Raw genomic sequence first — 115343 nt, 5'->3', positions numbered from 1 at the left:
CAATCGTCTATTTTATCCGATTCAAAAACCCTTTCAATGTAGCTATCGAGCATAGCATCCTGCTGCTCTACCCATTTATCTGGATTACGAATTATAGGGTACATAACGTGACCTCCATGCGCATATCAGCACATAATATTAAATTCGATAATGATGCTGAATCAAATTATGCTAATATAATACATGGGATTATTGTTGCGATGCAACAAAATTAAATTTGAGTTTTATTGATTCCAGAAGCTGTCATGTTAGTTTGAAGTGTTGAACTTCCGTAAACGACCCGAAGCGTTTATCTATATGGCGAATAGTATCTTCCTCAAAGGACGTGAGATCAGTGACAGTTTATGACAAGATTGCAACAAATCTTCCACAACAAAGCTTCCAAAACAAAGGGTGGGTTTGACCGCAACCCTTAACGCTGGACAAAAAGTACAACCTGTTGATGACGAATCTGAGCGAAAAACGTAAAAAGACAACTCCCAGTTGGGTGGGCACTATGAAAGCCGGCCACTGGTACCGCATTTCAGGAGACCACCCTGATCTTGGGCTGGCGCCGACACCTACAGGCACAAGGTACCTGGAAGACGGCGACCCTGCTAAAGACGTAAACCTCAATCCTTCACGGTCTTTGGAGATGCGCGCAAGGCGACTACTGGGACGTTACGCCAAAGCCCCCTGGAGTGGTCGTTGTGATTTTTGGTCGATAACAGAAACCTGGAATGGAGCAGCCTTCGCCGATTATTTTGGCGACAGTGGCAGCATGATAATTTTTGGGGGCGGTCATAATGATTATTTTGGATCAGACGTACACGCTTTCAATCTGGCGACCCGGCAGTGGTCTAGGATCTCGGATGGTTATGTCAGCGGAAAAATGAACGAATATGGAGCCGGGGCTATTTATGAAGATGCATGTTACCCCAACGGCTCTCCATTACCGCCTCATACTTATGGGTACGTGCAATATGACCCGGTAGGGAATGACTACATTTTATTTAAGGGACAGCGACAATTGGGTCCTGAGGTAGAAGCGATTGCCATCCCACATATACTAAACCTCGACACTCTTAGCTGGAGACGTGGCCCTAAACACCCCGAAGCTGAACTAAAGTCAGGAGGCTGGACTGCATGGGACCCTATGCGCCGAATAATCTGGGGCAACTCTGGCGATGACGGCAATACCTTTATCGGGTATTCACCGGACGGTGAAAATAAGGATGGTACGTTCGGCTCCTGGGGCGCTTGCATGGCCAGCAAACTACCAAACAGTGCCGACCACAACGCGATGGCCTATGATCCGACGCAAGACCGCCTGATAATAGCCGAGCACAAAAAAAGCAGATTGCTATCGATAAACCCTGCAGCCCCCGAGGAGCCAATACGCACTTTGATCAGCAGCTCTACTCCTGTCATTCATCCTTATGCATCCCTGGAGTATGCCCCTACAATGAACGCCATGATCTATTATTCAGCCTGCAATGGAAGTGAACTTTTTTGTATTCGAACAAACGGCGGAAGCAACGGTGTAGAGCAAAATACGGCAACCTATAGCTGGGAAGGCATCACAGCCGCGACCAACCAGCTCAACCCAATTGCGCATGCCGCAAAGACAAGCCAGCATCCAACAAACGTAAAGCAAACCTTTGGCCGTTTCAGAGTTGCCAGCTATGATGGCGTTGATATCGGTATACTTATCCGCCACATAGACTCTCCAGTTTATGTGATTAAATTACCCTGCTGAACAGGCTCGGTTTGGCGAAGGGGATAGACAGAAGGTAAGGGAAAACCACAGACTGCGAAAGAGGGCAACTGAATAGCTCTGAATCGCCACTAGTTTCGCAGCCATGTTATTACGGCGCTCCTGTAGGTATACATCAATCACACCCCCATCTTGGTCTACTTACTCCACAGCCTAATGGCCTCTAAGCTGACAATGATTCAACGTTCAGCCAACAGATTGTCTACATCTCGATGGCTGAGAGGTTGGTTAATAAGGCTGTTTGTGCTCGGTTAAACCCTCACCAATTTGTACAGCTAGTAGTGGGTTACCGCTGGCATAGTCGAAGTCAGAGTATTTGTTGGGCATGAATTTGTTAACCCAACCTCCACGATCCAAAACTTCCCGGGTGTAGGTGGCGACGATCTTCATAAGGTGCCGATCTGCGGAGATGCTGGTGATAACTTCTTCACCATTGGCGCCCGGCACCCAAGGGTTGATCCACTGGCCACGTTGTGACAAGTGATGGTAGTCGCTCAGTATATTGTTCATCATTATATCCGAGCTATCACTTTCAGCCTGAGCCGGCGTAACGGAGAAGGTAGTAGTTAATGCCGCTGCGATAAGGGTGTTAATGAACTTGTTCATGGTCACTCTCCTTAAATTGATCTGAAGCTTTTATGAATGGCCCGTCGTGTGACAGGTGGCCAATCCAGCTTGCTTTCAAAGTAGGCCTATCCATCCGAAACAACCGGAATAAGGCACGAAAAGTCCCGATAAACTACGAAATTCTAAGAAAATCAGTACATTCACAGCATGCGCGATGAATTGACATCACCCTTTCCAGGAGTAGGATGTATCTATGTCAGGTGATAAGGATGTATCTATGTCAGGTGATAAGGATGCTACTTCACTCGACTCGTGTATCTATCTACCACAGGCTGGTATGGTGCTCGATTTGGGCAAGGAAGATCTTCTCGACGCGACGGGTAACCGGGTTGAGCTCCGCCCTCAGGCTTTTCGGGTACTGCGCTATTTGGCCCTGAACGCGGGCCGCGTGGTGACCAAGAAAGAGTTGCACGAGGAAGTATGGCCGGACGCGGTGGTTACCGATGATTCATTAGTGCAGGCAGTCAGCGACCTGCGTCACGTACTCGGCGACATGGAACACATCCTCATTAAGACCGTGCCGCGACGTGGCTACGAACTGGTGGCCGGTGCCATGGTTCGCCACGAAAAGGCTGCGAATTCCGCTAAAAATCTCCAAGTCTTGGATAGCTCAGAGCCTTTGGCGACTAAGTCGGCAGCTCCCGGTTTTCTTGTCTGGCCATGGGCCATGCTGGCTTTAGTCGTTCTGTTGGGTGTAGCAATTAGCGTGCTCCCTCTGCGTGAACAGAGCGTCTCTGTAGCCAGCCCGCAGAATATTGAATCGACGCCGGAAGGTATTCGCCTTCCCATGCCTGATCGCCCGTCCATCGCCGTGCTGGCCTTTCGTGCACCGGGCGGCAGCGAAAGCGAGCAGTTGCTCGCCCGTGGTGTCGCCGAAGAGCTGATCTCGGAGCTTGCGCGCAATGTCGATCTGCGCGTGGTTTCTTGGTATTCGAGCTTCAGGTTCGCCGGGCAGGATGTACCGTTGGAGAAGATAGGGCAGCGTCTGCGTAGCCACTATCTGGTGGATGGCACGGTGCAGCGAGACGGTGAGTTGCTTAGCGTCAGCGTGCAGATGATTGACAGTAGCGACAGCCACTTGGTCTGGTCGACCGAGTATTCGACAGACAGTGGCGAAGTCTTGATGCATCGAGACCAGATAGTGGCTCGCATCGCCGGCAGCTTGCACTCTAAAATGCGGCAAACGGAAGAGAGGCGCGCATTGGTTCGTCCTCCAAAGAATCTAGATGTTTACGAAATGACCCTGCGGGCGATTGCGCTCAAGCACAGGTTCACTGCTAAAGCGACCCGAGAGGCGCGAAGCTTACTGAATCAAGTTATTGAGATTGATCCCGGCTATGCCCCCGGCTGGCTATATCTGGGCATGCTCAACGCGATCGACTCGCTGATCGGCCTGACGGGTGAGTGGACACCCGAGCGTTATGAGGAGATGTTGGCTCAGTCGCAGCGGGCCATCCAGCTCGACCCGCAGCTCCCCGCGGCTTATTTTGGACTTGCGATAACCTATTTGGAGGGTCGCCGATTTAAAGCAGCACTTGAAGCGGTCGAACATTGTGTTGTCCTGGGGCCTGGCGATGCCGATTGCCTTCAATATCTGGCCGGAATGCAGATACGACTTGGCCTGCTAGAGCCTGCAATGGCATCCATCGAGTCGGCACTAGAACTCAGCCCTATTCCGCCCGCCTATGTGATTCACAAGCATGCCTTAGTATTGTGGGCGCACCAGCGCCTAGACGAAGCTTTGCAACGTGCTGACGAGTGCATTGAACAAGCACCGGGCTTTCTGGAATGCCGTAAAATACAGCTATGGTCACTGGTGGAATCGGGGCGTATTGATGCAGCGCGCGTGGCGGCGGATACCATTCTTACGCAGTTTCCCGCGGCCAGCGCCGACTGGTTTCGCATGGGTTTTGACGAGAGCGCTACCGAGTTGCGCGCACGCGTGACCAAGGCGGCGCTAGCGGCCGGCTTGCCGGAAGATGCTGATCCGCCTGCCGTTACCAAACTCTCAAAACAGTAAAATCAGCGTCTGCTTGCATGGTTCTTGAGAACATGAATGACTGCAGTGTTCGCAGACTCCAAGTGGTGGCAATACTACATTCCTTTATTTTATCTGAGAGCCAGCTGTTTGGCCTGCTCACTGCTCGGCCCCGTGGGTCTTGTGAACTGGTACTGGATTCCGGGGACAGTTTACTTAATTCAGCCTACTTTTAGGCCCAGATTTTACTTTACGAAAGACACGCTATGTCGCAACATCAAACAAGGTCTTCCGTATGCTAAAAGTCCGGTTAGGGTAGAGCTTTGCGACTTAAATTGCTCTGAGTCGAACCAGATCAAGCGTTTAGGCAGGTGGGTGCCAATTCGGTCATGGGCAGTAATTTTAAAGATAGGCATCTATCAGCCTAAAACGAAAAGCGTAGTAATTTTGGAAAGTAAGGCATGAATCACCGAATTCTCGACAATAAAAATCAAAAAGAAATAGCAGCTTTTTTTACTTCTGTGTTCACTTCATCTGAGGGAGAAAAAGAAGGCAAGTTGATTGGCAATCTTGCCTCAGAGCTATCCTCAAACATCGACAATGACGAAATAATCTGTTTCGGCACATATGAAAATGAATCACTCATTGGTGCTATTTTCTTTACTCGTCTTCGGTTTAATGAATCCACTCTGGTTTATATGCTGGCTCCGGTTGCAGTAAGCACTGAACATCAGGGTAAAGGCATCGGGCAGGCACTAATCAATTATGGACTTAATGCGATAAAAAATGGTTCTGCGAATGTTGTTATTACTTATGGAGACCCATCTTTCTACTCCAAGGTAGGATTTGAACCTCTGTCAGAAGATGTCATCCAAGCTCCTCTGGAACTTTCAATGCCAGTTGGTTGGCTGGGCCAATCCTTATCGGGTGATCCAATTTCTACTATCCATGAACGTCCCACTTGCGTTAAGGCGTTCAATGATCCCGTTTATTGGTAATTACAAGTACATAATCAGGTAGCCCAAGGTCTCTAACCCCAGCCCCACAACACCCTTTTAATGATACGGGCATATTATCAAATGCTGATATTGCTAGAGCTGTTGCTTCGATCAGCTCTGCCCGTTTGTCACCTTATATCCCATTTGTCACCTCATATAAGGGACAGACATTAAAATAGATTCCTATTAGTGTATTGATGATCAATAAACAATAAGAAGGAATTGTCATGAGACCCAATGGCCGCAGTGAAAATGAGTCGCTTTACTTCACCTATCCACATTTCGACGCGCCTGATCCAGCCGAAAGGAGCAAGCAAAAAGATGTTGCTCCGGTAGCCATTGTGGGCGCAGGACCGATTGGCATGACAGCTGCACTTGCGCTGGCCAAAGAAGGTATCCGTTCGGTTGTCTTCGACAACAAAGCCACCTTTAACGATGGTAGTCGCGCAATCTGCGTCGCGCGGCCAAGTTACTACATCCTGGAGCAACTTGGCGCCGTAGCCCCTTTCCTGGAGAAGGGGCTTGGGTGGACAACCGGGCGATCGTTCTTTCGTGGCGAGAAAATCCTTGAATTCAAAATGCCTGATGGACCAGACGAAAAATTCCGTCCGATGTACAACCTTCAGCAGCAGTACATTGAGCAGTTCCTTTGGCAGGCGGTTGAAGCGAATGACCTGATCGAAACTCGTTGGCAAAGCGAGATAACGGGCATTGAGGACACGTCTGATGGAGCACGCCTTAACGTACAGGACCCTTCCGGGGACTATGGCTTTGCGGCACATTGGGTCCTGGCATGCGACGGGGCTCGCAGTCAGCTCCGCACGATGCGCGGGCACAGGCTGAAGGGCGAGAACTTTGAAGGCCGCTACGTGATCGCAGACGTCCAGATGGATCACGATTATCCGACGATCCGACGCGCGCTTTTCGATCCAGACTCCCGTCCGGGTGGAACCGTTCTGATCCACAAGCAACCTGATAACATCTGGCGGATCGACTACCAACTCGAAGACGGCGAAAGTACAGAAGACGCTCTGCGCGAGGAAAAGGTCCGCGAAAGTGTCACGTCGGTTCTCAAAGATATTGACTACACAGGGTCGTGGGAGTTGGAGTGGTGGAGCGTGTATTCCGCTAACACCCTGGCAATGGACGATTACCGTGACGGGCGTGTCTTCTTTGTGGGTGATAGTGCACATATCGTTCCGATCTTTGGGGTTCGTGGTCTGAACAACGGCCTTGCCGATGCCGCTAATATCGGCTGGAAACTGGGCTGGGTTCTGAACGGCAAGGCTGGCGAAGCGTTACTCGACAGCTACTCGCCAGAACGGCGGGGGGCAACGTTCGACGTTTTTGCAAATGCATCAAAGAGCGCGCGTTTCATGACTCCGAATAGCCATGGCTGGAGACTGATGCGCGACGCGACACTCTCGCTTGCGCTGACCCATCCTTTCGCAGGAGAGCTTGCCAACCCACGGCAGATGACAGCCTTTACTTATAGCGAAAGTCCAGCCACACTCGCTGAGGACCCATCTTTTATTGGAGGTCCTGGTGTTGGTGCGCTGATGCCCGAGTCGCAAATGGACGGCGATTTTCTTTCTGATCGACTGGGAAAAGGGTTCACCGCCCTGTGCTTTGATGAGGATTTGGCGCAGCAGATCGTAACTGCTTGTGCCTCAGATAACTCGCTGACCGTCTTGTCGCTAGCGCATCCATCGGCAGTGTCCGATAAGTTCGCGGCAGATGCCCGCTCCGTGTATCTGGTGCGTCCAGACATGCACATTGCCGGACGCTGGCACGAGGCAACGGCAGAGGTTGTCATCGAAGGATATCACTCAGTCACATTCCGGAAAGGAGTACTGTAATGAACCACGCAGATTTGGAAAATATTTACGCAGCGCTGGCCCGTAAGATCGACGAAGTAGGGGAGGCGCAGAGCGAACTATTTCTCGCCAAGCTCGTCCTGTTATTGGCGCACAACAACGGTGACGCAGAGGAGGTACTGGAGTGCATTGACGGCGCATCCGCATCACTTGTCACAAACAATTAATCCAAGGGGAAATCCCGAGGAGTAGTGCGCATGACTAGCAAAATAACTCTTAGTGGACTGACCCAGGCCGCTACCTCGGTTGGCACCTCCGCAGGTTATATGCCCGGCTTTGGCAATGAATTCGAGACTGAGGCGCTGCCAGGTGCATTGCCACACGGCATGAACTCCCCGCAGAAGGTTAACTATGGGCTGTATGGCGAGCAGTTGTCGGGTACCGCTTTCACTGCGCCTGCGCATCAAAACGAACGTACGTGGTGTTATCGTATCTGGCCTTCGGTGAAACATTCGAGCCGCTATACTAAGATCGATGTTCCGTACTGGAAGTCGGCGCCACATATCCTGCCAGATGTGACTTCACTTGGTCAGTATCGCTGGGATCCGGTTCCTCACACGGAAGAAAAACTTAACTGGATAACCGGTATGCGTACCATGACCACTGCAGGGGATGTTAATACGCAGGTCGGCATGGCGAGCCATATTTATCTTGCTACCGAGAGTATGACGGACGACTACTTTTTCTCAGCCGATAGTGAGTTGTTGGTGGTGCCACAGGAAGGGCGGCTGCGTTTTGCTACTGAACTTGGGATTATCGACATTGCACCCAAGGAGATTGCGATTATTCCTCGCGGCTTGGTTTATCGCGTTGAGGTGCTCGAAGGCCCGGCACGCGGTTTCGTCTGCGAGAACTACGGGCAGAAGTTTGAGCTACCGGGTCGCGGGCCGATCGGGGCAAACTGCATGGCCAACCGTCGGGACTTCAAATCGCCGGTTGCGGCTTTTGAAGATCGCGATGCGCCTTCGACAGTCACTGTGAAATGGTGCGGCCAGTTTCATCGCTGCGAGATTGACCATTCGCCTCTGGACGTGGTCGCATGGCACGGTAATTATGCGCCTGTGAAATATGATCTTCGCACTTATTGCCCGGTGGGCTCGATTCTGTTTGATCACCCCGACCCGTCAATTTTCACTGTGTTGACCGCCGCTTCGGGGGTTGAAGGCACGGCCAATATCGACTTTGTGCTGTTCCGCGAGCGCTGGATGGTGGCCGAAGATACCTTCCGTCCACCCTGGTATCATAAGAACATCATGTCCGAGCTAATGGGCAATATTTATGGCCAGTACGATGCCAAGCCGCAGGGTTTTGCGCCGGGCGGCATGAGCCTGCATAATATGATGCTGCCGCATGGGCCGGACCGTAATGCCTTTGAAGGGGCGTCAAATGCGAACCTCAAGCCCGAGAAGTTGGATAATACGATGTCCTTCATGTTCGAAACACGTTTCCCGCAACATCTAACGGAATTTGCTGCAAAGGAGGCGCCGCTTCAGGACAATTACATCGACTGCTGGAAGGACATCGAGAAAAAATTCGATGGCACGCCGGGTAAGAAGTGAAAGTCGTATATAGATGAATAGTGTTAAAGAAACAGAAACGCTTAATGAAATAGATGCTCTGTCTGCCGTATCGGGCTGTCTGGAGAAAATCGGCAGCACTGAGTTCAATAAGGCGTTTATCGACCTTGCAACAGGGCCGTTAGGTGCTGATCAATGCATGGTCTTTTCCTATGGCCCCAGGAGACCGCGCTGCTTCCTTTCATACAACGATCGTCCGAAGGGCCACGCACGTTGTTTGGCGGCAAAATATATCCTTCACGGTTACATCAGCGACCCAATTCAAGCTTACATGCAAACCATACCTGAGCCCAGCGGGATCGAGATTGTGCCGCTGGATGCGCTAAGGGGCGACATGAGCGACGAATATTGGAAGGAGTATTTCGAGGCACCAGGGTTGGTCGATAAGATAGACGTCCTGGCCAGCCAAAATGGACTTCATCTGAGCTTCAATTTTTACCGATATGAAGAAAGCGGACCTTACGGCACCGCCATCAGGAAAAGATTCGAGACATTAGGCAAGGTTGCCGCACAATTAGCCCTACTGCACTATCAATCGTCAGTTGATCACGCACTCGAAGATCCCCTACAAACGCTCTCCGAACGCGAGCAGGAAGTTTGCAGGTGGATATTGAAGGGGCTGACAACCGATGCCATCGCTAACGAAATGGATGTCAGTGCTAATACAATTGCGACGTTTCGCAAACGTGCCTACGACAAGCTATCGATCAATTCCAAAACTGCGCTCTTTGCCCTCTGCAGACAGTAGTTTCTGCACTCACGGGCATCTAAATCGATTCCATAATAATGGCGATGAGTGCTATTGTAGAAATTAATGGGTCTTCTCTTTTTGGTTTGATTGTCTTTCGGATTACCGCGGCTGCGGTGGATGGGGGAGAAGGCTCACCAAGTAACAATCGCGTAAACCCGGACGGGTATTAAACGCCCCTCGCTTACGCAAAGCGTTACAGTGCACTTGCAAAGGCAAAGGTTCCCCATGAAATTTTCACCAACAGTACTTTTCACAACAATGCTACTTCTGGCCCCAGGCGTGTCATTGGCTGACAACAGTGTAAGTGTTAGCTGCTCTGGAAATGGATCAGCCGTAGCTTCTTCTGCAGGCAGTTACGCTAGCGTTAATTGTTCCGGTCAATCAGCCGCCATGCCACGTGGCGTTCCAGTAACGAAGAAATTCAAACTGCAAAACTATTCCACACTATCCGTATCCGGAACTTACAACCTGATTGCTAAGTTGGGTTCTGAAAATTCCGTAACAATCACGGGTGATTCTAACTATTTAGCTAAAAATGAACCGACTGTTCGCGACGCTGGCTTACAAATTAGCGGACCGGGCAACGGCGAATCGTCCTATGACATTGTTGTTTTGGCCACATCACTGGAAAAAGTACGTTTATCCGGAGCCGGAAATGCTGAAGTCACTGGTTACTTCCCATCGGGGTTATCTCTCAAGGTAAGCGGCGCAGGTAATACCAAACTTGATGTTGCTACCGAGCAGAGCATTCACATTCAGCGTAGCGGAGCAGGAACTATTTCAGGGGCTGGCAGTGCGGCTTCTTTACAACTAGAGGCGTCAGGAGCAGGCGCTGTTAACCTTCGAAATCTGAAAGTGAAGAACGCATCTATCGAAATATCCGGAGCTGTTTCACTCTCAATTTGTGCTTCTCAATCCGCCACTGGCACCATCACCGGAGCCTCATCAGCGAAGGTATATTGCGAGCCAGCCGAGAGAGCTATCAGCACTAAGGGCAGTTCTTCGGTGAGATACCGCTAACGGTGCGCTTTACTAATTGCTTCGCTCTCGTCGCAAAAAAAAATCCCCTGAAGCAAGGCCTTAATTGTCTCAGAATCAGAGATAGGAGCAGACATGAAAATCTCAATTCAAACAGAAATAGATGCGACAATACATGATGTTTGGAATGCGTGGGTAACACCAGAAGATATTATAGATTGGAACTTTTCAACAGATGAATGGTGCTGTCCTTCAGCAAAACTTAATCTTGTCGTAGGTGGTAGATTTAACTATCGAATGGAAGCAAAAGATGGTTCGGTGGGATTCGATTTTGAAGGAGAGTTCACCGCAATAGACCCGTATAAGACTATTCATTACAAGTTAGAAGATGACCGCAAGGTTATAGTGGAATTTATAGAATCTGAAAACCGCACAAAAGTGATCGAAACATTTGATGCTGAAGATGAGAATTCTGCGCAGCAGCAACGTCAAGGTTGGCTGGGCATCCTGAATAATTTTAAAGCGCATGTTGAAAATAAAGGCGCCTAATTAGGCGACAAGCAAGGACGCGCTCCGCTTAGCTGAAATTTTGTTTATAGTTACTCCGTCCCCAACGTCTGCTTTGTAATGGGTCAAAAGTTCTCCCTGAATGAGATAAAACAACCCACCCCCTGAATCCTGCGTATAGATTAGAAACTCTGCTTCATTATAAAAAGATACTACTCAGTATCATTCAGTTAGTGGGTAGTTTTTAACCCGATTTCTTCGGCTTCAAAAATATAGTTATTAAAAATCAATTAATTGGTAAATGGCATATAACTTGTATTATTTTTTCTACATAAGAAGCGTGAATGTTAATTTTAGCTAAGATTTTAAGGCTTGATATCTGCTGTAAAGCATTCATATGAGATAAGCAGAAGTTGTTAGGTAGCTGGAACTAAAAAGTGTTTGTTATTCCACTACTGACGATAAAGTCGCTGATAGTGAAAACAACTGTTTACATTTGCTATTAGCAACGGGAGGTCAAGATGTCCAGAATCGCCGATTACACGATCATCAAATCAGGCAGCTTTGGTTTCGGAGCGGCATTGGTGACACATACATTTCAGATAAACCTTCCCGATGGTTTTCATGGCGGATCGCGCTGCATTCTGTCATTCAACATCGGCGGCATCAAGGGTGACGACGATACGCTGAAGCTGCGCGTGCACATCAACGGCACGCTGGTCTATTCGTACAAATCGTCAGCCGATATCCATGGCTTCTCGACGGTGCAACAGGTGGTCTCGGGTGGAATCTTTAACGTCAGTGGCCAGAACGAGATCGTGTTCTCGCGTGCCTCCGGATTTGGCCACGCCAAGTTGTCCGACGTAGTAATGCTGAGCCAGGTCGACACCAGCCTGATGCGTAGCGTGCAAATCGATGATGGCGGCAATATCTTTGCCGGCGGCAATGGCGTCGATGGCGATTTGGTGCTGCGCTCCAAACGCGGCAGCGATCGCATTCGCCTCGACGCCGACGGCGCCAATGCCTGGATGGGTGGCAACGGCGCCGACGGCGACCTGGTCATGTTCCGCAGCGACGGCGACAACAAGACGCTGGCTGGCGCCACCGTGCACATCAATGGTGACAGCGGCGACGTCCGGCTTGGCGCGAATGGCGTTAACGGCGATCTGGCACTGTTTCCCAGCCATGTCTCGGGTATCTCATCAGCCTTGAGTAAGGCTTCGATCCGCCTCGACGGTTTCAACGCCAGGCTCACCGTAGGCGGGGGCGGCGGAGCCGAGGTCGGCAACTCGCGTGACGGCGAGGTCTACGTGCGCGGCGGTGCCGACAAGTACTCGCGAATTCAGCTGCGCGGGTCGTCGGCCGAGGTGCGCGCGGGCGGCGGCGGTGCTGACGGCAGGATGCTCCTGCGCTCGGCGACCCAGGAAAACCGGATTCGGCTCGACGCCAAGCCCGCTCGCATCCTGGTCGGCGGAGGAAGCGTCGGCCAGGCCACCATTCATCTGGACGGCGAGACCGGTGAGATCACCGCAAAGGGCGAAGTCGCGGCCGCCAGCTTTGTCGCAGCCGGAACCCTGCTCGACGTTCCCGACTATGTGCTGGAAGCGGACTATGCGTTGATGTCGCCAGAGGAACTTCGTGACTTCGTGACTCGTGAGAAGAAGCTGCCGCGCTTGCCGGGTGCCGCGCAGGTCCAGCGCGAAGGCGTCGACCTCGGCCGCTTTCAGATGCAGCTACTCGAGAAGATCGAGGAGTTGACGCTTTACATGCTGGATCAGCATCGTACGATCAAGTCGCTTCAGGATCGCATCGATGCGCTCGAAGCGAATCCGAGGACTTGATCCACTCCAGATCCTTTGCACTTACATAAGTGTTACCCTATTTTCAGGAAATGGCATCCTAATTAGGCGGCAAGTCCCTTGTTTATTCAGGCCGGTTAAGCTGGTTATTTCAACCACACGACTTTAAACTGATTACCTGACGTAACAGGGGGGGATACATTATGGATAGCGAGAAAAAGCAGCACAGCGCCTCGGTTGAGGGCCTTTATATCGGCGAGCTATCGACCATAGGCCCGGGGAATACGGCCACGGGGATTTTTAAAATGCCCTCGGACAAAACCCATCAGGTCGGTGAGTTAGGACTGAATGGCGATATTCAGGTGGATAAACGGGTACACGGTGGCCCGGAAAAAGCGATTTATCATTACCCGGCAGAAAATTACGCGGTGCTGCAGCAGGCCTTGCCTCATCTGAGTGTGAGTTTTCAGCCCGGCTCTATTGGTGAAAATATATCGACACAGGGTCTACTGGATACCGACGTACATATCGGTGATACCTTTCGGCTTGGCAGTGCCATCGTTCAGGTGTCTCAGCCACGTCGTCCCTGTTGGAAAGTGAATCATAAATATGGCAATGCACATATCGCCTCCGTGATCATGTCAGAAGCGATCTCAGGGTGGTACTACCGGGTATTAGAAACCGGACAGCTGCGCCGTGGAGATTCAATCGAATTACTCGATCGACTGGATAACAGTATTCCGGTCGCTAATGTCTGGCAGATATTTATGCAACGTTTAGTGAAACAAGCGGAGCACTCCACCACTAGCGGGCATACAACTCTTGCTAAGATTCCCGGCCTTTCAGATGAATGGCGCTTTGAATAGGCCGCGACAGGCTTAGTTCTGTTCAAGCTGTTTCAAAGTACACAAACTCACCATAGTTCTGTGCTTTGACGTAGCAAACAGCCTTGCCTGTTTTATCTTCATTCCCGCTTGATCTTAGTCAGCGTAAGCCGCCGTCCTTCAGTGTACGAGAATCGGAAGTGGCCCTCCACTAATACAGTTTCGCCCAAAAAAAGAGCCACTCTCTCGTGTGGAAATACCTCGACACGATTCAAATCTTCGTCCTCTATCCAGTAGTGTAGCGGTGCCTCGAAGCGACGAACTATGCCCCGGGTAATCACATCAGTGTTATCGAAGCTGGCAGCACTCTCTGTTAGCATCGCTAAAGACACTTGCTTAGGCTTCTCAACATTGCCACAGCCCACAAGGATGAGCGCGGTAAGAAGCACTGGCAGCAAAGAGGTAATAGGTTTCCGGTAATGTCTCATTGCGCCGACCTCTGCAGTTAGCCAGTGATGGTAGTAATAAAAGAAGTGAGCTTACGCCATTTTCATGCATAACCTAAAGTCGTCCGTCTAGAGCTAGTCTGCGGCGAACCGAAAAATTGTATAGGTAGGTCAGGATGGGTTTGAGGATTGGCAGTCCAATTAACCACCCTAGCGGGCGTAAGCGCGGTACTCTATGCATTAACAGCACATAGGCATCAATACCGTTATGAAATTGGCCGCTTGCATCTTCAACGTGCAGCGACAATATTGCGTCACGAGGCACTACGCCACGTGCAAGCAAGTGCTCATGGTGAGTATTTACATCGAGCCAAATCACACCCTCAGCCGTTTTTTGCCATGACTCATAGCGTTGGCGCTCACGCCGACAGAGTGGACAGGCAGCGTCGTAATATACCTTGAGTTGAGTTGTATCTTGTTTCGTCATTTATCTGCTGCTGGTATCTTAAGGGCGATCATTATGCTCTCGTAAAATCCTAAGCTTGCTTAGCAGGCAAACTGCGAGTCAAGCAAGACTGGTATAATTATTAAAGCGACTAGTTTCTACTACTCTAACCTGCAAGGGTATCGGTCGCACCTGTATACCTCAGAATTTTTCTGCCATTTCCCAGGCATCATCGACATCTATAGCCAATAACGTACAGTGCTTTCTAACATGTTATGATATCAGAGAGCTGTTGCTTCGATTTTAAAAAAGGAAGTCACTGGTCTGATTACCAGATAAGTTTATCCATTTGGAGTAAGTAAGGTGCAACATCTTTATATGTATGAATCACATTAATGAAGGTTTTTTACGTTGGAATGGAAAAAAGAGTCTAATTATGTAATCCATGAGTCTGGGTTTACGGTTATCGTAGAAGAGGGTTCTTTCAATGAGCCAACCACAATCCGGATTAAACAGGCTGATGGGTTTAGTGCAATAGAACAGGCGAAGTTGCTCAGGCAAGGTATAGAGTTTGGCAGCTCAAAAACAGCGGTAGACACTAAGCGCATGGCACCTCGGGAAAACAGCGGTCCAATAATAACTGTCAAGAAGTCACGCAAAACACGTAAACCCGGACCAACCGAATAAAATTAAATGCAGGTCCCTCCGCAGTTCACATCAGATAGATATGCCGCTTAACCCTTGGACAGGCATTTCAGCCCGATTGGTCGTCATATGCCGGTGTTGTATTTGCTGCTGATGTCCCACATCACGTTAGATGCGTTCGTTTTCGCTGACTTTAGTAATTCAATAATTGGCAAGGCACGTTTGGAGAGGCTTACTGGCGGTTCGTCGTCATCAGTTTGCTCGGAATCTTGCAGTTCAGCCAGATGTTTGTTCTCTGCGAGTGCGTCCTCAAGTCGTTTCAATGAAGCCGGGATATCTACTGCTAACAGGGTGCCGGGCACATGGCCACTGTGCCCCATTAATTTAAGAAGGGTGACCGCCTGATCGCCGAACATGGTTATGTTCGCGCAGCCAGGGCATGAAAAGGTAATAAGCATAATGACGCCCTCTGTGTTGAATGTGCTTCATATAAATGTCAGGTGCATTTTTTTTGCAAAATCCAGATAAGAATACAACATCTAACTTGCCAACAGTGGATAGACAAGGTTGATCTCAGTGATATTTTTCCGTGCGCTTTTATCTGCAAGTTGCATATATTCGGAAATGACTTGAGCAGGCAATGCACCTATGACATTTTCTAAATCGACCAATGTTATACCTTGGCGGATTAAGAAGTTTATATAAGTATAACGAACAGACTCCGCCGAAATGCAATCACTGTCTATAATTTGTGCGTCAAAAGCTGCGCAGTTAATCAGTGAGATAGCTTCGCTTTGAGTAATATCAACATCGATATTATTGTTCATGAGCTCTGCCAGCTTTTTTGAAATAGGCAACTGCCTACTTGGCGAGCCAGGTACATCAAAGTGACTGTCAGCGGTATTTATTTCAGTAGTTGATAAATTACATATTTCACTCAGTGACAATCCTTGGAGCAGGGCAGTTATCACAAGCTGTCCCTTTGAGCTACTGGCGTCTAGCAGCCTTTGCAACTCGTTTAACGTTAGCTCTCTGACACCTTCTTGAGTAATCGCCTGAGTGATCGACCTGCTGTTTCTGTTTTCAAGTTTATCGACAGTATCCTGGCGAATGTTTAAGCTCGGCTCATTACTGCGAATACGGGACCAACTTGCAAACGCAGGATTTCCTGCACCATTGTCACTTTTTAAAAACTCAAATAACCAAATAGCCAGCAAGCCAAGTAATAATGATACAGCAAGTACAATACCTGTATTTTGATAATAGTCAGGGCGTATTGGCGAATTGGGTTTGAACGCGGGTTCTATCACTTGAAACTGTGGGTATTTTTCACGTTGAATGACGGCTATTTGAGTAAGGCGGCTTTGTATTGCACGATAACTCTCTTCTAGCTGTGTTAAATCTTCAACAAGCGCTTCATGCTCAAAAAAGCGCCGGGTAAATTCAGTAGCAATTTGTTTATACTGCTCAATCTCCTGCCTTAGTTCAATAGCTGCTTGATGTGCTGCAGCGTAATCTTGCTCAGCTTCACTTAATACTATATTTTGGCCACCAATTTTTTGTTGAAGAATTTCTTGTTTCAATTTATTTAACTGTTCAGGTACCACTCTTAAATTGGGTTGTAATGCCATATATTGACGGGTATAACGTCGATCAAGCTCAGTTAACTGCTCACTTAGTTCCTGGGCTCTTTTTTCCAAGTTAGCCAAACTTCTTTTATCGGCATCTGGTACAACCGGCAGCCCGCTACTAATGGCTTGTTTTACCGCCGCTAATCTTGCTCTTGCATTGATCTCGGCTTCTTCGGCGGTATTTAAAGCACTTGTCAGGCCATTGAGTCGTGCAGAAACTTGGTTCTCATCCCTGCCTGCCGATAAAATACTATGTTGATTACGAAAGGAATCAATCTGATTACGTTTTTGATCAACCTTTTCACCCAATAATTCAAATTGTTGCTGTAAAGCATTAGTCGTTTCAGCAGTGTCTTTTTGAATCTGTTGCAGACGTTGGGTTTCGTATTGGTCAATCAGGGTGTTGAGAAACAGAGCCAAAAAACCTGGGTTTTCACCCTCGGCAACCAATTTAATCAAGTTTGTTTCTGCTACTAAACTCACAGAAAGCATATTACGTAAGCTTATCGTGTCAGGAATGTCGTCACTCTCAAGAGAGGAAAGTGCCTCTCTGGTTGACGTAAGAAGAGACTGCCCGGTTAAAACATTACCTTGAATGGCAACATGCTGAACATTAATCTCTTCAATTTGCTGGTCTATTGGGGAAGGTGCGACCGTTAATAAGGTAACATTAGTTTGATAAATAGCCGGCTGTGAGAAAACATAAATTAAACCAATAATGGCAGCTAAAATAAAAGTCGTAACAAAAATACGAAAACGCCTTGAAGAATACCACGGGTATATGGGCTCAGCCGCAAGTGGTGTTGTAGCTCCATGTGTTAGCACTTCAATGTAGGGTAGATTCTGATTTTCCATTAGAATAAAGCTTCCATGATGAATGTTGCACTGATTATATGAAATTCCCTAGTACCTTTACGGCTCTCTACCTGACTTAAGGCGCCAAACCTTAACATGACGCTGTTGAGCTTTTTAAGCTTTGAATACCTAACAGGTTTTTCGCTGTCGACTACTAAATGCAGTAATAATAGAAGCAGGCTATTTTATTAATTTCACCTTGCCCATCATATTTTGGCACATCTTATATCTCGCAAGAAAAAATTCTCCTAAGCTAATATTTATGTACATTAATAATGTTACACGCAATTAAAATGAGCTTCTCTTAAATTTTTTTGAGAACATTTTTTATCCAAAAAAACAGCCTGAAGCTGCTACCTCTCACCTTCCATTATGAGTGGTGGCCCGATGGTCTGAAGCCCCTGCCAGCTCATACCTGATCTCGTAGTTTGCACTTCTGATAAAAACAATATCTGATTGTAGTTAAGATTATTGGCTATATTGATGAGGTTAACGATCGGCATGCAATGACTTTTAGCCTACTAATTAAAGCATTAAGATGATCACGAAAAGGAGGGGTAAAGTATGTGCGGTAGATTAAATATCGGTGACGAACAAGTTGTTGTCGCGCTGCATGAAGACCTGCAGATCCAGCTGTTCGCAGATACACCCATCTACAGTCACTTTATCCGTGCCACACAAAACGTCAGTATCGTCCGCCAAAAGCAGGGCGTGCGTCGAATGGACAACGCAATCTGGTGGTTACTGCTAGAGCCATCTGCTACAGGCTTTAAACCATCAAGATATACCTCGTTTAACACCCGTTACGACAAACTCAACGTTAAAGGCTCTGCCGGTTATCAAGCTTATCGGCACAGCCGCTGCGTAATACCCGCAAAAGGGTTTGGTGAAACCGAATACGTCAATGGTAAACCCATGCACTATCATGACCTGATAGCTAAAGACGGTGGTTTGCTGCTGGGCGGTTTATGTCGGGAGTGGAAGAACCGGCAAACAGGCAAGATAGCTTTGTCTTGCTCGGTCATTACATTGCCACCGCATCCAAAGCTGAGCAAGATTCACACTAAAGCCTCGCCACTTTTACTACCACCAGAGCCTGAAATAATAAATGCCTGGCTAGACGAGTGCATGACCAATCCTGCCATGTTTGACGATCTGTTAAAACCGAGAATACCTGTCGATTTAATCGCTCAGCAGATTGATAAGCCCAGTAGTTACCAGCCAATAGCTGAAGCATTTAGTATATTGGCTGATAATTAATGACGAGATGTTTCTTTCATTGAAACAAGAATTTAACAACCTTATGCTGAGTCTGGAGCGAACATAGGGATATTATTAAATATCCTTGGTGAGTCTTATGCCAGAAAACATCCAACGTTGTTCCGGGAAATAAAAATTTCGGTAACTATGTCGGTAATGATTCAGTGGTGTCGCAATACACCCGCCTTTGAGAACGAATTGATGACACATAAATTTACCGTTATATTCTTCGACCATGCCTGAAAAAGGTCGAAAACCTGGGTAAGGTGAGTAGTGGCTGCTTGTCCAAAACCAAAGTTGAGCGGTGATCTGGTTGGTGTCGTTCGCATGAAATAATTGTGCGCTGCTGTGCTTGCCAGTATTTATGTTTTCAGTATTGTTCAGAAATTGCTCTGCTTCAAACTCAGTCGGCAATCGACAACCTTTCCATGCTGCAAAAGCATCGGCCTCAAAATAACTAATATGTGCTACCGGCTTGTTCAAATCTAATCGCTGTACGCCGTGCAGAGTAAATTCTAATAAGCCTTCTTTTTTATCGTCACGCCAGTACAGGGGGCGCTTGATCTGGTGTTTATTTTTCCAGTCCCAGCCAAGGCTAAGCCATAGTTTGTGGTTGTTATAGTCTTTACTGTTAATGAACTCCAGGTATTCACCATTGCTCACCAATCTCTCTGAAATAGCATACTTATGCAAATAGGCAGTGTGTTTAGGTCGTTCGTTATCAAATGAAAACTCAGTGCCTTGATGACCTATTTGATAAGTTCCCTCGTGAAAACGGCTCCACGCTGCTAGCGGCTTATCGGCTTCAGGTAAGGCTGTAGCAGAATATTTAACCTCAATTGGATTCATGCCAAGGATGTATTTGATATCCATTAACAACAACTCTTGGTGTTGCTGTTCGTGGTGCAATCCTAAAATTAATAACTCTCTGGTTTCTACAGTAATTTTATGATTTTCCAGAAAAGTAAGCATATTCTCATCGACATATTTTCGATAGGCGTAGACTTCTTCGACGCTGGGTCTGGAAAGTTGCCCTCGCTCTCCTTGAATCCAGTGCTCGCCTGCAGCCTTGTAGTAAGAGTTAAATAAAACTGCGTATTGCTGATTAAAGCGTTGGTAGCCAGGAAGATTTTTGCACAGGATAAGTTCCTCAAAAAACCAGCTGATATGCGCCAGATGCCATTTGGGCGGACTAACCTCAGGTACTGGTTGCACAACGAAATCTTCAGTGGCAAGTCGACAACAGATATCCTCGGATTGTCGCCGGACAGATAGGTATTCTTCAATTAATTTCATAGCGTTAAACCAGTTCGGGGTTGGTTATCATTTCAACTAAAGCCGGATCTGGGGGCTTAATGGCTTCACCAATAACTTTACTCAACTCTTTTAGTTCTATCACCTTTACTCCCATTGCACCACATCGCTGGACATAGGCCGAAAAACCAGAGGTGGGTAAATCAGACTCTGCCCGATCGGCTGATGCGGCTGGCATTGATATCGCTTAAAGCTTCACAAATAGAAGCAGAATTAATGCCGTAATAACGCTGATAGTCGCGTGCAAAATAACGCAGCAACGACCGTGTTTAGTGGTATTCACCATAATGATTACATAACATAATTCTGAACATTTGTTCAAGAATTGCTTGAGCGATCGTTCAGGTATGGTTATAGTCTTCCCCATTAACTGAAATCCCCGCTGCCGCATCACTGATGCGTAAGTTGCCTGTCATTTTAGTTGAAGAGAAATTAAACCATCGATAAATAGGAAGAGAAAAAAACTATGCCCGTCATTCGCAACGCAATTTCTGAAGGGACTTTACGAGATAAAACACAACGCCTCAGAGTAGAGGGCAGCACTTCATTAAACAAGCCACTGCAGCGTTCTTTAGCGCAACTTTTATGCATGGCTTGTCTTCTCGGTGCAGTGATGGGTGTTGTATTTATAGTCATTCAGCCTTTGTTTGGAATGGCTACATTAACAAGTCGGCATGCGGCGGCGTATCAGCAACTTGGTAACTGGAGTAGCGTAGCGGCCGTGAGCATTGCCTGGACTGCTCATTTGGCCGTATCTGTGTTTTATGGCTTTTTGAGTGGTGTCGTTATTCTGAGCACTGCGCGATTGGCATTGGTTGCACTGTTTACTTTAGTCTTCTCATGGCTGACAACGATCATAGCGCCGCCCGCCAATGCAATGATCGTACAGTTGGTTTCTTTTCAGCATATTAAGGTTAACCAGTTGCCCGGCTTCAACTTCAGTCTGGATGTTAAGTTTGTGCTGCATTTGGTATTTTTTGCCGCAATTAGTGCTGCGTTGTATGTCTACAAGAAAAGGGTTAATAGGCTCAATGATCAGTAATCGTTGATAAAAACGCCAACGATTGATTCACCTTTTCAAACATCATTTCTCGAAAGGCACTTAGACGGGCTGAAACCAGTTTGCGATCTGCCCATAGCAAATTTCCTTACAAGTAACGTAAGAGAAACGAATTTAATTCAGAGTCTTAATAAATATATGAACGATCGGTCAAAAACATATTGAACGATCGTTCAGTTTTGTTTACAGTAGTTTCAACTTTAAGGAACTACCGTTCTTATCGAATAAAACATCACTGACTCTAATAGGATAGCAATATGCTTAAGTTATATTTTCATCAAACGCCAAACCCCATGAAAGTTGCTCTTTACCTTGAAGAGGCAGGTTTGCCTTACGAATTGATCCCGGTAGATACGATGAAAGGTGAACAACATACACCGGAATACCGTGCAATTAACCCAAATGGTAAAACACCGGCAATTGAAGACGACGGCAAACGTGTCTTTGATTCGACTGCTATTTTAATGTACCTATCTGAAAAAACAGGACTATTAGCGGGTAAAGCAGAAGATCGTAGTGAAATGATGTCGTGGTTGATGTTTTTAGCAACAGGTTTAGGTCCGTTTTCAGGTCAATCTGTTCACTTCAGACATAAAGCACCAGAGCAAGTGCCTTATGCGATCAATCGCTACCTGCGTGAAGCTGAACGTCATTATGAAGTGCTGGAAACACACATGGAAGGACGTGACTATATAGTGGGTGATGAATATTCAATTGCAGATATTTCAGCATGGGGTTGGATTGATAAAGCAATGCCAGTGTTAGGCGGGGAAGGTTTAGAAAACTATCCGAACTTAAAACGTTGGTTTGCCAGCGTCAATGCTCGTCCTGCCGTAGAAAGAGCACGAAACATCGATAAAGACATTGAATTTAAGACAGACTTTGACGAAGAGGCAGCACGCGCACTCTACCCGCAAAACTTTGATAAAAAAGCCTAATAGGCTTACAGCATAAGCTTAGGAGTGATGAGAGTGGAAATCCGATACACACCACCAAAGGTCTGGACTCATGATGCCGAAAGTGGCGGTAAATGGGCAAATGTTAACCGTCCGGTTTCAGGCGCGACCTATGAAAAAGCATTACCTGTTGGTGAGCATGCTTTGCAATTGTACTCAATGGGCACGCCTAATGGCCAAAAAATCACCATCATGTTGGAAGAGTTATTAGCACTCGGTAAGAATGCGGAATACGATGCCCACATGATCAAAATAGGTGAGGGTGAGCAATTTTCATCAGGCTTTGTGGATATTAACCCTAACTCTAAAATTCCAGCTTTAGTTGATTACTCCAGCCAGAATGCTGAACCTATTTTTGAATCGGCTTCAATTTTAGTTTATCTTGCTGAAAAATTTGCTGCATTTCTTCCTGAAAAAGGCATTAAACGTACTCAAGTCTTCAACTGGCTATTCTGGTTACACGGTTCTGCTCCCTATTTAGGCGGTGGTTTCGGTCATTTCTATTCTTACGCGCCAGAGAAATTTGAATATTCAATTAATCGTTTTACGATGGAAACTAAGCGCCAGTTAGATGTATTAGATAAGCAACTGGCGAAAAATGAATTTATCGCAGGGGATGAACTCAGTATTGCGGACATCGCAACCTGGCCTTGGTACGGCAACTTAATTCTGGGTAATCTTTACGATGCGAAAGAATTTCTTCAGGTGGAAGATTACACACATATTCAACGTTGGGCGAAAGCCATGTTAGCGCGTCCAGCAGTCCAGCGAGGTCGTATTATCAACCGGGATTGGGGGGATGAGTGGGAACAACTCGAAAATCGCCATTGCGCTGAAGATATCGATAAAGTACTGGCGCTAAAGCCAGAATAACTTTTTCGGTTCAGGATAAGCGGCAATTAAAAACCTAGTAACGTCATTGTTACCAGGTTTTTGTTCTTTTAAGAAAAAGGTTAAGGCAACAGTTTTTAAGGCAATAATCATGAGTAAACAAGCAAAGTTTAATCGCGATGAAGTGATCGAAAAAGCAAAGAATCTTTATTGGGAAAAGGGATATCACGCAACCTCAATGAGAAATCTACAAGATGTGGTTGATATGCGTCCCGGCAGTATTTATGCGGCTTTTGGTAGTAAAGATAATTTGTTTAAAGAAGCGTTAAATCGTTATGCCGAGACAAGTGCTGAGAATCTTGCCGACAGTATGGCGCAAGAAACAACCGCACTTGGAGGATTGAAACGATTCCTGCGTAATGTGACTATTTGTAATAAAGGCACTGCGCCAAGTGGCATGTGTATGATTGTTAAAAGTGTCGCTGAACTAACGCAAAACGATAGCCCGGATTTACTTGCTCAGGCAAAGGGCATTTTACAAACTATAGAGGCGTCTTTTGCTAACATTTTCCAACAAGCCATCAATAATGGTGAAGTCAGCACACAGAAGAGTCCGGCTGAATTAGCGCGTTACTTCCAGGTTCAGCTCATAGGCTTAAGAACTTATGCCCAAGTAACCAATGATATTAATGCAGTAGAAAAGTTCATTGACGATATATTTAAAGAGCTGCACTAATACAATTCTAATTAATCTAATACGTTGGCTCCCAATGAAAGCTAACGATATTTCTCACCTATCTTGTTTTTACTACTAGCAGATGTGCTGCCGAATCCTTCTCTGGCTTGTTTGTACTTCCTCGCCTGGCGCCTACTGCCACTGACACACAGAGCCGCTTGCAGATTCGTTCAGATAAAGTTGAGCGATCGTTCATTATTGTTTATAGTGTGACCAGGGTAAGCGCTGATGCGAACCGAGCAAAGTTCAGTAAGCTGTTACGAGGAGCAACACCGTGAACGATAAGAAGAGCGACAAGATTAAGGTAGATATTGTATCCGATGTTGTCTGTCCATGGTGCATCGTTGGCTATAAACGCCTGGAGGCCGCCATCAATGAACTGGGGCTGCAAGATAGGGTAGAAATTGAGTGGCAGCCGTTTGAACTGAACCCCGATATGTCCGGGCAAGGCGAGAACCTGCGCGCCCATGTGTTGCGCAAATACGGTGCCAAGCGCGACGACAGTGACAAAGCCCGCGCTAACATCAGTGCCCTGGGTGCTGAGTATGGGTTTACCTTTGATTATTTTGAAGAGATGAAGATCGTTAACACCCGTGATGCGCATCTGTTGCTGGATTTTGCCCATGAAGAGGGCTTGCAGCATCAGCTAAAACAGCGTTTGTTTGCCGCCTTCTTTTCGGAGCATAAGGATGTATCAGATCGCGCCGTCTTGCTGGCAGAGGCTCAGAGTGTCGGCCTGGATCCCGCAGCTGCGGCGTTAGCCTTGGATGATGCCGGGCGTCGTCGCCGCGTATTGAACCAAGAGGTTCAGTGGCAGCAACAGGGGATTACCGGGGTGCCAACAGTGATCTTCAACCGCAGCAGCGCGATGACCGGTGCGCACCCGCAGGGCACCTACAAAGATGTGCTGCGAAAGTTAGCAAGCCAGTAGCCACTCATTTCCTGGCGTGGTTGGTTTAATCATTGAGATACTAGTCTTCTTTTCGCTCAATTAAGTAGAAAGATGAGAGCAGCCGAAAGGCTGTTTTTTTTGTTATGGGAATTGGTTAGGGAGTTGGTTAAATAGCAGCTCTGCTAGGCTAGCGTTCCCCTCTCCAACGAAGCAATAATTGTAATACGTTTTACAGATCTGCCAATACTTGAGAATCATTGTTGGCTGGTAAGCGCCTTGATAACAACACTTTTGGCTAATACTTTTAACGCACCAGAAGTTGTTCACTGAAAAGTGAGACTTAATGCTTATCTCAATGTGAGGCTAAATGAGTCCTGATGAAAGACCATGATGATATCTTCGGCGAAAAGTACATGGACTTTCTTCGTAAGTTGATTGTGTTGTCTACAATTGATTAAGCATCACCAATCCGTAACGATGCCCGGCAAGATGTTTTTGCTTACAATGATATTTTTTACAAAATCAAATCCAGCCGACCGCATATGCTTCTGCTGATTCGGGCGCTATGTCACTAACTCCATATAGAGAATAATATGATTATCGAAAAGGGTGAAAAGATACATATCATGTATAGAGCACTTTACGAAAATTCGACCAGGCGTCATTTTTTGGGTGAGGTGCAGGTGGCAGAAGGTTCTGTCTGTCGTCTCGAAGGGTTTGTATTTGTATATGATCAAAAGACGACAGAGTTTGTACGCAAACCAGAAAAACGTATCACTATAATTGACATATCGGAGAGCGGTTACATCACGAATGTTATTGATCAGGAAGTTAATCTGGACAATGTGAGTTATAAATATTCGCAAGGTGTAGGGCTAATCGCTACCGACAATAATGGCTTTTCATTAAACATTAATGAGTTCGGAGCAAAAAGTTAATTAATAATAATTTGCGCCGCCTTGCATTGGCTGCACAAGGCTTGCTGCAGGCTCAGCCCTTTGGGCGTGGTTTGGCGGGCGCGCGTAACGCGATTAACCACCTGGGTTATGTACAGATTGATACTATATCGGTGGTGGAACGAGCACACCATCATGTTCTGTACTCCAGAGTACCTGGGTTCGAGCCCGCCATGACCCATCAACTGCTGCTCGAAAGAGACATTTTTGAGTACTGGTCACACGCGGCCGCTTTTTTACCCATCGCCGACTTTCGTTTCTCCTTACCCTACAAACATGCTATTAAAAGCGGCCAAATCCATTGGTATAAAACCCGTGATGAGAAGCTCATGAATGAGTTGTTGGCGCGTATACGTTCAGATGGGCCGCTTCGTTCCCGTGAGTTAGAAACTAACACAACAAAGCGTGCTGGCTGGTGGGACTGGAAACCTGCCAAGAAGGCACTCGAGCAGCTGTATATGCAAGGCGACCTGATGGTCAGCGACCGCGCGGGTTTCCAAAAAACATATGATCTAACCGAACGGGTACTGCCATCTCACGTCAATTTACACATGCCCGGCATGCAAGAGTTTGCAGCCCACATCGTTGATCAACAGTTGCGTTGCCATGGGGTTGTTTCACTCAAAGGGCTGACCTACCTGCGCCGCAACGCTGAACTGCGCAAAGCAGTAAAAGCCTTGGTCAACGAAAGGTTGGCACAACGTACTTTAGAGCAAGTGGAAGTGAACAGTGGCGAAGTTTTTATATTGGAAACGGGTGTGCTTGAACGCCCATTGCCTCGGTTAAACAACCGTCTGTTGATTCTTTCGCCATTCGACAACTGTGTTATTCAGCGCGAACGCCTCAAAACGCTGTTTCAATATGATTATCAGATTGAATGTTATGTCCCCGCAGCCAAACGCCAGTATGGCTACTTTTGCTTACCGTTACTTTACCGCGCTGAATTTATTGGCCGGATGGATTGTAAAGCGCATCGAAAAAACAGCCATTTAGAGATCAAATCACTCTATCTGGAACATCACGATTTTAACGAAGATTCAGTCCTTACTGCCTTTGTCGATGCCATCAGACAATTCTGTCATTTTCAACAATGTGACTCGGTGTCTGTGACTAATGCCTACCCAAAACACCTAACCCAACGTTTGCGCAGTGTGCTACAACCTTTAGGGTGACGCCAACAAAAAGGCATCACGCCGCCAGCAAGTAACAGACGCTCAGACTTTGCGATTGACCGCTGACGGGTTTATCTGCCATCAGAGATACTTGGGGCAATTTATGAAAAATCCGCATTATCTGTTCATCTTGCTAGCCAGTATGTTGCTGTCAGCCTGCGCCCAGTTCACACCTTATCGAACCGAAATGCCAGACCCAAAATCCGCCGAGTACGCGCCGTTCAAGTGCAAGGTGGACGATAGCCTGCCAAGTCTGGTGGATGAAAATATGCCCGGCACGGCCCTGGAACTCTGTGACAGTCCGACATCTGCCGGCTCGCATGCCATCCAGAATCGTTACTACCAGACCTGGGCTAATCCGAAGAAAATGAGCAGGAAAAAAGGGAACTACCACCTTTCTTTCGTCGAGTTTGATGATCAGGGCTGGTTCGCCGACCGCCGCCAGATGGAAGCGCTTTTTGAGCTCCTCAAGACGCTAGAGGAAAAGAACGACGGCTCTACACTGATTTACGTTTACGCACATGGGTGGAAGCATAACGCGAGTTCTTGCGACAACAATGTTGTTTGCTTTTCCAGACTGCTGGAGCGTACCGATCTATTACAGCGGATAAATTCAGACTGTGCCAGTCCCCCCAGAAACGTGGTCGGCGTCTACATTGGTTGGCGGGGGCTGCCCTTGGATGGTCCCCTTAACACTCTGCTGCCGAATGAGCGTTCATGCCAGCTGGCTAATGGCGACTTCTGTAGTGTGCCATAATGTAGCTGGCACTTGCCTGCAATCATTTGAAAACAAGAGGTAACAGTTTTGATTACTATTTCACAATTAACTGAGTTGTTAGGGTGGGTATCAGTACTCAATGTTGGCTATCTTTTACTAGCCACCATCATTCTTATGTTTATGAGGGGAGCTGTATCTTCGATTCATAGCAAGATGTTTAATATCGACGAAAAAGAAATGAGCGCTAAGTATTTCGATTTTTTGAGCCATTATAAGATAGCGACATTGGTTTTTATGGTTTCACCTTATATTGCTTTAAAAATTATGGGTTACTAACTAAGGGCTTAACAAGCCCTCAGGTTGATCATCTTACGCTGCGCTTTAATCGGTATACTGAATCGACACTCGTATGTAGATGTTATCTGCTATATGGCTCTGGGATTAAACTCCCGGCAGCCCGTGATTGCTGACTTCCAGATTGTCTTCGTTTTAATCCACCCGTTAGTGTTAAAATGCCCGGCTTCAACACTCATTTTGCGTCAAACGATCCCGGAAAAAATATTCAAATGGAAATCAAAGTAAATTTTTTAGACAATCTCAGACTCGAAGCCAAGTTTGATGATTTCACCGTCACCGCTGACCAGCCTATTCGTTATAAAGGTGACGGATCTGCCCCCAGTCCTTTTGATTACTTCTTAGCTTCGTCGGCGCTTTGTGCAGCGTATTTTGTGCGGGTTTATTGTTTGGCGCGGGATATCCCTACAGACGATATTAAGCTCTCGCAAAATAATATTGTTGATCCGGAAAACAGATACAAACAGATTTTTCAAATACAGGTAGAGCTTCCAGAGAGTATTTCTGATCGGGACCGTGAAGGCATATTACGCTCTATCGACAGGTGTACCGTTAAAAAAGTCGTTCAACAAGGCCCGGATTTCAAAATTGAACAAGTCGAGAGCCTCGAAGATGAAGCGTCGCTTTTGTATATGGACAGTACCGAAAGCGATGCCAATACAAGGATTATTGGTAAAGACCTTCCGCTGGAAAAAACCATTGCCAATATGACAGCGATTCTGGCTGATCTGGGTATTAAGATAGAAATTGCTTCGTGGAGAAATATTGTCCCTAATGTGTGGTCGCTGCATATCCGTGACGCGGCGTCACCGATGTGTTTTACCAATGGGAAAGGAGCCAGCAAAGAAAGCGCTTTGTGTTCGGCGCTGGGTGAGTTCATCGAACGCGCCAGCTGTAACTTCTTCTATAACGATCAGTTCTTCGGCGAAGATATTTGTAATAGTAAGTTCGTTCATTATCCCAATGAAAAGTGGTTTAAAGCAGGCCCGAAGGATGCATTGCCCGAGGGTCTGATGGATGAAGCCTGTTTAGCGATTTACAATCCGGATGATGAACTGAGAGCATCTAACTTAATTGATACAAACTCTGGCCTTATCGAGCGTGGCATTTGTGCTTTACCTTTTGTTCGTCAATCAGATCAGCAAACCGTGTATTTTCCTTCCAATCTTATAGAAAATTTATTTCTTAGTAATGGTATGAGTGCCGGGAATAATATCTACGAAGCCCAGGTACAGTGCCTTTCTGAAATATTTGAACGTGCAGTCAAAAGAAAGATTATTGAAGAAGAAATTGTTTTACCTGATGTACCACCACATGTTCTGCAACAATACCCGCAAATTCTTGAGGGTATAAAAGGGCTGGAAGAGAACGGTTTCCCTGTCGTGGTTAAGGATGCGTCTTTGGGGGGGGTGTTCCCTGTGATGTGTGTCACCTTGATGAACCCTAAAACAGGCGGTGTTTTTGCTTCTTTTGGTGCGCACCCAAGCTTTGAAGTGGCGTTAGAGCGTAGCTTGACTGAGCTCTTACAAGGCCGGAGCTTTGAAGGGTTAAATGATGTGCCGCCTCCGACCTTTAACAGCCTGGCGGTTACAGAGCCGAATAATTTTGTTGAACACTTTATTGATTCAACCGGCATTATCTCTTGGAAGTTCTTTAGCGCTAAGCATGATTATGAATTCTGTGAATGGGATTTTTCAGGAACTAACGAGGAAGAAACCAATTGTCTGATGAACATATTAGCTGACCTTGGCAAAGAGGTTTATATTGCCGTTCATGAGGATTTAGGTGCAACGGCCTGCAGAATTTTAGTGCCCGGATATTCAGAGATTTATCCTGTTGAAGACCTTATCTGGGATAACACCAATAAATCCCTTTATTTCAGGGAAGATATCTTAAACATCCATTCACTGGATGATGAAGAGCTGGTCAGTTTAGTTGAGCGCTTAGAAGAGAGTGAGCTGGATAATTACACCGACATTAAAACCCTCATCGGCATTGAGTTTGATGAGAATACCGCATGGGGACAGCTTGATGTCGGTGAATTAAAAATCCTTATCTATTTGGCCCTTGAACAATATGAAGAGGCAAGTGAGCTGGTACAAGATTACATTAGCTTCAATAACAATACAGTGGCCCGCGGTTTGTTCTATCAAGCGATCAATGTTGTGCTCGATATTGTGCTGGATGATGAGCTTGAACTTGAGGACTATTTACCTAACCTGGCCAGAATGTATGGTGCCGATACGATGGAGAATGTTGTTGGCTCAGTTGCCGGCGAGGTTAAATTTTATGGATTGACCAAGACCAGCATGAAACTTGAAGGTCTGGACAGGCACCTTAAGTTGATTGAGAGCTATAAAAAGCTACACAAACACAGAGAAGCTGGAATGTTGAATTAATCAACCAGATTTTACTTTTTATAGATATGGTTATGGATGGTGTTATGGATATTCAGCGTATAAACCCGTGTGCCCGTTGGTCAGATGTTACTGTTTTTAAAGGCATTGCTCATTTTGTAGAAGTCCCGGAAGATGCTGGCCAAGATCTGGCAGGGCAGGTTAGCCAAGTTTTCTCTCAAGCTGAAGCGTCTCTGGCGAGTGTCGCCAGTGATAAATCGCAGCTCTTATCAGTGACTATTTATGTGACTGATTTTGCCCATTTAGATACGCTTAATTTGGCATGGGAGGCTTGGTTGCCGGTTGGATGTGCCCCTAGCAGAGCCTGTGTAAAAGTAGAATTAGCCAATCCAGCCTATCTGCTTGAAATTGCGTTTGTAGCGGCGACAGCCGGGTGAGTCAGCATGGCTGTTGCTGTTCTCTCGCTGCTAATAGCTATGAGGTAGTAAAGCTAGTAGTTAAGGGGGAGTAGGTAAGGGGTAAGGGGTAAGAGTTAAAAGGTAAGAGTTAAAAGGTACTAGCTAATAAGTGGCCAATATTCTTTATTGGCCACTGGTGCGTCTGATGCTTTTTAACACTCTTCTGAATGAATAACTTCGGGTGTTTCCTGCATCTGAATAAACTCAATTAATTGATCAATCTCACGTTCATTAAAGACGGGTATGCCGTGTCGCTGTAGTTCCGATGCCGTTACACCGCTTTCCGGTATTAATGTGTCAGTAAACTCACCGTTGTAAGTTTCACGGTTGCCACAGGACGGGCTTCTGCTTTTCAGCAGTGCGCAGCAAGCACCGCTTTCTTTTACTTTATCTACGGCGAGTTCCGCGCCATGTAAAAACTGGGGTGTAACATCCTCTCCTTGAATATTCACTACCATCACAGGGTGGCGAGATGTGATTTCTGCGGGTAGGCGTGGGGTGGTTAAACCGCCGGCTATTTCTGGGCAGAAGTGGACCAGGCGTCCTTCTTCTTGCCATTCCTTCATCTGTGGGTGTTCGAGCAAGCTGTGTTGGCCATCATATCTGACTTTATGACCTAGAAAGCAGGCACTCACGAGTATTTTTTTCATTCTTATAAGGGTCTCGAGTTTGTCTGGTGCGCATTCTAACGTTTATGGCCCAAAGTACAATGTTATAAGTCTATAAACTTGTGCTCTATCAAATAAATATTGGTTTAGTGTTATTCCTAAGTATATATCTATGTACTTTTTATAACATGTTGATTTTATTGATATCTATGGTTTTTGTTTACGTAAAGGTAAAGGAAAGTATGAATAGTTCTTTACGTATACGTAAATTGAAGATATAAAATTAGGGGTAAATACTTAATGGAAGACACCCATGCACTTATCTCTCACCGAAGAACAGCAAATGATTCAGGATGCGGCTAAAAAGTTTGCAGAAAGCGAATTGCAACCGGTAGCCGAAAAACTGGATCAGACAAAAGACTATGAAATCACCAAAGCCCATTGTAAGAAATTAGCTGAGCTTGGATTTATGGGGCTGAATATTGATGCTGACTACGGTGGGACTGAAGCCGGAGTGGTCGCGTTCAGCCTGGCTATTACTGAGATTGCCAAAGCATGTGCTTCAACGGCAGTCACCATGTCGGTAACCAACATGGTTGCTGAAGTCATTCAGGTGGTCGGTAACGAAGCGCAGAAAGAAAGATACTTACCGAAAATTTGCTCTGGTGAATATCTCAGCGGCAGTTTTTGTTTAACCGAAGCAGGGGCAGGTTCCGACCCATCCGCTATGCGTACCCGCGCTACTAAAACTGACGGCGGTTGGTCGATCAGCGGTACTAAACAGTGGATCACCAGTGCGTCTTTCGCCGGCGTGTTTGTGGTTTGGGCAGTCACCGATGCAGACGCGCCTAAAGGCAAAGGTATTTCATGCTTTCTTGTTGAAGCTGCGACACCCGGGATCACCGTAGGGCCGGGTGAGAAAAAAATGGGCCAGCATGGTTCGGCTACAAACGAAGTGCATTTTGAAAACTGTCTGGTGCCTGATTCAGCATTGCTTGGAAAGCTCAATGACGGTTTCCGTATTGCGGTGGCCGAACTTGCCGGTGGACGTATCGGTATTGGTTCTCTGGCTTTAGGTATTGGTTTAGCGGCGATGGATTATGCAACCCGATATGCGACAGAACGTAAACAATTTGACAAACCTATTTCTGAATTTCAGGGTTTGCAATGGATGATTGCTGATCGAGCCACTGAACTTGAAGCAGCGAGATTATTGTTAATGAGTGCTGCCGATAAAAAAGAGCGTGGTTTACCTTTTGCCAAAGAAGCCTCAATGGCAAAACTCTTCGCCAGTGAAAAAGCTAACCAGGCCTGTTATAGCGCTTTGCAGCTATTAGGCGGCTACGGCTATATGCAGGAGTACCCATTAGAACGTATGACACGTGATGCCAGAATCACGTCTATTTATGAAGGCACCAGCGAAGTGCAGCGCATCGTTATTGCTCGTGAAATCTTGCGTGAGTATCGGTAAAGCACAGATGAAACCATTAGCAGGGTTAAAAATTCTCGATTTCTCAACTTTACTGCCTGGGCCGTATGCAACCATGTTGTTGTCCGACATGGGGGCTGATGTTTTGCGCGTTGAGTCCCCATCACGGCCTGACCTTGTTAGGGAAATGACGCCGCAGATGGGAGGACAGTCGGCTGCCTTTGAATACCTTAATCGTGGTAAGCGATCATTAGCGATCAATCTTAAAAAAAGTGAAAGCGTCGAGATCATTCAATCACTTTTAGCTGAGTACGATATTGTTGTTGAACAGTTTCGACCGGGTGTGATGGCTCGTCTGGGGCTGGGGTATGATCAGCTGGTTAAGATCAATCCTAAGCTTATTTACTGCTCCATTACCGGTTATGGGCAGACGGGTCCGTATAGAGATCGAGCGGGTCATGACATTAATTATCTGGCCTTAAGTGGAATCTCTGCATCGTCCGGTCGAACCGATGCGGGACCATTGTTGGCCGGTGTGCAAATTGCTGATGTTGCAGCGGGCTCTCAGCCAGCTGTCATCGCCATTCTTGCGGCGGTTATTCAACGCTCAACAGCGGGTACCGGGCAGCACATTGATATCGCCATGAGTGATCAGTGTCTGGCATTACAGCCCTTGTTGATGCCGGGGGTTATGAATGGCGAAACGACCATCCATGCGCAGTCACATTTCCTGAATGGTGCCGGCATCTATGATTATTACGTCACGTCAGATAAGCGTTATATGGCCGTGGGTAGCTTAGAGCCTCAGTTCAGGCGTCAGCTACTTGAGGTTCTGGGTCACCCTGAGTGGATGGATGAAGCTGATGACCGGCTTAAACATTGTCTTGCTGATATTTTTATTCAGCAGGATCAGGCGTTCTGGTCTGATCGGTTCGCAACGATTGATGCGTGTGTAGAGCCCGTGTTGGCGATGGATGAGGCACTACTGCATCCGCATAACGTGGCGCGTCAAGTGGTCACCGAGAACCCTTCCGGCACAAAACAGATAAAACCTACACCTTATCTTGAGGGGATGAACTCAGCATCAGTATCTGCTGCACCTGTGTGTGGACAGGATAATCAAGGGGTGCTGCAAGCGTTGGGGCTTACGCCAGAACAGATCACAACACTGGCCGATTCGGGTTTATTTACATAGCCGCTTTTAACAAGATGTTAGGGCAGTTTTTAAGAATAATGATAAAAATGAGAGGACTAAAATGAGCAATACGGACTATCAGTCATTTTATGACAACTTCACTCCTGCTGTTGTAGAAGAACAGCTGATTGGGAGCTTGAAGGAAGGTTTTAACGTCTGTGAAGAGATCTGTGATCGCTGGGCAGAGGGGGATCGCATTGGTCTGTTTTACGAAGGGATTACGCGCCCTGCATCTCAACACAGCTATGCTGAGTTAAAAGAAAAATCAGCAAAATTTGCTAATTTTCTGACGTCACAGGGAATTGGCAAAGGTGATCGCGTTGCGGCATTACTGCCACGCACACCTGAGCTCATGGTGGTTATTCTTGGTACGTTACGCGCGGGTGCTGTTTATCAGCCGCTTTTCACGGCGTTTGGATCGGGAGCCATTGAATACCGTCTGAGCACCGCTAAAACAAAACTGGTTATTACTGATGCTGACAACCGCAGCAAACTGGATACAGTAAAAGGTTGCCCTCCTATCATGGTGGTCGGCGATGCAGACGTGGTAAAAACTGAAGCAGGCGACCTCTCGTTTAACGACGAAATGAATAAGCAGTCGAATGAATTTGAGCCGGTTCGTATCGGTGCGAATGAGCCATTCCTGCAGATGTTTACCTCAGGCACGGTAGGTAAAGCGAAAGGGGTCGCTGTTCCTGCGCGCGCTATTATGTCTTTTTATGTCTATATGCGTTATGCCATTGGTCTGCGCCCTGATGATGTGTATTGGAACGTTGCAGATCCTGGCTGGGCATACGGTCTTTACTATGCGGTAGTTGGCCCACTGCTGTTGGGTAACGGTACGCATTTTGATGAGCACGGCTTTACCCCTGACTCAACCTACAACATGATTCGCAAATACGGTATTACCAACCTGGCGGCGGCGCCAACAGCGTATCGTATGCTGATGGCCAATGATGATGTATTGGCAGAAAATGAGTCCCTGGGATTGCGTGTTGCCAGCAGCGCAGGAGAGCCGTTAAACCCTGAAGTGATTAACTGGGTTAAGCGTCGTCTTGGATGTACTGTTATGGACCACTACGGCCAGACAGAAACGGGGATGACCTGTTGCAACCATCTTGAACTTGAGCAAAGTATTGTGCGTGTAGGTTCCATGGGTTTCTCGCTGCCAGGCCATCGTGTGGTCGTGCTCAGTGCAGACTATGAAGAGCTGGGTGAAAACGAAATAGGGCAGTTGGCAGTGGATGTTGAACAGTCACCGTTGTTCTTCTTTCAGGGATATACCTGGGGTGAGAAAGACCCGTTCAAAGGCCGTTATTATCTGACCGGTGATGTTGTTATGAGCCACGGTGACGGGAGTTACTCTTTTACCGGTCGTGATGATGACATTATCACGACAGCGGGATATCGCGTTGGCCCGGCCGATGTAGAAAGCACCTTGCTTGAACATGAAGCGGTTGCTGAATCGGGTGTCATAGGTAAACCGGATGAGAAGCGTGGTGCGATCATTAAAGCGTATGTGGTGATCAAGCCTCAGTTCGACCCAAGCGTAGAGTTAGCGGAAGAGTTGAAGCAGTTGGTACGTAACCGTTTATCGACGCACGCGTTCCCTCGTGAAATCGAGTTTGTTGATGAGCTTCCGAAAACGCCCAGTGGTAAAATTCAACGCTTCATTCTGCGGAATCAAGCGCGCGACGAAGTATAGATATCATCCGCTAAATCTTTATTTTGCTTAGCATCGGTCAGCATAAGGAATAAACCCCTTATGCTGATCTGTTTATGGCTATTCAGGGAAAATTTATGAATTCATCATTGGACGAAGCCAGGCGTGTTTTTAAGGTTGCTCCTTTCATTACAGCATTGGGCTGCCAGCTCGATAAACTGGAAGCAGGGGTGTGTCATAGTCATATCGTTCTGCAAGAGATGCACCAGCAACAGGATGGCTTTGTGCATGCGGGCGTACAGGCAACACTGGCAGATCACACCGCGGGAACCGCCGCTGTCACCTTGATTGAACAGGGCCAGCGGGTATTAACGGCAGAGTTTAAAATCAACTTGTTGCGTGCGGCAAAAGGATCAGCGCTGGTTTGCCACAGCACTATTTTAAAGCCCGGGAGAATGCTGATTATAGCCGAGTCCGAAGTGTATGCGCGTCAGGCGGATAACTCCCTTGTGTTGGTATCAAAAGCGACAGTGACGTTAGCTGTCACGAATAAGTAAACAAAAAAATAAACAGTAGGGTTTCTATTATGTCTCAAGTGATGAGTTTCATCGAAATGCGTGACTTTCTTGCTGAGCAATTTCCGCAAGGCGATCAATATGGTGTGCTTGAGGCGCTGGGAGATGGTTGGTCTGAAATGCACCTGCCCATCGATGAACAACATTTGCGCCCGGGCGGAACTGTTTCCGGGCCGGCCATGATGGCATTGGCTGATGTTGCCATGTATGCAGCGCTGCTGAGTAAAATCGGCCCGGTTGCACTGGCTGTGACAACCAATCTTAATATTAACTTTTTGCGCAAACCTAAAGCCAATATGGATATTGTTGCCCGGGCAGAAATTCTGAAAGTGGGTAAACGTCTCGGTGTTGGTGAGGTTTACATTAGCTCACGCGGGGAAGACGACCCCGTTGCACATGTGACGCTGACGTACTCAATTCCGGAGCATTAATGATGGCATTTAACTGGTCTGATCAAATCATTGATATGGGGCATGGGATGCGTTTGTCCGTGCGCCTGGGAAAACACTCAGAGCGGCATACCGGCCGACCGGTGTTATTACTGCTACATGAAGCGCTGGGCTGTATTGCTATGTGGAAAGATATTCCTCAGCAACTTGCCGCACACACAGGCTGTGATGTGGTGGTTTATGAGCGACAGGGATATGGATTATCCTCGACAATTGAGTTGCCTCGCGATGATGATTATCTGCTAGAGGAGGGGGAGGTATGGTTACCCCGCTTAATCGATAAACTGAAACTCAATAACGTTATCCTTCTTGGGCATAGTGATGGCGGTTCGGTCGCGCTGATTGGTGCGGCGAGCATGCCTGGCCTGGTTAAAGGCGTTATTACCGAAGCCGCCCATATTTATATCGATCATTTAACAACGGCCGGTATTACGGAAGCTGTTGAGCGCTATGAGACTAGCGACTTAAAAGATAAATTGGCCAAGTATCATGGAGAACGTACTGATCTGTTATTTCGTGCCTGGCATGAAACCTGGTTACGCGAGCGTAAGCAGCCGATGAACTTACGCCCTTGGCTGCCACGCATAGAGTGTCCCGCATTAATTATTCAGGGACGAGAGGATTATTATGGTGTACCTGAACAGGTAACCGATATTTGTGCAGGGATAGGTGCGAGGGCTGAGTCACTTTTTCTGCCTGACTGTGGTCATGTTCCGCATTTTGAGGCACGCGAAAAAGTGATCTCTGCTGTTGTTCGTTTTATAAAACAACACAACTCAGCATAATAGTTGAACTCGACAGCCTACAATCAATAGTCAACAAGCGCTTAAGCGATATTCAACCGGTTTGCCTGCTGTACCAGGTCAGGCAAACTGGCTGCTCGCATCTTGCTCATCACGCGTGCACGGTGTACTTCAACTGTTTTGGGGCTAATGCCCAGTGATTCAGCAATTTCACGGTTGGACTGACCGCTGACCACAAGCGCCATCACCTCTTTTTCACGTTTACTCAGTGAATTATAGTGACTACGCGATTGAGATAGGGCGGTATTGTCTTTGAACATCTCGGTCGCACGTTGCAGACCCATCTCAACCAGTCGAAGTAATACTTCATCATCAAACGGCTTTTCAATAAAATCCAGTGCACCGTTTTTCATAGCGTTAACAGCCATAGGGATATCTCCGTGGCCACTAACAACGATAATGGGTAGCTTGATGTGACGTTCAAGCATAATCTGCTGCAATGCCAGTCCGTTGATTTCAGGCATGCGAACATCTAAAAGCATACAGCCCATATCGCCTTTATAACGATTAAGAAAGTCTTGCGCAGAGTTAAAGCCAATGACATGAAAATTGTCTGATTCGAGTAGCCACTTCATTGAATCTCTAAAATCGTTATCGTCATCGACAATAAATACGGTTCCACTTGCTCTTTGTGTCATCAATTTTTCCTTACCGGAACTTTAAAATGAAATTGAGTGCCGTTAATGCCATCACTCTCGGCCCATAGCTGTCCGCCATGGGTTTCAACTATCGTTTGTGAAATCGCGAGGCCCATTCCCAAGCCTGTTGATTTTGATGTAATGAAAGGTTCAAACAGTGTATTTAACCCTTCTGCTGAAATCCCATTCCCTTCATCCTGAACTGAGATGTAAATGTAACCTTGCGACTGACGGGTGGTGATAATAACCGGGCGGTAGGGTTTGTTACATTCGCTATAAGCCTCAATTGCGTTACGCACCAAATTTAATAATACCTGTTCAATCTGAATCTTGTCTGCCAGAAGTTTGGGTGCTTTGGGGTCTAACTCAAAACTGAAGGTGATATTATGATCAATGGCTTCCTGATTCAAAAAACCAATCACATCAACACAGGACTCATTAATAGAAAATTCGACACGCTGAAAGTCGGTCCTTTTCACAAAGCTGCGCATCCGCTTAACAATCTCCGCTGCACGTTTGGCCTGTTTGGTGATCAGCTTCATGGAGTGTGTTATCTGTGGCAGATTAGACTCGTTGGTGCCTTCTTCAAGGCGCCTCAGGCTGCCTCTGCAATAGTTTAGAATGGCCGCCAATGGCTGATTGATCTCATGTGCCAATCCGGTTGCCATTTCGCCAACAGACAAAAGGCGCGACATATGTGCCATCTCTAGTTGCTGTCTTTTGGCTTGTTCTTCCGCCCTGCGCTTAAGCGTTATATCGCGGCCAATAATAGAGTAATACTCTACCTGCATATTTTCAGTGCGATTCCGGTGTGCGATAACCTCACGTATCTCTGCTATGCGGTTATGATTTTCTGCCATTTTTATCGGTACACTACCGTACCAGGTACCATGTTGTGCGGCATGATTGAGCGCGTCCTGAACGAGCGTATTAAAAACATCCGGTTCAAAGATTTGGTCGAGATAAAAGACGACCAGGTTTTCTTTTTCGCTCCCCAATGTTCGATAGGCCGATTCATTCATATACGTTAACTGCATAGACTGATGATTACAGAACATAATCAAATCGCTGGATGCCTCAACGACACGGGCAAGGCGCCGGATAGAGCGTTGAGCCATTTCGCGTTCAGTCACATCCCGTGAAACACAGATGATTTCGACGGACTTACCCTTTACATCACGGATGGTTTTGCTGGTTGTTTCCAGCCAGATGTAATGGCCATCCTTGTGTCGATATCGGTAGGTATTGGTGTACATGCCGCGTCGGTAATGAACCGTTTCCGCTCTTTTAAGCAAGTTATCGGCATCTTCGGGATGAAAAAGGTCGTATCCCTTGGTGCCAATGATTTCTTCTGCACTGTAGCCAAGTACCCGCTCTACTGCGGGGTTAACATCGATGAATATCCATTCAGCGGTTGCAGTGTGGCGAGAAATCATATCGGTAGATTGTTCAGCAAGCAGGCGGTACCTGTCTGCTTCTTCGCGGTATTTTCGAAGTTCATGGGCGATACTTTCGTGCATCTTTGTCTCTTGGCTTGTCTATGCTGTGTATATTTACAAATATAGTATGACTTTAGGCTAGGTTGTGTAACAAGGAAAATTGCGTATCATTATGCAGAAGTAAGGGTTTTTGCTTATTTTCAGGCGTTTTAAATGCATTGGTATAGCGCTAAACCTTTAAGTGTCTATAACTCATAGTGAGTAAAGGGAACATAATGTCACACAGTAATCACAATCCTTATATTATGGGGCTTGATAAGAATGAAGCCAATTATTCTGTATTAAGTCCTTTGTCTTTTATTCAGCGTTCTGCCAGTGTTTACCCAAACCATCTGGCCGTTGTCCATCAGGATACCCGTCGCACCTGGTCAGAAACCTATAAGCGTTCGGTCAGGCTTGCCAGCGCATTAACAAAAAATGGTATCCAGAAAGGCGATACTGTTGCTTTTATGGCACCTAATATTCCTGAATTATTTGAAGCGCATTTTGGTGTTCCAATGGCAGGTGCCGTTCTGAATGCATTAAATACACGCTTGGATGCTGAGGCGCTTGCTTTTATTATTCAACACGGCGAAGCAAAAATTATTTTTGTTGATCGTGAGTTTTCTGAAGTGATTTCCCGTGCCGTAAAAATGGTTCAGCATAAGCCGGTAGTGATCGATATTGATGACTTGTACTATGAAGGCGGCGAGCTGATCGGCACAACTGACTATGAAGCTTTTATCGCACAAGGTGATGAAGACTTTAACTGGTCGTTACCCGAAGATGAATGGGATGCAATCACCCTGAATTACACATCAGGCACCACAGGTAACCCTAAAGGTGTGGTGTATCATCATCGCGGTGCACACCTGAATGCCGTCAGCAATCTGATTTCCTGGAACATGGGCTCCCACCCTTCGTACCTGTGGACACTGCCAATGTTCCATTGTAATGGCTGGTGTTTTCCCTGGAGTATGGCGGCATGTGCGGGTGTAAATGTTTGTTTGCGTCATGTCCGGGCTGATGACGTTTATAATGCTATCCGCGACGAAAAAGTGAATCATTTCTGTGGCGCGCCGATTGTTCTTAATATGCTTAACAATGCGGACGATCAACTTAAGTCAGGTATCAATCATAAAGTGAAAGTGATGACCGCCGGTGCGCCACCTCCAGCATCGGTTATTCAAGGCATGGAAGAGATGGGCTTTTCCGTGACACATGTTTATGGTCTGACTGAAACATACGGGCCTTGTGTTGTTTGTGCATGGCATGATGAGTGGGATGAAAAAACGGTAGAAGAGAAGTCTCGTTTGAAATCCCGCCAAGGCGTTAAGGTGCCTATGCAGGAGGGGCTTATGGTTGCTGACCCCGAAACGTTGGTACCTGTACCTCAAGATGGTAAAAGCATCGGCGAAATATTCATGCGCGGTAACCTTGTCATGAAAGGCTACCTGAAAAATCCATCGACAACCGATGAAGCCTTCGAAGGTGGTTGGCTACACTCAGGTGATTTGGCGGTATGGCATGCTGATGGATATATTGATATCAAGGATCGCTCTAAAGATATCATTATCTCCGGCGGAGAGAATATCTCCAGTGTCGAGGTAGAAGATGTACTTTATCGCCATGGTTCCATCATGGAAGCCGCAGTTGTCGCTCAGCAGGATGAAAAGTGGGGTGAAGTGCCTTGCGCCTTTGTTAAAGTGAAAGACGGTGCAGAGGTTACCGCTGAGGAAGTGATGGAGTTCTGCCGTGCCAACATGGCTCGCTTTAAAGCACCTAAAAAAGTAGTGTTTGGTGATCTGCCTAAAACGTCTACCGGCAAAATACAGAAGTTTCTGTTACGCGATCAGGCAAATGGAAAATAACACTTTGTAATCTATTAGTGTTGTAACAAAAAGTGTTGTAACTGTAATTTAACAACAAACGCCCCGAATTTCGGGGCGTTTTTATGAGGAAAGAATTAATTACGCTGTTTCGCGGCGATCTACCATGAAAGTAGCGCTTCCTGTCGCAACCAGTGTGTCGCCTACATGTACATCAGTCTTAGCGATGACGCGACGGCGTTTTTCGTCAATCTCAGTAATAGTCAGTGTCGCTTTTGCCGTGTCGCCAATAAAAACGGGAGCACGAAACTTAATTTGCTGATCAATATAAATAGCGCCAGGCCCGGGCAGGCGTGTGCCAGCAACGGTTGAAATGAGTGCAGCACTGAACATGCCATGCACAATACGCTTTTTAAACGGGGTTGTTTTAGCGTATTCGTCATTGATGTGAATCGGATTGTTATCACCTGAAATACCGGCAAACATATATACATCTGATTCTGAAATGGTTTTAGCATAAAAAGCACTCATGCCCACTTCAAGATCTTCCAGATAATAACCGTGAAGTTCCTGCATACTAATCTCCTATGATAAATTGGGTAACTCTAGACTATTCATATAATCCAAAGTATTAGGGTAAATCCGTAGCGATTTGAAATTATATGATAGAATAGGTGAATTCCCTGATAGATGCGAGAGAGATGTATCTATCATTTGGTCTCCTAACTTGGCTACAGAGAGAAGATGACACATGGCTGATTATAAAGCGCCTGTAAAAGATATGCAGTTTGTACTGGAAAATATATCCCGCATGCCTCAACTGGCTGCATTGACTACCTTTGAAGATGCTACTCCCGACATGGTAAGCGCCATTCTGGAAGAAGCGGGTCGTGTGTCAGCTGCCGTTATTGCTCCTACGAATGTTATAGGAGATGAGCAGGGTGTTCGTCTTGAAAATGGCACCGTTAAAATTCCCGACGGTTTTGCTGATGCATACAAGCAATACGCAGAAGGTGGATGGGGGTCGTTACAATTTGATCCTGAATACGGCGGTCAGGGGTTACCTTATTCTTTATCTACATCCGTTATGGAAATGTGGCAATCCGCAAATATGTCGTGGGGCTTATGCCCATTGCTGAGTCAGGGTGCGGTAGAAGCGCTTTATCTGAACGGCAGCGACCAATTAAAAAACACCTATCTGCCAAATATGATCAGCGGAGAGTGGACAGGCACCATGAACCTGACTGAACCAGGTGCGGGTTCTGATCTGTCGGTTATTCGCAGTAAAGCTGTTCCCGAAGGCGATCATTATTTAGTAAGCGGACAAAAAATCTTCATCACATGGGGTGACCATGAGATGGCTGATAACATCATTCATCTGGTACTGGCTCGCCTACCGGATGCGCCTGCAGGCGTACGCGGTATTTCATTATTCCTGGTACCTAAATTTCTGGTTAATGAGAATGGTGAATTGGGCGAACGCAATGATGTTGAAGTGGCATCACTTGAGCACAAATTAGGCATCCATGCCAGCGCCACCTGTGTCATGGCTTTTGGTGAAAAAGCCGGCGCAGTGGGTTACCTGATAGGAGAAGAGGGTAAAGGTTTAGCCTGCATGTTCACAATGATGAACAATGCACGCTTAGCGGTGGGTTTGCAGGGTGTTGCTATCTCAGAGCGCGCCTATCAGCAAGCACTGTGGTATGCCGGTGACCGTACTCAGGGTAAAGCTGTCGGCTTTAAAGAAGAAGGGCCGATCTTACGTCATGCAGATATTCGCCGCATGCTGATGACCATGAAAGCATTTACCGAGGCGGGGCGTGCGCTGGCATACGATGCGTGTGGAAGCCTGGATTTTGCTCATGCTCATGAAGATAAAACACTGGCGGCACAAGAAAAAGCACGGGCTGCTTACCTGACACCTATTGTTAAAGGCTGGTGCACAGAAGTAGCTCAGGAAGTGACATCTCTGGGTGTGCAGGTACATGGGGGTATGGGCTTTATTGAAGAGACGGGTGCTGCGCAGCATTTCCGTGATGCACGCATTTTGCCTATTTATGAAGGCACCAATAGCATTCAGGCTTTAGATCTTGTTGGCCGTAAAACACTGTCTGACCAGGGTGTCGCTGCACAAGCAATCATGCAGGAGATCAGTGCTGCTATTGAACAAGCATCAGCATCTGCCCGATTCAGTAGCGCTGCAACCAAATTGCAGGCGGCGTTAGTAGTGGCACAAAATTCAACAAGTCAATTGTTAACTCAGTCGGCTGAAAATGCTTATTTTTCAGGTGCTGTGGCCTACAATTATATGATGATGATGGGCACACTGTGTGGCGGCTGGCAGTTACTACGTAGTGGACTGGCGGCGGAAGGCAAGCAGGCCCAAGGCGAAAGCGATCCGTACCTGGAAGCAAAACAGTTAACTGCTTTGTTCTACATGGATCAGATTTTACCGCGCTACCTGAGCTATGCGGCTGTCGTCGAAACCGGCAGTGAGGCTATTATGGCCTTTACAGATGAGCACTTAGAGTCTGCGTTCAGTTAAGCCGAACCGGTCTGAAGTGGCTTTTGTAAACACCCGCTCTTGCGGGTGTTTTGCTATTCAATACCGCGAAAATCGGGTAAGGTGTCTGCCAGTATATTTCCGATCAATTGATAGAGATTATTGCTAGCCATGATCATTACACCAAAAATTCGTGGTTTTATTTGTACCACATCTCACCCTACGGGTTGTGCTCAAAATGTTCGCGAACAAATTGAGTATGTTAAACAGAAAGGCCCCATTGAGAATGGCCCTAAACGTGTCTTAGTCGTGGGATCTTCCAGCGGTTATGGTCTTTGTTCACGCATTGAAGCGGCCTTTGGTTCGGGAGCTTCTACCATTGGTGTTTTCTTCGAAAAGCCAGCGACTGAGAAAAAGACAGGAACGGCCGGTTGGTACAATGCCGCTGCGTTTCAGCAGCAAGCTCATGAAGCGGGCCTTTATGCAAAAAGCATTAACGGCGATGCCTTTTCCCATGAAGCTAAGCAAAAAGCGATTGAGTTAATAAAAGCCGATTTAGGCCAGATTGATTTAGTGGTTTACTCGCTTGCATCACCGGTACGTAAGATGCCTGACAGCGGAGAAGTGGTTCGTTCCGTGCTTAAACCCATTGGCCAGCCATACCATTCTACGGCGATTGATACGAATAAAGATGTGATCATCAATGCGGAAATAGAACCGGCTAATGATGAAGAAATAGCTAACACCGTTACTGTCATGGGTGGTGAAGACTGGGAGCTGTGGATTCATGCGCTGAATGATGCTGGTGTGCTCGCTGAAGGGTGTAAAACGGTTGCCTATAGCTATATCGGTACAGAGATCACCTGGCCTATCTATTGGGATGGTGCGCTGGGTAAAGCCAAGCAGGATCTGGACCGTGCTGCGGGAGAGCTAAACGCTCTATTAGCTGTTAACGGTGGTCAGGCAAACGTAGGTGTACTTAAGTCAGTTGTGACTCAGGCTAGCTCTGCTATTCCGGTGATGCCACTCTATTTATCCATGGTTTTCAAAATCATGAAAGCAAAGGGCATTCATGAGGGCTGTATGGAGCAGATAGATCGTCTGTTTCGCACAGGCTTATATGGTGACAGCGGTGCGATCGATGATGCAAACCGTTATCGTATGGATGACTGGGAGTTGCGTGACGATGTACAGGATCACTGCAAAGATTTGTGGAAAGAGGTGACAACAGAGAATCTTTTTGATTTAACAGATTACGCTGCTTATAAAGTTGAATTTTTAAAATTGTTTGGTTTTACGCTTGAAAATGTTGATTATGACGCGGATGTTAATCCCGTTGTTGATTTTGATATTATCGATCTATAAGTCAGTTTAATACTCTGAATAAACCCTGCTTATTGCAGGGTTTATATTGAATTTAAATGTATTTATTTATAATATTTGCGCTGACTTTGTAAGAAAGGATTTTTTAAGATGCTAAGGATAGTATGTATTATTCTGTTTTCGTTGCTGGCCGTTAGCTGTAAAACGACATCGCTTGATACGGCCCGGCAGGCCAATCAACATTCATACCCTGTGACTTCACTTAAGAACAGCTCCTGGAATGTCCCGTCGGTCGCCAGCCGTGGTTTAATGGACTATCCAAAACTGACATTCACATTTAAGGAAACCGAAATCAGCGGCTTTTCAGGATGTAATCAGTTCAGGGGAAGTTATACGGTTCTTGATTCCCGCCTTGAAATAGACGAGCTAATAACCACACGTAAACTTTGTTCGAAAGTGGTTATGTTTCAGGAATACTTATTATTAAATGAGCTGAAAAAAACACTCGTACTATCTATGACAGATAATAGGGTTATTCAGCTAACTAATAATACGGGCGAAGTAACAATCCTGAGTATGCAATAATTTCATCTTGATTTGTTTATTATAGCTAGGCGGATTGGGCCGTTTCTGGGATAATAGCGGGTTAACCCAACAAGATTGCTATTACTCCATGATAAGAACAGCGCCAGACCTATTCTCACATACTCCCTATTGGGCCGAATGTTTCGGACCCGCCCCTTTTTTTCCGACGACTCGCCAGGAAATGGATCAACTGGGCTGGGATAGCTGTGATGTTATTTTAGTCACAGGCGACGCCTATGTAGACCACCCAAGTTTTGGTATGGCTGTTATGGGGCGCGTACTCGAAGCGCAAGGCTTTCGTGTCGGTATTATTGCTCAACCAGATTGGCGCTCGACAGAAGCTTTTAATGAGCTGGGTAAGCCCAATCTGTACTTCGGCGTTACCGCTGGCAATATGGACTCGATGATCAATCGTTACACCGCCGATCTGCGCGTTCGACATGATGATGCCTATACACCGCATGGTGCTGAAGGTAAGCGGCCGGATCGTGCTGTTATCGTTTATACGCAGCGCTGTAGGGAGTTATATAAAGATGTTCCTGTTGTAATCGGGGGTATCGAGGCCAGTTTACGACGTATTGCACAATATGATTATTGGAGCAATAAAGTTCGTCGCTCCGTCCTGATCGATTCCGGCGCTGATATTTTACTTTACGGCAATGCCGAACGTGCCATCGTTGATTTAACTCACCGTTTGGCTAAAGGCGAGCCGATAGAAGACATTAATGACCTGCGTGGTACCGTGATCGTACGTGACTTTGTTCCGGCGGGCTATACCGAAATCGACTCGACCCGTGTCGATTGGCCAGGGCATATTGATCAGTTCCAGAATCCATATGAATATATTGCTGAGCCGTCAAAGTGCGCTTCAGACAAAGCAAAAAGTGACCCTCAGGAAGTGATGCCGATTCGCATTATTCCTGAGCCGCTGAAAGGTAAGCAACGCCTTGACGGCACGCAGACCTATATCCGTTTACCTTCGTTGGATAAAGTCAGCAAGGATCCGGTATTGTATGCACATGCATCCAGAATTCTGCATCTGGAGTCGAACCCGCATAATGCGAAAGCGCTGGTGCAGCGTGATGGTAAGCGTGAAATTTGGGCGAACCCACCACCGATACCCTTAGAAACCTCTGAGATGGACGCCGTGTTCGGGCTTCCTTATCAACGTATTCCGCACCCTATGTACGGTAAGGCAAAGATCCCTGCCTATGACATGATTCGTTTTTCCGTGAATATCATGCGAGGCTGCTTTGGGGGCTGTACTTTCTGCTCAATTACTGAGCATGAAGGCCGCGTGATACAAAGCCGTTCGCAGGAATCTGTGATTAAAGAGATCGAAGATATACGCGATAAAGTACCCGGGTTTACCGGTATGATCTCTGATTTGGGTGGTCCGACCTCCAACATGTATCACCTCAACTGTAATGATGCAGAGATTCAGGCTTCCTGCCGTAAGCTTTCCTGTGTTTATCCGGTGATCTGTAAAAACCTGAAAACAGACCACAGCGAAACCACTCAGTTGTATCGTAAAGCGCGTGCAATTGAGGGGGTTCACACGGTTGCCATTGCCTCGGGCTTACGTTATGACCTGGCCGTTGAAGACCCTGAGTATGTTAAAGAGCTGGTAACGCATCATGTCGGTGGCTATCTGAAGATTGCGCCGGAGCACAGTGAAGAGGGTACGCTATCGAAAATGATGAAGCCGGGCATGGGTACCTATGACCGCTTTAAGCAGATGTTCGAGAAATACTCAAAAGAAGCAGGTAAAAAGCAATATCTGATCCCTTATTTCATCGCCGCGCATCCGGGCTGTGAAGATGAAGATATGCTGAATCTTGCGTTGTGGCTCAAAGAACATAAGTTCCGTGTTGATCAGGTACAGACCTTTTACCCGTCACCGATGGCGCTGGCAACAGCAATGTACCACTCTGGCAGAAACCCGCTTAAAAAAGTGAGCTATAAGAGCGAGAAGCTCTATATACCTCGTGAGCTTGAGGAGCGCCGTTCTCAAAAATCACTGTTGCGCTATCACGATGAAGATAATTGGCCGCGTTTGCGTGAAGTATTAGAAAAAATGGGACGTGGAGACCTGATCGGTAATGCCGAGTGGCAGTTGGTGCCGGCAGAAGTAAAAACACACTATTCGCGCTCAAGCAGCACAAACACAAACACAAACAAAAATAGCCCGGCCACTAAAAAAGGTACGGCTACAGCGAAACCTTCGCTGGCGAACCGCCCAACCGCAGCCGCACGTAAAAAAGCGGCAGGGAAGAAGCCAGCCGCCAAGAAAAATCAGCAGCGCAGTGTTAAGCGAGGCTAGCAAGCGCCAGTAAAACAGGTGCAAAATCAGAGCAAAGCCCGGACTTAAATAAGCGTAAAAAAAAAGATGGCTAAGGAGCCATCTTTTTTGTTTTATAGCAGGTCCCGTCCCGCGTAATCATCGGTCATTGAGCGCCTGGGTTAAGTGATATTTCGCCCACGTCTTTAATGTAAATGTTCGGCGTAAATGTGCCTAAATCAAGTTTCGCATTCATTTCATATGCCACCATTTTGCGGTTTTGCTGCATTAATGATGCGATTAACCGAACACTGTTAAGCAGATTGGCATTGGCGCTTAATGTGATATCGCCAGCCCCGTAAGCAGCGATCTCGGGCATGTCATTTGATACGCCGTTAAGAATTTTCTGGTCATCAATTGTGACAGAGTAGGCAACGCCTCTTAAGGGTAAAGCGACACTGTTGGGATTGACTATATGCAGGCTGATCTCAAACTTGGGCGCGATCCCATCGCTGGGTATAATTTTGACGGAGTTAACCGTCACGGTTGGATCTTCGAAGTCCAGGGGTTTTAACGTCGCGCACCCTTGAAGTAAAAGCATGAATGATATGACCAGGCTGGCGTAAAACGTACGCATGAAGATTCTCCACTGAGAGGGCTTTGTTGAAACAATGATAAGGTTACTTTCGGGTACATTAACTTAACAACCCGACTTAATCTATGCTGATTTTCGCTATGCTTAATACGCTATCAGGCAAAGATCAGCAGACATGGCCTGAGTCGATATGCTGCAGGTTATAATCAGTTATAATGACCTAAAATCTGGGAAGAGAATCAAGATGCAGTCTTGTTACGATGTTGTCATTGTTGGCGGTGGTATGGTCGGTGGAGCGCTCGCTTGCGCATTAGGAAATACATCACTCAAAGTAGCCGTAATTGAAACACAGCTTCCAGCTGCATTTGATGTGACCCAGGATCACGATCTGCGTGTATCAGCGTTGAGTATCGCTTCTGAAAACATTCTCAAATCAGTCGGCAGTTGGCAGGGCATTATAGATAGACGATCATGTCCCTATCGACGTATGAAAGTCTGGGAAGCCAGTGAAGAGCATGCCGCCACGCTGTTTGATTCCGTAAAGCTGAAATATGACCACTTAGGCCATATTGTTGAAAACCGGGTTATCCAGCTAGCATTGATCGATCAGATGAAAGCGTTAGACAATGTTGATCTGATCACCCCGGCTAAAACCCACAAGATTGATTACTCACCAGGATTCAGCATTGTTGAGTTGGATGATGGCCGCCAGTTAGTCGCTCGCCTGCTGGTTGCTGCAGACGGCGGTGATTCACGTGTCCGCCAAGCCGTAGGTATTGGTGTTCAAAAATGGGATTATGAGCAGCATGCGCTGGTCGCTTCGGTTATTACTGAAGACGCTCAGCAAGATATTACCTGGCAGCAATTCACTCCGACAGGGCCTTTGGCTTTTCTGCCGCTGAGTGGTCATCGTGCCTCGTTAGTCTGGTACAACACACCGTCTGAAGTGAAGCGTCTCATGCGCACCACGGATGAGGAATTCCTTGCTGAGCTAACCCATCGCTTCCCGGCAACACTGGGCAATATTGAAAGCTTGTTAGGTCGAGGAAGCTTCCCACTGCGTCGTCAGCATGCTCAGCAATATGCAAAAGAGGGCGTTGTGCTGGTGGGTGATGCGGCGCATATGATTCACCCTCTGGCAGGTCAGGGAGTCAACATCGGCTTGCTGGATGCTGCTGCGTTAGCACAGACACTGATGACTGCATTAGAAGAAGGCGAAGACATCTCCTCAATGGCAGTATTAAGCCATTATGAGAAACACAGACGTCGCCATAATTTTATCATGATGCAGGCGATGGACCTGTTTTATCGGGTATTCAGCAATGATCTGTTACCGCTTAAATTGTTGCGCAATGTTGGCTTAGGCGTCGCCGGTAAAGCATCTCCACTAAAAAACAAAGTGATGGCCTTTGCCATGGGGTTGGAAGGTGATCTGCCCGAGATAGCCAAATAAACTCCCTTTTTCCGTGCGTTTTTGCCTAGCCAGCAAACAAAATTTCGGCTCGTGCAAAGCCCTCGAAGGATAAGCTATCTCGAAAAAAAAGCCGCTTGTTCTAAAGCGGCCTTGCTATGTTAGTAGCTATCAGATGCCAGACGGCACTGTTATTAACTCTTATATCTTAAATCGCGATCTGCTGTTTAAGGAATTCAACAATACCTTCAGCTGCTACATCCTGTTTGTCAGCATCACGGCGGCCCTTGTACTCGTATGCACCGGCCTCAATACCGCGCTCAGAAATCACTAAACGATGCGGTAAGCCCATCAGTTCCATATCGGCAAATTTCACACCAGGACGCTCTTTACGATCATCCATTAACACCTCGATGCCGGCGGCTTTCAGATCGGCATAGATTTGATCCGACACTTCACGAACTTTTTCAGATTTGTCGTAATGCAGCGGAACCAGAGCGATCTGGAAGGGCGCAAGACTGCTCGGCCAGATGATGCCATTATCATCGTAATTCTGCTCGATAGCCGCTGCCACGACACGTGTGATGCCGATGCCGTAGCAACCCATTTCAAGAATGGTTGCTTTACCGTTTTCATTCAGTACAGTGGCATTCATCGCTTCAGAGTATTTAGTACCCAGCTGGAATATATGCCCAACTTCAATACCGCGCTTGATCTGTAATGTTCCCTGGCCGCAAGGGCTAGGATCGCCTTCTTGTACATTGCGCAAATCAGCAATAGCCGGTGTAGGCAGGTCACGTTCCCAGTTAATATTGATGTAGTGTTTATCTTCAATATTGGCGCCAGCAGCAAAATCAGCCATGTTGGCTACACTGCGATCAATAATGCAGGGAATAGTCAGGTTCAAGGGGCCTAATGATCCGGGACCAGCCCCCATCACTTTAAGTATCTCTTCTTCTGTCGCAAAACATAACGGTGAAGCAACGCCAGGTTGTTTTTCAGCCTTGATTTCATTCAGGTCGTGATCGCCACGAACCAGCAGTGCAACAAAGTCGGCTTCGCTCTCTTTTGAAGCGGCAACGACTAATGTTTTAACTGTTTTTTCAATAGGTAGATTGAACTGCTCAACGAGTGCTTTGATGGTTTTTGCATCGGGAGTATCAATCAGCGTCATTTCAGCAGTAGGTGCTGTCCTTTCACCCAGCGCGAGTGCTTCTGCCATTTCAACGTTGGCTGCATAATCGCTGTTGTCTGAAAAAGCGATATCATCTTCACCCGACTCTGCCAGTACATGAAACTCATGTGAACCATTGCCGCCAATCGAACCGTTATCCGCAATAACCGGACGAAAGTCGAGCCCCAAACGGTTGAAAACATTGGTATAGGCCTGATACATAACGTCGTATGTGGCTTCCAGTGATTCGCGGGAAGCATGAAAAGAGTACGCATCTTTCATGATGAACTCGCGTGAGCGCATCACGCCAAAGCGTGGACGAATCTCATCACGGAATTTTGTCTGAATCTGGTAGAAATTGGCCGGTAACTGTTTGTAGCTTTTAATCTCGTTTCGTACCACATCGGTGATCACTTCTTCATGTGTAGGGCCGACACAGAACTCCCGGTTGTGACGATCGTGCAAGCGAAGCAGCTCCGGACCATATTGTTCCCAGCGTCCGGATTCCTGCCATAGTTCTGCCGGCTGGATCGCAGGCATCAGTACTTCCATTGCGCCCGCATTGTCCATCTCTTCTCTGACAATACGTTCTACTTTACGAAGTGTGCGTAAACCCATGGGTAGCCAGGAATAGAGGCCGGAAGCTTCTCTTCTGATCATACCGGCGCGTAGCATCAGCTGATGGCTGATGACTTCAGCATCAGAAGGAGTCTCTTTGAGCGTTGCGATAAGAAATTGGCTTGCGCGCATGGTATAGACCTTTACAAAGTTCACGTGAAAATTGGATCATTTTATGGATATGTGTCGTTAGGGACAAGTCAGAGCAGCATTTATCGTCACTATAATTAACTAATTACACATTTTTTAAAGAATATTCCTGAAAAAATAAACAAATATAGATAATTTATAGTGATGGTTGCCAGATAGCTGTTTTTTAAAGATCAGGTTTAGTATTGGCGTACGGTTTTTGTAGCCGGATATGCTGGCTAAGAAACCCCGTTGGCAGGTTGTTTATACGCACCGATGTAGGTAATCTTTGCGACATTAAGTTAACTCCCTCAAGAATTTGATTTCTTAAGATTTGGTTGTAATTATTTGATCATATTGGACTTTTATGAAAAATATTTTATTCGTGCTGTTGCTTGTTACACAATCTCCATGGGCCCTTGCCGGTATTACAACGATCTTTAAAGACGAGAATGGTAAAACCAACTGGCAAATACTCGCTAACTGGAGCAGCGGTACACTAATCATTCTGCTATCTGTTGTGGCGGTTAATCTGTTTTTTGCCCGACGTCGTGCTAATAAAGCCAATCTTGAGCTCACTGCAATTCGTAAAGATCTTGAGCAGCGGGTTAAAGATCGTACCGCGACACTGGATGAGGCGAACCGACAACTAACCCAGAGTAACCACCTATTAGAAGAAGAGGTGTCGCAACATATCATTACCAGTGAGCAGTTACGCTCTTCTGAGTCTTACATTAAAGATATTTTAGCCTCCATGCCGCTGATGCTCGTCAGCCTGGATAAGGACGGTAAGGTAACACAATGGAATAAGCAGGTTGAAGAAGCCTCGGGAATCCCAGCTTCGCAGGCCTTGGGCAAAACACTCTGGGAAGCTTACCCTACTGTGTCAATTACACCGGAACAGATCCAGCAGGTGATTAAGAAAAATGAACCTATACACCTGAAACAAAGTTTGCGAAGCATGGCGCATTTCGATATTACGATCTATCCGTTGCAAGGCCAGACAGAAGCGGGCGTTGTCATTCTTGTTGACGATATCAGCAAACAGACCGCGGCAGAAAACATGCTGATTCATAATGATAAAATGTCATTTATGGGAGAGCTTGCGTCCACGATGGCACATGATATCAATGTACCGCTGCAAGCTATTTTAATGGATCTGAAAAGCTTCCAGCATACACTGGCTGACCAGGCAAACACACAAACAGCGGCTGACGATAAGAAAGCCAGGCAGCTGAATACCATTCTTCATGATATGTCCAGCAAAGGCGATCAGGTCTCAACGATCATCGGTAATTTGCTCGCATTTGCGCGCAGTCGACATGAGAAAAAGCAGTTAGCTGATATTGTTGATGTGATGGAAAATGCTATCACTCTCGCCAATGATGTGGTCTCAGTTTCAGCCGCGCTTCCCTTTAGCAAGGTCACTCTGGTACGAAATTTTGAAAAGAATTTGCCGCTAACCCCCTGTTACATTACCGAGCTACAACAAGTATTTATTAGTCTTTTCCGCCATGCATGTCATGCGCTTGAGCTTAAAATGGCGGCCGCTTCGACTGATCCCGGGTTTAAGCCGACGATTAAAATCATCCTGGCTGAATGCTATGACAGTCTTTGGATAAAAATTCAGCACAACGGTGTAGGTCTGAATAACGAAGAGCAGATGTGCTTGTTTGAGCCGTTCTTCAGTAATAAAGCACCCGGAACTGATTTTGATGCAGGGCAGCGCCTCTCTTTCTCGCATTACATTGTTACCGAACAGCATAAGGGGCATATGGCTGTCACTTCTGATGTGAACGTTGGCTCAACTGTTCACATACAATTACCTATTATTGAATAACGGATATAACTAACGAAGACCCGGGATTTTTTTTAAAGCGTTTCGCTTTAGCGCGTTATAGAAGCAGGTGAAATTTTCTCCTGCTTTTCCATATCTGTTATTGGGCAGCGTCTAATATGCAAACAGACATGTTGTTTGCCCCTTAATGAAAAATATTATCACCTTGCTGGTCGATCATCAGTTTGGCTTTGCGAAATGTTTCCTGAGTGCATAGTTCCTGGGTAGGGAGGACATCTGCCCGAATAAAGATATGTTCACGCACACCTTGATCCTCACGCTTACGGATTAGCCCGTTAACACGATACTGTGACCCTTCTGCTGCCGGTCTGGCAATTATGATGAAGCCCTTATATTCTTCCTCAGCAGCAGGGCTTGTCTCTGATGTGCTTCCCTGAGAACTACGAAATATATTCAAAAGTGATGTTAATAAACCCATTATCGCTCCTGTTTTATACTAGTTATTGATATAAGGCGGTTAAGCTCACAAGACGGATCCGCAAAGCGTCATAAAACTTAAATAGTAATCGACTAGTACAATCTTATCTGTCTGCTATGCTGATGTGTATGATAAAAGTTGTTCATCAGAGATTAAGGATGTTTAAATCGACTCAATCCCTATTTTATCGGAATCGTTGCCTGATTGTTGTTTTTACAGCACTCGGGTTACTTTTTGCAAGCACGGTTAAAGCCGATTCCGGGCTTAAACCCGTCACGCTTCAATTACAGTGGCACCATCAGTTTCAATTTGCCGGTTATTATGCAGCGTTAGCTAAAGGGTTCTACGAAGAGGCTGGGCTGGAAGTTACTATTAAAGATGGTGGCTATGACAATAATGGCCGTGCCATTTTGCCCGAGGCAGAGGTGCTATTTAATCGGGCACAATTCGGCTCTACCCGCACAGACCTGTTAATCAATCACAGCCAGGGAGTACCTTTCGTTGTGCTGGCGAACATTATGCAGCACTCGCCTTTCATCTTTTTAACAACTGACCAATTTAACTTTAAGCGGCTCGAAGATATCGGCACGCAGCGTCCTATCTCATTAAACTTACCAGGTAGCGGGGATCAGCGAATAGATGCAGAAGCGATCGCCGCCTTAAAGGTTGCTGGCGTCAATTTAACAAAACTCAACAACCATTTTCCTACATGGGAATTAGATGATCTGTTAGCCGGACATACTCAGCTCGCTCCGGCTTACAGTACTGATGAACCCTATTTTGTTAAAAAAGCCGGACAGATTCCTGTGGTTATTCAGCCCAGAGACTATGGTATTGATTTTTACGGTGACCTGCTTTTTACTCGTCAGAGTATGCTCGACAAGCAGCCGGAGATAGTAAAAAAATTCCGTACAGCCAGTATAAAAGGCTGGAAGTATGCGATGGAGCATACTGACGAGATCGCGGAATTGATTCTGAAAAATTATGCGACCCGTAATGAGGCTTATGATAAGGACTTTCTTATTTATGAAGCTGAAAAAATCAAAGAGTTAATGAATTCAGATGTGATTGAAATCGGCTATATCAACAAAGAGCGTTGGCAGAAAATTGCAGAGATTTATCAGTCATTAGGTTTGATCAGCGACGTCAACCTGGATAGTTTTCTTTATAATCCTGAACCAGTTAATCAGTGGGAAAGCTATAAGCACTGGCTTCAATTACTCATCATCCCCTTTCTGATAGCGGCAGGTATCATCTGGTATCTTTTTTCTCTGACGATGGCATTAAAGCGAGAGATACTAAAACGTCAGGAGGCCGAAAAGACCCTGAAAAACCAAGCTGAACTTGATAGCTTAACGGGTATTAGCAACCGCTATGTGTTTCAGCAGAACCTGGAAAAAGAGTTTGCCAGGGCACGTCGATACCAGCAGCCATTCTCTTTGATGATTATGGATATTGATCTGTTTAAAGAGGTAAATGATAATTACGGGCATCAGGCAGGGGATGAAGTATTGCGATCATTAGCAAGAGTGACTAAAGATTTATTACGCAACAGTGATCTGTTTGCCCGGTATGGCGGAGAAGAGTTTGTCGTGCTGCTACCCAGCACCTCACTGAGTGAGACACTGTACCTGGCAAAACGTATTCTCCATACAAATCGCCATAACGCAGTGGTATATAACGATTTAAATATTCGCTACACCATTAGTATCGGCGTTACAGAGATCCTCGATTCCGATACAACAGTGGAAGATGTTTTTAAGCGCAGCGATGATCTTCTCTATGATGCAAAAGATGCAGGACGAGATTGCATCAGGTTAGGTAGTGCAAGTAGCGCCTAATATCTGATCGGTAGCGGTGCACGGGTTTTAACGGCACGTATCGCAAAATTGCTTTGTATATCCTTAACAACAGATAGACGTTGTAGTGTTTTTAACCATGCTTCGTAACTGAGAAGGTCCGAGACAACGACCTCTAAGCGATAGTCAGATGCGCCAGAAACAACAAAGCAGCTGATTACATTATTCATTTCTAAAATAGCCTGTTCAAATTGTACACTGGCTTCATCGCGGTGATTATCAAGGCTGACATCAACAAAAATAGTCATTCCCAAGCCGATCTGCTGACGATCCAGAGCCGCATAATATCCAGTAATAACGCTCTCATCTTCAAGTTTTTTTACTCTGCGTAAGCAAGGTGATGGCGATAATCCAATCTTATCCGCCAATTCAACATTGGTGAGTCGCCCGTCATGCTGGAGTAGCGCGGCTATTTTCAAATCCATTTTATCCATTATTGATACGACCCTGATATTTTAATAATTATATTGGCATTATATGCTAATTTTTATCTGAAAAGAGGCAAAGTTAGCAAGGACATGCGCCGCAGGAATTCACGATAATAGTGTTTTGATAGTAAAGAGCACATCATGACTACATACGCGATCAAGCGCTACTCAGGTATCTCGCCTAACCAGGGGGGCGTTATAGCCGCACTGGTTACCATACTCATCTGGGCAAGCTGGTTGATCTCTATGAAAATAGGGGTGCAGTCGCAACTTTCAACAATCGATCTGGCGGTCTTGCGCTATGGCTTCACCGGATTAGTCCTATTCCCTGTTTTTATTAAAGCCCTGCCTCGCATCAGAAAAACACCTAAACGTTACCTGTCAGGCATTGTGTTTGGTGCGGGTCTGCCATTTTTTTATCTATCATCGTTGGGAATGCATTATGCGCCTGTAGCGGATGCAGGTTTATTGATTACCGGAACATTTCCGCTGTTTGTCAGCTTTGCTGCCGTGGCTTTCTACCGGGAAAAGCTCACACAGCAACGTGCCTGGGGGTTGGTATTGATTCTGGTGGGTGTTGTTGCAATATTGTATCTGACTGCTCTCAACACAGGTCTGAACGCAGGCGTGGATCATTGGAAAGGCGATATCATCTTTCTTTGCGCCAGCGCTTCATGGGCGCTGTTTACCGTAAGCCTTAAACTATCAGGATTACGCCCTTGGGATGCCGCTGCGTGGCTATGTGTATCCTCAGCGGGCATCTTGCTGGCGGGCTTATTGTCGGGAATATGGGAGATCACTATTATGACAGCACCGCTTGAACAAACGCTCTATCAAATATTTGTGCAAGTGCTGTGTGTCGGCTTAATTACCGGATTCAGTTATGGATTTGCTGTGCGCCAATTAGGCGCTGAAAAAACGTCGGCGATTGGTGCACTAACACCAGTACTAGCCGTATTAGCCGGTCTATATCTGTTAGGCGAACCCGTACAGCTGGCTGCATGGCTAGGGCTTGGGTTTATTACCGGGGGTGTGCTGCTGGCAAGTGGTGTCAGGTTGCGAAAGCACTCCTTATATTAAGCCTTAGGAGACAGATGCTTCACAATGAGCTGAGAAGGGGATAAATCATGTTTATCTGCCAGCATCAGCAATAGATCATGCGCTTCTTCAGTCAGTTTGATGACATGATCTGCTTTGTGGGCTTTGGTTTGCTCTAAAGCCTGGGCTAATTTATCAGCGTATTTTTGGTCTAACCATTCGTCACACCACTCACGGACCTCTTTTATGTTATTTGAGCATTTACGCCAGGCTTTAAGTGCTTTGAGGTGTTTTTTCGATGTCTTTGACGAAGCACCTTGTTGATCTAAAGGGAATCTATCATCTTTGCTTAGCTGTACATCAATCCATTGAATGACACTAGTTAAATCACTTTTCTTTATTTTCATCGGTAGGGCTCTCGGTCAGAATGTTGAGATAGGGGCGCATTGTCACAAAAAAGCTTGCTGTGTAATGTTAAATTTTTATGACATTACACTATCAATAAACTATCAATAAACTATCAATAAACTATCAATAAACTATCAATAAACTATCAATAAACTATCAATAAACTATCAATAAACTATCAATAAACTATCAATAAACTATCAATCACCCTAGCTGTTTAAGTGTTTCGGCTTGTTGGCTTATCCGATCGACACACTGATTAAACAATTGCAGCTCCTCATCGGTTAACACCGACAGCAAATAACGTTCACGGGCTGTCACCAATGGCACTATCTTAAGATAAATCTGTTTACCCTGTTCTGAGAGTGAAACACTGGAAAAGCGGCGGTCGTTACTGTCTGTTTTTTGGCACAACAGACCAGATTTTTTAAGCGCCGAGATGGCTCGACTCACTTGCATTTTTTCCATGCTGGTGAATTTGGCTATCTCTTTTGCGGACATCTGTGCATTTTCGCCCAATGCCGCCATCACACGCCACTCCTGAGGGCTTAAATCGAAACGCCCTGAATATAGCTGTGCGATCACCTCGCTCACGGACGAATTAAGCATGGCCAGCCGATAAGGGAAAAAATCACTTAACTGCAATGTATCTGAGGGCTCGAGTGCTGCTTTTTGTGACGATTCTGCAAGAGTCATAACATCTTAGGGGTTGCTTAAAGAAAAATCTATTTTAGGACGTTAATAGTAAAATAACAATTTCCTTAGAAGAATGAATCGGCTATTTTATTTTAAATCCTTATATAACATATTGTTAGAGCAGAAATCACATTTTTGACATTGGTAACCAATGTTACTATTATAGGTCCTATATCAACAATAAACACATGTTTACCAGAGGGCACAGTCATGATTAAAATTGAACAGATCCATCACGTCGCATATCGCTGTAACGATGCAAAAGAAACCGTTGAGTTCTATCAGAATATGCTCAATATGGAATTTTTAGTAGCCATCGCAGAAGATCTTGTGCCTTCGACAAAAGAACCAGATCCCTACATGCATCTGTTTATGGATGCCGGGAATGGTAACATTCTCGCGTTCTTTGAATTACCGACTAAGCCGAAAATGGATCGTGACCGTATGACGCCTGAATGGGTGCAACATATTGCTTTTCGTGTAGAAAGCGAAGCGGCATTGATGGAAGCAAAAGCCGATCTGGAAGCTAAAGGGCTCGACGTATTAGGCCCAACCAATCACGGTGTTATTAAGTCGATCTACTTCTTTGATCCGAATGGCCATCGTCTTGAGTTGACCTGTCTGACGGGCACCGATGAGCAAATGAAAGAGTTAAAAAGAGTCGCACCATTGATGTTAGAAGAATGGTCTCGCACTAAAAAAGCACCTAAGCATGCGGCCTGGATGCACGAAGAAGAGTTTTCTTCAAAATAGACTCCTGAAATTTATGTGTGAATAGGTATGCGAAAGCCAGTGGCTGGCTTTCGTTTTTGTTGTTTCAGGTAGGCAGAACAAGAGTTGAGAATTAATAATATGACTAATATAAATAAGCTAAATGAAACCCACGACCTTACATTAAAAAGCTGGGTTACCAGTGCGAATCAGGCGAATAGTGACTTTCCTATTCAGAACCTGCCCTTTGCTATTTTTCGTCGTGCAGGCTCAAACGAAGCTTTTCGTGGCGGCGTAGCCATTGGCGATCAGGTTGTAGATCTGGCCTGCGTTGCTGAAAACAAGCTTTTCTCTGGCGACGCGGCCCTTGCTGCGCAGGCATGTACACAACCGACGCTGAATCAGTTTATGGGGATGGGTTCTGATTATGCTTCCGCATTGCGTTTGGCGCTATCTCGTGCACTAAGAGAAGGTGCTGATAAATCTTTAGAAAGCTGCTTACTTGCGCAGTCTGATATCGAATTCGAGTTGCCGGCTACCATTGGTGACTACACCGATTTTTACACCTCGATTCACCATGCCACCAGCGTCGGTAAATTGTTCCGTCCCGATAACCCGTTACTGCCCAATTACAAATGGGTACCGATTGGCTATCACGGTCGTTCATCCTCGATCGGCGTATCTGGTCAGACCTTCCATCGTCCGGTAGGACAGACCAAAGCACCTGATGCTGCAGTCCCGTCGCTAGGCCCTTGTAAACGTTTAGACTATGAGCTTGAGCTGGGGATCTATATAGGTCAGGGTAACGAGATGGGTGATGCCATTGCGTTGGATGATAGTGATGACCACGTATTCGGCTTTTGCCTGTTTAACGATTGGTCTGCGCGTGATCTTCAGGCGTGGGAATACCAGCCGCTGGGTCCGTTTCTGGCAAAAAACTTTGCGTCGACGGTTTCTCCGTGGATTGTCACGCTCGAAGCGATGGCGCCGTACCGGACGCCCTGGACCCGCGATGTGGCTGATCCTCAGCCGTTGCCCTATCTTGAATCTGAAACCAACCGACATCAGGGTGCTTTTGATATCAAGCTGGAAGTGCTTATCCAGACCGAGAAAATGCGTAATGAAAAGCAACAAGCCAAGTCTGTTTCATTATCTAACTTCTCTTATTCCTACTGGACCGTCGCGCAGTTGGTGGCGCATCACACCGTGAATGGTTGTAACCTTAAACCCGGTGATTTCTTCGGTAGTGGAACACAGTCTGGCCCTGAGCCTGAGCAAGCGGGTTCCATGCTGGAGCTATCTTGCGGCGGAAAAGAAGCCATTGACCTGGGTAACGGCGAAAGCCGAACCTTCCTTAATGATGGCGATACGGTTGTACTCAAAGGCTGGTGTCAGAAAGAGGGGGCCGCGCGCATCGGTTTTGGTGAAGTGAGTAGTACCGTTCTTCCGGCAAAAATCTAGCAGCAGATAACGCTTAAATAGAGCCCGCTGGAAAATAGCACATCTAGAAGGGACATCTGGAAAGGGCTCATGTAGAACTGGCACTTTTAGAAAGCACCTCAAGTTAGCCCGACGCTAGCTTGAGGTGTTGCTCTTTTTTACGGATATTTTTTACGGTCGTAGTGACGGGTTAATCAACTAAGTGACGGTTATGGAAAGCAAACGCCGTATTAAACGCAACTTCCTGGAACTGTTTCAGGCCCGTGTCTTTAAACGAAATAGTCATCGGATTTTGTTTCATGATTTTTTTGATTTCCGGCGCCGTCATAATCACAACATCCAGCTCATCTATCAATTGAAGCGCCGCTTCCATTTTAAATCCGAGTGCGCCTCCGGCAAACTTACCTTTCATCGGAGCTTGATTGATAATCACTTTTTCTACTTTATAGTCGGCCATCAGTTTATTAAAACTAAACTGGAAATCCTTTAAACTCTGGCGGTCGTTGCTATCAACCATAGTAATGCGGCTTGTCCTGCAGTCAGGTATATCAAACAACCCATCGGACAACGACAGCAGGCAGACAATCGCTTCATTGTTTTTAAACTCAACACCACACACTCTCATGACAAACCCCGGTATTTTAGACGATGCGCATTATAACGCTAAAGTTTCATGTAGCACTAAGAATGCAGCACATATATGAATAAAAATCTATTTTTTCCGGTTTCGTGATAACCCATCATTCAATCTTTTAATGTCCTTAGCCATATTCTTAAGTCGCTCAGGTGTCAGAATCCAGCAAAGCTTACTTGCGGGGGCTCATGTGTCAGTGAATAATGGGTCTTTATGCTTTTAATCGGATGCCATCTATGACCGTTGTATTTGAAGAACTGGACTATCAGGAAACTCCATTGGGCGTCATCAGTCTGAGGCGCCGATCCGAGCCAAGGTTGAATAATCAAATTCTGTATGAAATAAAATTAGATGACGAGTTTCTGATGTCGAGCTTGTTTACCGAAGCAGAAATTCAACTATCAAAGATTTGTCTTGCTGCGTTACAAGGGGATGAGCTGGATGTAATTGTCGGTGGGCTTGGCTTAGGTTACACAGCCAAGGCGGCATTAGAGCACGCCAGCGTTCGCTCACTAAAAGTGGTTGATGTCATGGCTCCGGTCATCGACTGGCATCAGCGTGGCTTGGTTCCACTGGGAAAAGCGCTGAGCGCAGACCCGCGTTGCACACTGATACATGCCGACTTTTTTGATGTCGCCACCTCCAAAACAAAAGGCTTCGATGGTCTGCCGTATCAAGAGAGCGCACCTCACCCACAAGTACATGCGGTGTTATTGGATATTGATCACTCCCCCGGTTATTGGTTGAACCCCGGAAACAGTGCTTTTTATACAGAGCAGGGCTTACGTGATCTATCTGAAAAAATTCTTTCAGGAGGGATATTTGGTTTATGGTCAGACGAGCCACCAGCAGCAGATTTTATGGCGTTACTTGATCGTATTTTTGAGTCTTGTGAATCGCATGTAGTTAGCTTTCCGAACCCTTACCTGGGAAAAGACTCAACCAATACGGTTTATTTAGCACGCAAAGCTTAATAGGTAATGAAAAGTGAGAGGCTAGTAAGTTTCTCCTTTTCCCCGGCATGACTGAAGCCCGATAGTGGTGGCTCTTCAAGATAATTATCTTAAGGAGTGCTAAGCGATGCAGCGGGAAAAAAATACAGATCCGGAAAACTCAAAAATTTACCTGGTTGGAGGAGGCCTGGCTTCTCTTGCAAGCGCCGTGTATCTCATCAACGATGCTTATGTGTCAGCTAATAATATTCATATCTTAGAGCAAAATACGACGTTAGGAGGCGCACTGGATGGTTGTGGTGACCCCGATAACGGCTTTGTTATTCGTGGTGGCCGCATGCATGAAAAACATTTTGTATGCTACTGGGACTTGTTATCACATATCCCATCTTATGATGATCCTGCTATTTCTGTCACCGACGAATCATTTGAGTTTAATGCCCGATATGTTACTCATGCCCAGGCCCGGTTGCTGAAAAGTGGCAAACGGATGGATGTTTCATCGTTCGGGCTCTCGTTAAAACACCAGGCAGATTTACTCAAACTGACCTTTGTATCAGAAGCCACCTTAAACAATGTGCGGATTGAGGATTGGTTTGAAGCATCTTTCTTCGAGACGAACTATTGGTATCTCTGGACCTCAATGTTTGCCTTCCAGAAATGGAGCAGTGTGGCCGCAATGAGGCGCTACATGAAACGCTTTATCCATTTGTTGGATGGAATGCCCACCTTGGGTGGCATCATGCGAACTCAGTACAACCAATATCACTCGGTGGTCATACCTCTGCAACGATATCTGCAACAAAGAGGGGTTAATTTTGAATTGCAGACGCAAGTCGTTGATATTGATTTTGAGCTTTTGCCCAGCCACAAAAAAGCGATAGCGATACATGCACGAGATAAAGATAAAAACCTGCAGCAGATCACCTTAGGTGCTGGTGATTATGTGTTCATTACTAATGGCTCCATTACCGAAAGCACTGATAATGGTTCGTGGAAAGATGCACCTGTCTTAAAAGATAAATCCAGTTCGGGTTCATGGATGTTATGGGAAAGCATAGCGAAGAAAGATAGCTCCTTTGGCAATCCTGGTGTTTTTTGTGACGATATCGATCGACAAAAATGGTATTCCTTTACCGTTACCCTCAAAGACCGCACGTTCCATGATTATATGGAAGATTTCAGTGGGAATTTAGCCGGCACGGGTGGATTGGTCACGATGACGGATTCAAACTGGCTGATGTCTATTGTTATTGCCCGTCAACCACACTTCCCAAATCAACCCGGTGACGTCAGAATTTTTTGGGGCTATGGGCTATATCCTGATAAAAAAGGGAATTACGTCGATAAAAGAATGTCAGATTGTAATGGAGAAGAAATTCTTGAAGAGCTATGGGGACATTTGGGCATTGAGGATTTAATGAGCCCCGTGGCTGAAGCCCAAAAAATTAACTGTATTCCCGTCGCCATGCCATTTATCGATAGTCTCTTTATGCCATGTGCTAAGGGAGATCGCCCCGAGGTGTTGCCGGAGGGGGCTGTTAATTTTGCATTCCTCGGTCAGTTTGCCGAAGTACCAGAGGATTGCGTATTTACGGTCGAGTATTCAGTGCGCAGTGCGCAAATGGCTGTTTATGGGTTGTTCGAGACAGATAAGCAGGTATTGCCCGTATATGACGCTATTCATAATCCCGTCGTTTTAATAAAAGCGATGAAGGCCATTTGCCGATAATGTTCAACGATGCAAGGATATACATGAAAATATTAGGTGCTGTTACCGGGTTACTCATGGCATTTTCAGTAAGCAGCCATGCCGTCGATATTAGCTATCCAGCAGCCTCGATTATCGATTGGAAACACAAAAGTTTTTCGGGTGATACAGCCTATAGTGTTGTTTATGATGAACAGATGCAACGCGATGTCATTCGTGCAAAAAGCAGCCAATCGGCATCGGGTTTGTTTTTCGAAAAGAAGATAGATCTGGATAAAACACCGTTTCTTAACTGGTCGTGGCGGGTTGAAAAGTTTCCGGTGGTGGGCGATGAAAAAACTAAGACCGGCGATGACTTTGCTGCACGTATCTATGTTGTTACACAAGATGGCTGGACATTTTTAAGCACCAAAGCGATCAGTTATGTGTGGTCGAATCAATCACAAACCAATGATGTCTGGCCAAACCCGTTTACCAATGGCAGTGCAATGATGCTCACCGTCAGAGGCAGTGGCGATAGCAAGGGTTGGGTCACAGAAAAGCGCAATATTAAAGAAGACCTGCAACAGTTGTTTGGCAAAGAATTTCGTTACATTGATGCCATCGCCATCATGACCGACACCGACAACTCAAAAAGCTCTGCTACGAGTTACTATTCAGATATTCGGTTGACGCAGAAATAAGCGCTCCAGAGCTAAACACGCTAGCCATGCCCAATACAGAGACTGGAGGAGGCATAAAATTTGATGACAAAACCCTTCGTTTTTGCATCTGTGAGGCTTGGCGCGCGAGTACCCTATATTAGGCCGAACTTAATACCACAGCCTACTAAATAACCGTTTTTAGTATGTGGAATGGTATACTCTTTCATACGTTTAAAATAATTTAACCCACCCTGTGAGAACAAATATGACATTTTGCATCGGCATCAAGGTTGCAGAAGGAATAGTGGCGCTCGCGGACACGAGAATTGTGAAAGGAAGCGAGCAGGTCAACAAGCAGAAGCTTGCTGAGTTCCAACATGCCGGTCAGTCGTTATTCACGATGACCAGCGGCCTGCGATCGGTTCGCGACAAGACAATCACATATGTAGACGAAACACTCCGCAACGAAGATAGCACCCGAGACCGTCTGTATCAGTTCGTCAATCTATTTGGCGAGCAGCTTCGACGTGTGAAAACCGAGGACGGACCTTCCCTTGCCGCTACCAACCATTCATTCAACCTTCACGCGATTATCGGTGGGCGATTACTCGCCGATAACAGCCCGCAGATGTTTTATGTATACCCGGAAGGAAACTGGGTCGAGGCGGCGGTCGATTCCCCCTACTTCATGATCGGACGCACTTACTACGGAAAGCCAATTTTGGATCGGCTGCTGCGTTACGAGACTCCGCTTTCGTCTGCAGTTGCACTTGCGTTTTTGGCGTTCGACGCAACGCGCGCAAGCGTGAACGATGTGGGTTACCCGATCGACATCGCCGTTCTTTCGAACCACGAAACGAGTCCACGATTCCAACGATTCACCGAAGCGGACATTTCTCATGTATCGGCGCAGTGGACACAAGCTTTGACGGATTCTCTCGCCAATCTACCGATGCAGTGGGCCGAAAATCTCATCCAAACTCCATTCCAACCGTACCGATCATGACTGAAATCAAGATCAAAAGCACTCTGCAATATGGCGTATGGCAAACGATGACCTGTCTATTCAAGAGCGGCGATTGAACTAAGAGCCCTCGCGTTTTCAACGAGAACTCACGAAAGGCACTTCACTGCCAGTGATAGTGGTAGCTATTAGAGTCGGCTTTTACCCGCACCTAATAGCTAAATACTAGCTTTCGAATTGAGTTCTAATAGCTCCATCTGCACTACAGGGTCGTCATGCACAATTTTATCTTTTTAATGTTGGCAATTATCCTCATTGTTGGTTTGTTTTTTATAGCTATTCACCTAGGTTTCCACGCTCCTAAAAATAAAGAAACAGGAAGCCCAAAAGTTCTTTTTGGTATTGACTATCTTCAGCTACACATCCCGATCAATGCAGGCAAACAGTTATTTGGCTGGTTGCTTCCAGTATCTGATTCAAGTGAAACCCTTATAATTCTGCATGGATGGGGTGGCAATGCAGAAATGATGCTGCCTGTTGCAACACCGTTCCACAAGGCTGGTATTAACGTTCTTCTTTTTGATGCGAGAAGTCATGGTGGCAGTGATTCGGATACTTTCTCATCATTACCTCGTTTTGCAGAAGACCTGGGGAGTGTTATCGAATGGTTAAAGCAGCAGCATCCCGACCGCTCTAAAAAGATTGCCTTGTTAGGGCATTCGGTTGGTGCAGGCGCGGTATTATTCGAAGCATCTAAACGTAAAGATATTGCAGCGGTAATCAGTATTTCTGCATTTGCACATCCTGAATGGATGATGCAGCGTTATTTAAAAAGCTTTTATTTTCCTTCATTCATTAGAAAACTGGTCCTGCGTTATGTGGAGTGGGTGATCGGACATCGCTTTGCTACATTTGCTCCGCTTAGCACTGTTTGTAAAATAAATTGCCCAATACTGATCGTTCATGGCAAAGAGGATACAATCATCCCCGTTGAAGACGCCAGAGCAATCATTGCCAACTGCCCTGAACCACATTTAAGATTGCTGGAGATAGAAAATGCGAGCCATGATTCCGTTGATGAAATAGAACAACACTGCGAGCAACTTATTCATTTTCTACGAGTATCTGGTTTTAATTTTTAATCAATGGTGTCAGTGTCAAATTATTATCCATGTTAATTTTTAATCGCGCATGTCGAAAAAGATCGTTCAGCTCACCTCCGAATCTTCCCGTTTCGCCTGTTTATGCTGCTCTTCGCTGCTATCGAGTTTCCAATAGCTGGAGATATAGAGTTGGTGCGTCTGCTCCTTGCGTTCTTCCTTAAAATATTTTCTTAGCACACGCATGCTGCTGAACTCACATGCCGCCCATACGGACACCTGGCCTTTTAACCATGAGAGCTGGCGAACACGGCCGAGTAGGGTGTTACCACTAGGATCGGTGATAGGGTTAACTACCCAATGGAGTTCAAAATTTTCCGGATGCGGCAAGGCTTGAATGTCGGCTTTGTCGAGTACTTCTATTACGGCATAACCAGTGGCATCTTCCGGTAGTGAGGCTATGTTGACACTAATGGCCGGTAAGGCAGTCATATCTCCGATAAGCAGAAACCAGTCTGCTTCTGGGCTGATTTCCTTTTTAGGGCCGGGGCCACCCACCAGTATACTATCGCCGGGAGTCGCCTGAGCAGCCCATGCTGAGGCGGGGCCTGCTACGTCATGAATCACGAAGTCTACGTCGATTTCGTTTGCTCGCTGCTGTCGCACGGTATAGGTCCGGACCTGTGAACGGGCATCGCCGGGTTGCGGAAACATCAGTTTGATGTAGCTGCTTTCCTGATTAGCGGGGAAGTTGTTCAGGCCTTCACCGCCAAGCGTGACACGCAGCATGTGCGGAGTTACGGAATCTGTGCGGATTACGTCGAGTTTTCTGGGTGCGGGTCTGTTCATGATTACTTTACTCCTGTGCTTGCGTGTCTGTTGACGAGCTTTGGTTATCTGGCTGTGGTTGAAGGCTTTGGTTGCTGAGATTGTCGTTTATCGAATGAGCGATGCGTATAAAAGAAGCGATATCTTGTTGGCTCAGGTTAGATGTCATTTGAGCGGTTATCTGCTGCTCGACGGCGTTCAGCTGTGCGATGATCAAGTCCCCACTAGAGGTGAGTTGCAACAACTGACTACGCCGGTCTTCTGGGTGGTCGGTTTTCGCTATCAGGCCGTCTTTAAGCAGTTCGTTGAGCACGCGGGTAATCTGCGCTTTGTCGCGCTGCATACGCTGGGCAATGGAGTGAGCGGTGCAGGCTGGGTTACGGCTGATTCCTTTAAGTGCCCGAATATGCGTGATCGGTAGAGGAATCTGCTTTTCTTTAATGGTTTCGCGTAGCCGTGACTTGTACGTATGAGTCAGACGGTGCAGGGTTTCGCCGAGTGATGATGGCTGTTGTGATGACTCTTCTGATGAGCCCTTTGGTAACATTGGCGACATGGTAAACCTCTACATAGTTGATAAAGTTAACTTTATAGAATGTAGTAGATAGTGTCAACCAATTATCTCTCTATCTGTTCTCACTATCCGCTGCCCTGCGCAGCACTATATCCAAGATGTTGGCCGACAACAGCCTTCTTAAATATGCAAACAGGTAGGTCGGAACGGTAACGTAATAGCGCGCCTTTGGTTTTTTGGCTTCGAGTGCGTGGATTACTTTTTTCAGTACGGCGTCAGGCTCTAACGTGAAAGGGTCCTTTTTATCAGGGTCAGGATCAGCCGCTAAGCGTTTTTCTACGGCTTCATAGGTCTGCTGGTGAGCACTGCCTTTTACGATGATATTTTGTTTAAACTTTGCATATGCGTTTTTTCGAAAGTCGCTGGTAATAGGCCCGGGCTCAACCAGTGAGACGAAAATACCGCTGCCATGTAGCTCTTGTCGTAGTGTATCGGTGAGGCCTTCCAGTGCAAACTTGCTGGCATTATAAGCCCCCCGGTACTTCATGGTGATTAGCCCCAGCACTGAGCTGTTTTGAATGATACGGCCATATCCCTGGCGTCGCATAAGCGGAATCAGTAAATTAGTCAGTTCCAATGTGCCGAACAGGTTGGTTTCAAACTGCTGTCGTAGTACATCGCGGGATAAATCTTCAACGGCACCTGGCTGGCCGTAAGCGCCATTATTGAAAAGGGCATAAAGATTGCCACCGGTTTGCTGTAGTGTCCAATCAACGGCTGCACGAATGGAATCGCTGTTATCCAGATCCAGTTGGCAGGCTTCAAACCCTGCTTGTTGTAGCCTGGTTACATCGCTTAGCTGTCGGGCGGTTGCAAAGACACGATAACCCCGTCCTTTAAGCCCGTGAGCAACGGCCAAGCCAATCCCTGATGAACAGCCGGTAATAAGAATAGATTTGTCTGTATTAGTTAAGCTCACGAATAAAAACCCTTTAGATTACAAAGCAAACGATACCAACATAATGATAATCACCTTAGTAGATTTCAGACACATATTATTTGTCGATATTTTGCTATGCTTAGCGCCTTAATTCTTACGCCCTGAATGCTTATCGCCTGTAAGCTTACCGCTTTATCGATAGCCGGTGATGATCTGCACTGATTAGCGTTTAAAATACAGCCACAAATAGCCGCCGGTCTATAGGAGAATGAATGCGCTTTTTACCACAACACCTTATGTCACTCGCGGTTGCTTCATTGATCACAAGCTTACCTTTTACAGGGCAGGCCGTTGCCGGCGCTTCCTATAAGGGGCCTGAATCAGTGCCTGTTTTTCACCCGCTTTGCTTAAAGGAGCTGAAAGATCAGGAAGACGACGGTGGCGCACTCGACATGGCTGTGTGTTCTGAAAAATATAAAGATATTGTTGTTAAGAAAACACCTGATGGTGGCTATTATGCGAAACGTCCGGTGGATGCAACAGGGCAAACTCAAGGCTATGTAGTCTATAAGCCGGTAGGCACGCTGGACAAGGCGATGGAGTTATTGCTGGTTCACGATAAGGGGGATCAGCAGGGCACCAAAGCGTCTGTTTATGTGATTGGTCGTTTGCCACATTTAAACCCTGATTCACGCGACTTTATCACCAGCCTCGGTGAGGGTGGTGTAGGTTGTAATGGCGGTATACAGTCGGCACGCCTGGTATCCGAAGCGATTCTGGAAGTGGATATCAATGTTAATCCAGCCACATTAATGGCGCTGGATAAGCTCAATAAAAAAACACCTGCTTTATCTAAAACAGTGGCCGTTTCCAGCCTGAGCCTCAAACCTAAGAACACGTTAGATGACCGGCCGACTACCTGCATTGGCACCGTAACGAAAACATATGATCTGCTCAATAACGGTGAAAGTTATGCCTGGGTGCACTTTATCAAAGAGAATACGCGCGTAGCGTTGGACCCGTATCAGCAGTGCTTTGATGACTTAGTGGCTGATTTTGTAAAGCCACCACAAACCATCAATATGCAGGATTTTGAAATATTTTCGCGTCTTTTCAGTAGCGAATGCAGCAAATAATTATAAAATTTATAAATAACCATTTAATATAAAAAGACAAAATTACCTTCCTAAAAAAGTAATTTAAAACAATAAGTTAAACTGATAAATTAAAGCGATAATTTATGAAAATACTGCATACCTCTGACTGTCATATAGGGCGACAATTTCATAACGTATCGCTGCTTGAAGATCAGCGGCACGTGCTGGATCAGATCGTTACTATTGCCCATGAGCAACAGGTTGATGTCATTCTTATTGCTGGTGATATTTATGATCGTTCTGTGCCTCCTTCACAAGCGGTTGCTTTGCTGGATGAGGTACTGGATCGTATCAACCAACTCAATATTCCGGTTATTCTTATCAGCGGTAACCATGATGGTGCAGAACGCTTAAGTTTTGGCTCGGCTCAGTTGGCGCAATCCGGTGTACATATACTCGGCAATATTCAACAGATCGCTGACCCGGTAATACTTGAAGATGAGCATGGCGAGGTGGCTTTTTTTGGGCTGCCCTATGCTGATCCCGCTACTGTGCGTCACGCCTTGCAAGTTGAAGCCAGCAGCCATGATGAAGCGATGGCGCAACTGATGGCTGTGATAAAACCGCAGCTTCGCGCCAATCTTAATAACAGTCTTAATAAAAGCAGCCGTTCTGTTTTACTCAGTCACTGCTTTATCGACGGTGGGCAGTCCAGTGAGTCAGAGCGGCCTTTATCGATTGGTGGGGCTGATCGGGTATCGTATCAGCACTTCGCTGATTTTAGTTATGTTGCACTTGGGCACCTGCATGGCCGCCAATATAAAGGCTCCGAAAATATTCGGTATTCTGGCTCGATCCTTAAATACTCCTTCTCAGAAGAGAAGCAGATTAAATCCGTTACGCTGGTAGAAATGGGGCCTTCTGGCGTGCAGCAGATCGATCAGATTCCGTTACAGCCGTTAAGAGATATGCGCACCATCACTGGCGCTTTAGCTGATATTATCGAAGACGCTTTCAACGACCCTAAGCGTGATGATTACCTGCAGATTCGCTTAACCGATAAACATGCCATTCTGGATGTGATGGGGAAGCTGCGGCAGGTCTATCCCAATGTGCTACATATTGAACGCCCCGGTTTAATGGCTGCCAGCCCACAACAAAATGCCCGCAGGGATCAGCTTAAAAAAGGCGAGTTTTCGATGTTCAGTGACTTTTTTGAGCAGGTCAATGGCGAACCACTCTCAGCAGAACAGCAAAGCTACGTGTTACAAACACTGGCTGACTTGCATGAAAAAGATCTTCATAACAAGGCCCTGTAACCCATGCATCCGTTAAGTTTACATATGAGCGCCTTTGGGCCTTTCGCTGCGCAAGAGTTGATTGATTTTTCCCGCTTAGGCGACAAGCCACTGTTCCTGATTAACGGCCCAACAGGTTCTGGTAAGACGACTATTCTGGATGCTATCTGTTTCGCTCTGTACGGAAAAACGACCGGTGATGAGCGCGAAGGTACACAGATGCGCTCCGATCTGGCGATGCCTGATCAATTAACGGAAGTGACTTTCACCTTCGAGCTGGCTGACAAGAGTTACCGAATTCGCCGTATCCCCGAGCAGCCACGGCCTAAAGCCAGAGGTGAGGGCTTTACGCAACAATCCGCTGAAGCGCAGTTATGGCTATTGGATGCATCTGGCGAGCCGGAAAAAGTCATCGTCAGCAGTAAAGTGACCGAAGCCACCCGCGAAATTGAACAGCTGTTAGGTATGAATGCGGACCAGTTCCGGCAGGTCATGGTGTTGCCACAAGGTAAGTTCCGGCAACTGTTGACGGCAGACTCAAAAGACAGAGAGCATATCTTCAGCCAGCTGTTCCAAACACAGATCTACAAACAACTTGAAGACGAGCTTAAAAACCGTTCTGCAGAAGTACGCCGGGAAGTGGACGCACTGAATAAGCAAAAAAACGCGTTGCTACAAAATGTCGGGTTAGAATCCAGTGAAGCGCTGGCCGAAAAGCGCTTACAGGTTTTCGGGGAAGCTGAGCGACACAAACAAATACTCACACAAAAACAGAACGAGACATTAAAGGCGTCCAGCGAAAAAGATCGGGCCGTTGAGCTGTTAACGCGCTTTAAGCAGTTAGATCACCTGATAGCCGAACAGCAAAAACTGACAGCCGGACAGCTTGAGATTGAGCAGTTATCGATGCAGTTTCAGCGTGGTGACAAAGCCCGGGAAATTTTGCCCGAGTTTGAGCGCTTCCAGTATTCATCAGCAGAGCTGTTAAAGCACACTGAGCGGCTTAAGGCTGAAACCTTATTGTTAAGCACACTTGAAGAGGGTTTTCAGGCCGCATCGGTTGAGTATGCTGCGCTGCCTGAGTGGCAGTTACAGCTGAATCAACATAAAGAGCAGCGACAAACCTTGCTGGGTTTTCAAACAAGGGTTGAGAAACTACAGCAATCAGGGAAAAACGTATCAACTGCAGCACACGCAGTATCGGCAGCACAAGCACAGCAGCAGGTAGCAAAACAGAAGGTCGAGCAGAACACGCATAAAATTGAACAGGCTGACCAGATGTTAAGCCAGCTACGCATCGCTGTTCAACAAACCGGCGTACTTCAGCTGGAGCATCATAAGTGTGCCCAACAGTTAGAAATAAAGCAAAAAGTTGAGCAGCTACAAAAGCTTCTCGATGGCGCACAAACAGCATTACTGACTTCCCGGCAAAGAGGCAATCACTTAAAGGCACTGGCAGACGAGCAGCAAAAATCAGCCACGGTCATTGAGCGAGATTGGCATCTGGCACAGGCGGCGATTTTAGCGTTGACTCTGCAGGATGATGCACCTTGCCCTGTGTGTGGCAGCGCGGAACATCCCGCTCCAGCGCACTCTGAAATTGCCCCACCAACGCAGGCGATGGTTGAACAAGCCAGGATCAAAGCGCAGCAGGCAAATGATACGCTGATGGCCGAGCGTGAAAATTATCGTTCAATAAACAATGAGCTAACCCGCTTATCGAACGAGATCATCGAATCTAACGGCCGTCTGGGTGACGCGCAAAAGATAACGTTGCCAGCACTGCGATCTGAATACGAGTCACTCAAGAAGCAACTCGAAGCGCTGCAGCGCCAGCAGACAGAACTCAACAAAACTGAGGAGGTACTGGCCGGGCTGAAAGCAGCGCAATTACCGTTATCAAATGCAATGGATGTTGCACAACAAGCATTCGATGCGGCCACAACACAGCATGCAGAAGAGCGTAAAGCCTATCAGATTGCAGAGCAGGAAGTGCCCGATGACTATCGTTCACCTAGCCAGCTTGAGGCCGTCATTGCACAGCAGCAAAATGCCATCAGCCGTTGTGAGCAACAAATAGAGCGCTTGCAGCAACGCTATAATCTGGCAAAAAAGCAGCGTGATTCCGCGGCAGCAGCCCTGGCTATCCTCAAGGAAAACCAGCAGCAAAGTCAGCAGTCGCAGGATACTGCCAACCAGCAATGGCAGGCGGCGTTGCTGAAAAGTGTATTTGATACTGTCGATGATTTTCAGCGTTCGGTTATTCCTCGTGCCAATCGCGAAAAGATGCAGCAGCGCGTTGATGAATATAAGCAAGCCGTGCAGCAAAATCTTGGTGCTTTACAAAGCCTGCAAAACGCCTTAGAAAACGTGTCTCGTCCTGATGTGCAGCCTTATCTTGATAGAATAACGGCAGCGGAGCAGGCGCAACAGCTCGCCGATCAACAGTGGCGCGCACTGCATGACCAATTTACCCTGCTGGAAAATGCTGAGCAGCGCATCAATACGCTACAAAAAGAAAGCACAGCACTCGAAGCTCGTTATGCCGTTGTCGGTACGCTAAGTGATGTAGCCAATGGCCAGACAGGCAATAAAGTCAGCCTGCAGCGGTTTGTGCTGAGTGTGTTGTTGGATGATGTATTAATAGAAGCCAGTCACCGTCTTGCCTTAATGAGCAAAGGGCGCTATCGGCTATTGCGTAAAGAAGACCGTTCGAAAGGTAATCGCGCCTCAGGCCTGGATCTTGAGGTGGAAGATGGCTATACCGGTCGCGTGCGTGGCGTGGCGACACTGTCGGGCGGAGAAAGCTTTATGGCGGCATTATCGTTAGCGCTGGGGTTGTCTGATGTGGTGCAAGCGTACGCTGGCGGTATCCGTTTGGACACGCTGTTTATTGATGAAGGCTTTGGTAGTCTCGATCCGGAGTCGCTTGACCTGGCGATCAGAACATTAACCGACTTGCAACAAAGTGGTCGAATGGTGGGTATAATCTCCCATGTCGCCGAGCTCAAAGAGCAAATAGCGGCGCGCATCGATATCGCGGCCTCAGAGCTGGGCAGCAAGATAGTCTGGCAGTAGGAGTCACCTTAAAAGTAACTAAACGCAACTCATGACCCAGGCGGTATCCAGCATTCGGTTTGAGAAACCCCACTCGTTATCGTACCAGGCAAATACTTTAACCAGACCATCGCTGACGCGTGTCTGGGTGCTATCAAAAATAGCGGAGGCGGGGTTATGGTTAAAGTCGATGGATACCAGCGGTAACTCATTATATGCAAGAATACCCAGCAGCCGCTCCTGGCTGGCATCCTTCATCAGTTGGTTGATCTCTTCAACACGGGTGTTGCGGGCGGGGGTAAAGCTCAGATCCACCAGCGAGACATTAGCTGTAGGCACGCGAACAGCCAAACCGGTTAAGCGTCCTTTCATTTCTGGCAAGACCAGCCCGACCGCTTCGGCCGCACCGGTACGGGTAGGGATAATCGAAAGTGCAGCGGCGCGTGCACGGTAGATATCATTTTTATAAACGTCTGATAATTGCTGATCATTGGTATACGCATGGATAGTTGTCATCATCCCCTGAGTAATACCAATATGCTGATGTAAAACCTGAACCAACGGAGATAAGCAGTTGGTCGTGCAGGAGGCGTTAGACACAATCAAATGGTCCGCACTTAATAGCTGGTGATTCACGCCATACACAATGGTGGCATCTGCATTTTTACCGGGTGCCGATATCAGCACTTTTTTAGCCCCTTGTTGTAGATGAATAGCCGCACTGTCGCGGGATGTAAAACGCCCGGTGCATTCAAAAACAATATCGATATCCAGGTCAGCCCACGGAAGCTTGGCAGGGTCGCTCTCTTTGAGAACAATAATGTCATCTCCATCGATCTGCATACTTGTTTCGTTAGCAGTGACCGGATGGCGGAAGCGCCCATGTACTGAATCATATTCGGTCAGCAGCGCATTGGCTTTGGCATCACCCAGATCATTTACCGCCACGATAGACAGATGCTCGCGGTGCTGGCCTTCATACAGAGCGCGCATGATATTTCTGCCAATACGTCCGTAACCGTTTATCGCAATTCTAATAGCCATATCAATACTCCTTATACGGGCCTCTATGCATTGGCCTGTATACTGTGGCCCCTGTAGTGGCCTTAAAACATGTTGCTTTTCTCAAGCATAGGCCAGAACAGGTGGGTGCGTAAATAGGCAAGATAAAAGAATAAATCCCATATTATTAATCAGTTACTTCGCATAAATCGGTTACTATGTAGCTATGATGTGGCCACTGTATGGACTCACATGATAGCTGGCTGTAAAAACTTAATGATTCGATAATGTGGGTGGAGGCTATGTCTGAAGAAGAGTCTGAAAACGTGTCTGAAAAAGAGCCACATAAAAAGCATGGTCATCATGGCGGTAAAAAGCCTGGTAAAAAGACTGACGAGATAGAGGCGCCAACAAAAGCAGAGATCGCCTTGCTGGAGCCCTTTGCCGGGTTGACGTTAGCGCAGATCAGCGTGCCCGCAACACCAGAAGAGTTTGAGAAAGCAGGCGCAGATTTGATGGGATGTCGGTTTATCGGCTTTGATACAGAATCCCGCCCTACCTTCCAGAAAGGGGAGGCATCCGCCGGTCCGCATATCGTGCAGCTGACAACGCTCGGGCACGCCTATATTTTCCAGCTGTTTCGGGAAGAAAGTCATCGTTTCATTGCTGAAATAATTGAATCAACTCATGTGATAAAAGTGGGGTTTGGGCTTCAGTCGGATAAAAGCCATCTGCGTCGTAAGCTGGGAATAAAACCGAAAGCCATTCTTGATATGGACAAGGTGTTCAGGCAGCAGGGCTATCGAAAAGAGTTAGGTGTAAAAGCGGCAGTGGCGATTCTTTTTCAGCAGAAATTTCAAAAATCCAAATCGGCAACTATGTCGAATTGGTCGGCAAAGATATTAAAAGATAATCAGCTGTTATATGCAGCCAATGATGCCTATGCGGCATTAAAAGTACTCAGCGTTATGCATATAGATGAATCAGAGCTGCCGATTACAGATCTACCGATGACAGAGCAGTCGATTAAAGATGCCGCTATTACTGCTAAGTAGGTACAAAAGGGTGTCCCGGTAGCAAATCATTCAGTGATTTATAGACGAAACACAGATATGATACGTATTAAACAATACGTATTGTGTATTATTTATGCCAAAGAAATCAGATACCCGAGAAAAAGTCTTTGATGCCGCCGACAGCCTTCTACAAGAGGGCATTCGGCCAACACAGCAAAATGTCAGAGATCGCATAGGCAGCGGCAGCATTACCACTATTAATTCTGCTCTGAATGGCTGGTGGCTGTCGTTATCCGACAGAATTAACCGCAAAGATCAGCATCCAGAGCTCCCTGATCCTGTTATCAGCGTGGCTAATCAACTCTGGGATCAGGCACTCGCTTATGCGCATCACTCTTTGCAAAAGGAACGCGCAGAGGTTGAGTCCATATTACTCAATCGCAAAGAGGCAAACGCTGCCCAACTGGAGCAGTTAAGGGCAACCGTTGATCAGCTGCAGCAACAAAATGCCCAACTGCGGAACAACAGTGATGAGATGAACGAACAACGCCTGGAGCTGCAACAAAAGCTGCTATCATACGAAACATCAATGATTCGCCTTTCATCAGAGCGCGATGAAATAAATCGCGAAAATAAACAACTTAAAATAATTCAGCGCAATAATGGCTCCACACCAGCAACCGATTCTCCTGCACATAGCAATGAACTGTTTGAAGCCCGCGTTGAATTAAAAGTTAATTTAATAAAAATCAATAGTTTAGAAGATACTCTTAAGTTAAAAGAAGAAGAGTGTAAAGCGCTTAAAGAGGCGCTTTTGCTACAAGAAAAAACAGCCATGCAGCAACAACACCGACTGGAACTGGTCGTGGCACAGCAAGACGCACGCTACGACGACGCACTAAAAGCATTAACTGATTGCAAAACAGAGCTATCTCTGGCAAAAAAGTAAGTGTTAATAATCAAATCCTTATATAGACATGTTCACCGAATATAAATTTCAGGAAAGCGCATGGATACTGATTTAATGCTAGAAGCTGACAGCGAAACCATCAGAGCAACGCTGTTGTCATGTTCTGAAGGCGATGCTGTTAATTGTCTATCTGAAGAGGTATTCGCGCAGGCCAAGTTATTACTGGTTAAAGAGAAAATTACCGGCGTCTGCATCCAGCTATTAGGGGACGATGGTTACGTTATCCGTCAGGTAACCGGTAAGCGCCGTAATGAATTAGGTGCCGGTGAGTTTAATGATCGTCAACTGGCCGTGATTAAAGCACTCGAAAAAGTTCTCAGACATTGCAAACAAGAGGGCGTTAAACTAGTGGGCTACAGCGACGAACTGGTCGCCTATCCAGCAGGTTGTAAAGATCACAACCAGGCATCGGTTTATGCCCTGGATATCGACAGCAGCGATGCCTATATCGGAGCAGATTCCAATTCTGAATTGACGGGGATTTAATCAATGCTTATATATAAATTCCCTTATGCTAAAATTAGCGTTTGCTTACTAACCACCCAAAACTCGTAACGGTCTTTATGAAAACAGCAAAGGTTTTACTCGTTGATGATCATGATATTGTGCGCGAAGGATTCAAGCAGTTGCTTGATTCGCATCCGCAAATTGAAATCATCGCCCAGGCAAATAACAGCCATGAAGCCTTTCAAGTATATAAGAAGACTAATCCCGATATAGTCATTATGGATCTATCCATGCCGGCCGATTCTGAATCGCTGGATAGCAACGGCGCACAGGGAGGCATCGAAGCCATTCAGCGGATTCTTAAGTATGACTCAAACGCTAAAGTTATTGTGCTTACGGTATGGGAGTCAAACCCTTATCCTAAAACCCTGGTCAAGCTGGGCGTTAAAGGTTATCTGACAAAGCGCTGTGCCCCAGAGGAACTGATAAAGGCTGTTTTAGCTGTATATCTTGGTGGCAGTCACTTTGCCGAGAGCATTAAAGCCATTATCAATGACGGCGATGCTGTTGAGGATAACCCGGTAAATCTGCTGACTAAGCGCGAGATAGAGATTTTTACGCTACTGGCAGAAGGGCAGACGGCCACACAAATCGCTGACTCAATTTTTCTCAGCCATAAAACAGTACATGCACATCGCGCCAATATTATGCGCAAGCTATCACTGAGCAATAATTCAGATATTGTGCACCTTGCAATCAGACACGGCGTGGTAAAGCCTTGAATAACGGAACAGAAAGCAACCCTCTGGTTGACGCTGAATTCTTTTGGTACAGCCTGATAGAGGGCGATCAAATCGTACTTGATGCTGATTATTTTGAAGATGGCATCAAAGTGCTGCATAAAAATAAGGCATATGAAGTGCTCGCAAAAACTGAGCAAAGCATCAGTAATATTGCCTTTATCGTCCAGTCCGACATTACCGAACAGCTTATCAGTGTCCATCCTTTCCTGGTCGAAAATTATCTGATAAGTCCGGTAAAATACCGCCACAACTAGCATTACATATAGGAAGCAAGATGATAACAATTTACGGTAGCCCGAAGTCCAGTGCAGGTCGTTGTTTCTGGTGCCTGGAAGAAGCGGGTGTTACTTATGAAACCAAAAGCATCGATTTTCGTGCAAGTGAGCACAAGTCAGAAGCGTTTTTAAAGATCAATCGTAACGGCAAAGTACCCGCCTTGGTCGACGGTGATTTTAGCATTTGGGAATCACTGGCTATCAATAACTATATAGCGGATGCTTACAAACCAGAGCTGCTGGGCACGACAGCTCAGGAGCGTGGTTTAATCAGCCAGTGGAGTATTTGGTCGGTTGCCGATCTTCAGGTACCGATGATTGATGCATTTATCCAGTTGGTTTTTGTACCAGAACCACATCGCAACGCTGACATTATCGCTAAAGCATTTGAAAAGATCCCCGTTATGCTTAGCACGCTTGAAGAAGAGCTGGAAGGAAAAGAGTTTCTGGTTGCTGATAGATTCACGTTGGCCGATCTGAATGTATCGTTCGTTGTAGGTATTTGTGATGACATCAAGTTTGATTTAGCCGAATACAAAAATATCAACGAATGGCGCAGCCGCATTGCGAATCGAGATGGAGCAAAACGCTATAAAGCCTTATGTGCTTAAGGAATCGGGTAAAGGTAAAGTTACTGCTTAAGCTGTGGTTGTAAAAGCTGTATTTCAATAGCCACGATTAAAAGCAAACTTCTTGAAAAGGCTCGCCAGAAATGTCGGGTCTTTTTATTATCTAGCATAACCTTTTTGTTATCTGAAAAGCCCTGGCATTATTTATCATCTGCAGAATCATTAAAGCGCAGACTCGGTATGTTGGCCTGGCTGATGATAATCAACACAAGACCGGCAGTAAAAAAGAAAAAGGCAGACGCCATATAGCTTGCAGAAATCACATCCTCCATCCCCAGCTCTCGTGCTTTAATGACAAGCATGACAAGACAGAGCACGCAGAGAAGTTCGCTGATAATACCCATCACCAAAGAGGTTTTTTGTAGAAAGCTTTTGCTTTTGATGTGACTGTTCTTCATGGAGCGGTTCTTCATAGAGCTGTTCTTCATATAAGTCTCGCTGCTTATCTGTCGATAGATAAATAGATATATAGTTAAATTGATAGTTAAATTGATAAGACGTTGATCATATCACCTCAAGGCAAGACGTGCTGTTAAATACATTTCGCTGTATATGCATTGTTTCTGTTTTAATTATCAGCCGATAACCATTCAAAGGGAGCCAAAGGGTGTAATGAAGTGTAATGGAGACCGCGATGATTCAGTATAATCTCACGCTGTTGAGCAATAGCTGAGGCATATGAGTATGAATATAAACAAATATAGTTTTTTGGATGATTATAGCGAAGGCTGTCATCCCGCTATTTTACAGGCACTGACTAAAACAAACTTAATACAGCACACCGCCTACGGTGAAGATGAATACTCAGTTGAAGCAAGATCGTTAATCAAGGCGCAGCTCGGCAATCTGGATTCATCGGTTTTTTTTGTTGCCGGAGGCACTCTTGCCAATATTATTATCATATCCAGCTGCCTGCGGCCGCATGAAGCGGTGATAGCAGCCAGCAGTGGCCATATTGTCGTCCGTGAAACCGGTGCAATTGAGGCAACGGGACACAAGATCATCACAGTTCCGCCAGAAGACGGCAAGCTAACCCCTAATGGCATTCAGCAGGCACTGGAATCGAATGCGCATTTCCCCCACATGGCGAAACCCCGTTTGGTGTACATCTCTAACTCAACGGAAATAGGTACGCTTTATTCGAAAGCCGAATTAGTGGCGCTGTCAAAAATGTGTAAAGCTAATCATTTACTACTCCTGCTTGATGGAGCACGTTTGGGGGCTGCATTATCCGCTGCCAAAAATGACCTGACCCTGAAAGATATCGCTGAATTAACCGATGTTTTTTGGCTAGGCGGCACCAAGGCAGGAGCCTTGTTGGGTGAAGCTATCATTATCAATAACCCCTCCCTTGCAGAAGATTTTGCATTCCACATCAAACAAAGAGGGGCGCTTCTCGCCAAAGGGAGGTTATTAGGTATTCAGTTCGTTGAGCTATTTAAAGCGGCGCCTTTTAAATCAGCGCTCTATTTTGAAGCGACAAAGTTTGCTAACGAAATGGCACAAAAATTATCATCGGCAATAGAGGAATGTAATTACCCGCTATGGGCACAAACTGAGACAAACCAGATCTTTCCGCTACTTCCCAACGCACTGATTGAAAGCTTACAAGAGCAGTTTGATTTCTATATCTGGCAAAAAGTAGATAGCAGCCACTCTGTGATTCGCTTAGTGACATCCTGGGCGACAGATGAAAAGAAAATTGACCAATTTATTCATTGTCTAAGAAGATCAGTAGCATAACCAAAGAGATTCTTAGCAGATCATCACTCCATCCTGCCATCGCGAATTCTTCTGGATTCAGGCTGTTGTTGCAGGATGACAAGCTGAAGGTATTGCTTCACCGATATTCAGAGTAGGTTATTATATTTGAAAGTTTTAAACCCAATCAGGACTAATAAACACCAAACCTAGGTTAAATCACAGGGTTAGAAACAAAGAGTTAACAACACTGCCCTATAGAACTGAGAAGGAATGAACCGATGGCTCGCGCTACACCCTCAAAGGGTAACTGGTTGATAAAGTTCATCGCTATGGCAGGTTTACTTGCACTCGTGTACCTGCTGGCAGGCAACCTGTTTTTGAACGTGCCGTATATACAACAGAAGCTGAGCAGTGATCCTGATCATTTTAAAATAGAATGGTCTTCGGGGTGGACTTTTTGGCCGGGGCATCTGCATGTTAATAATCTGAAGATAGAGGCACAAAAGCCAGAACGTCAGTGGTCGCTTTTGATTTCCCGTGGTGAATTTGACCTGGCGATATGGCGACTATTTTCCCGCACAATACAGCTGCAAAGTGCAACAGTCTCAGGTCTTGCGGTAACGCTGAATTCAAACAAGGCAGGGAGTCCGGGTGCGACTTCAAGTCAAAATTCAGCTGCTGCGGCGGCCCAGCTTGAATCTCTGAATCCTGTTGAGAAGAGCAACACTGCGCCCACTATTGAACAAAACGAATCCGCGGCAGGCTGGGCTTTCTCAATAGAGGGTGCCGACATTGCTGATATCGATCAGATCAAAATTGATACCTATACTTTTACCGGGCGTGGAGGGCTGCAACTCAACAAGCTGACATTCGGTACAGACGGCGCGCTGGCTTTGGAAAGTGGAACGCTAAACATGGAGTCCGGCATCCTCATGTCCGACTCGCAGTCTATCGGCACCTCTTTGAAGAGTAATATCGAATTACAGCTTGAGCGTTTTGTGCCGGGGGAACAGGACGGCCCGGCAATCGCTGGGTTTGTCTCCGGCCACATCGGCTTGAGCGGTGACCTTACCTCATTTGCTATCATCAACCGTTATTTAAGTGACAGTGGATGGTTGAAGCTTACAGGAAGGGGATCGCTCAAGGCTAATCTCCTGATTGAAAAGGGACAGTTAATAGAAGGCAGTGAGCTTTTCATCGACTCACCTGATCTGGCGGTTGAACTGGATGAAAAAAATAATTCCGCTTCAAATGACCGCTACAGTATCCGTGGGTCGGGCACGGTGAAGGGGGATGTCAGCTCAAGGTCCGGTGACACCAAAACAGAATTGCAGGTGGAACTGAAAAATATTTCCATGGTGACAGAACCACAGGAGCAGCTTTTCTTAAAAGGTGAGGCCTTTCACCTGCTTCTTAGCGGTTCTCCTGTCAACTTCAGTGAGAAGCCGGCGGAACCTGTGGTACGAATGCAATGGCATGAAGCTGTCATGCCGGATATCTCCGTGTTGAATGTTTACCTCCCGGGCGAAATGCCGTTTAGCATGCATTCGGGCCGCGCACGTCTGAATGGTTATCTTGACTACGCCGATCGTATTGTTTCCGGCATGTTTGAACTGACCGGAGAAGATGTCAGTGGTGAAGTATTTAACCAATCAATAATCGGCAGTCTCGGACTTGAGCTGCATCTGAAACAGGCTGACATCACCCACCGGCTACTTGACCTGTCTGGCACACGTATTGAACTGCAAACGGCTCCCCCTGTTAAGGCGATTGTCGGTCAGTCTGGCCAGATTGAACATTCCAATCTAACTGATAAGAGCGCTTTACGGACAGAGCTGAAAATCATAGAGGGCAGACTTACATCGGCGCTACCGTTGAATGAACTCAAAGGTTTTCAGGGAAGGCCGCCGCTCAGCGGCACTATTCAGCTAGAAGGCAAGGTCGCCAATATCGATTTCCTCAGCGATTTTCTCGCTGACCGAACGGCAGTTAAATTCGGTGGCGAAGGCGCTGTCCGTACTAATCTGCGTGTGCATGACGGGCTGCTTACTCCGGGAAGCACCCTGAAGGTCGAGTCCGACAGACTGTTCAGTAGTTTTTCAGGATTCACAGCCAGCGGTGCCGGTCATGTTGTGGTTGAGCTTCAGCAGTCAGCCAAAGATGAGGAAGTTCATCTGCAAATGGACCTGCGGGATATGAAATTGCATCAGGTGAAAGATGGCAGGCTGCTACTGCAGGGTAAGGGTTTTCAGTTAACGTCAAGCAGCCCGCCGGTCGATATCCGCAACCGGCATGATTTGGTAAAACTTGAAGCAAAGTGGCAGGGTGCAGTGATGCCCAAACTGGATATACTCAACAGATATCTGCCAGAAAACCCTCCATTCCGCCTGACTTCAGGCTCCGCCCGCACGAACGGTCATATTGCATTTGATGGCAGGCGTTTTTCCGGCGACATTCACCTGGCTGGGAAGAATGTTACCGGTATGTTGCTCAAACAAGCCGTCAACGGAAAGCTTGAACTGGATCTGTCGATCAAACATTTCGAGCCAAAGAGCCGTTCCCTCGATATATCCGGAACCCGCATCCTGATGCAGGCCGTTTCCGCCACCAATAAAACAAAACCTTTAGAAACACGTATTAGCATCGGTGAGGCAAAATTGAAGCTGGGTCCCGACTCCCGTCAGGCAAATCAACCGCATGCGCGGCCTCCGTTGAGCGGAGTGATCAGGCTCGAAGGAACAGTGGCGAATATCGATTTCATCAACAGTTTTCTGAAAAATTCCCAGGGATTGAACTTTTCCGGGAATGGGCAGATGAGCGCTGATCTGCGGTTTCTTGACGGACAGATATCTTCCGGTAGCAAGTTACAGGTTGCCTCGAAAAATCTGGCCAGCCGGTTTCTTGATTTTGAGGCGAACGGGTCGGGAATGCTCAGCGCGCGAATCGAAGGAAAAGCAGATGCGCCTGTGGCAAAGCTCGAGAGCTTTATAAAGTCTTTCACATTGCGCAGGCTCGGTGAAAAGACCTCATACGTCAATGGCAGCGATTTTCAGATAACTACTGTGGGCAGGAATTTTGACTCGATTCAAGGGCTGCAGGAGCTGGATACATCGGTGAGCTTAGGCGCTGCCAAAATTCCGGATATTACTGTCTACAACAGTTATCTCCCTGAAAATGCAGGTATATCCATTGTTTCCGGTAAAGGTGAGGTTCGCGGAGAGTTCCGCCTGAAGGGCGCCTCAGGCAGCGGCCATCTCGACATGTTGGCAGAGGGAGTTGAAGTCAACGTCAAAGACCAAACAATCAGGGGTGATCTTAGTATCAACACCCGCCTCGCTGACGGAAATCTGCAGAAGATGATCTTTGATGTTTCAGGCACCAGGCTGAGAATAGAAAACGGCTCTCTTCTCAGCAACAATGATATGCAGGCCGAAGAATGGTGGGGGCAGCTCGACATCAAACATGGCCGCATGACCTGGAAGCGTCCTCTGCTTCTGAATGCGGCATTGAACCTGCATCTGAGTGACAGCGGTCTGCTAGTACATCTGTTCGCGAAGCAGAACAAACAGTGGCTGAACGATCTGCTTACGATTAAAAACGTAACCGGCGAAACCACGGTATTACTCAACGGAGAGTCCATTCTGCTGAGAAAGGTCCGTATCGCTGGTGAACAACTTCTGGTGCTGGCCGATGTGCATCTGAGCGAACAAAAGATACGAGGCGGAATGTATGCCAAATACGGGATTCTGCGGATGGGCGTCGAACTTGAAGACGAGAGTCGTACGTTGAAATTACTCAAGCCGCGTCAATGGTACGACAATTTTTCTACGAATTTCGGGGACAGTTTACTTAACTCCTCAGCTCTGCCGCAATAAGAGTTCCGGGGACAGTTTACTTAATTCCTATCCCCGGAATTCAGATTAATAGATTGGGCTAAGCAAATAAGAAGCGAGTAATCAGTTGCCTCTGGCTGAACCATAGTGAGTTATAGTAAGGTCTTGAGCGTTGAGAACCGCAGCGTGTTGCCACCTAACCCAGTATCAAGCGCAGCTTCCCGTTAGATGGTGGTACGCCCAATTCCAACTAGCATTATATCTCACAAGTAATTGCCACTTTTGAGGATGAACTAATGGAAACCAAAATTGACGAGATAGCCGACGGTATCTTCCGTCTTTCAACGTTTACGCCTGATTTGCCGCCTGATGGGTTCACATTTAATCAATACCTCATCAAGGCAGAACAACCATTATTGTTTCATTGCGGAGGGCGTGGGCTTTTCCCTTTGGTTTCGGCAGCAGCAGGAAAAGTTCTCCCACTGAATACAATCCGCTGGATCTCATTTGGTCACGTAGAATCAGACGAGTGCGGTTCTATGAATCAATGGTTGAGCGTTGCACCACAGGCAGAGATAGTACATGGTGCAGTCGCGTGCATGGTTTCACTCAATGATCTCGCCGATCGTGCGCCTAGGGTATTGGCGAATAACGAAGTTTTAGACTTGGGTGGAAAGCGTGTGCGCTATATTGACACCCCGCATGTCCCTCACGCGTGGGAATCTGGCCTCATATTCGAGGAAACGACTAAAACACTTTTTACAGGCGATTTATTCACGCAAATGGGATGCGGCCCCGCTATATCTGACCAGAGTATCGTTAAAGCCGCAATCATGGCAGAGGATGCATTTCACGCTATGGCGCTTACGCCTGATACCGCACCGACGATACGTAGGTTAAAGGATCTGGGGGCGGAGAATCTGGCGGTAATGCATGGTTCGTGCTTTAGAGGAGACTGTGGAGCCGAACTTGAAGCACTGGCTGCGTATGCCTCAAAAGCGTTAAAGACAGCGCTGAGTAACGCAGATTAGTGTGACGAGTTCCGGGGACAGTTTACTTAATTCCTCAGTGCTGCTGTGATAAACGATACTCGCAAGGATGTGTAAAATACAAAGAGCAAGACAATGGGTAGGGTGGCTGGAGTGGTTATTAAATACTATCCCCGGCATATTAACTAACGCGTCAACGGCTCCAGGAAACCTTTTTGATAGGTGATGATTATCAGACTTACATTTCTCTGTTGAGCAGTGCTCAAGACTCGGCAGGCATATCTGTATGGACTTATTATCTGATGCTCAATCACCTACATCTGTTAGTGATTCCCGTACACAATGATAACCTGGTGGTGTTCTTTCGACACTAATTGCAAGGGAGGTTGGCGTGGCCATTTTTCGAATTAAGTAAACTGTCCCCGGAATTACTGCTTAATCATAAAGAGCAGCTAAAATAGTAGATATAAATAAGGAATGGCAGGACAAGGAAAGTATGGATAAATCAAAAATTGCAATATTTGTTGATGTCGAAAACCTTACTAAATGGGTAAAAGAAGACGGCCTGGAAAAGCTAGTCGCTGACTTAGGTAGCACGGCAGGGCGAATCGTTACCCGCAAAGCCTATGGCGTGTGGAGCAACACTCATATATCAAACCTTCAGGCCCCACTTAACCGCTTAGGGTTCGACCTGGTTCACAGCTATCATCCTGTTAGTGGTAAAAACTCCGCTGATATTCAGCTAACTATGGATGTACTGGAAAGCGCTATCCGCGCAACCGATATTGAGCATATTGTACTCGCCACAGGTGATTCTGATTTTTCGCCACTGTTTCGACGATTGCGCGAAATGGGCAAAGAAGTCATCGGCGTTGGCCCGCGCTCTCCGTTAAGTGAGTGCGTTAAATCTTCCTGTACACGCTATATCTATACCGATGTGGCAGAGGAGCAAGAAGCACAATACGAACTCAGTGAAGCAGTTGCGATGGTTGAAAAAGTGCTGGATGAACATGGTGATCCCATGGGGCTGAGTACGTTAAAGAATACTCTTATCTCTATGGATAACGCCTTTGATGAGCGTAATTGGGGCTACACAAATTTCTCTACTTTTATGCGTGATATTAAATCTATCGAGATATTTAAAGAAAAAAATAAAACACACTGGTTTGGGCAGCTTAAAAGAAAAGTAGCCAAGCAGGGCAGCGTTTCTGATCTTCAACCGGCAAGCACAGAAGCTTATAGACAACTATTGCGCACAATGAATTGGCCTTTTGTACCCCGCAGTTTAATCGTTAATCTGCACGCTGCGTTGCTAAACACAAAACCAATGGAGGCCTCTGATTTAAAAGAAAATTTAATCCAACGCGTATCAGCTGAACATAGGAAGAAACTAATGGTAGGCTCGACCGCCAACGATATTAAAAAAGGACTATCGACCTTATTTAAAGCTAAATTATTTGAAGTGACCGTCGACAAAAATGATGATAAATACTGGCAATATGTAGGTAACGAGAATTTCTTGAGTGAAATTAATATTGCAATGACTGTCAGAGTTAAATCCGCATGCGGCAAAGAGCATGTGGCGTTCGACTCGAAACAGCTTCAACCAATCCTGTATCCGAAAGGCTAGCGGGACGGTTCTTATTTTCTTGTACGTTAAATTGTTGTAAAATCCGGGATTAATTTTCTTTTGATATAAGGTAAAGCGCTTTGCTGATTACGCCGCCATAGCGTCCCTCTTTCAAAAAGTCACCGGCCTTCCCGTGATACTGCTATATCGTAGCCACGCTGAGTTCGCTTCTACTAACAATCATCAATAAACAAACGCAGATTCTGTAGCGATAGTTGGGACATGACCAACCGTCCTTAGCCGAATGTAGCGTTGTTTCTAAACATATGACAAGGTTTTCTATGCTTGAAAAAATGAAACTAGACTGGCTCTCTAACGTACGGGGAGACCTGCTTGCAGGTATTGTTGTTGCGTTAGCCTTAATCCCTGAAGCCATTGCATTTTCTATTATTGCCGGGGTTGACCCTAAAGTAGGTTTATACGCTTCGTTCTGTATCGCAGTCATCATCGCGATAGTAGGGGGGCGGCCAGGTATGATTTCGGCTGCGACAGGTGCTATGGCTCTGCTCATGGTCACATTGGTGAAAGACCATGGCCTTGAGTACCTTCTTGCTGCAACCTTGTTAACCGGTGTTTTTCAAATTATTGCGGGTTACTTTAAACTCGGTAGTTTAATGCGCTTTGTTTCCCGCTCTGTTGTGACAGGGTTTGTGAATGCACTGGCGATTCTTATCTTTATGGCTCAGTTACCAGAGCTAACTAATGTGACATGGCATGTGTATGCCATGACTGCAGCAGGGCTGGGTATTATTTACCTGTTTCCTTATTTACCGGTCATTGGCAAAACGATCCCGTCTCCTCTGGTGTGTATTGTGGTATTGACTGGCGTTGCCATATCGATGGGACTCGACATTCGCAATGTTGGCGATATGGGGCAATTACCTGATACCTTACCTATCTTTTTATGGCCCGATGTACCGCTGAATTTCGATACCTTAATGATCATTCTTCCTTATTCCGTAGGCCTTGCTGTGGTTGGTTTGCTGGAGTCTATGATGACGGCAACTATCGTTGATGACTTAACCGACACCACGAGTGATAAAAACCGTGAGTGCAAAGGGCAAGGGATCGCAAATATTGGTGCAGGTTTAATGGGAGGCATGGCGGGTTGCGCGATGATTGGTCAATCTATTATTAATGTGAAGTCGGGGGGTAGAGGGCGATTATCGACCTTCGCAGCCGGCACATTATTGATCATTATGGTGGTGTTTATGGATGAATGGATCAAGCAAATCCCGATGGCCGCACTGGTCGCTGTAATGATTATGGTGTCAATCGGAACTTTTTCCTGGAGTTCTATTACAGATCTGAAGAAACATCCTCTATCAACCAATATAGTTATGATCTCGACGGTTATCGTCGTGGTGGCAACTCATAACCTGGCGATTGGCGTTTTGGTGGGTGTACTCTTGGCTACCTTGTTCTTTGCGCACAAAATTGGCCGGTTTATGGTTGTAAAATCAGAGCAATCTACTGATGACGTTCGTATCTACCAAGTGGTTGGCCAGGTGTTCTTTGCCTCATCTGAGGAGTTTATCGAGTCATTTGACTTCAAAGAAGTCGTTGATAAAGTCGTCATAGATCTGACGCTTGCCCATTTTTGGGATATTACTGCTGTATATTCGCTTGATAAAGTCGTGATTAAATTCAAGCGGGAAGGCGCGGAAGTAGAAGTTATCGGGATGAGTGAAGCGACCGAAACGATAGTCGATAAATTTGGTGTCCACAACGATCCCAAAGAAGTTGAAAAACTAATGGCTGGGCACTAAGGAGATAACCATGAATAAAATTATTACATGTGTGGATGGTTCGGCTTATTCTGATGCGGTTTGTCGTGCAGGTATTTGGGCGGCTAAGAAACTTAATAAATCTATCTTGTTTTTACATGCGATCGAAAAGAAAAACATTGCCGCGGCTGAAGACTTAAGCGGCGCTATCGGACTGGGAGCTCGCTCATCCTTGCTTAAAGAGATGGCTTCATTGGATGAGCAAAAGAGCAAACTGGCATTGGAACTTGGCAAAGAAATGCTAGCGCATGCCGTTGAGTTAGCTAACCAGCAGGGTTGTGAGTCGATTGAAAAGGCCCAGCGCCATAGTGATATTACAGAGGCAATATGTGACCTTGAATCCGATGCACGTTTAGTTGTGATTGGTCGTTCAGGAGAAGGAAATAAGCCAGATTTTAAGGCACTTGGCTCGCATATAGAGCAAATAATTCGTCAAGTTCATACGCCGGTGCTTATCGCTAATAAGGGGTTTACCGAGCCTAAAAGCTTTATGCTAGCGTATGACGGACGTGAAACGGCTGACAAGGCCGTTAAGCGGATTATTGATGGTGGGTTAATTCACAATTTAACCTGTCATCTGGTGACGGTAAAAAACAACCAAAGTAAATTGATGGACAAGTTCAACCACACAGAAAAGTTACTGCTTGAAAGTGGTTTTGACGTCAAGGCGAGCTTCTTAGAGGGCAATATTTTTAGTTCATTAATGGATTACAAAACTAAAAACCAGGTAGACATGCTGGTGATGGGGGCCTTTTCTCATTCTAAGCTTGCTCATGCATTTTTGGGTAGTAACACCCTCAAAATGATTGAGAATACCGATTCGCCATTGTTGATTTTGCGTTAGATATTTGTCCGGCCGCTAGCACTTCTTAATCACTAAGAAGTGCTAGTACGCGGCAATGTTGTCGCCCCGCTTACCTATCGCAGGCGTGATCAACTAAGCGGTTGATACGGGGTTCCCATTATCGTACAGGAAGTTGGAATCAGCCGAGGTAGCCTCGACCTTGATAGACTTCATAGTAGCCTCACCGACAATATTGGCAAATGAAGAGTCCGCTGCATCGCGTCCAATACCAATCCTGACAAGCCCACTTATCGGCGCCATTCGAGTCGCATCAAAAAGATACCAGCGGTCCTCTAAATACACTTCAAAAAACCCATGGAAGTCAGGTGGCTCCAATCCAACGGCATAGCCGGAAACATAACGAGCAGGAATGCCTAACGCGCGACACAGCGCTATGCTGACATGAGCAAAATCCCGACAAACGCCGGCACGCTGAATCAGCACATCACACGCACTGGAAGACGCATCGGTACTCCCCGCAACGTAATCAATATGCGCATTTACCCAGTTACAAATCTCATTAACACGGGAATAACCCCTTTGCAGCTGACCAAACTCTTTCCAGGCAAGACGCCCGAGACGGTCTGATTCGCAGTAGCGACTCGGGTTTAAAAAAGGCAGTACCGATGTGGGTAATGCTTTATGGTCAACCTCATTTAAATACCTGACCTGCTCGGTTTCTGGTGAGAGTTGCACCGTAGCGCTGTATCTAACGTTCAATTCACATGGCTCCACTTTTAAGCGAAGACCACGGCAACCAAAGTCATTCAACTGGCACCACTCGGTATCGATAGCGGGTGATATAGTGAGATTTTCTTCTATCGTTTTTTGATGATCAGTATTGGCCGCCGCAATGCTAAAAACAAAGCTTGCGGGGGAGTCAACGGTATAAACAAGCTCAGATGATATTTTTACAAAATGCATAATAGATGACCTGTAATGACTGATGAGGGTCGTGGCGATCAATACGTTCTGCTTCAATTCTACACGTATGAGTCTAATCGTATCTGTTTTACACAAATTCTCAACTGAATGAGAAGCTTCCGGATCTTTCCACATAGTCAGAGGTAACTTTAACCCAGCATCTAGTGTACGGGTATCGAATACAATGTTGCCATCAATATCACGATCTATAAATTCAACCGCCGATTGAATATATGAAACACTTGGCCAATTATGCGAATATTCCCGAATATCTATTACCTACTCTAATCGGTTTTCGGCCTAACCTCCATATGTGCCAAACTCATAAAGCTTGCTGATACGTCAGGCTATTGAGCTTTGCGAGTGGCATATTGGTCTTAATAATACCTGCTGCTGTATAGAAGCGATGCATGTTTCTTTCGCTGGGAATACGCCGCTAGAGGCTGGCTTTAAAGACATTGTTATTGAAGATTCTAAGCCTCAATAACAATTTCAAGAAGTGGCTGTGAGCTTCAAATCGCGTTTTTACGTTTGAACCACCACCATTCAAGTACGCCGATTCCCAGTAGCGCTAGCGTCACTAGAGTAAACGCGACCGAGGACTGCGTCCCAGGAATGCCGCCAACGTTGATACCGAGTAAGCCGGTGAGCAATCCAAGCGGTAGAAAAATCGCGGCAACAATGGACAACTGATACATTGTATTGTTCATCTGCTCAGCAAGTCGGTTTGACAACTCCTCGTAGGTCACGGCGGCACGATCCCTTGCCGCATCCAGATCTTCAATATAACGGGTAATCCGATCCGCCGATTCACGCAGATGTGCTCTGTCCCCGTCGCTCAGCCAGGAAACATGTTCGGCATAGAGTTGGGCGATGGTTTCACGCTGCGGTGCTATGAATCGCCGCAATGAGATAGATTGTCGACGCAGTGCAGACAAGCGTGAGCGTAATTCCCGGCTTTCAGCCGTCAGTACCAACTCTTCGAGCTCATCAGCGGAATCTTCAATTTCACCAACGGCACTACCAATTTTCGCCAGCAAACGTGACAGTATAACATTGAGCAGTTCGCCAGGTGAGGCGGGACCGTTTCCGGCGTCGAGTTGATCGGCGACTTCCTGCACCGAGTTAAGGCGTCTGTGCCGAAGCGTAAGCACACGGTCTGCCTGAATCCAGAGTCGAAGAGAGACCATGTCTTCGGGGTTCGCACCGGAGTTCAGGTTAATGCCGCGTAGAATGAGAAGGAGCGAGTCGCCAACTACCAGGCTGCGCGGCCTCGGATCGTCGGCGGTTAGCGCATCAACATACACCTCGGCGATGCCGCTTTTATTTCTCAACCAGTCGATAGAAGCCGCGTCCTTGTAGTCAAGGTGTAACCACTCTAGCTGGCTAGGATCACGCTCGTCGTTGAGGGCAGCGACAACCTGTTGCGCGCCACCCCGGCGGTCTAGCGCGAGATATTGAAGTGGTTGGAATGAATTCATAGAAAATTGAGTCTCCGATGCCGGAAGGGCAGATAGTCTATTTTAGATGTTAACTAAAGTGTAGGCTAGCCTACAATACCGATGTCAATCTGATCGTTGCCGCGCTCATTTGGATCATGATTTATCCCGTATACCATTTAACTGGCGAATTATATTAAGGAATAAATCTGTGCCAATCGGAATTAGTTTATCGGGAAAGTCGTAATCGGGGTTATGCAATTGTGGGCTCGTTTGTCCAGAACCCAAGGCAAACATCGCTCCTTCGTTAGCCGTCGCAGTGAACTGCCCGAAATCTTCCGACCATCGCATCGGTTCCTCTAAGAGCAAAAAGGGAGTTTGCGTTGTTTGACACGCGTTTACAACAAGATCACATCCTTGTTGAGAATTGACGCTGGCTTGAAAGACATCAGCGTATTCGATGGATAGTCTGAGATTTTCATTGTTTGCTATTAAATGGGAAAAAGTCTCAGCTTGCTCTATCAGGGTTTGCATACCTTCATTCGTTTCACTACGCAGGGTCACCATCACAACGGCCTCTCCCGGCGCAGTGCCAAATGCAATCTCTCCTAATTTAGCGTGGATCACGGTTAGCCAGTTTCGTCCTTGTATCGCTTGATTCGCTATCGTAGAAGGAAGCTCGCCCAGTCCTTGTATGATTTTACACATGGCGTTAGCAGGGCTTACGCCATTCTCAGGGTGCGCCGCGTGAGAGGTTTTACCTTTGAGGTGAATGATCATTCCCCGCGAGGCACAATTAAACGTACCGGCTCGCACAGCGACTTTACCTAACGCTAATCCAGGGTAATTATGTAGCGCAAAAGCATAATCGGGGTTTAGTGATGCAAAGCGTGCATCGTTAACCACTTGAATCGCTCCTTGGCCTGTTTCTTCTGCTGGTTGAAAACACAGAATGACACGACCTCTGTGCGGACGATTTTTACAAAGTTCAGCACCGACTGATGTCACTATACTCATGTGTCCGTCGTGGCCACACTTATGAGAAACGCCTTTAACCTGCGAACGATACGCAAAGGTATTTGTTTCTTCGATGGGCAGCGCATCCAGCTCACTGCGGATCAAGGTCGTTGGCCCAGACTCAGATCCATTAAAGACGAAAGCAAGTCCGGTACCGCCGAGGTCGGTATAGGTTTCATCCGCAGAGAAGGTCTGAAAAACTTTTAATATGCGAGCCGCCGTTGCTTGCTCCTGATTAGAAAGTTCTGGGTTCTGATGAAGTGCTTTACGTAACGTTATTAATTCATTTAGATTTAGCATATTAAAACCAATGGGTCAGAGTAAACATATTGCCTTTAGGTAAAGAACAGTAGCATTAACGAGATCCGACCAATAGTGAACAGTGTAGTGGATATGAAAACAACGGCATTTATGTTTTATATATGTTATTCAATAACTTAACATGTAAAAATTCTAACCTGTCAGATTCGTAGAAACAACAATTGATATAATTTAATACATATGTTTTATTTGTATTGAGAAGAGAGAGTGTGCTGAATATTCGACCACTGATGTTCTCTCTATATCTCCAGGAACACAGGCTTAATGTGTTCTAACTTAAGACATATAGGGTGGTGTAAGATGGCACGCCGAAAGTTCAGACCTAATGTAATTACCTGGCATGAAGCACAATCTGAAATTGTAATTCCCTCTAATGATCCTGTATTTAACGACAATCTGATTTTAGCAGAAGGTGACTCATGGTTTACTTTAGCGGGTATACCTACTTCTAATCTTCTGTTTTCTATGCGTTTTACGGCGTCTACTCTTATTGTGAATTGTGCTAAGCCGGGCGACACAATAATCAACATGTCAAAGATGCTTAAAAATTCATCGTTTAAAAGCGCATTATCTGAGGAAGGGCTTCCTTGGCATTTGCTGCTGATTAGTGGCGGAGGCAATGATCTTATTGACGAGGCTGAAAATATAATTCTCTCTAAAGATGAAAGGGCAGATAGTGATATTAATAACATGGAAAGTTATTGTGATTTAGAAATATTTGAAAAGGTAATAGAAAATATTAAGGATAGTTTTCGAAAAATAGTTAATCTAAGAGATTCACCTAATAGCCCAGCCATTGGAAAACCAATCCTGGTTCATACGTATGATTATTTCGTACCACGAAACGCCCCCGCACGTTTTTTCCCATTTACTATATCTGGACCTTGGTTGTATCCCGTATTTTCAAAAGCAGAGATCCCAGAAGGTATTTGGATAGAGCTTGCGCAATTCCTCGTTGATAAACTTGCCGAGGGGATTCTGGAATTAGCTGAAGGTAGCAACAAACTGCATAATTTCCATGTCGTAGATACCCGGGGCACTCTAGTCAAGGCAAAACTTGGCAGTGTTGGCGATAGTCATGATTGGTTAAATGAAATTCATCCTGATAGCGCAGGGTACAGTAAAATTTCTAAAAAAATAGATGCGAAAATATTAGAATTAAAAATATTAAAATAAATTCTTCAGATAAAACAACCCGCCTAACTTTAATTATTTGTATTAGTTAAAGTATTTTCTATGCCTGTTTTTAACCCGTTCATATTTTTTTATATTTAAGTTATTAATCATATATTGATTAAATTTTGGCATACTTATTATTATATTTTTTGTTATAGTTTTCATTAAGGAACCCGATTTTTCCAGCGCCCATACAGACGTTGCCACATGAAAAATCGCGCCGTTGTTCATGAAGCGGTTATAAATTTTCTTGGAACTCAACTCAGTGCAATCGAAAGAAAAGGGACGCGATAGCACTACTGGCGAACCACGAGGAGCGCCATATGACGACTGAATACTATTTCGCCTGGTGGAATGTCGAAAATTTATTTGAAGAAAATAATTCACCGAATCGCCCTGAGTGGCTGCAAAAAAAACTTAATGCCGAGCTTAAGGGATGGGGTAAACCAGAACTTCAGATTAAGCTGAAACAATTAGCCACTGTGATAGATGCAATGAACGACGCTAAAGGCCCGGATCTGCTCGGCGTTTGTGAAGTTGAATCATCTGGCGTCCTGCAGGATTTGGTCAGGACGTTACAACAGCCCAACCGTGATTATGCCGTTGTTCATGCAGATAACGCTGATATGCGAGGCATTGATGTCGCGTTTATTTACGATAGAAACCTATTCGAAATTGAAACGACACGCGATGCTGCAGGCATTGTTAAAAATACAGTCTTTTATCATGTCATCCAAAAGCGCAACGCGACCCGAGACTTAGTACAGGTCAACTTTAAGACGAAAAAGGGTAACGATTTTATTGTGATTGGCAACCACTGGCCGTCCCGTCTTGGAGGGGAGATGGACTCCGAACCCTACCGTATGATGGCAGGGGAAACCCTTTCCTATTTTCTCGAGCGTATTAAAGAAATACGCGGTGAAATTCCCATTTTGGTAATGGGGGACTTCAATGACGAGCCGTTTAACAGATCTTTGACCAGCTACGCACTTTCAACAAATCAGATCAGCAAAGTTAAATCGAGCCGCAGTAGAAACCCTTACTTGTACAATATGATGTGGACACTGATGGACGGCGCTCAAGGAACTCACTCGTATGGAGGCGAGTGGGGAATGCTTGATCAAATTTTGGTTAATCGTGGAGCGCTGAAGAACAAGCAACTCTATACAAGCGCTGACAAGGCTGAAATTTTTACTGTAGAGGGGATGATCAAACGGAACAAGGTGGTACGTCACTCAAGACCCTCGAGTAGAGAATATAACAAAAATGGTTTTTCGGACCATTTACCGCTGGTCGTAAAGGTATATGAAAAGTAGGCCGGTAATTCCTTCATTTTTGTCCTTCCTGCTGTCGCAGTAACCTTAAATGGATTATGGTCGAGTATCTTGTGATCCTTTTACTACCTCGGCATAGCGCAACACATCAAGAGGAGGGTAAATCTTAAGTAGACGAGCGGTCTCCATGTTTATGATGTAAGAGTAACGGCTCAGACTGCGGATAGGGATCTGAATGGGAGGGACTTTGTTGATCAGTACCTGCTCAGCCTGGAAAGCGGCCAATTTACCTACATTGTAATAACGGCTGGCAACCGCAACTAATGCATGAGACTCAGACGCCATGGCCTCATAGGCGGTAGCCACCGGCAACCCTTGCCTGATCGCTTCGCTGGTAACATAATCCCGGTTAGCCATCAGGAAGGAGCTTGATCCTATGTATATAAAATCAACATTTGCCTGCTTCATTGAGCTGATAGCTGCTGGTATCTCCTCAATATTCGGTTTGCCATTTGCTTTCGAAGAAAGCCCATCGCTGAATAATTCAAACCCCATCTGACCGGCAAGCGTTTTTATCTTCTCCGCGTTAAGTACTGAATTGAGTTCATTTTTGTTAAAGAGTAACCCCAGCTTCCTGAATGGACGGTAAGCGCTTATCGCTTTTAACTGCACTTCTTCGGGTACCCGATTCCGAGTGCCAGTAACATTATTCCTTCCCGATGAATCGTAACTCTCTATGATGTTGGCACCCACCGGATCAGCGACAAGCATGAATATAACGGGGATCTCTGTGATATGGTTGGCTGGATCCACTGTGTCAAATGTACCTACCATATCGCGAGTAACGGAAGTGCCCCAGGTGACAACAAGATCGACTTTGCGCTTTTTGGCTTCGTGGACAAACTCAGGCAGGAGGCTTAGATCTCGCTGAGCATCTCGTATTATGATCTCTGAGGCAATGCCCCGTTCACGGATATAATCCTTAAAGCCCTGACAGGCGTGTTCACAGCCTCTCCATACCACCATCAGAATAGTGAATTCACTTTGCGTAGCCGCAGCCGTAACTCCGGAAAATAAAAAAAGTATAGGTAGCAGTATCGGGATATAAGGGCGAAGCCAGAAACGAGAACTCATTGCTGTTCACCTAAATGTGCTTTTGCGCGCTTTTTGTTGTCTGCCAAATGCATGACTAAAAACAACAGGGCAGCTCCCGAAACTAAAGCGCCGGTTAAACCAATACTTACTGCATACCCATAATGCGCAATGATCATCGCAGATACCAAAATGCCTAATACGCTGCCAATTCGCTCAAAGAAGCGTAAGAAGCCCAAGACCGTTGTCCGTCCTACGGCGTCTATTTCAGCTGAGCAAATAGTCAGGGCCAGCGGAATTTGCGCTCCCTTCGTCAGTGCATGAGTCAACCCTATTATTGTCACAGAAATAACAACGGCCCAGGTACTTTGCCAGTCATTAAAAATAACCAGACCAATTGACGATAAAAATGAACCCAAGCCAACACATAACGCCAAAGACTCTGATCGATCTGCCAACCGTGTTGTTATCGGCCCAACAACGATGATCAGCAGGTAGTAAAGCATTATCACTCGAGCGATTTCGGAGGCGCTGGCGCCTAGATCAGAAAGGTAGAGTGGTACCAAATACCACAAATAAGCGGCAATCAGCACGTTCGCAGGTATGGCAATGCACAGCAGAAATAAGACAAAACGCACATTAGAAAGCACCGCCAGAGTAGCACGTAGGCGACCCTTGAGATGAGTTCCTTGATCACCCATCTTTACGTTGGCTTTTGATTGTGAATTGTCTATCAGAGAGTAGGCGGCAGTAATCCCAGCGAATAGGGCGACCATTGCAGCGAGAACGAAGACGGTCTGATAACCAAGCCGGTCGGCTAAAATACCACCTATCGCAGTCCCACACATGGTCGCACTCATAATAATGCCAATAAACAGAACCATGTTTTTCCTCCATCTATGAGCATTACTGTGAGCAATGACATAGTCCTGGCACCCGATGGTAATCATGGCGTAACCAAGCGCAGTTACTCCCCGCCAGACCACGAGTTCGGTGATACTGCTAGCCAGCGAACAGCCGATAAAGCCTGCAACTGAAGGTATTAAGCCTGCCAAAAACAGCCTGCGACAGCCGTAGCGTTCAGCCCACCCACCGGCAAGCGGCGCAGCAATGGCGAGTACCGCTAAATAAACGGTGATGGGCAGGCTAATGATGATCGGTTCATTCAACCAGGAAACGGGAGTGTATAACTCACGCACAAACAACGGCAAAAACGACTTCTGCAACTCCTCCGCAAACGCAAACAAGAACAGCGGTAGCCGGATATCACTGGGTACGGCTTGACGAAGGGGTATAGGCCCGTTGATCGACAGACCGAAGCGGGTCCCAATGTCATCCAGGCGGGGGCTCATTTCGATCAAGGATAAAGCGGAACGATTTGAAGCGGCAGAGTCACCCGTTCGAAAACAAGCACTCCAATACGCTTTATGTAAAGCCTGAGAATCCCTTGCTAGCCTATTGACTGTACGACTGATAGCGCAGCGCGTATGCATGACAATCACATGTGAGAAATCGCCTTGCGATAGCCTATCCAGCAAGAGGTTTAGTTGCTGGATAGGGGCCGTACCGTACATCAACACCATTGCCAGCATTATCTCGAAAGTGACCAGCACAGCAGACAGTAAAATTACGACAATATCGAAAAAAATATCATCTAACTGACGTTGCACGAATTTTCCGTCGATGCCTACGTGTACGTTGCCTATGATGGTGCCGGCGACTGTTTTGATCGGGATAATATGGTCAAAAGTACCATCCAATTCTATTACCTCATCAACACCCTTATTTTTAATAGTTAATGTAGCATTTCCTAAAGAGATCAGAGTGCTGTCATCAATGACTCCTCCTTGGTAGAGCGAAGTTCCATCAGGCCGAGTAATAGCCGTATAGATCAGTTCGTCATGATCGTTGACCACACCCTTGAGATAGGAATTAGCTCCGTAAATCTGATCAAAGGGAATACCATAACTCAAAGCCCGAGTCAGGTCGGCCTCCACAGTTCGACCTATCATACGGGCCTTGTATCCAAGCTCTGGTGTCAGCAAACGATTGAAATCACGGAGCGCCAGTCCGGCAACGGTCATCGAGCAAAGTGCCATTATAATGCTCAATATAATCAAACGCTGGATAAGTCGGTTACCATATCCTGATTCAGTTTGCGTCTTGGTAATAGCGGGTTGTTTCTTCGCTTTATCCTTGAGTTGTTGTTTTTCAGCCTTAGCTACGTCTCTATCAATGGCGTTTATTTGTATATATGCCTGTTCCATTTGATGGACAGAAGCCTTTATTTTTTGCTCAATAACTCTGGGATCAGGAAGCGTATCGGCTAATGAATAAAGCAGAGGCATTACATTGACTTCAGATGGCTCTGAATATCCGCTCTTCATCCTATCATTGACTCTCTCCATGTATTGGTCCAGATCGCGGAAGCACAATCGAATGCCGAAGTAGACGAAACCGACGAAAAGGGTAGTGGCTATAAATGCACTGAGTAGTAGGGATTCGGTAAAATCTGAGACCTTGTTACTGAACCCAGTCTTTGAGTAGGTTAAGACAACCCCAGCAATGGCTTGCCCGATACTGTCGGTTAGCGTCATACCACTGACGAATTCTGTTTCATTGTCAATTCCCCACGTGCGCTCAGTGCTTCTTCTTTGAGCCGCTAGGACATCAGGTATAATAATTTTTCCGATATGCTGAGGGGCAGTGGAAAACAGAATTTCGCCACTGGGGACAAAGATATCAATGACATTAATTTGCGGATCGCTTTTCTTGCCCCGCACGATAAGCGCATTGGCGTTATTTAACTCGGGGAGTGACAGTCCTAGGTCGATAGCACCTTCCACGGAATCGACTATGTTTTCGCTAACAACGGTTAACTTACTTTGGATGAGTTGGGTTAGGGTTGTGTGAAATTGAAAAAGGCTCATGATGACGATCAAGCTCATCACAACCATCATCAGCAATACCGAGCATACGAGTGCCTTGGATGAGGTTTTCAAATGCGCCTCCCTGCACCGTTGTTGATCAGATGAAGGGTATACATTTAAGAAGATACCCATTGCTCTCGAAAAGGAGTTTCGATAACTATGTTAGTTGGATATATGCCTTTCTAAGTTTCGTTTCATTTCCTCAATGCTTTTAAAATAACCACTGAATTCAGAGCGATCACCAACGAGCTTTGAACCTCTATTCAAAGCACTCCGTGTACCCTTCCAGTTTGCTTTTTCTGCATGACACTTGGCTCGCGAGATTGAATCCTCTACAAGGAGATTCGTGGGGAGTAAATCATAATTGATCTGCTTGCGGTACTCGTCAGCCATTGAACAGTTAGGAACTCGTACTTCACCAACCAGGTAGTTTGTAAAAGGCTCGCTGAGATTATTCGCTAGTGCTGCTGAGTTATAAGATGCAATTGATGAGCGTGGGTATTTATCCGAGACCATTTGGAGATGTTTAATGCCGCTTTCTAAATGGTCACCAGTTCGCCATAGCAGGAACTTGCCGGATTCAATTAACGTTCTCTGATCCGCTGCAAATAATAATTTTCCGGATTCGGCGGCAGTGACATATAAATCGACGGCTTTCGAATCAAAATAGATGAACTTGCCATCAGTGGGTACAAGCAGGCGTACTGAAATTTGGTACTTGCCTGGTGCCTTAAAGTTCCAACCATTGGCACCAAAAAATATCGGGAAAGTATTACCGATAGTCTGACCAGACTCCAGCAAAACAGTATTTTCAAAATCACTTTCTGTGAGTGGTGCCAATGTAATTGATTTTCCCTGTTCATAGGCTGCTGAAACTTCAACTAGCCCTTCACCGGGACGCAGGCTGCCAACCAGCCTAACGGGTTCATTGCCTGCATTAGTCACGTGCAGGGCCAAGTAAACAGGCTCGCCTAATTTAACGGTGTGCTTGAGAGGTTCGGCCACCAATTCAAGAGCAGAGCCTTGGGATAATGAAGCTGCCGGGCTGGCACTGCCCACGGACGCCGGATCTCCAAGGTTCAATCCCTGACCAGCAGGTGATACGCACCCAGCCATAAGGATGGTTAATGAAATAACCACACTTGCAAATACTGAAATATTAGTCATTTTCATCCTCCTTAATGGCTGTGCGGACAGGCGTAGTCTCTTGCGCCTAATCCGGGCCAAACAGCTGTATCAGCATGATTTTGAAGATGATCCAAGCTGGTGGCAGAAAATTGATAGTTGTAAGTATTTCCAACAACGCCTGTTTGATTCATGATGGTCATCGAACCGTCACCATCACAGTGATTGTTATTAAATGCATGACCAATCTCATGGGCAGTGGAACGGAGAAATTTTCCATTATCTGAATTCACTGTAGAATTTCTCCAAAAACCCACAAACGCAGATCGATCATTAGTGATTCCACTTGCGCCGGCGTACATCACGCCTAACAACCCGGTGTCACGACATGCCGTGCCGCAATCTCCTTCCCAATAATGGTTAACGACAACGCCGTACAAGTGATAACGGGTGCAGGTAAAACGATTCCAGAGACCACAGTTGAAAGTAGATGAGCCAATGGGGTCCGCTCGATTTGCCGTTTCCAGTGTTTCGATCTCAGCACGGTTTATATAGTCGTATTGGTTGGGATCGAGAGGGTTTGCCGGTCCGGTCAATACGGCAATATTCGTATTATCTTCAGTGACGGTGACAATCCGCTCACCCTGCCAATAGATAGAAGTAAGGTCCACCTGATCGCCAGAAACCGTGACGGGCTGAGGATACTGAGTTCCAGTCATTCGATCATACTCAACTCGTGCGGTTGTACATCCTGCGACAAGTGCACTCAACGCGACCATTAAAAGCAGGGGTAAAAAATCAGCATTCTTTTTCATGGCTGTCGCCTCTTCTTTGGTAAACAGCTATTTCCCTTAAGTAGCAGCGAAAAACATGCCAATAAGTAACCAATTGGTTATTAACGCCTAAATGTAGATCTAGGTTAAAAACTGGGTCGAAAATCATCCAGAAGATGATAAGAATTGCCTTGAAAACCGCCATTTAAAGGAATATTTTGTAATTGATACATAGGCTTAGCCAATGCGGGTTGCCTAGGCAGCAAGTGGGTTATTGTTAACCCACAACTCAAGAATTTATATTCTGGTAAATAAGGGGAGTCGTACAAATTGAATCAATTAACTGAGACATCCATATCATGTCCTTACTGTGGTGAGATGATTGACGTTCTCATTGATCCGACCGACATGGATCAGCAGTATATTGAAGATTGCCAGGTATGTTGTAAGCCCATCATTTTTTTGGTTTCTGAAAGTGTTAATGGTGAGCTTGCCGTTAATGTTTATAGTGAAGATGAAGCCTAACCTTCCGAAAAATTCCACCGTCAGCTTTTTATTTGTCATTTAAAATAATCAAAATAACGTGCTTTGTTCCCTGCAATAGCCGGGTTATTTATGACCCGGAAGCTCCCAAATCCGAATATCAGTAACCCATTGATTGTCCTTCAAAAGATCACTCTGTTGTGATTGTTCATTGAAAAAAGTGGGGCGATTCTGACCCGTCCAGGCAAATAAACGATCCGCTTACATTGGATATTCCTATTTAATTCAGTTCCTTAGGTAATGTGTTTCTTGGCGCGAAGCTTGCTGCAGTAGTAGTAAGTAGCCTTCTAATCACATGGTGGGAGCGAGCATCGCGCAATAAGTTGCGCCAGGCGATAACCGTACAAAATAATTGTATCGGTTTAATTGAAGCACTGACTTATGAGGATAATGAATATGATACCTATAGATGGCGATTTTATTATGTCTGTTGCCCCTCGTTTTTCAGGTTCGAAGGCTGCATCTCAATTACGTATCGTGGGTGAGGTGTCATCTGTTTTTTCTTCTATACTCGATTTTTACGCTATCAATACAAAACTGCGCATTGCACATTTCATGGGGCAAGTAGCCCATGAATGTGCAGGTTTTCGGACGACAGAAGAGTTTGCTTCAGGGGCTGCTTATGAAGGCCGCCAAGACCTGGGCAATGTTAAGAAGGGTGACGGCAAGCGCTATAAAGGCCGAGGGCTCATTCAGCTAACGGGTCGCGCAAATTATCGGGAGATCGGTAAAAAACTAAATTTGCCATTAGAAGATAATCCAGAGCTTGCGGCAGAACCTGTTACTTCTTTAAGAATTGCGTGTGAATACTGGAAAAGCCGAAACATAAATGCCGCTGCCGACCGGGATGATTTGATAAAAGCGACAAAACTTGTCAATGGCGGCCTTAATGGTCTGGAAGATCGACGTAAATATCTGCAAAAGGCTAAAACGTCTCTTGCCGGCATCGAGGGCATCAGGGTTTCACTCAACGAGGGTGGAAATACCACAGTCCTTCGTCGCGGCTCTTTTGGAAATGCAGTCATCGAGTTACAAGAGCTATTGATATCTAAAGGCTTTGACCTTTCAATCGATAGTGATTTTGGCCCAGCCACCGAGCTAGCCGTCATGATGGTTCAAAAAAATAATGGTCTTACAGCGGATGGAATTGTCGGGCAAAAGACCTGGGATGCATTACGGAAATAAAATAGATGCATAAAAACAAGGAGTACCAAGGCTTCGTCAGGTGAAGTTTCGGAGCAAATAGCCTTGGTTCAGTATATTTGATGCAATATAAGGGGAAATATCATGGCATTACCTGGCTCACGTATGAGTGTCGTTATTAGCTTAGGTAGCGAGATTTTCCACAAGCGAGCTGAAGAGGCTATCAAAACCAGCCCGATTATAAACTGCCTGGGAAACATCGACGTCACCCTTGCTGAAATCCTTGTTTATACCCATCCTGATCCAAATGAAACGTTCTTTCATAAAGATGATGAAAGCAATTTATACTTAATGCTCGGCATCAAACTTAGCGAACCACCTGCGTTAGTCAATGCACACCTTCAATTAAAGATAACGGCTGAAGCGGATGAAGAGGACGCACAATCATTCCGGTTAATACTCGGCTACCATGACATTTTATTTGAGTTAGGCGAGGTGCTAACCTCTGATAACAAACAAAAGTTGCAGAATGCTGCGATAGTTTATCTCAACCCGGTTCTTAGTGATTTTGCCCCCATTGTGCCACTGGGTGCGCTGCTAGCAACCGATACCGAACTGGTAGATTCTCCTTTGTTACGCATCCCTAATGTGGACATGAACTCCGCCGATCGTCAAAGCGAACCGACGTTGGTAATTGGTTTAGAGTTTAGTACAGACAACGGCGTGAATCGCAACCGGTTTATGGAGGATTTTGAAGATGACCCTAGAGGATCTGCAGATTGGCACATTAGTGTAGATGATCGCCTCATACTTGCGCGTGTCAATCAAGAGTTAACGCAGATCGACTTCACGCAGGATTCAGACACGGGAATAGACAACTGGATCGCTACAACCGAAACACGCGCCTTCTGGACCGGTGACAATGTGGAGGGGGAACTGTTCATGCCTTGGCACGAAGGTTTCGTCAGCGACAATATGGCGGATCATCCTATCTGGTTCAAAGTGGTTGGCTTCTACAGATTAGGCAGCATTGCGACCGAGTCCTACGCGCTCGGTTACGCGGATTTATCCATTGAAACAGATGCCGATGATATCGAACAGATTACGGTCAACGCTCACATATTCGCCGCTGGTTCGGGTATTATCCCTGTTACCATCACAGACGATAACCAGCCACCGCCAACCCCAATTGCACACGCAGAAGTAGCACCCAACCTTAGTGTTAGCACGTTTAGTTATGGTCAACAGTTCCTAGCCTGTTCTGGTACGGATTCGCACATAGGGCTTGTGGGTAACGGCGAGATCCAAGTCGCCAATAGTCTATCACTTGTCCTCGATAGGAGCAGAATCAACCCCTGTGGAGGGGTTATGGGATACACACAATCTGCTCATCTATATGAGCAATCTGGTGTAGAAGCTGGGCTAAACATAAGAAACATTGGCGAAGCCCCCTTGTGGATATGTGGCATCGCGATAGAAGATCCAGACAGCGTATTTGAACTGGCGACCAACGCCCAATTTCCGCTTCATCTACCAGCAGGCGATTCTGCTTTGCTCAAAGTCCATTACAACAGTCCCGACACCGCTGTCCACACGGGGCAGGTCATCATTTTCTGCAACGACCTCTACGATCGTCACTACTCAGTTGCACTCACTGGCCAGCTTTATGGTGGGTTACATTCGTCTGTTATCAGCGAGCTGGGTTGTTTTAGAAAGCCTGAAAATATGCCGCCACCTGATTGGTATGAGAATTTTGGCGGCATCATTAATAATATCGACACTTATTTAGATGGCACAATCACGCCAGATCACTCACTTGAAGTGCGTATAGGAGGGATGTCACGTGATACTGTGATTCACATTCTGGACGGACGGGGCACCAGCCTTCACACAAGTATCTATGCAGAAAATGCGCATCACATGCGCATACCGCCTTCAGCAAAATTTATGAAAGTTGATGGTAAACCGTCGGAAAAATCACCTATGTCGATAATGATGTCCGTCAGTCGCGCAGAAGCGGTCGGTTATTTTAAAGCAGATAAGCCACCAACTGCGTATGAGCAAGACCTCCACTTTGTATACGCTGCATTTCCAGATCGCGTTGCGATTATCTCGGTTCACGACCCCCAAAAACCTACCGAGATCGCCACGCTAGCGATGCAAAATGCGGGGTCTGTTCGATTAGTCAGTGAGCAACTCGTTGTCAGTAATAAAGAAGGGATTCAGATATTTGATATGAGCGACCCTTATTCGCCAACACTGCGACACCGTATGAAGCCTGCTCCCTTTGATGTCTATGGAGACCAGTTAGTCATTGCCGACGATACGTCCATACGCATCTATAACATGCGGTCTGGATCACCGCCTTCGCTACATCATGTTTTAAAGCTATCAAGACCCCCACAACAACTGAATATTACCCGTCGTGGAAAAGCGATATTTATGACCAGCGATGCAGACAGTTACAGTGTACACGCACGCTCATTATCAAATGCCGATCTTGCTCATGCGAAGACAGTTCAGGCATTAGAAAGCAAGGTGACCCATCAATGCGTCCGCAAGTTTCTATTAGAAATTCGTCCCAACAAAGACAGCGGCGGCTTTGACATCGTACAGCAACGCTACGGTGATTTAAGACTACACACCGAGCGTATCGAGAAGCAACTTAACGGAAGGCGTTAACGTCTAGCGCAGGGTTGGGTATTTTAACTCAGCCGTTAGACGTGACGGGAGCTGACTGATGACGACAGAAACGTCAGACGAATTACTGACTGAGCTATCCAACCGAATGATCGCGCAGCTTGAGGCTGAAGGCCGACGCTTGTCTCGGTCATGGATGATTTCTCTGTTGTTGGTTGCGACCTTCTTTGCCATGGGACTAGCACCGTATGTTGTCAATCGTGACGTGGTGTTAAGGATTCTGGATTCGCAGGAAGAAAGTGTTGCCCTTGAAAAAAAGCTGCGTAGTCAGCTTTCTTACCTCGCAGAACCGCGCCTGCGGTACGAGTCCCTTGGCGTGAAGTTCCGGGATGCATCACGGGCACTTCATGATGACCTTCAATTAATGCTCACAGCCAACGAAATTGAGCAGAATGAATATGCAAGACATGCTGAATTGATAAGGGTGGAGGTGGATAAAATCCTAAGGAATCCTTGGCAATTTTCGGGCCGGCGCCCTATGCCAACAGAGATGCACAATGAACTCAGACGACATTTCGATGACTATTACCAATTGGGGGCTGGCGACCCGAAACCCTGGAACGACAACCGCTTTGGTGATGCATCGCGGGGCATTTTGGATCAGAACAACTATCTTTGGGAGGGCGCCGCGCAGATCACCGATGACTGGATAAATGTGGTTGTTCAGGACATTCGCTCGATTGAACGTCAATTAGAAAGGATACAGGAAGATCGCCGCCTCCGAATCAAGGAAATAACAGGGCGCAGTGAGCGGCTTGCCGAGGTTGAGAGAATGACTGATTTGGACACGCCAGCAGGTGACCTTCCCATTCCGTTTAGCGAACTAATATTGTGGTTTCCTTTGATCGTGACGGCCGTATTCTGGGGATTGTGGGCGAGGCAGGGGCGTTGGGACCGCCAGCATAGCTCGCTGCTCGACCTATGGCGCCGACGAGACCCCGGCGGGAAGGTACTGAATGTCGATGCCCTTCGTGAAATAGGGCTCGGGCAGATCCAATCGATGGCGTTTGTGTATGCGGCTGGCCCTGTGGTAGCAATCATGTCAGCCTTTATATTTTTCATGCACTTTAATGTGTTTGCGGAGTTGAGCCAAGCTGGGCGTTTTGGCGTGATCGAACACTTCTATACAGTTCTTCTGGGGATAGCGCTGCTGGCTTCGTCGGCCGCACTGGTCGTTTCTGCCATGCGACAACAACGCCTTTTCCACCCAACGACTCGAAGCTCTGACAGAAAACCAGAAATCACAGAAACCTAACACCTAACACCTAACACCTAACACCTAACACCTAACACCTAACACCTAACACATCTGTGCCTTCTCATGAGTTCAGTAACTCCTTAGCCATTTTAACAATGATTATGGCGTTCTCTTAAATGACAAATTTGTCATACTTGTTGCGAGCACGATGTCTCAGGTGAGACACTTTCATGAGTTGTCCAGAGATCTAACTCAATGAAAATATTGCTTGTCGAAGATGAACAAAAGATTGCGGATTTTATCTGTGAAGGATTGCGTGCAAAAAATTTCAGCGTCACCCATTGTGCCGATGGCAATCGGGGTTATGAGATGGCGAGCAAACATACTTTCGACGTTATTATTCTTGATATCATGCTTCCGGGCCGCGATGGACTGGATATTCTTGGTTCTCTTCGTCAAACCGGTATCGATACTCCCATCATCCTGCTTACTGCACGTAACGAACTGGGTGATCGGGTGAAGGGTTTAGAGATGGGCGCTGACGATTACTTAGCAAAACCTTTCTATGTGGAAGAACTGAATGCCCGTATCCAGGCGTTACTCAGACGACAAGGAGGCACACTACAACATGTGATTGAGGTCGGCTCGCTGCAACTTGACTGCATTAGCCGAAGTATCACTTGTCATGGCCAATCTGTCGAACTCACCAGTCGGGAATTTAGCCTGCTAGAGCATCTGATGCGTTCCTCGAATCAAGTATTAACACGGGGGCAGCTGCTAGAGCATGTTTGGGGGTACGATTTTGATCCTTGTACCAATGTTGTGGATGTGTGTATTAAACGGATTCGCCGTAAGATTGCTTCACTGGAGAGTGCCGGGAAAATGGTCGGTGCCATTGAATCGGTGCGAGGTACAGGGTACCGTCTGAGCTCTCGCTGAGGTTGTAGAATGTATTTCCGTACTCGTATTTTTGCCATGTCCATCCTAACCGTGAGCGCCGTACTTGCGATGGTGATCAGCCTAAGTTGGTCGCGTATTATGCAGGTGGAGCTTGATCATCTTGATTCTCGCCTTTGTATGGAAGCAAAGCGCATACCCAATCGTTTAGAGAAAAAGCTTGAAGAAAATGATTTTCCAGCCAATGTGAGCATTTTAAGTGATACTGAACTTCTCGGTAGCAGGCTTATTGATGATTTAGTGGATAAGCTACGCGTTAGCTCACCCAGCCAGTTAATGATATTAGTTGAGTCCAGTCAGCATGGCATCCTGACTAAGTCCGAAGGTGCTGACGTACAGCATATAATAAGCAGATTAAACTGGGTTCGCGCAGACCCATTACAACCAACCGATAAAAATCGACGCAATGCCCTTTGCCAAGTCGCCTTCTTTGAACATCAGCAAAACCAATGGCGGGCCAGTCTCTTCCAAGCCCCGGACAAACAAAGCTTTATCGCTGTTGACGTTGCCGCCACAACCCGCCAGTTACAAAGTACCTTGCGACAGGCACTTATCGTCGTTATTCCTTTCTCACTGCTTCTCAGTATTCTTGGCGCATGGTTTATCGCTAGCAATACCATTCGGCCTATAAAACGCCTGCATAAGTCCATGGATAGAGTGACACAAAAAGACCTCAGCCATCGCTTACCTGAGCATAAAGAAGACACAGAGTTTAAGATGCTAATCGATGCGTACAATACAATGCTCGAGCGACTTGAGGATAGTTTTCAGCAAGTTTCTCGCTTTACCGCTGATGCTGCGCATGAGCTGAAAACACCGCTCACTGTTTTAAGAGGGAAGCTTGAGCAAGCGGTGCTCTCTGAAAATCCATCGCAATTAGATCTTAATTCCATTCTTGATGAAGTGGGTCACCTATCGGCTATCACGCGCAAATTGCTACTTCTTTCGCAGGCAGACTCTTGTTCCTTGGCGCTTCATCTTGAACCGATAAACATGACCGAGTTATTAGATGAATTGACTGCCGATATGGAGCTGATGTCGGATGAGCTGGTACTTCATTGCTCGATTGAACGAGAGCTAATTACAAAAGGCGATATCGTCCTGCTGAGGCAGCTGTTAAATAATCTGCTGGTTAACGTGATGCGCTATAGCCTTCATGACAAAGGAGTAACGATTCAAGCCAGCCAAAACGAATCCTGCATAGAAGTACTTATCAGCAACGCTTGTGTTGCGATGTCGAGCGAAGTCAGGAGCCAACTGTTCGACCGCTTTTATCGTGGAGAACCAGAACATTCGCAAGGCCTGTCCGGTAGTGGGCTAGGTTTAAGTTTGGCGCGGGAAATTGCCCGCGCACACGGCGGTGACCTCACTCTTGAACCCAGCGTGAAAGAGGTTGTTACTATGCGATTAATATTGCCAATCGTTAAATGACAACATTGTCATCCATCTCCGACGCCTAATCTATAGACTTAAGGTTTATACCAAAGAGACTAAAAAGATTGGGCTATGAATACTAAAATTATTGTCTCCATTATAACCTTGACGCTGCTTGTATCAGCGCCAACTAAAGCCAATGAGTCCCTCCAACTCATCAGTCCTGCATTTGCAGATAATGGGTCGTATCCCATTCAATTTACGTGCGAAGGAGAGGGTATCTCTCCTCCATTAAACTGGCAGGGTGTGCCGGATGGAACGCAGTCTTTGGTGGTGATAATGGATCATATGCCAGATCACAAGCCAGAGCCTGAAATTGCTGGCACTGAAGAAAACACGCCACCTCCTAAGGCAAGAAAGCCAGAAGGGCTGCGTTGGTACTGGAGTATGTACAATATTCCGGCACAAGTTTCTGGCATTATTTCTGGCGCTGTTTCTGGCACTACGAGCAGCCAGTCAGAGGGTACACTTGGCAGTAATGTCGTGAATAACAAAAACGAATATGCGCCACCATGCTCGAAAGGTCCCGGCCAAAAAAACTACACATTTCATCTCTACGCACTGTCAAAGTCTTTAGATATAGCTCAATCAGACAATGTTTCAGCAGCGACTCTGCGAGAAAACATGAGTGGCTTAGTACTGGATTCTGATTCCCTGACCGTTAGTTTTGAACGAAGCTGCCAAACGCCATCCAAGCCACGTCCGCAACAGAGAAGCCAACGAGAAGAAAAAAGGGGTCCGCCACCAGCATTGCCGCCCTGTGGACACGCCATGAGTAGGCTCACTCCAGCGCCTGGCGCAGAAAAGTAACCGAAGAGAAATCAAGAAATTCACATGAAAAAGACCATTAAAAAAACTCTGGTGTTGCTCCTTATCGTCGTCGGCATCGCCGCAGGCCTTGGTTACAAATACACCATGGCACAGCAGGTTCCGCCTGCATTTATCACCGATGTTGTTAAGCGCGGAAATATTGAAAGTGTTGTACTGACTAACGGTGTCCTATATCCGTCGAAATTGGTCAGTGTCGGTGCTCAGGTTTCGGGTTTGATAGAAAAAATTGATGTTCAGGTCGGCAAAGAGATAAAAAAGGGGGATTTGATTGCCCAAATAGACAACCTGACGCAACAAAACGCCCTTAAAGAAGCTGAAGCTTCGCTCAAGAGTATTAATGCTCAATACAGGGCAAAGCAGGCCCAGATCACAACCGCGATGTCTGAATTTACACGTAAGAAAAAGATGCTGCTGGTTAACGCCACCTCTCAATCTGAATATGACACGGCAGAATCAATACTGACAGTCTATCGGGCAGAGCTGGATCAGCTCAGTGCCGAAAAAGAGAAATCGATCATCAGTGTGGATAACGCCAAACTCGATCTTGGTTATACAAGCATTGCATCGCCAATCGATGGCACCGTGATTTATGTCTCGGTCGAAGAAGGGCAGACGGTGAATAACAACCAAGGTACGCCGAATATTATTGAGCTGGCACAACTGGATGTGATGACCATCAAAGCGCAGGTTTCTGAAGCCGACATTATTAATGTTGGTGTGGGGCAGGAAGTCTATTTCACTATTTTGGGCGCAACAGGTAAGAAATATCGTGGTGTTTTACGCGCAATTGAACCGGGTCCGACCTTGCTCAGTGGTGACGACAGTACTCTGAAAATTGGTGATGATGAAGCTATCTACTACAACGCCCTGTTCGATGTAGAAAACCCAGAAAATCGATTGCGCTTCGGTATGACAGCACAGGTATCCATTATTCTGGAAAGTGCGCAAGATGCGTTGCTTGTTCCGTCACAGGTATTGATCACAAAGCCAGGTGCTCGTCAATCTTATCAAGTGCCTGTGAAAAAAGATGGCCAGATGGAATATCGCAATGTGGAAGTTGGCATCAACAATAAAATCTACGCGCAGATACTGTCAGGTCTTAACGAAGGTGAAGAGATCGTTATCGGTCAGTCTTCTGCTGGTGATAAAGCCGTTTCTGCTAGCGCTATAAGGAGTTCGATGGGTGGTCTACCGGGCGCTAGTGTGCGCGGACAAGGTGGTCCAGGCGGCAGGGACATGAGGTTTTAAGCTATGGCTGAAGCACTATTAAATATTGTGGGTGTACGTCGTACGTTTTCTGCCGGTGAGCAGGAACTAACGGTTCTTAAAAATATTAACCTGCAGATTAACCGTGGTGAGATGATCGCTATTATCGGGGCTTCCGGGTCGGGAAAATCGACGCTGATGAATATCCTTGGCTGTCTGGATAAGCCAACTGAAGGGAATTACTTCATCAATGGTCAGGACACCTCCGCTATGGATGAAGATGAACTGGCGGCCCTACGACGTGAGTACTTTGGATTCATCTTTCAGCGTTATCACCTGCTGAGTGATTTAACCGCGTTGGGAAATGTGGAAGTGCCAGCCTTGTATGCGAATCAGGGGCAGCACTCCCGACAGGAAAAAGCTAAAAAACTGCTAAGCCGCCTGGGTTTGGGTGATCGCTTAGAGCATAAACCCAACCAGCTCAGTGGTGGCCAGCAGCAACGAGTCAGTGTTGCCAGAGCCCTGGTTAATGGCGGTGATGTTATTCTGGCGGATGAACCGACCGGCGCGTTGGATAGCAGCAGCGGCGAAGAGATGATGAAACTGCTTCGCGAGCTACACAGTGACGGCCATACTATCATTCTGGTCACGCACGACCCGACTATTGCCGGGTTTGCTGATCGCGTTATTGAGATAAAAGACGGAGAAATCATTGGCGATAAACCCAATTGTCATAAACCCAGTCGCAGTACTCAAGAGGAATGTCAGCCGATAGCAGAGTGCAAAGACTGCGAAGTTAAAATCCATGAAGGGAAAACGCATAAAGCGAAGCCTGATATTAACTGGCCGCGTTATCTGGAAGCGTTGAAGATGGCGCTCATTGCGATGTCTAATAACCGACTGCGTACGTTTCTTACCATGCTCGGCATCATTATCGGTATTGCTTCAGTGGTATCAGTGGTAGCACTGGGCGCCGGATCGCAGCAATCGATTATGGACAATATCGCATCAATGGGCACCAATACCATTGAGATAAAGCCTGGCACAGGGCGCGGAGATCGCCGTTCTGGGCGAGTTCGGTCGCTCACCGCAGCAGATGCCAATGCGCTTAAAACATTGCCGTTTGTGGATAGTGTCACCCCAACGGTCAGGGCTAATGTCGCTATTCGTTATTCCAGTGAAACGGTCACGGGCTCGGTTCAGGGGGTTGGCACCGAGTATTTTCGTGTGCGTGGTTATAGCCTGGCGCAGGGGCAGTATTTTGGCGAAGATAGTATCGAGACGCTGGAACAGGTCGCTGTTATTGACGCGAACACCAAACAAGAGCTTTTCTCTGACGGGACCGCGCTCGGTAGCGTCATCTTTCTCGGTCGCCTTCCTGTACGCGTTATTGGCGTGACACAACCTATTGAAAGTGTATCCGACAACAGTGATGAGCTGAATATTTGGCTGCCTTATACCACAGTGTCCGGGCGTATATTCCGACAAAATTATGTCAGCGATATCACCGTAAGAGTCGATGAGAATGTCTCCAGTGATGTGGCGGAACAAGGCATTATTAGCTTACTGAGCATGCGCCACGGCTTGGTTGATTTCTTCACTATCAACACCGATACGGTGCGAAAAAGCATAGAGAAAACATCTCAGACCATGACATTGCTTATTTCTGCCATCGCGTTTATCTCTCTGTTAGTTGGCGGTATCGGCGTTATGAATATCATGTTGGTATCCGTAACGGAGCGAACGCGAGAGATAGGCATACGAATAGCGGTAGGGGCCAGACAGACGGATATCATGCGTCAGTTTTTGATTGAGGCGGTGTTGGTCTGCTTTTGTGGTGGCGCATTGGGGATCGGGCTCGCCTATCTTGTTGGTGTGATCTTCACCTACACCGGTAGCGATTTTCAGATGATCTATTCTGGTTCGTCTATTATTGCGGCTTTTGCCTGCTCGACGTTAATTGGCATTCTGTTTGGCTATCTTCCTGCCCGTAATGCCGCAAAACTGAACCCGATTGATGCACTTTCCAGAGACTAAGGTGAGAGAGAAAAAATGAAAACTATCTTAAATAGCCTGCGTTCCCGCATAGCCAATACTAAGCATGATGTTCCTATCTATTGAGTATTTTGTTGTTATATTCCGGATCAAATGCAGTAACTTTCAACAAACTTTTGAGTATGTTGGTTACGCCTTCGATCTCGTAATCTTCTATATAGACAATACTGCCGTCTACTAACTGAGCCTGCAATTTACGGAATGGCTTTTCTTTAAGCCATTCCATGAATATCAATACGAGATTTTCAATCAGGATTTCATCATTATCAGTACTGACGACTTCAATTGTTTCGTCCGTAGCAACCACAAATTTTTGTGTTACAGGCACCTTGCGAAATTCTATACCTCGCCTTTCAAACAAAGTAATCAGAGTATTCTCAGGATCAAAAAGGACTATCTCAAATAACGTATTTTTATTCATTGATACGACTCTACAACAATATAGCTTTACACAAAACGCCGGGGCAAGCGGTTGCCAGCAGCGAGTGTCACGTGTACAACACTGCCACAGGCATGCACAGAGGGCCGGCGTGCTGGACATCTACCGTCTGAATTAGCTTACGCTTTTTCCTCTGGTTAGAAAATTGGTCTTGTAGCCAAATACATCTGCCCTGGCTTCTGTATTACAATGAAAAT

At 46.3% G+C, this 115343-nt stretch carries 105 protein-coding genes (1 of these 105 only partly in view); 73 read left to right on the top strand and 32 right to left on the bottom strand.

What is annotated here, in order from left to right; all coding sequences use genetic code 11:
• A protein-coding gene (locus BM099_RS09645) for a hypothetical protein (RefSeq protein ID WP_090727297.1) crosses the window boundary here: on the bottom strand, positions 1-104 show its 5' portion. The gene continues 82 nt to the left of window position 1, outside the view; the window shows 104 of its 186 coding nt (coding positions 1-104); the start codon lies at positions 102-104; the stop codon falls past the left edge of the window.
• A gap of 338 nt (positions 105-442) precedes the next feature.
• Between BM099_RS09645 and BM099_RS09640 the strand changes: the two genes are divergently transcribed.
• Positions 443-1738, top strand: coding sequence for a hypothetical protein (locus BM099_RS09640; RefSeq protein WP_090727294.1), 1296 nt, complete (start codon positions 443-445; stop codon positions 1736-1738).
• Between the two features lie 246 nt (positions 1739-1984).
• On the opposite strand, the gene BM099_RS09635 is transcribed toward BM099_RS09640, so the two are convergent.
• Positions 1985-2362, bottom strand: coding sequence for a hypothetical protein (locus BM099_RS09635; protein WP_090727291.1), 378 nt, complete (start codon positions 2360-2362; stop codon positions 1985-1987).
• A 238-nt stretch (positions 2363-2600) separates the two neighbouring features.
• Here BM099_RS09635 and BM099_RS09630 point away from each other — a divergent pair, with 238 nt between their 5' ends.
• The 10 genes from BM099_RS09630 (at position 2601) to BM099_RS09580 (ending at position 13714) form a co-directional block, all read left to right on the top strand.
• Positions 2601-4403: a winged helix-turn-helix domain-containing tetratricopeptide repeat protein gene (locus BM099_RS09630; protein ID WP_177201136.1), complete on the top strand. Its 1803-nt coding sequence runs from the start codon at positions 2601-2603 to the stop codon at positions 4401-4403.
• Between the two features lie 419 nt (positions 4404-4822).
• Positions 4823-5359 carry a GNAT family N-acetyltransferase gene (locus BM099_RS09620; protein ID WP_090727281.1) on the top strand — a complete coding sequence of 179 codons (537 nt, stop codon included), beginning with the start codon at positions 4823-4825 and terminating at the stop codon, positions 5357-5359.
• A 227-nt stretch (positions 5360-5586) separates the two neighbouring features.
• Entirely contained in the window at positions 5587-7218 is a 1632-nt protein-coding gene (locus BM099_RS09615) for an FAD-dependent monooxygenase (RefSeq protein WP_090727279.1), read from the top strand.
• On the top strand, positions 7218-7403 hold the full coding sequence (locus BM099_RS09610) for a DUF2783 domain-containing protein (protein ID WP_090727276.1): 186 nt from the start codon (positions 7218-7220) through the stop codon (positions 7401-7403). The genes BM099_RS09615 and BM099_RS09610 overlap by 1 nt, the downstream gene beginning before the upstream one ends.
• A gap of 30 nt (positions 7404-7433) precedes the next feature.
• Positions 7434-8795: a homogentisate 1,2-dioxygenase gene (hmgA, locus tag BM099_RS09605; protein WP_090727273.1), complete on the top strand. Its 1362-nt coding sequence runs from the start codon at positions 7434-7436 to the stop codon at positions 8793-8795.
• 13 nt (positions 8796-8808) lie between these two features.
• Positions 8809-9561: a helix-turn-helix transcriptional regulator gene (locus BM099_RS09600; RefSeq protein WP_090727270.1), complete on the top strand. Its 753-nt coding sequence runs from the start codon at positions 8809-8811 to the stop codon at positions 9559-9561.
• Positions 9562-9789: 228 nt separating this feature from the next.
• Positions 9790-10584, top strand: a complete 795-nt coding sequence (locus tag BM099_RS09595; RefSeq protein ID WP_090727266.1) for a GIN domain-containing protein — start codon at positions 9790-9792, stop codon at positions 10582-10584.
• Positions 10585-10677: 93 nt separating this feature from the next.
• Positions 10678-11091 (top strand): SRPBCC family protein, encoded by a 414-nt coding sequence (locus tag BM099_RS09590; RefSeq protein ID WP_090727263.1) that lies wholly within the window; start codon positions 10678-10680, stop codon positions 11089-11091.
• A 479-nt stretch (positions 11092-11570) separates the two neighbouring features.
• Positions 11571-12890 (top strand): hypothetical protein, encoded by a 1320-nt coding sequence (locus BM099_RS09585; protein ID WP_090727261.1) that lies wholly within the window; start codon positions 11571-11573, stop codon positions 12888-12890.
• A 161-nt stretch (positions 12891-13051) separates the two neighbouring features.
• Positions 13052-13714: an MOSC domain-containing protein gene (locus tag BM099_RS09580; RefSeq protein ID WP_090727258.1), complete on the top strand. Its 663-nt coding sequence runs from the start codon at positions 13052-13054 to the stop codon at positions 13712-13714.
• Positions 13715-13812: 98 nt separating this feature from the next.
• Here BM099_RS09580 and BM099_RS09575 read toward each other — a convergent pair whose 3' ends face one another.
• On the bottom strand, positions 13813-14160 hold the full coding sequence (locus tag BM099_RS09575; RefSeq protein WP_090727255.1) for a hypothetical protein: 348 nt from the start codon (positions 14158-14160) through the stop codon (positions 13813-13815).
• 73 nt (positions 14161-14233) lie between these two features.
• Positions 14234-14605, bottom strand: coding sequence for a thiol-disulfide oxidoreductase DCC family protein (locus BM099_RS09570; protein ID WP_090727252.1), 372 nt, complete (start codon positions 14603-14605; stop codon positions 14234-14236).
• 369 nt (positions 14606-14974) lie between these two features.
• On the opposite strand from BM099_RS09570, the gene BM099_RS09565 reads away from it, so the two are divergent.
• Positions 14975-15250, top strand: a complete 276-nt coding sequence (locus BM099_RS09565) for a hypothetical protein (protein ID WP_090727250.1) — start codon at positions 14975-14977, stop codon at positions 15248-15250.
• A gap of 83 nt (positions 15251-15333) precedes the next feature.
• Here the strand turns inward: BM099_RS09565 and BM099_RS09560 are convergent, their stop codons facing one another.
• Positions 15334-15666 (bottom strand): DUF1840 domain-containing protein, encoded by a 333-nt coding sequence (locus BM099_RS09560; RefSeq protein ID WP_090727247.1) that lies wholly within the window; start codon positions 15664-15666, stop codon positions 15334-15336.
• Positions 15667-15747: 81 nt separating this feature from the next.
• Complete coding sequence (locus BM099_RS09555; protein ID WP_090727244.1) at positions 15748-17694, bottom strand: hypothetical protein; 1947 nt, start codon at positions 17692-17694, stop codon at positions 15748-15750.
• 564 nt (positions 17695-18258) lie between these two features.
• Here BM099_RS09555 and BM099_RS09550 point away from each other — a divergent pair.
• A complete protein-coding gene (locus tag BM099_RS09550; protein WP_090727242.1) occupies positions 18259-18954 on the top strand; it encodes an SOS response-associated peptidase family protein in 696 nt (231 codons plus the stop codon).
• 75 nt (positions 18955-19029) lie between these two features.
• Here BM099_RS09550 and egtB read toward each other — a convergent pair whose 3' ends face one another.
• Positions 19030-20250 carry an ergothioneine biosynthesis protein EgtB gene (gene egtB / locus BM099_RS09545; RefSeq protein ID WP_090727239.1) on the bottom strand — a complete coding sequence of 407 codons (1221 nt, stop codon included), beginning with the start codon at positions 20248-20250 and terminating at the stop codon, positions 19030-19032.
• Positions 20251-20254: 4 nt separating this feature from the next.
• Complete coding sequence (locus tag BM099_RS09540) at positions 20255-20446, bottom strand: thiamine pyrophosphate-dependent enzyme (RefSeq protein WP_090727236.1); 192 nt, start codon at positions 20444-20446, stop codon at positions 20255-20257.
• Between the two features lie 288 nt (positions 20447-20734).
• Between BM099_RS09540 and BM099_RS09535 the strand changes: the two genes are divergently transcribed.
• The 11 genes from BM099_RS09535 (at position 20735) to BM099_RS09485 (ending at position 30737) form a co-directional block, all read left to right on the top strand.
• A complete protein-coding gene (locus BM099_RS09535) occupies positions 20735-21310 on the top strand; it encodes a hypothetical protein (protein WP_090727233.1) in 576 nt (191 codons plus the stop codon).
• 275 nt (positions 21311-21585) lie between these two features.
• Positions 21586-22266 (top strand): glutathione S-transferase family protein, encoded by a 681-nt coding sequence (locus tag BM099_RS09530; protein ID WP_090727230.1) that lies wholly within the window; start codon positions 21586-21588, stop codon positions 22264-22266.
• A 27-nt stretch (positions 22267-22293) separates the two neighbouring features.
• Positions 22294-23157: a glutathione-dependent disulfide-bond oxidoreductase gene (gene yghU / locus BM099_RS09525; RefSeq protein WP_198064111.1), complete on the top strand. Its 864-nt coding sequence runs from the start codon at positions 22294-22296 to the stop codon at positions 23155-23157.
• 109 nt (positions 23158-23266) lie between these two features.
• On the top strand, positions 23267-23851 hold the full coding sequence (locus tag BM099_RS09520) for a TetR/AcrR family transcriptional regulator (RefSeq protein WP_090727225.1): 585 nt from the start codon (positions 23267-23269) through the stop codon (positions 23849-23851).
• 274 nt (positions 23852-24125) lie between these two features.
• Positions 24126-24782, top strand: a complete 657-nt coding sequence (locus BM099_RS09515) for a DsbA family oxidoreductase (protein WP_090727223.1) — start codon at positions 24126-24128, stop codon at positions 24780-24782.
• Between the two features lie 554 nt (positions 24783-25336).
• Positions 25337-25681: a hypothetical protein gene (locus tag BM099_RS09510; protein ID WP_090727220.1), complete on the top strand. Its 345-nt coding sequence runs from the start codon at positions 25337-25339 to the stop codon at positions 25679-25681.
• Between the two features lie 11 nt (positions 25682-25692).
• Positions 25693-26871 (top strand): winged helix-turn-helix domain-containing protein, encoded by a 1179-nt coding sequence (locus tag BM099_RS09505; RefSeq protein ID WP_232348944.1) that lies wholly within the window; start codon positions 25693-25695, stop codon positions 26869-26871.
• Positions 26872-26974: 103 nt separating this feature from the next.
• Positions 26975-27628 carry a hypothetical protein gene (locus tag BM099_RS09500; protein WP_090727213.1) on the top strand — a complete coding sequence of 218 codons (654 nt, stop codon included), beginning with the start codon at positions 26975-26977 and terminating at the stop codon, positions 27626-27628.
• A gap of 48 nt (positions 27629-27676) precedes the next feature.
• Entirely contained in the window at positions 27677-27925 is a 249-nt protein-coding gene (locus BM099_RS09495; RefSeq protein WP_090727210.1) for a DUF6868 family protein, read from the top strand.
• A 230-nt stretch (positions 27926-28155) separates the two neighbouring features.
• Positions 28156-30342 (top strand): OsmC domain/YcaO domain-containing protein, encoded by a 2187-nt coding sequence (locus BM099_RS09490; RefSeq protein WP_090727514.1) that lies wholly within the window; start codon positions 28156-28158, stop codon positions 30340-30342.
• A 44-nt stretch (positions 30343-30386) separates the two neighbouring features.
• Positions 30387-30737 (top strand): RidA family protein, encoded by a 351-nt coding sequence (locus BM099_RS09485; RefSeq protein ID WP_090727511.1) that lies wholly within the window; start codon positions 30387-30389, stop codon positions 30735-30737.
• A gap of 173 nt (positions 30738-30910) precedes the next feature.
• On the opposite strand, the gene BM099_RS09480 is transcribed toward BM099_RS09485, so the two are convergent.
• Positions 30911-31408, bottom strand: a complete 498-nt coding sequence (locus BM099_RS09480; protein WP_090727208.1) for a 2-thiouracil desulfurase family protein — start codon at positions 31406-31408, stop codon at positions 30911-30913.
• Between the two features lie 271 nt (positions 31409-31679).
• Between BM099_RS09480 and BM099_RS09475 the strand changes: the two genes are divergently transcribed.
• From BM099_RS09475 to BM099_RS09450, 6 genes are all read left to right on the top strand, one after another.
• The gene (locus BM099_RS09475) at positions 31680-32837 is read left to right on the top strand and encodes an acyl-CoA dehydrogenase family protein (RefSeq protein ID WP_090727205.1); all 1158 of its coding nucleotides are present in this window, start codon (positions 31680-31682) and stop codon (positions 32835-32837) included.
• Entirely contained in the window at positions 32824-33990 is a 1167-nt protein-coding gene (locus tag BM099_RS09470) for a CaiB/BaiF CoA transferase family protein (RefSeq protein WP_244889930.1), read from the top strand. The genes BM099_RS09475 and BM099_RS09470 overlap by 14 nt, the downstream gene beginning before the upstream one ends.
• Positions 33991-34051: 61 nt before the next feature.
• Positions 34052-35695: an AMP-binding protein gene (locus BM099_RS09465; protein ID WP_090727202.1), complete on the top strand. Its 1644-nt coding sequence runs from the start codon at positions 34052-34054 to the stop codon at positions 35693-35695.
• Between the two features lie 95 nt (positions 35696-35790).
• Positions 35791-36210: a PaaI family thioesterase gene (locus tag BM099_RS09460; RefSeq protein WP_090727507.1), complete on the top strand. Its 420-nt coding sequence runs from the start codon at positions 35791-35793 to the stop codon at positions 36208-36210.
• A gap of 29 nt (positions 36211-36239) precedes the next feature.
• Positions 36240-36659, top strand: coding sequence for a PaaI family thioesterase (locus BM099_RS09455; protein ID WP_090727200.1), 420 nt, complete (start codon positions 36240-36242; stop codon positions 36657-36659).
• Entirely contained in the window at positions 36659-37462 is an 804-nt protein-coding gene (locus BM099_RS09450) for an alpha/beta fold hydrolase (protein ID WP_232348945.1), read from the top strand. Before BM099_RS09455 ends, BM099_RS09450 begins: the two co-directional genes overlap by 1 nt.
• A 41-nt stretch (positions 37463-37503) precedes the next feature.
• Here BM099_RS09450 and BM099_RS09445 read toward each other — a convergent pair whose 3' ends face one another.
• Positions 37504-38118: a response regulator transcription factor gene (locus tag BM099_RS09445; RefSeq protein ID WP_090727197.1), complete on the bottom strand. Its 615-nt coding sequence runs from the start codon at positions 38116-38118 to the stop codon at positions 37504-37506.
• Entirely contained in the window at positions 38118-39638 is a 1521-nt protein-coding gene (locus BM099_RS09440; protein ID WP_090727194.1) for a PAS domain-containing sensor histidine kinase, read from the bottom strand. The genes BM099_RS09445 and BM099_RS09440 overlap by 1 nt, the downstream gene beginning before the upstream one ends.
• Before the next feature lie 194 nt (positions 39639-39832).
• Between BM099_RS09440 and BM099_RS09435 the strand changes: the two genes are divergently transcribed.
• Positions 39833-41467: an acyl-CoA synthetase gene (locus BM099_RS09435; RefSeq protein ID WP_090727191.1), complete on the top strand. Its 1635-nt coding sequence runs from the start codon at positions 39833-39835 to the stop codon at positions 41465-41467.
• Between the two features lie 99 nt (positions 41468-41566).
• On the opposite strand, the gene BM099_RS09430 is transcribed toward BM099_RS09435, so the two are convergent.
• Positions 41567-42001: a MaoC family dehydratase gene (locus BM099_RS09430; RefSeq protein ID WP_090727189.1), complete on the bottom strand. Its 435-nt coding sequence runs from the start codon at positions 41999-42001 to the stop codon at positions 41567-41569.
• A gap of 175 nt (positions 42002-42176) precedes the next feature.
• Between BM099_RS09430 and BM099_RS09425 the strand changes: the two genes are divergently transcribed.
• From BM099_RS09425 to BM099_RS09410, 4 genes are all read left to right on the top strand, one after another.
• Positions 42177-43970 carry an acyl-CoA dehydrogenase gene (locus BM099_RS09425; RefSeq protein ID WP_090727186.1) on the top strand — a complete coding sequence of 598 codons (1794 nt, stop codon included), beginning with the start codon at positions 42177-42179 and terminating at the stop codon, positions 43968-43970.
• Positions 43971-44099: 129 nt separating this feature from the next.
• Entirely contained in the window at positions 44100-45293 is a 1194-nt protein-coding gene (fabV, locus tag BM099_RS09420; protein ID WP_090727184.1) for an enoyl-ACP reductase FabV, read from the top strand.
• Positions 45294-45401: 108 nt separating this feature from the next.
• On the top strand, positions 45402-45836 hold the full coding sequence (locus BM099_RS09415; RefSeq protein ID WP_090727182.1) for an META domain-containing protein: 435 nt from the start codon (positions 45402-45404) through the stop codon (positions 45834-45836).
• 88 nt (positions 45837-45924) lie between these two features.
• On the top strand, positions 45925-48159 hold the full coding sequence (locus BM099_RS09410; RefSeq protein ID WP_090727179.1) for a YgiQ family radical SAM protein: 2235 nt from the start codon (positions 45925-45927) through the stop codon (positions 48157-48159).
• A gap of 124 nt (positions 48160-48283) precedes the next feature.
• Here the strand turns inward: BM099_RS09410 and BM099_RS09405 are convergent, their stop codons facing one another.
• The gene (locus tag BM099_RS09405) at positions 48284-48754 is read right to left on the bottom strand and encodes an LEA/WHy family protein (protein ID WP_090727176.1); all 471 of its coding nucleotides are present in this window, start codon (positions 48752-48754) and stop codon (positions 48284-48286) included.
• 202 nt (positions 48755-48956) lie between these two features.
• On the opposite strand from BM099_RS09405, the gene BM099_RS09400 reads away from it, so the two are divergent.
• Positions 48957-50165 carry a UbiH/UbiF/VisC/COQ6 family ubiquinone biosynthesis hydroxylase gene (locus BM099_RS09400; RefSeq protein WP_090727173.1) on the top strand — a complete coding sequence of 403 codons (1209 nt, stop codon included), beginning with the start codon at positions 48957-48959 and terminating at the stop codon, positions 50163-50165.
• A gap of 166 nt (positions 50166-50331) precedes the next feature.
• On the opposite strand, the gene BM099_RS09395 is transcribed toward BM099_RS09400, so the two are convergent.
• A complete protein-coding gene (locus tag BM099_RS09395) occupies positions 50332-52047 on the bottom strand; it encodes a proline--tRNA ligase (RefSeq protein WP_090727171.1) in 1716 nt (571 codons plus the stop codon).
• Positions 52048-52411: 364 nt separating this feature from the next.
• Between BM099_RS09395 and BM099_RS09390 the strand changes: the two genes are divergently transcribed.
• A complete protein-coding gene (locus tag BM099_RS09390) occupies positions 52412-53884 on the top strand; it encodes a two-component system sensor histidine kinase NtrB (protein ID WP_090727168.1) in 1473 nt (490 codons plus the stop codon).
• 142 nt (positions 53885-54026) lie between these two features.
• Here BM099_RS09390 and BM099_RS09385 read toward each other — a convergent pair whose 3' ends face one another.
• On the bottom strand, positions 54027-54320 hold the full coding sequence (locus BM099_RS09385) for an HlyU family transcriptional regulator (protein WP_090727166.1): 294 nt from the start codon (positions 54318-54320) through the stop codon (positions 54027-54029).
• Between the two features lie 158 nt (positions 54321-54478).
• On the opposite strand from BM099_RS09385, the gene BM099_RS09380 reads away from it, so the two are divergent.
• Positions 54479-56161, top strand: coding sequence for a GGDEF domain-containing protein (locus tag BM099_RS09380; protein ID WP_177201135.1), 1683 nt, complete (start codon positions 54479-54481; stop codon positions 56159-56161).
• Here BM099_RS09380 and BM099_RS09375 read toward each other — a convergent pair.
• Positions 56158-56613, bottom strand: a complete 456-nt coding sequence (locus BM099_RS09375) for an Lrp/AsnC family transcriptional regulator (protein WP_090727162.1) — start codon at positions 56611-56613, stop codon at positions 56158-56160. The two genes, BM099_RS09380 and BM099_RS09375, sit on opposite strands and share 4 nt — an antisense overlap.
• A gap of 135 nt (positions 56614-56748) precedes the next feature.
• On the opposite strand from BM099_RS09375, the gene BM099_RS09370 reads away from it, so the two are divergent.
• On the top strand, positions 56749-57687 hold the full coding sequence (locus BM099_RS09370) for a DMT family transporter (RefSeq protein ID WP_090727160.1): 939 nt from the start codon (positions 56749-56751) through the stop codon (positions 57685-57687).
• Here the strand turns inward: BM099_RS09370 and BM099_RS09365 are convergent.
• Entirely contained in the window at positions 57684-58052 is a 369-nt protein-coding gene (locus BM099_RS09365; protein WP_090727158.1) for a hypothetical protein, read from the bottom strand. The genes BM099_RS09370 and BM099_RS09365 overlap by 4 nt on opposite strands.
• Before the next feature lie 205 nt (positions 58053-58257).
• Positions 58258-58749, bottom strand: coding sequence for a MarR family winged helix-turn-helix transcriptional regulator (locus tag BM099_RS09360; protein ID WP_090727155.1), 492 nt, complete (start codon positions 58747-58749; stop codon positions 58258-58260).
• 210 nt (positions 58750-58959) lie between these two features.
• On the opposite strand from BM099_RS09360, the gene BM099_RS09355 reads away from it, so the two are divergent.
• Both BM099_RS09355 and fahA read left to right on the top strand, forming a co-directional pair.
• On the top strand, positions 58960-59502 hold the full coding sequence (locus BM099_RS09355; RefSeq protein WP_090727150.1) for a VOC family protein: 543 nt from the start codon (positions 58960-58962) through the stop codon (positions 59500-59502).
• A 108-nt stretch (positions 59503-59610) separates the two neighbouring features.
• On the top strand, positions 59611-60921 hold the full coding sequence (fahA, locus tag BM099_RS09350) for a fumarylacetoacetase (protein ID WP_090727503.1): 1311 nt from the start codon (positions 59611-59613) through the stop codon (positions 60919-60921).
• 169 nt (positions 60922-61090) lie between these two features.
• Here the strand turns inward: fahA and BM099_RS09345 are convergent, their stop codons facing one another.
• Positions 61091-61525, bottom strand: coding sequence for a DUF3010 family protein (locus BM099_RS09345; protein WP_090727147.1), 435 nt, complete (start codon positions 61523-61525; stop codon positions 61091-61093).
• 245 nt (positions 61526-61770) lie between these two features.
• Between BM099_RS09345 and BM099_RS09340 the strand changes: the two genes are divergently transcribed.
• From BM099_RS09340 to BM099_RS09320, 5 genes are all read left to right on the top strand, one after another.
• Positions 61771-62508 carry a polyamine aminopropyltransferase gene (locus tag BM099_RS09340; protein WP_090727144.1) on the top strand — a complete coding sequence of 246 codons (738 nt, stop codon included), beginning with the start codon at positions 61771-61773 and terminating at the stop codon, positions 62506-62508.
• Between the two features lie 106 nt (positions 62509-62614).
• The gene (locus BM099_RS09335) at positions 62615-64219 is read left to right on the top strand and encodes an oleate hydratase (protein WP_090727141.1); all 1605 of its coding nucleotides are present in this window, start codon (positions 62615-62617) and stop codon (positions 64217-64219) included.
• A gap of 23 nt (positions 64220-64242) precedes the next feature.
• Positions 64243-64881: a DUF3047 domain-containing protein gene (locus tag BM099_RS09330; RefSeq protein ID WP_177201134.1), complete on the top strand. Its 639-nt coding sequence runs from the start codon at positions 64243-64245 to the stop codon at positions 64879-64881.
• Positions 64882-65107: 226 nt separating this feature from the next.
• Positions 65108-65848 (top strand): proteasome-type protease, encoded by a 741-nt coding sequence (locus BM099_RS09325; RefSeq protein ID WP_090727137.1) that lies wholly within the window; start codon positions 65108-65110, stop codon positions 65846-65848.
• A 233-nt stretch (positions 65849-66081) separates the two neighbouring features.
• Positions 66082-66948 carry an alpha/beta hydrolase gene (locus BM099_RS09320; protein ID WP_090727133.1) on the top strand — a complete coding sequence of 289 codons (867 nt, stop codon included), beginning with the start codon at positions 66082-66084 and terminating at the stop codon, positions 66946-66948.
• A 66-nt stretch (positions 66949-67014) separates the two neighbouring features.
• On the opposite strand, the gene BM099_RS09315 is transcribed toward BM099_RS09320, so the two are convergent.
• The 3 genes from BM099_RS09315 to BM099_RS09305 form a co-directional block, all read right to left on the bottom strand.
• A complete protein-coding gene (locus tag BM099_RS09315; RefSeq protein WP_090727130.1) occupies positions 67015-67755 on the bottom strand; it encodes a siderophore-interacting protein in 741 nt (246 codons plus the stop codon).
• 7 nt (positions 67756-67762) lie between these two features.
• Positions 67763-68290, bottom strand: coding sequence for a MarR family winged helix-turn-helix transcriptional regulator (locus BM099_RS09310; RefSeq protein WP_198064113.1), 528 nt, complete (start codon positions 68288-68290; stop codon positions 67763-67765).
• Between the two features lie 70 nt (positions 68291-68360).
• Entirely contained in the window at positions 68361-69227 is an 867-nt protein-coding gene (locus tag BM099_RS09305; protein WP_090727128.1) for an SDR family NAD(P)-dependent oxidoreductase, read from the bottom strand.
• Between the two features lie 233 nt (positions 69228-69460).
• On the opposite strand from BM099_RS09305, the gene BM099_RS09300 reads away from it, so the two are divergent.
• The 3 genes from BM099_RS09300 (at position 69461) to BM099_RS09290 (ending at position 74661) form a co-directional block, all read left to right on the top strand.
• The gene (locus BM099_RS09300) at positions 69461-70324 is read left to right on the top strand and encodes a hypothetical protein (protein WP_090727125.1); all 864 of its coding nucleotides are present in this window, start codon (positions 69461-69463) and stop codon (positions 70322-70324) included.
• A gap of 104 nt (positions 70325-70428) precedes the next feature.
• Positions 70429-71604: an exonuclease SbcCD subunit D gene (locus BM099_RS09295; protein WP_090727122.1), complete on the top strand. Its 1176-nt coding sequence runs from the start codon at positions 70429-70431 to the stop codon at positions 71602-71604.
• Positions 71605-71607: 3 nt separating this feature from the next.
• Positions 71608-74661 (top strand): AAA family ATPase, encoded by a 3054-nt coding sequence (locus tag BM099_RS09290; RefSeq protein WP_090727120.1) that lies wholly within the window; start codon positions 71608-71610, stop codon positions 74659-74661.
• 18 nt (positions 74662-74679) lie between these two features.
• On the opposite strand, the gene gap is transcribed toward BM099_RS09290, so the two are convergent.
• Positions 74680-75684, bottom strand: a complete 1005-nt coding sequence (gap, locus tag BM099_RS09285; protein ID WP_090727117.1) for a type I glyceraldehyde-3-phosphate dehydrogenase — start codon at positions 75682-75684, stop codon at positions 74680-74682.
• A 260-nt stretch (positions 75685-75944) separates the two neighbouring features.
• On the opposite strand from gap, the gene BM099_RS09280 reads away from it, so the two are divergent.
• The 6 genes from BM099_RS09280 to BM099_RS09255 all read left to right on the top strand — a co-directional run bounded on the left by BM099_RS09280 (position 75945) and on the right by BM099_RS09255 (position 79764).
• A complete protein-coding gene (locus BM099_RS09280) occupies positions 75945-76697 on the top strand; it encodes a 3'-5' exonuclease (RefSeq protein WP_090727498.1) in 753 nt (250 codons plus the stop codon).
• Positions 76698-76791: 94 nt separating this feature from the next.
• Complete coding sequence (locus BM099_RS09275; protein ID WP_090727114.1) at positions 76792-77607, top strand: DNA-binding protein; 816 nt, start codon at positions 76792-76794, stop codon at positions 77605-77607.
• Positions 77608-77667: 60 nt separating this feature from the next.
• Positions 77668-78114, top strand: coding sequence for a hypothetical protein (locus BM099_RS09270; RefSeq protein WP_090727111.1), 447 nt, complete (start codon positions 77668-77670; stop codon positions 78112-78114).
• 77 nt (positions 78115-78191) lie between these two features.
• Positions 78192-78857, top strand: a complete 666-nt coding sequence (locus BM099_RS09265; RefSeq protein ID WP_090727107.1) for a response regulator — start codon at positions 78192-78194, stop codon at positions 78855-78857.
• A complete protein-coding gene (locus BM099_RS09260) occupies positions 78854-79132 on the top strand; it encodes a hypothetical protein (protein WP_090727105.1) in 279 nt (92 codons plus the stop codon). Before BM099_RS09265 ends, BM099_RS09260 begins: the two co-directional genes overlap by 4 nt.
• Positions 79133-79152: 20 nt before the next feature.
• On the top strand, positions 79153-79764 hold the full coding sequence (locus BM099_RS09255) for a glutathione S-transferase family protein (RefSeq protein ID WP_090727104.1): 612 nt from the start codon (positions 79153-79155) through the stop codon (positions 79762-79764).
• A 158-nt stretch (positions 79765-79922) separates the two neighbouring features.
• Here BM099_RS09255 and BM099_RS09250 read toward each other — a convergent pair whose 3' ends face one another.
• Positions 79923-80210, bottom strand: a complete 288-nt coding sequence (locus tag BM099_RS09250; RefSeq protein WP_143083755.1) for a hypothetical protein — start codon at positions 80208-80210, stop codon at positions 79923-79925.
• Between the two features lie 256 nt (positions 80211-80466).
• On the opposite strand from BM099_RS09250, the gene BM099_RS09245 reads away from it, so the two are divergent.
• The 7 genes from BM099_RS09245 to BM099_RS09220 all read left to right on the top strand — a co-directional run bounded on the left by BM099_RS09245 (position 80467) and on the right by BM099_RS09220 (position 90569).
• Positions 80467-81525 (top strand): threonine aldolase family protein, encoded by a 1059-nt coding sequence (locus tag BM099_RS09245; protein ID WP_090727102.1) that lies wholly within the window; start codon positions 80467-80469, stop codon positions 81523-81525.
• 239 nt (positions 81526-81764) lie between these two features.
• Entirely contained in the window at positions 81765-85361 is a 3597-nt protein-coding gene (locus BM099_RS09240; protein ID WP_090727093.1) for an AsmA family protein, read from the top strand.
• 254 nt (positions 85362-85615) lie between these two features.
• Complete coding sequence (locus tag BM099_RS09235; protein WP_090727092.1) at positions 85616-86350, top strand: oxygen-binding di-iron domain-containing protein; 735 nt, start codon at positions 85616-85618, stop codon at positions 86348-86350.
• 173 nt (positions 86351-86523) lie between these two features.
• Positions 86524-86682 carry a hypothetical protein gene (locus tag BM099_RS20420; RefSeq protein ID WP_177201133.1) on the top strand — a complete coding sequence of 53 codons (159 nt, stop codon included), beginning with the start codon at positions 86524-86526 and terminating at the stop codon, positions 86680-86682.
• 122 nt (positions 86683-86804) lie between these two features.
• Entirely contained in the window at positions 86805-87938 is a 1134-nt protein-coding gene (locus tag BM099_RS09230) for an NYN domain-containing protein (protein ID WP_090727091.1), read from the top strand.
• Between the two features lie 281 nt (positions 87939-88219).
• Positions 88220-89707, top strand: coding sequence for a SulP family inorganic anion transporter (locus BM099_RS09225; RefSeq protein WP_090727090.1), 1488 nt, complete (start codon positions 88220-88222; stop codon positions 89705-89707).
• A 10-nt stretch (positions 89708-89717) separates the two neighbouring features.
• Positions 89718-90569, top strand: coding sequence for a universal stress protein (locus tag BM099_RS09220; protein WP_090727088.1), 852 nt, complete (start codon positions 89718-89720; stop codon positions 90567-90569).
• Positions 90570-90662: 93 nt separating this feature from the next.
• Here BM099_RS09220 and BM099_RS09215 read toward each other — a convergent pair whose 3' ends face one another.
• The 3 genes from BM099_RS09215 to BM099_RS09205 all read right to left on the bottom strand — a co-directional run bounded on the left by BM099_RS09215 (position 90663) and on the right by BM099_RS09205 (position 94249).
• Positions 90663-91493, bottom strand: coding sequence for a transglutaminase-like domain-containing protein (locus BM099_RS09215; RefSeq protein ID WP_090727082.1), 831 nt, complete (start codon positions 91491-91493; stop codon positions 90663-90665).
• 512 nt (positions 91494-92005) lie between these two features.
• Positions 92006-92974: a zinc transporter ZntB gene (locus BM099_RS09210; protein ID WP_090727080.1), complete on the bottom strand. Its 969-nt coding sequence runs from the start codon at positions 92972-92974 to the stop codon at positions 92006-92008.
• A gap of 114 nt (positions 92975-93088) precedes the next feature.
• Positions 93089-94249: an amidohydrolase gene (locus BM099_RS09205; protein WP_090727078.1), complete on the bottom strand. Its 1161-nt coding sequence runs from the start codon at positions 94247-94249 to the stop codon at positions 93089-93091.
• Positions 94250-94570: 321 nt separating this feature from the next.
• On the opposite strand from BM099_RS09205, the gene BM099_RS09200 reads away from it, so the two are divergent.
• Positions 94571-95446 (top strand): hypothetical protein, encoded by an 876-nt coding sequence (locus tag BM099_RS09200; protein ID WP_090727076.1) that lies wholly within the window; start codon positions 94571-94573, stop codon positions 95444-95446.
• A 323-nt stretch (positions 95447-95769) separates the two neighbouring features.
• Positions 95770-96762 carry an endonuclease/exonuclease/phosphatase family protein gene (locus tag BM099_RS09195; protein WP_090727074.1) on the top strand — a complete coding sequence of 331 codons (993 nt, stop codon included), beginning with the start codon at positions 95770-95772 and terminating at the stop codon, positions 96760-96762.
• A gap of 54 nt (positions 96763-96816) precedes the next feature.
• On the opposite strand, the gene BM099_RS09190 is transcribed toward BM099_RS09195, so the two are convergent.
• From BM099_RS09190 to BM099_RS09175, 4 genes are all read right to left on the bottom strand, one after another.
• On the bottom strand, positions 96817-97854 hold the full coding sequence (locus BM099_RS09190) for an ABC transporter substrate-binding protein (RefSeq protein ID WP_090727072.1): 1038 nt from the start codon (positions 97852-97854) through the stop codon (positions 96817-96819).
• Positions 97851-100814 (bottom strand): MFS transporter, encoded by a 2964-nt coding sequence (locus BM099_RS09185; RefSeq protein WP_177201132.1) that lies wholly within the window; start codon positions 100812-100814, stop codon positions 97851-97853. The genes BM099_RS09190 and BM099_RS09185 overlap by 4 nt, the downstream gene beginning before the upstream one ends.
• A 90-nt stretch (positions 100815-100904) precedes the next feature.
• Positions 100905-101909 (bottom strand): hypothetical protein, encoded by a 1005-nt coding sequence (locus BM099_RS09180; RefSeq protein ID WP_090727062.1) that lies wholly within the window; start codon positions 101907-101909, stop codon positions 100905-100907.
• Between the two features lie 11 nt (positions 101910-101920).
• Positions 101921-102682, bottom strand: coding sequence for a hypothetical protein (locus tag BM099_RS09175; RefSeq protein WP_090727059.1), 762 nt, complete (start codon positions 102680-102682; stop codon positions 101921-101923).
• Between the two features lie 288 nt (positions 102683-102970).
• Here BM099_RS09175 and BM099_RS09170 point away from each other — a divergent pair, with 288 nt between their 5' ends.
• From BM099_RS09170 to BM099_RS09130, 9 genes are all read left to right on the top strand, one after another.
• A complete protein-coding gene (locus BM099_RS09170) occupies positions 102971-103165 on the top strand; it encodes a CPXCG motif-containing cysteine-rich protein (protein WP_090727056.1) in 195 nt (64 codons plus the stop codon).
• 414 nt (positions 103166-103579) lie between these two features.
• Complete coding sequence (locus BM099_RS09165; RefSeq protein WP_090727053.1) at positions 103580-104368, top strand: peptidoglycan-binding protein; 789 nt, start codon at positions 103580-103582, stop codon at positions 104366-104368.
• Positions 104369-104470: 102 nt separating this feature from the next.
• Entirely contained in the window at positions 104471-107008 is a 2538-nt protein-coding gene (locus BM099_RS09160) for an LVIVD repeat-containing protein (RefSeq protein ID WP_090727050.1), read from the top strand.
• 58 nt (positions 107009-107066) lie between these two features.
• Positions 107067-108281: a hypothetical protein gene (locus BM099_RS09155; RefSeq protein WP_090727046.1), complete on the top strand. Its 1215-nt coding sequence runs from the start codon at positions 107067-107069 to the stop codon at positions 108279-108281.
• A 198-nt stretch (positions 108282-108479) separates the two neighbouring features.
• On the top strand, positions 108480-109163 hold the full coding sequence (locus BM099_RS09150; protein ID WP_090727044.1) for a response regulator transcription factor: 684 nt from the start codon (positions 108480-108482) through the stop codon (positions 109161-109163).
• A 9-nt stretch (positions 109164-109172) separates the two neighbouring features.
• Positions 109173-110612 carry an ATP-binding protein gene (locus BM099_RS09145; RefSeq protein WP_090727041.1) on the top strand — a complete coding sequence of 480 codons (1440 nt, stop codon included), beginning with the start codon at positions 109173-109175 and terminating at the stop codon, positions 110610-110612.
• A gap of 75 nt (positions 110613-110687) precedes the next feature.
• Positions 110688-111425: a YbhB/YbcL family Raf kinase inhibitor-like protein gene (locus BM099_RS09140; RefSeq protein ID WP_090727038.1), complete on the top strand. Its 738-nt coding sequence runs from the start codon at positions 110688-110690 to the stop codon at positions 111423-111425.
• Positions 111426-111449: 24 nt separating this feature from the next.
• Positions 111450-112694, top strand: coding sequence for an efflux RND transporter periplasmic adaptor subunit (locus BM099_RS09135; RefSeq protein ID WP_090727036.1), 1245 nt, complete (start codon positions 111450-111452; stop codon positions 112692-112694).
• Positions 112695-112697: 3 nt separating this feature from the next.
• A complete protein-coding gene (locus BM099_RS09130) occupies positions 112698-114689 on the top strand; it encodes a MacB family efflux pump subunit (protein ID WP_090727034.1) in 1992 nt (663 codons plus the stop codon).
• A 73-nt stretch (positions 114690-114762) separates the two neighbouring features.
• Here BM099_RS09130 and BM099_RS09125 read toward each other — a convergent pair whose 3' ends face one another.
• Positions 114763-115128 carry a hypothetical protein gene (locus BM099_RS09125; RefSeq protein ID WP_090727031.1) on the bottom strand — a complete coding sequence of 122 codons (366 nt, stop codon included), beginning with the start codon at positions 115126-115128 and terminating at the stop codon, positions 114763-114765.
• Between the last annotated feature and the right edge of the window lie 215 nt (positions 115129-115343).

The organism is Neptunomonas qingdaonensis (genome assembly GCF_900113275.1).
Lineage (GTDB): Bacteria > Pseudomonadota > Gammaproteobacteria > Pseudomonadales > Balneatricaceae > Neptunomonas > Neptunomonas qingdaonensis.
The sequence above is the reverse complement of the archived record's forward strand: the minus strand, read 5'-3'. Positions and strand labels throughout refer to the sequence as shown.

What these genes read in the sequence shown, in the direction of transcription:
- BM099_RS09215 (WP_090727082.1), bottom strand. Translation starts at nt 91,493, where the DNA reads ATGCATTTTGTAAAAATATCATCTGAGCTTGTTTATACCGTTGACTCC.
- BM099_RS09395 (WP_090727171.1), bottom strand. Translation starts at nt 52,047, where the DNA reads ATGCGCGCAAGCCAATTTCTTATCGCAACGCTCAAAGAGACTCCTTCT.
- BM099_RS09480 (WP_090727208.1), bottom strand. Translation starts at nt 31,408, where the DNA reads ATGAAAAAAATACTCGTGAGTGCCTGCTTTCTAGGTCATAAAGTCAGA.
- BM099_RS09210 (WP_090727080.1), bottom strand. Translation starts at nt 92,974, where the DNA reads ATGAATTCATTCCAACCACTTCAATATCTCGCGCTAGACCGCCGGGGT.
- BM099_RS09235 (WP_090727092.1), top strand. Translation starts at nt 85,616, where the DNA reads ATGGAAACCAAAATTGACGAGATAGCCGACGGTATCTTCCGTCTTTCA.
- BM099_RS09430 (WP_090727189.1), bottom strand. Translation starts at nt 42,001, where the DNA reads ATGCAGGAACTTCACGGTTATTATCTGGAAGATCTTGAAGTGGGCATG.
- BM099_RS09320 (WP_090727133.1), top strand. Translation starts at nt 66,082, where the DNA reads ATGCACAATTTTATCTTTTTAATGTTGGCAATTATCCTCATTGTTGGT.
- BM099_RS09160 (WP_090727050.1), top strand. Translation starts at nt 104,471, where the DNA reads ATGGCATTACCTGGCTCACGTATGAGTGTCGTTATTAGCTTAGGTAGC.
- BM099_RS09500 (WP_090727213.1), top strand. Translation starts at nt 26,975, where the DNA reads ATGAAAAATCCGCATTATCTGTTCATCTTGCTAGCCAGTATGTTGCTG.
- BM099_RS09425 (WP_090727186.1), top strand. Translation starts at nt 42,177, where the DNA reads ATGGCTGATTATAAAGCGCCTGTAAAAGATATGCAGTTTGTACTGGAA.
- BM099_RS09345 (WP_090727147.1), bottom strand. Translation starts at nt 61,525, where the DNA reads ATGAGAGTGTGTGGTGTTGAGTTTAAAAACAATGAAGCGATTGTCTGC.
- BM099_RS09280 (WP_090727498.1), top strand. Translation starts at nt 75,945, where the DNA reads ATGTCTGAAGAAGAGTCTGAAAACGTGTCTGAAAAAGAGCCACATAAA.
- BM099_RS09165 (WP_090727053.1), top strand. Translation starts at nt 103,580, where the DNA reads ATGATACCTATAGATGGCGATTTTATTATGTCTGTTGCCCCTCGTTTT.
- BM099_RS09145 (WP_090727041.1), top strand. Translation starts at nt 109,173, where the DNA reads ATGTATTTCCGTACTCGTATTTTTGCCATGTCCATCCTAACCGTGAGC.
- BM099_RS09510 (WP_090727220.1), top strand. Translation starts at nt 25,337, where the DNA reads ATGATTATCGAAAAGGGTGAAAAGATACATATCATGTATAGAGCACTT.
- BM099_RS09570 (WP_090727252.1), bottom strand. Translation starts at nt 14,605, where the DNA reads ATGACGAAACAAGATACAACTCAACTCAAGGTATATTACGACGCTGCC.
- BM099_RS09485 (WP_090727511.1), top strand. Translation starts at nt 30,387, where the DNA reads ATGGATATTCAGCGTATAAACCCGTGTGCCCGTTGGTCAGATGTTACT.
- BM099_RS09450 (WP_232348945.1), top strand. Translation starts at nt 36,659, where the DNA reads ATGATGGCATTTAACTGGTCTGATCAAATCATTGATATGGGGCATGGG.
- BM099_RS09310 (WP_198064113.1), bottom strand. Translation starts at nt 68,290, where the DNA reads ATGTCGCCAATGTTACCAAAGGGCTCATCAGAAGAGTCATCACAACAG.
- BM099_RS09200 (WP_090727076.1), top strand. Translation starts at nt 94,571, where the DNA reads ATGGCACGCCGAAAGTTCAGACCTAATGTAATTACCTGGCATGAAGCA.
- BM099_RS09610 (WP_090727276.1), top strand. Translation starts at nt 7,218, where the DNA reads ATGAACCACGCAGATTTGGAAAATATTTACGCAGCGCTGGCCCGTAAG.
- BM099_RS09585 (WP_090727261.1), top strand. Translation starts at nt 11,571, where the DNA reads ATGTCCAGAATCGCCGATTACACGATCATCAAATCAGGCAGCTTTGGT.
- BM099_RS09415 (WP_090727182.1), top strand. Translation starts at nt 45,402, where the DNA reads ATGCTAAGGATAGTATGTATTATTCTGTTTTCGTTGCTGGCCGTTAGC.
- BM099_RS09195 (WP_090727074.1), top strand. Translation starts at nt 95,770, where the DNA reads ATGACGACTGAATACTATTTCGCCTGGTGGAATGTCGAAAATTTATTT.
- BM099_RS09550 (WP_090727242.1), top strand. Translation starts at nt 18,259, where the DNA reads ATGTGCGGTAGATTAAATATCGGTGACGAACAAGTTGTTGTCGCGCTG.
- BM099_RS09405 (WP_090727176.1), bottom strand. Translation starts at nt 48,754, where the DNA reads ATGCGTACGTTTTACGCCAGCCTGGTCATATCATTCATGCTTTTACTT.
- gap (WP_090727117.1), bottom strand. Translation starts at nt 75,684, where the DNA reads ATGGCTATTAGAATTGCGATAAACGGTTACGGACGTATTGGCAGAAAT.
- BM099_RS09180 (WP_090727062.1), bottom strand. Translation starts at nt 101,909, where the DNA reads ATGACTAATATTTCAGTATTTGCAAGTGTGGTTATTTCATTAACCATC.
- BM099_RS09400 (WP_090727173.1), top strand. Translation starts at nt 48,957, where the DNA reads ATGCAGTCTTGTTACGATGTTGTCATTGTTGGCGGTGGTATGGTCGGT.
- BM099_RS09245 (WP_090727102.1), top strand. Translation starts at nt 80,467, where the DNA reads ATGAATATAAACAAATATAGTTTTTTGGATGATTATAGCGAAGGCTGT.
- BM099_RS09220 (WP_090727088.1), top strand. Translation starts at nt 89,718, where the DNA reads ATGAATAAAATTATTACATGTGTGGATGGTTCGGCTTATTCTGATGCG.
- BM099_RS09330 (WP_177201134.1), top strand. Translation starts at nt 64,243, where the DNA reads ATGAAAATATTAGGTGCTGTTACCGGGTTACTCATGGCATTTTCAGTA.
- BM099_RS09435 (WP_090727191.1), top strand. Translation starts at nt 39,833, where the DNA reads ATGTCACACAGTAATCACAATCCTTATATTATGGGGCTTGATAAGAAT.
- BM099_RS09250 (WP_143083755.1), bottom strand. Translation starts at nt 80,210, where the DNA reads ATGAAGAACAGCTCTATGAAGAACCGCTCCATGAAGAACAGTCACATC.
- BM099_RS09390 (WP_090727168.1), top strand. Translation starts at nt 52,412, where the DNA reads ATGAAAAATATTTTATTCGTGCTGTTGCTTGTTACACAATCTCCATGG.
- BM099_RS09255 (WP_090727104.1), top strand. Translation starts at nt 79,153, where the DNA reads ATGATAACAATTTACGGTAGCCCGAAGTCCAGTGCAGGTCGTTGTTTC.
- BM099_RS09620 (WP_090727281.1), top strand. Translation starts at nt 4,823, where the DNA reads ATGAATCACCGAATTCTCGACAATAAAAATCAAAAAGAAATAGCAGCT.
- yghU (WP_198064111.1), top strand. Translation starts at nt 22,294, where the DNA reads ATGAGAGTGGAAATCCGATACACACCACCAAAGGTCTGGACTCATGAT.
- BM099_RS09325 (WP_090727137.1), top strand. Translation starts at nt 65,108, where the DNA reads ATGACATTTTGCATCGGCATCAAGGTTGCAGAAGGAATAGTGGCGCTC.
- BM099_RS09555 (WP_090727244.1), bottom strand. Translation starts at nt 17,694, where the DNA reads ATGGAAAATCAGAATCTACCCTACATTGAAGTGCTAACACATGGAGCT.
- BM099_RS09315 (WP_090727130.1), bottom strand. Translation starts at nt 67,755, where the DNA reads ATGAACAGACCCGCACCCAGAAAACTCGACGTAATCCGCACAGATTCC.
- BM099_RS09225 (WP_090727090.1), top strand. Translation starts at nt 88,220, where the DNA reads ATGCTTGAAAAAATGAAACTAGACTGGCTCTCTAACGTACGGGGAGAC.
- BM099_RS09275 (WP_090727114.1), top strand. Translation starts at nt 76,792, where the DNA reads ATGCCAAAGAAATCAGATACCCGAGAAAAAGTCTTTGATGCCGCCGAC.
- BM099_RS09590 (WP_090727263.1), top strand. Translation starts at nt 10,678, where the DNA reads ATGAAAATCTCAATTCAAACAGAAATAGATGCGACAATACATGATGTT.
- BM099_RS09190 (WP_090727072.1), bottom strand. Translation starts at nt 97,854, where the DNA reads ATGAGTTCTCGTTTCTGGCTTCGCCCTTATATCCCGATACTGCTACCT.
- BM099_RS09600 (WP_090727270.1), top strand. Translation starts at nt 8,809, where the DNA reads ATGAATAGTGTTAAAGAAACAGAAACGCTTAATGAAATAGATGCTCTG.
- BM099_RS09615 (WP_090727279.1), top strand. Translation starts at nt 5,587, where the DNA reads ATGAGACCCAATGGCCGCAGTGAAAATGAGTCGCTTTACTTCACCTAT.
- BM099_RS09630 (WP_177201136.1), top strand. Translation starts at nt 2,601, where the DNA reads ATGTCAGGTGATAAGGATGCTACTTCACTCGACTCGTGTATCTATCTA.
- BM099_RS09540 (WP_090727236.1), bottom strand. Translation starts at nt 20,446, where the DNA reads ATGCCAGCCGCATCAGCCGATCGGGCAGAGTCTGATTTACCCACCTCT.
- BM099_RS09360 (WP_090727155.1), bottom strand. Translation starts at nt 58,749, where the DNA reads ATGACTCTTGCAGAATCGTCACAAAAAGCAGCACTCGAGCCCTCAGAT.
- BM099_RS09595 (WP_090727266.1), top strand. Translation starts at nt 9,790, where the DNA reads ATGAAATTTTCACCAACAGTACTTTTCACAACAATGCTACTTCTGGCC.
- egtB (WP_090727239.1), bottom strand. Translation starts at nt 20,250, where the DNA reads ATGAAATTAATTGAAGAATACCTATCTGTCCGGCGACAATCCGAGGAT.
- BM099_RS09290 (WP_090727120.1), top strand. Translation starts at nt 71,608, where the DNA reads ATGCATCCGTTAAGTTTACATATGAGCGCCTTTGGGCCTTTCGCTGCG.
- BM099_RS09295 (WP_090727122.1), top strand. Translation starts at nt 70,429, where the DNA reads ATGAAAATACTGCATACCTCTGACTGTCATATAGGGCGACAATTTCAT.
- BM099_RS09410 (WP_090727179.1), top strand. Translation starts at nt 45,925, where the DNA reads ATGATAAGAACAGCGCCAGACCTATTCTCACATACTCCCTATTGGGCC.
- BM099_RS09365 (WP_090727158.1), bottom strand. Translation starts at nt 58,052, where the DNA reads ATGAAAATAAAGAAAAGTGATTTAACTAGTGTCATTCAATGGATTGAT.
- BM099_RS09635 (WP_090727291.1), bottom strand. Translation starts at nt 2,362, where the DNA reads ATGAACAAGTTCATTAACACCCTTATCGCAGCGGCATTAACTACTACC.
- BM099_RS09270 (WP_090727111.1), top strand. Translation starts at nt 77,668, where the DNA reads ATGGATACTGATTTAATGCTAGAAGCTGACAGCGAAACCATCAGAGCA.
- BM099_RS09155 (WP_090727046.1), top strand. Translation starts at nt 107,067, where the DNA reads ATGACGACAGAAACGTCAGACGAATTACTGACTGAGCTATCCAACCGA.
- BM099_RS09240 (WP_090727093.1), top strand. Translation starts at nt 81,765, where the DNA reads ATGGCTCGCGCTACACCCTCAAAGGGTAACTGGTTGATAAAGTTCATC.
- BM099_RS09135 (WP_090727036.1), top strand. Translation starts at nt 111,450, where the DNA reads ATGAAAAAGACCATTAAAAAAACTCTGGTGTTGCTCCTTATCGTCGTC.
- BM099_RS09520 (WP_090727225.1), top strand. Translation starts at nt 23,267, where the DNA reads ATGAGTAAACAAGCAAAGTTTAATCGCGATGAAGTGATCGAAAAAGCA.
- BM099_RS09335 (WP_090727141.1), top strand. Translation starts at nt 62,615, where the DNA reads ATGCAGCGGGAAAAAAATACAGATCCGGAAAACTCAAAAATTTACCTG.
- BM099_RS09465 (WP_090727202.1), top strand. Translation starts at nt 34,052, where the DNA reads ATGAGCAATACGGACTATCAGTCATTTTATGACAACTTCACTCCTGCT.
- BM099_RS09265 (WP_090727107.1), top strand. Translation starts at nt 78,192, where the DNA reads ATGAAAACAGCAAAGGTTTTACTCGTTGATGATCATGATATTGTGCGC.
- BM099_RS09355 (WP_090727150.1), top strand. Translation starts at nt 58,960, where the DNA reads ATGATTAAAATTGAACAGATCCATCACGTCGCATATCGCTGTAACGAT.
- BM099_RS09530 (WP_090727230.1), top strand. Translation starts at nt 21,586, where the DNA reads ATGCTTAAGTTATATTTTCATCAAACGCCAAACCCCATGAAAGTTGCT.
- BM099_RS09130 (WP_090727034.1), top strand. Translation starts at nt 112,698, where the DNA reads ATGGCTGAAGCACTATTAAATATTGTGGGTGTACGTCGTACGTTTTCT.
- BM099_RS09580 (WP_090727258.1), top strand. Translation starts at nt 13,052, where the DNA reads ATGGATAGCGAGAAAAAGCAGCACAGCGCCTCGGTTGAGGGCCTTTAT.
- BM099_RS09230 (WP_090727091.1), top strand. Translation starts at nt 86,805, where the DNA reads ATGGATAAATCAAAAATTGCAATATTTGTTGATGTCGAAAACCTTACT.
- BM099_RS09370 (WP_090727160.1), top strand. Translation starts at nt 56,749, where the DNA reads ATGACTACATACGCGATCAAGCGCTACTCAGGTATCTCGCCTAACCAG.
- BM099_RS09460 (WP_090727507.1), top strand. Translation starts at nt 35,791, where the DNA reads ATGAATTCATCATTGGACGAAGCCAGGCGTGTTTTTAAGGTTGCTCCT.
- BM099_RS09175 (WP_090727059.1), bottom strand. Translation starts at nt 102,682, where the DNA reads ATGAAAAAGAATGCTGATTTTTTACCCCTGCTTTTAATGGTCGCGTTG.
- BM099_RS09455 (WP_090727200.1), top strand. Translation starts at nt 36,240, where the DNA reads ATGTCTCAAGTGATGAGTTTCATCGAAATGCGTGACTTTCTTGCTGAG.
- BM099_RS09380 (WP_177201135.1), top strand. Translation starts at nt 54,479, where the DNA reads ATGTTTAAATCGACTCAATCCCTATTTTATCGGAATCGTTGCCTGATT.
- BM099_RS09575 (WP_090727255.1), bottom strand. Translation starts at nt 14,160, where the DNA reads ATGAGACATTACCGGAAACCTATTACCTCTTTGCTGCCAGTGCTTCTT.
- BM099_RS09440 (WP_090727194.1), bottom strand. Translation starts at nt 39,638, where the DNA reads ATGCACGAAAGTATCGCCCATGAACTTCGAAAATACCGCGAAGAAGCA.
- fabV (WP_090727184.1), top strand. Translation starts at nt 44,100, where the DNA reads ATGATCATTACACCAAAAATTCGTGGTTTTATTTGTACCACATCTCAC.
- BM099_RS09385 (WP_090727166.1), bottom strand. Translation starts at nt 54,320, where the DNA reads ATGGGTTTATTAACATCACTTTTGAATATATTTCGTAGTTCTCAGGGA.
- BM099_RS09125 (WP_090727031.1), bottom strand. Translation starts at nt 115,128, where the DNA reads ATGAATAAAAATACGTTATTTGAGATAGTCCTTTTTGATCCTGAGAAT.
- BM099_RS09490 (WP_090727514.1), top strand. Translation starts at nt 28,156, where the DNA reads ATGGAAATCAAAGTAAATTTTTTAGACAATCTCAGACTCGAAGCCAAG.
- BM099_RS09205 (WP_090727078.1), bottom strand. Translation starts at nt 94,249, where the DNA reads ATGCTAAATCTAAATGAATTAATAACGTTACGTAAAGCACTTCATCAG.
- BM099_RS09300 (WP_090727125.1), top strand. Translation starts at nt 69,461, where the DNA reads ATGCGCTTTTTACCACAACACCTTATGTCACTCGCGGTTGCTTCATTG.
- hmgA (WP_090727273.1), top strand. Translation starts at nt 7,434, where the DNA reads ATGACTAGCAAAATAACTCTTAGTGGACTGACCCAGGCCGCTACCTCG.
- BM099_RS09445 (WP_090727197.1), bottom strand. Translation starts at nt 38,118, where the DNA reads ATGACACAAAGAGCAAGTGGAACCGTATTTATTGTCGATGACGATAAC.
- BM099_RS09340 (WP_090727144.1), top strand. Translation starts at nt 61,771, where the DNA reads ATGACCGTTGTATTTGAAGAACTGGACTATCAGGAAACTCCATTGGGC.
- BM099_RS09560 (WP_090727247.1), bottom strand. Translation starts at nt 15,666, where the DNA reads ATGCTTATTACCTTTTCATGCCCTGGCTGCGCGAACATAACCATGTTC.
- BM099_RS09535 (WP_090727233.1), top strand. Translation starts at nt 20,735, where the DNA reads ATGCCCGTCATTCGCAACGCAATTTCTGAAGGGACTTTACGAGATAAA.
- BM099_RS09640 (WP_090727294.1), top strand. Translation starts at nt 443, where the DNA reads ATGACGAATCTGAGCGAAAAACGTAAAAAGACAACTCCCAGTTGGGTG.
- BM099_RS09475 (WP_090727205.1), top strand. Translation starts at nt 31,680, where the DNA reads ATGCACTTATCTCTCACCGAAGAACAGCAAATGATTCAGGATGCGGCT.
- BM099_RS09375 (WP_090727162.1), bottom strand. Translation starts at nt 56,613, where the DNA reads ATGGATAAAATGGATTTGAAAATAGCCGCGCTACTCCAGCATGACGGG.
- BM099_RS09140 (WP_090727038.1), top strand. Translation starts at nt 110,688, where the DNA reads ATGAATACTAAAATTATTGTCTCCATTATAACCTTGACGCTGCTTGTA.
- BM099_RS09150 (WP_090727044.1), top strand. Translation starts at nt 108,480, where the DNA reads ATGAAAATATTGCTTGTCGAAGATGAACAAAAGATTGCGGATTTTATC.